General features: G+C 70.3%; 99 protein-coding genes and 7 pseudogenes (2 of these 106 cut by a window edge). 51 read left to right on the forward strand and 55 right to left on the reverse strand.

What is annotated here, in order from left to right; genetic code table 11:
• Window positions 1–794, reverse strand: the beginning of a protein-coding gene (locus tag ACGFN2_RS01275; protein WP_393356592.1) for a DEAD/DEAH box helicase. The gene continues 2,185 nt to the left of window position 1, outside the view; only the first 794 of its 2,979 coding nucleotides appear in the window; its start codon is at window positions 792–794; the stop codon falls past the left edge of the window.
• A gap of 149 nt (window positions 795–943) precedes the next feature.
• On the opposite strand from ACGFN2_RS01275, the gene ACGFN2_RS01280 reads away from it, so the two are divergent.
• Window positions 944–1,126 (forward strand): hypothetical protein, encoded by a 183-nt coding sequence (locus ACGFN2_RS01280; protein ID WP_030077786.1) that lies wholly within the window; start codon window positions 944–946, stop codon window positions 1,124–1,126.
• A 622-nt stretch (window positions 1,127–1,748) separates the two neighbouring features.
• Here the strand turns inward: ACGFN2_RS01280 and ACGFN2_RS01285 are convergent.
• Window positions 1,749–2,531, reverse strand: coding sequence for a hypothetical protein (locus ACGFN2_RS01285; protein ID WP_362610228.1), 783 nt, complete (start codon window positions 2,529–2,531; stop codon window positions 1,749–1,751).
• Window positions 2,532–2,641: 110 nt separating this feature from the next.
• On the opposite strand from ACGFN2_RS01285, the gene ACGFN2_RS01290 reads away from it, so the two are divergent.
• The gene (locus ACGFN2_RS01290) at window positions 2,642–3,067 is read left to right on the forward strand and encodes a hypothetical protein (protein WP_393356594.1); all 426 of its coding nucleotides are present in this window, start codon (window positions 2,642–2,644) and stop codon (window positions 3,065–3,067) included.
• A 101-nt stretch (window positions 3,068–3,168) separates the two neighbouring features.
• Entirely contained in the window at window positions 3,169–4,065 is an 897-nt protein-coding gene (locus tag ACGFN2_RS01295) for an oxygenase MpaB family protein (protein ID WP_362610224.1), read from the forward strand.
• Between the two features lie 30 nt (window positions 4,066–4,095).
• On the opposite strand, the gene ACGFN2_RS01300 is transcribed toward ACGFN2_RS01295, so the two are convergent.
• Window positions 4,096–4,707 carry a class I SAM-dependent methyltransferase gene (locus ACGFN2_RS01300; RefSeq protein WP_393356596.1) on the reverse strand — a complete coding sequence of 204 codons (612 nt, stop codon included), beginning with the start codon at window positions 4,705–4,707 and terminating at the stop codon, window positions 4,096–4,098.
• Between the two features lie 332 nt (window positions 4,708–5,039).
• On the opposite strand from ACGFN2_RS01300, the gene ACGFN2_RS01305 reads away from it, so the two are divergent.
• Window positions 5,040–5,654, forward strand: coding sequence for an ATP/GTP-binding protein (locus tag ACGFN2_RS01305; RefSeq protein WP_393356598.1), 615 nt, complete (start codon window positions 5,040–5,042; stop codon window positions 5,652–5,654).
• A 47-nt stretch (window positions 5,655–5,701) separates the two neighbouring features.
• Here the strand turns inward: ACGFN2_RS01305 and ACGFN2_RS01310 are convergent, their stop codons facing one another.
• Window positions 5,702–6,130 (reverse strand): PPOX class F420-dependent oxidoreductase, encoded by a 429-nt coding sequence (locus ACGFN2_RS01310; protein WP_362610219.1) that lies wholly within the window; start codon window positions 6,128–6,130, stop codon window positions 5,702–5,704.
• Between the two features lie 168 nt (window positions 6,131–6,298).
• On the opposite strand from ACGFN2_RS01310, the gene ACGFN2_RS01315 reads away from it, so the two are divergent.
• Both ACGFN2_RS01315 and ACGFN2_RS01320 read left to right on the forward strand, forming a co-directional pair.
• Complete coding sequence (locus ACGFN2_RS01315) at window positions 6,299–6,706, forward strand: roadblock/LC7 domain-containing protein (protein ID WP_093646789.1); 408 nt, start codon at window positions 6,299–6,301, stop codon at window positions 6,704–6,706.
• 78 nt (window positions 6,707–6,784) lie between these two features.
• A complete protein-coding gene (locus ACGFN2_RS01320) occupies window positions 6,785–7,681 on the forward strand; it encodes a DUF6397 family protein (protein WP_393356601.1) in 897 nt (298 codons plus the stop codon).
• Here ACGFN2_RS01320 and ACGFN2_RS01325 read toward each other — a convergent pair.
• Together ACGFN2_RS01325 and ACGFN2_RS01330 are read right to left on the reverse strand one after the other, a co-directional pair.
• The gene (locus ACGFN2_RS01325) at window positions 7,612–8,481 is read right to left on the reverse strand and encodes an acyl-CoA thioesterase II (protein WP_362610214.1); all 870 of its coding nucleotides are present in this window, start codon (window positions 8,479–8,481) and stop codon (window positions 7,612–7,614) included. The genes ACGFN2_RS01320 and ACGFN2_RS01325 overlap by 70 nt on opposite strands.
• 52 nt (window positions 8,482–8,533) lie before the next feature.
• Window positions 8,534–11,047 carry a DUF3516 domain-containing protein gene (locus tag ACGFN2_RS01330; protein ID WP_362610212.1) on the reverse strand — a complete coding sequence of 838 codons (2,514 nt, stop codon included), beginning with the start codon at window positions 11,045–11,047 and terminating at the stop codon, window positions 8,534–8,536.
• Window positions 11,048–12,182: 1,135 nt separating this feature from the next.
• On the opposite strand from ACGFN2_RS01330, the gene ACGFN2_RS01335 reads away from it, so the two are divergent.
• From ACGFN2_RS01335 to ACGFN2_RS01355, 5 genes are all read left to right on the forward strand, one after another.
• Window positions 12,183–12,974: a metal-dependent hydrolase gene (locus ACGFN2_RS01335; RefSeq protein ID WP_362610210.1), complete on the forward strand. Its 792-nt coding sequence runs from the start codon at window positions 12,183–12,185 to the stop codon at window positions 12,972–12,974.
• A gap of 1,068 nt (window positions 12,975–14,042) precedes the next feature.
• The gene (locus ACGFN2_RS01340) at window positions 14,043–15,254 is read left to right on the forward strand and encodes a glycosyltransferase (RefSeq protein ID WP_393356604.1); all 1,212 of its coding nucleotides are present in this window, start codon (window positions 14,043–14,045) and stop codon (window positions 15,252–15,254) included.
• A gap of 379 nt (window positions 15,255–15,633) precedes the next feature.
• Window positions 15,634–17,808, forward strand: a complete 2,175-nt coding sequence (helR, locus tag ACGFN2_RS01345; RefSeq protein ID WP_393356606.1) for an RNA polymerase recycling motor ATPase HelR — start codon at window positions 15,634–15,636, stop codon at window positions 17,806–17,808.
• Window positions 17,809–18,000: 192 nt separating this feature from the next.
• Window positions 18,001–18,543, forward strand: a complete 543-nt coding sequence (locus ACGFN2_RS01350) for a GNAT family N-acetyltransferase (protein ID WP_362610206.1) — start codon at window positions 18,001–18,003, stop codon at window positions 18,541–18,543.
• Window positions 18,544–18,580: 37 nt separating this feature from the next.
• A complete protein-coding gene (locus ACGFN2_RS01355; protein ID WP_393356608.1) occupies window positions 18,581–19,417 on the forward strand; it encodes a hypothetical protein in 837 nt (278 codons plus the stop codon).
• Between the two features lie 73 nt (window positions 19,418–19,490).
• Here the strand turns inward: ACGFN2_RS01355 and ACGFN2_RS01360 are convergent, their stop codons facing one another.
• Entirely contained in the window at window positions 19,491–21,272 is a 1,782-nt protein-coding gene (locus tag ACGFN2_RS01360) for an ABC transporter ATP-binding protein (RefSeq protein WP_393356610.1), read from the reverse strand.
• On the reverse strand, window positions 21,269–23,068 hold the full coding sequence (locus tag ACGFN2_RS01365; RefSeq protein ID WP_393356612.1) for an ABC transporter transmembrane domain-containing protein: 1,800 nt from the start codon (window positions 23,066–23,068) through the stop codon (window positions 21,269–21,271). The genes ACGFN2_RS01360 and ACGFN2_RS01365 overlap by 4 nt, the downstream gene beginning before the upstream one ends.
• A gap of 234 nt (window positions 23,069–23,302) precedes the next feature.
• Between ACGFN2_RS01365 and ACGFN2_RS01370 the strand changes: the two genes are divergently transcribed.
• Entirely contained in the window at window positions 23,303–24,055 is a 753-nt protein-coding gene (locus ACGFN2_RS01370; RefSeq protein ID WP_362610198.1) for a hypothetical protein, read from the forward strand.
• Between the two features lie 185 nt (window positions 24,056–24,240).
• Here the strand turns inward: ACGFN2_RS01370 and ACGFN2_RS01375 are convergent, their stop codons facing one another.
• Window positions 24,241–25,674 carry a Gfo/Idh/MocA family protein gene (locus ACGFN2_RS01375; protein WP_393356614.1) on the reverse strand — a complete coding sequence of 478 codons (1,434 nt, stop codon included), beginning with the start codon at window positions 25,672–25,674 and terminating at the stop codon, window positions 24,241–24,243.
• 330 nt (window positions 25,675–26,004) lie between these two features.
• On the opposite strand from ACGFN2_RS01375, the gene ACGFN2_RS01380 reads away from it, so the two are divergent.
• Window positions 26,005–27,375 (forward strand): alpha-amylase family protein, encoded by a 1,371-nt coding sequence (locus ACGFN2_RS01380; protein WP_393356616.1) that lies wholly within the window; start codon window positions 26,005–26,007, stop codon window positions 27,373–27,375.
• Window positions 27,376–27,386: 11 nt separating this feature from the next.
• Here the strand turns inward: ACGFN2_RS01380 and ACGFN2_RS01385 are convergent, their stop codons facing one another.
• Window positions 27,387–30,317, reverse strand: coding sequence for an FAD-binding and (Fe-S)-binding domain-containing protein (locus tag ACGFN2_RS01385; protein ID WP_393356618.1), 2,931 nt, complete (start codon window positions 30,315–30,317; stop codon window positions 27,387–27,389).
• Window positions 30,318–30,397: 80 nt separating this feature from the next.
• The gene (locus ACGFN2_RS01390) at window positions 30,398–30,856 is read right to left on the reverse strand and encodes a MarR family transcriptional regulator (protein ID WP_362610191.1); all 459 of its coding nucleotides are present in this window, start codon (window positions 30,854–30,856) and stop codon (window positions 30,398–30,400) included.
• 124 nt (window positions 30,857–30,980) lie between these two features.
• Here ACGFN2_RS01390 and ACGFN2_RS01395 point away from each other — a divergent pair, with 124 nt between their 5' ends.
• Complete coding sequence (locus tag ACGFN2_RS01395) at window positions 30,981–32,798, forward strand: ABC transporter ATP-binding protein (protein ID WP_393356620.1); 1,818 nt, start codon at window positions 30,981–30,983, stop codon at window positions 32,796–32,798.
• 281 nt (window positions 32,799–33,079) lie between these two features.
• The gene (locus ACGFN2_RS01400) at window positions 33,080–33,664 is read left to right on the forward strand and encodes an NUDIX hydrolase (RefSeq protein ID WP_393356622.1); all 585 of its coding nucleotides are present in this window, start codon (window positions 33,080–33,082) and stop codon (window positions 33,662–33,664) included.
• On the opposite strand, the gene ACGFN2_RS01405 is transcribed toward ACGFN2_RS01400, so the two are convergent.
• The 7 genes from ACGFN2_RS01405 to ACGFN2_RS01435 all read right to left on the reverse strand — a co-directional run bounded on the left by ACGFN2_RS01405 (window position 33,558) and on the right by ACGFN2_RS01435 (window position 39,392).
• Window positions 33,558–34,355, reverse strand: a complete 798-nt coding sequence (locus tag ACGFN2_RS01405) for a hypothetical protein (RefSeq protein WP_393356624.1) — start codon at window positions 34,353–34,355, stop codon at window positions 33,558–33,560. The genes ACGFN2_RS01400 and ACGFN2_RS01405 overlap by 107 nt on opposite strands.
• A gap of 113 nt (window positions 34,356–34,468) precedes the next feature.
• Window positions 34,469–35,974 carry a hypothetical protein gene (locus ACGFN2_RS01410; RefSeq protein WP_393356626.1) on the reverse strand — a complete coding sequence of 502 codons (1,506 nt, stop codon included), beginning with the start codon at window positions 35,972–35,974 and terminating at the stop codon, window positions 34,469–34,471.
• Window positions 35,975–36,113: 139 nt separating this feature from the next.
• Window positions 36,114–37,364 carry a formamidase gene (fmdA, locus tag ACGFN2_RS01415; RefSeq protein ID WP_362610180.1) on the reverse strand — a complete coding sequence of 417 codons (1,251 nt, stop codon included), beginning with the start codon at window positions 37,362–37,364 and terminating at the stop codon, window positions 36,114–36,116.
• Window positions 37,365–37,388: 24 nt separating this feature from the next.
• Window positions 37,389–38,018: an AmiS/UreI family transporter gene (locus tag ACGFN2_RS01420; RefSeq protein ID WP_362610177.1), complete on the reverse strand. Its 630-nt coding sequence runs from the start codon at window positions 38,016–38,018 to the stop codon at window positions 37,389–37,391.
• 80 nt (window positions 38,019–38,098) lie between these two features.
• On the reverse strand, window positions 38,099–38,392 hold the full coding sequence (locus ACGFN2_RS01425; RefSeq protein WP_393356629.1) for an FmdB family zinc ribbon protein: 294 nt from the start codon (window positions 38,390–38,392) through the stop codon (window positions 38,099–38,101).
• Window positions 38,393–38,529: 137 nt separating this feature from the next.
• Window positions 38,530–38,898, reverse strand: a complete 369-nt coding sequence (gene crcB, locus ACGFN2_RS01430; RefSeq protein WP_362610172.1) for a fluoride efflux transporter CrcB — start codon at window positions 38,896–38,898, stop codon at window positions 38,530–38,532.
• On the reverse strand, window positions 38,895–39,392 hold the full coding sequence (locus ACGFN2_RS01435) for a fluoride efflux transporter FluC (RefSeq protein WP_393356631.1): 498 nt from the start codon (window positions 39,390–39,392) through the stop codon (window positions 38,895–38,897). Before ACGFN2_RS01435 ends, crcB begins: the two co-directional genes overlap by 4 nt.
• 182 nt (window positions 39,393–39,574) lie before the next feature.
• Between ACGFN2_RS01435 and ACGFN2_RS01440 the strand changes: the two genes are divergently transcribed.
• Both ACGFN2_RS01440 and ACGFN2_RS01445 read left to right on the forward strand, forming a co-directional pair.
• Window positions 39,575–40,738, forward strand: a complete 1,164-nt coding sequence (locus ACGFN2_RS01440; RefSeq protein ID WP_393356633.1) for an NAD-dependent formate dehydrogenase — start codon at window positions 39,575–39,577, stop codon at window positions 40,736–40,738.
• Between the two features lie 341 nt (window positions 40,739–41,079).
• A complete protein-coding gene (locus ACGFN2_RS01445) occupies window positions 41,080–41,463 on the forward strand; it encodes a hypothetical protein (RefSeq protein ID WP_362610229.1) in 384 nt (127 codons plus the stop codon).
• A gap of 131 nt (window positions 41,464–41,594) precedes the next feature.
• Here ACGFN2_RS01445 and ACGFN2_RS01450 read toward each other — a convergent pair whose 3' ends face one another.
• The gene (locus tag ACGFN2_RS01450) at window positions 41,595–41,975 is read right to left on the reverse strand and encodes a VOC family protein (protein ID WP_362610166.1); all 381 of its coding nucleotides are present in this window, start codon (window positions 41,973–41,975) and stop codon (window positions 41,595–41,597) included.
• Window positions 41,976–42,292: 317 nt separating this feature from the next.
• Here ACGFN2_RS01450 and ACGFN2_RS01455 point away from each other — a divergent pair, with 317 nt between their 5' ends.
• Window positions 42,293–43,636, forward strand: a complete 1,344-nt coding sequence (locus ACGFN2_RS01455) for an MFS transporter (protein WP_393356635.1) — start codon at window positions 42,293–42,295, stop codon at window positions 43,634–43,636.
• A gap of 55 nt (window positions 43,637–43,691) precedes the next feature.
• On the opposite strand, the gene ACGFN2_RS01460 is transcribed toward ACGFN2_RS01455, so the two are convergent.
• Window positions 43,692–46,019, reverse strand: a complete 2,328-nt coding sequence (locus ACGFN2_RS01460; RefSeq protein ID WP_393356637.1) for a PQQ-binding-like beta-propeller repeat protein — start codon at window positions 46,017–46,019, stop codon at window positions 43,692–43,694.
• 525 nt (window positions 46,020–46,544) lie between these two features.
• A complete protein-coding gene (locus ACGFN2_RS01465; RefSeq protein WP_393356639.1) occupies window positions 46,545–47,933 on the reverse strand; it encodes an FG-GAP-like repeat-containing protein in 1,389 nt (462 codons plus the stop codon).
• A 1,125-nt stretch (window positions 47,934–49,058) separates the two neighbouring features.
• Between ACGFN2_RS01465 and ACGFN2_RS01470 the strand changes: the two genes are divergently transcribed.
• Genes ACGFN2_RS01470 through ACGFN2_RS01490 form a run of 5 tightly spaced genes read left to right on the forward strand, consistent with a single transcriptional unit; the run spans window position 49,059 to window position 53,820 of the window.
• A complete protein-coding gene (locus ACGFN2_RS01470) occupies window positions 49,059–49,823 on the forward strand; it encodes an MHYT domain-containing protein (RefSeq protein WP_362608362.1) in 765 nt (254 codons plus the stop codon).
• 33 nt (window positions 49,824–49,856) lie between these two features.
• Window positions 49,857–52,457, forward strand: a complete 2,601-nt coding sequence (locus tag ACGFN2_RS01475; protein WP_393356641.1) for a nitrate- and nitrite sensing domain-containing protein — start codon at window positions 49,857–49,859, stop codon at window positions 52,455–52,457.
• Window positions 52,454–52,861: a roadblock/LC7 domain-containing protein gene (locus ACGFN2_RS01480; protein ID WP_362608359.1), complete on the forward strand. Its 408-nt coding sequence runs from the start codon at window positions 52,454–52,456 to the stop codon at window positions 52,859–52,861. Before ACGFN2_RS01475 ends, ACGFN2_RS01480 begins: the two co-directional genes overlap by 4 nt.
• Before the next feature lie 10 nt (window positions 52,862–52,871).
• The gene (locus tag ACGFN2_RS01485) at window positions 52,872–53,246 is read left to right on the forward strand and encodes a DUF742 domain-containing protein (protein ID WP_362608358.1); all 375 of its coding nucleotides are present in this window, start codon (window positions 52,872–52,874) and stop codon (window positions 53,244–53,246) included.
• Complete coding sequence (locus ACGFN2_RS01490) at window positions 53,227–53,820, forward strand: ATP/GTP-binding protein (protein WP_362608356.1); 594 nt, start codon at window positions 53,227–53,229, stop codon at window positions 53,818–53,820. Before ACGFN2_RS01485 ends, ACGFN2_RS01490 begins: the two co-directional genes overlap by 20 nt.
• On the opposite strand, the gene ACGFN2_RS01495 is transcribed toward ACGFN2_RS01490, so the two are convergent.
• The 6 genes from ACGFN2_RS01495 to ACGFN2_RS01520 all read right to left on the reverse strand — a co-directional run bounded on the left by ACGFN2_RS01495 (window position 53,781) and on the right by ACGFN2_RS01520 (window position 59,888).
• Window positions 53,781–54,935 (reverse strand): NAD(P)-binding domain-containing protein, encoded by a 1,155-nt coding sequence (locus ACGFN2_RS01495; RefSeq protein WP_393356644.1) that lies wholly within the window; start codon window positions 54,933–54,935, stop codon window positions 53,781–53,783. The two genes, ACGFN2_RS01490 and ACGFN2_RS01495, sit on opposite strands and share 40 nt — an antisense overlap.
• Window positions 54,936–55,071: 136 nt before the next feature.
• On the reverse strand, window positions 55,072–56,277 hold the full coding sequence (locus tag ACGFN2_RS01500; RefSeq protein WP_393356646.1) for an LLM class flavin-dependent oxidoreductase: 1,206 nt from the start codon (window positions 56,275–56,277) through the stop codon (window positions 55,072–55,074).
• A gap of 1 nt (window position 56,278) precedes the next feature.
• Window positions 56,279–57,322 carry an ABC transporter substrate-binding protein gene (locus ACGFN2_RS01505; protein WP_393356648.1) on the reverse strand — a complete coding sequence of 348 codons (1,044 nt, stop codon included), beginning with the start codon at window positions 57,320–57,322 and terminating at the stop codon, window positions 56,279–56,281.
• 165 nt (window positions 57,323–57,487) lie between these two features.
• The gene (locus tag ACGFN2_RS01510; protein WP_393356650.1) at window positions 57,488–58,459 is read right to left on the reverse strand and encodes an ABC transporter ATP-binding protein; all 972 of its coding nucleotides are present in this window, start codon (window positions 58,457–58,459) and stop codon (window positions 57,488–57,490) included.
• The gene (locus ACGFN2_RS01515; RefSeq protein WP_393356652.1) at window positions 58,432–59,391 is read right to left on the reverse strand and encodes an ABC transporter permease; all 960 of its coding nucleotides are present in this window, start codon (window positions 59,389–59,391) and stop codon (window positions 58,432–58,434) included. The genes ACGFN2_RS01510 and ACGFN2_RS01515 overlap by 28 nt, the downstream gene beginning before the upstream one ends.
• A 407-nt stretch (window positions 59,392–59,798) precedes the next feature.
• On the reverse strand, window positions 59,799–59,888 hold the full coding sequence (locus ACGFN2_RS01520) for a putative leader peptide (RefSeq protein ID WP_362608349.1): 90 nt from the start codon (window positions 59,886–59,888) through the stop codon (window positions 59,799–59,801).
• A gap of 145 nt (window positions 59,889–60,033) precedes the next feature.
• Here ACGFN2_RS01520 and ACGFN2_RS01525 point away from each other — a divergent pair, with 145 nt between their 5' ends.
• Together ACGFN2_RS01525 and ACGFN2_RS01530 are read left to right on the forward strand one after the other, a co-directional pair.
• Window positions 60,034–60,456 (forward strand): YjbQ family protein, encoded by a 423-nt coding sequence (locus ACGFN2_RS01525; RefSeq protein ID WP_393356655.1) that lies wholly within the window; start codon window positions 60,034–60,036, stop codon window positions 60,454–60,456.
• A gap of 27 nt (window positions 60,457–60,483) precedes the next feature.
• Window positions 60,484–60,630, forward strand: a pseudogene (locus tag ACGFN2_RS01530) (DUF6197 family protein); the annotation flags it as partial.
• Between the two features lie 214 nt (window positions 60,631–60,844).
• Here ACGFN2_RS01530 and ACGFN2_RS01535 read toward each other — a convergent pair.
• From ACGFN2_RS01535 to ACGFN2_RS01545, 3 genes are all read right to left on the reverse strand, one after another.
• Window positions 60,845–61,180, reverse strand: coding sequence for a helix-turn-helix domain-containing protein (locus ACGFN2_RS01535; protein WP_393357154.1), 336 nt, complete (start codon window positions 61,178–61,180; stop codon window positions 60,845–60,847).
• 85 nt (window positions 61,181–61,265) lie between these two features.
• Window positions 61,266–61,427: a hypothetical protein gene (locus ACGFN2_RS01540; RefSeq protein ID WP_393356657.1), complete on the reverse strand. Its 162-nt coding sequence runs from the start codon at window positions 61,425–61,427 to the stop codon at window positions 61,266–61,268.
• 5 nt (window positions 61,428–61,432) lie between these two features.
• Window positions 61,433–61,957, reverse strand: a complete 525-nt coding sequence (locus ACGFN2_RS01545) for a hypothetical protein (protein ID WP_393356659.1) — start codon at window positions 61,955–61,957, stop codon at window positions 61,433–61,435.
• 42 nt (window positions 61,958–61,999) lie between these two features.
• On the opposite strand from ACGFN2_RS01545, the gene ACGFN2_RS01550 reads away from it, so the two are divergent.
• Complete coding sequence (locus ACGFN2_RS01550; protein WP_362608345.1) at window positions 62,000–62,311, forward strand: hypothetical protein; 312 nt, start codon at window positions 62,000–62,002, stop codon at window positions 62,309–62,311.
• Between the two features lie 31 nt (window positions 62,312–62,342).
• Here the strand turns inward: ACGFN2_RS01550 and ACGFN2_RS01555 are convergent.
• Both ACGFN2_RS01555 and ACGFN2_RS01560 read right to left on the reverse strand, forming a co-directional pair.
• Window positions 62,343–62,596 (reverse strand): annotated as a pseudogene (locus ACGFN2_RS01555) (hypothetical protein); the annotation flags it as partial.
• Between the two features lie 208 nt (window positions 62,597–62,804).
• A complete protein-coding gene (locus tag ACGFN2_RS01560) occupies window positions 62,805–63,731 on the reverse strand; it encodes an alpha/beta hydrolase family protein (RefSeq protein WP_393357156.1) in 927 nt (308 codons plus the stop codon).
• A 199-nt stretch (window positions 63,732–63,930) separates the two neighbouring features.
• Here ACGFN2_RS01560 and ACGFN2_RS01565 point away from each other — a divergent pair, with 199 nt between their 5' ends.
• The 5 genes from ACGFN2_RS01565 to ACGFN2_RS01585 all read left to right on the forward strand — a co-directional run bounded on the left by ACGFN2_RS01565 (window position 63,931) and on the right by ACGFN2_RS01585 (window position 69,538).
• Window positions 63,931–64,527: a TetR/AcrR family transcriptional regulator gene (locus ACGFN2_RS01565; RefSeq protein WP_393356661.1), complete on the forward strand. Its 597-nt coding sequence runs from the start codon at window positions 63,931–63,933 to the stop codon at window positions 64,525–64,527.
• 415 nt (window positions 64,528–64,942) lie between these two features.
• Window positions 64,943–65,458 carry a PLAT/LH2 domain-containing protein gene (locus ACGFN2_RS01570; protein ID WP_393357158.1) on the forward strand — a complete coding sequence of 172 codons (516 nt, stop codon included), beginning with the start codon at window positions 64,943–64,945 and terminating at the stop codon, window positions 65,456–65,458.
• 519 nt (window positions 65,459–65,977) lie between these two features.
• Window positions 65,978–66,967, forward strand: a complete 990-nt coding sequence (locus tag ACGFN2_RS01575; RefSeq protein WP_362608342.1) for a helix-turn-helix domain-containing protein — start codon at window positions 65,978–65,980, stop codon at window positions 66,965–66,967.
• A gap of 114 nt (window positions 66,968–67,081) precedes the next feature.
• Window positions 67,082–67,546: a hypothetical protein gene (locus tag ACGFN2_RS01580; RefSeq protein ID WP_393356663.1), complete on the forward strand. Its 465-nt coding sequence runs from the start codon at window positions 67,082–67,084 to the stop codon at window positions 67,544–67,546.
• A 351-nt stretch (window positions 67,547–67,897) separates the two neighbouring features.
• The gene (locus ACGFN2_RS01585) at window positions 67,898–69,538 is read left to right on the forward strand and encodes a flavin-containing monooxygenase (RefSeq protein WP_393356665.1); all 1,641 of its coding nucleotides are present in this window, start codon (window positions 67,898–67,900) and stop codon (window positions 69,536–69,538) included.
• 213 nt (window positions 69,539–69,751) lie between these two features.
• On the opposite strand, the gene ACGFN2_RS01590 is transcribed toward ACGFN2_RS01585, so the two are convergent.
• The 4 genes from ACGFN2_RS01590 to ACGFN2_RS01605 form a co-directional block, all read right to left on the reverse strand.
• Window positions 69,752–71,209: a SulP family inorganic anion transporter gene (locus tag ACGFN2_RS01590; protein WP_393356667.1), complete on the reverse strand. Its 1,458-nt coding sequence runs from the start codon at window positions 71,207–71,209 to the stop codon at window positions 69,752–69,754.
• Window positions 71,210–71,282: 73 nt separating this feature from the next.
• A complete protein-coding gene (locus tag ACGFN2_RS01595; protein ID WP_362608337.1) occupies window positions 71,283–71,876 on the reverse strand; it encodes a carbonic anhydrase in 594 nt (197 codons plus the stop codon).
• Window positions 71,877–72,466: 590 nt separating this feature from the next.
• Window positions 72,467–72,898 carry a class I SAM-dependent methyltransferase gene (locus ACGFN2_RS01600; RefSeq protein ID WP_393356670.1) on the reverse strand — a complete coding sequence of 144 codons (432 nt, stop codon included), beginning with the start codon at window positions 72,896–72,898 and terminating at the stop codon, window positions 72,467–72,469.
• Window positions 72,899–73,693: 795 nt separating this feature from the next.
• Window positions 73,694–74,008, reverse strand: a complete 315-nt coding sequence (locus ACGFN2_RS01605) for a hypothetical protein (RefSeq protein ID WP_362608334.1) — start codon at window positions 74,006–74,008, stop codon at window positions 73,694–73,696.
• A gap of 334 nt (window positions 74,009–74,342) precedes the next feature.
• Here ACGFN2_RS01605 and ACGFN2_RS01610 point away from each other — a divergent pair, with 334 nt between their 5' ends.
• The 4 genes and pseudogenes from ACGFN2_RS01610 to ACGFN2_RS01625 all read left to right on the forward strand — a co-directional run bounded on the left by ACGFN2_RS01610 (window position 74,343) and on the right by ACGFN2_RS01625 (window position 77,692).
• A complete protein-coding gene (locus tag ACGFN2_RS01610; RefSeq protein WP_393356672.1) occupies window positions 74,343–75,152 on the forward strand; it encodes a hypothetical protein in 810 nt (269 codons plus the stop codon).
• 109 nt (window positions 75,153–75,261) lie between these two features.
• Window positions 75,262–75,432 (forward strand): annotated as a pseudogene (locus ACGFN2_RS01615) (transposase); the annotation flags it as partial.
• A gap of 273 nt (window positions 75,433–75,705) precedes the next feature.
• A complete protein-coding gene (locus tag ACGFN2_RS01620) occupies window positions 75,706–76,935 on the forward strand; it encodes a hypothetical protein (protein ID WP_393356674.1) in 1,230 nt (409 codons plus the stop codon).
• A complete protein-coding gene (locus tag ACGFN2_RS01625; protein ID WP_393356676.1) occupies window positions 76,916–77,692 on the forward strand; it encodes a hypothetical protein in 777 nt (258 codons plus the stop codon). The genes ACGFN2_RS01620 and ACGFN2_RS01625 overlap by 20 nt, the downstream gene beginning before the upstream one ends.
• A gap of 157 nt (window positions 77,693–77,849) precedes the next feature.
• Here ACGFN2_RS01625 and ACGFN2_RS01630 read toward each other — a convergent pair whose 3' ends face one another.
• The gene (locus ACGFN2_RS01630; RefSeq protein WP_393356678.1) at window positions 77,850–78,563 is read right to left on the reverse strand and encodes a transcriptional regulator; all 714 of its coding nucleotides are present in this window, start codon (window positions 78,561–78,563) and stop codon (window positions 77,850–77,852) included.
• Window positions 78,564–78,565: 2 nt separating this feature from the next.
• Here ACGFN2_RS01630 and ACGFN2_RS01635 point away from each other — a divergent pair.
• The 3 genes and pseudogenes from ACGFN2_RS01635 (at window position 78,566) to ACGFN2_RS01645 (ending at window position 81,957) form a co-directional block, all read left to right on the forward strand.
• Window positions 78,566–79,396 (forward strand): annotated as a pseudogene (locus tag ACGFN2_RS01635) (oxidoreductase).
• A gap of 276 nt (window positions 79,397–79,672) precedes the next feature.
• Window positions 79,673–79,993 (forward strand): hypothetical protein, encoded by a 321-nt coding sequence (locus ACGFN2_RS01640; RefSeq protein WP_393356680.1) that lies wholly within the window; start codon window positions 79,673–79,675, stop codon window positions 79,991–79,993.
• On the forward strand, window positions 79,990–81,957 hold the full coding sequence (locus ACGFN2_RS01645; protein ID WP_393356682.1) for an esterase-like activity of phytase family protein: 1,968 nt from the start codon (window positions 79,990–79,992) through the stop codon (window positions 81,955–81,957). The genes ACGFN2_RS01640 and ACGFN2_RS01645 overlap by 4 nt, the downstream gene beginning before the upstream one ends.
• A 271-nt stretch (window positions 81,958–82,228) precedes the next feature.
• On the opposite strand, the gene ACGFN2_RS01650 is transcribed toward ACGFN2_RS01645, so the two are convergent.
• On the reverse strand, window positions 82,229–82,804 hold the full coding sequence (locus tag ACGFN2_RS01650; RefSeq protein ID WP_362608325.1) for a helix-turn-helix domain-containing protein: 576 nt from the start codon (window positions 82,802–82,804) through the stop codon (window positions 82,229–82,231).
• Between the two features lie 71 nt (window positions 82,805–82,875).
• Between ACGFN2_RS01650 and ACGFN2_RS01655 the strand changes: the two genes are divergently transcribed.
• On the forward strand, window positions 82,876–83,769 hold the full coding sequence (locus tag ACGFN2_RS01655) for an NADP-dependent oxidoreductase (protein WP_393356685.1): 894 nt from the start codon (window positions 82,876–82,878) through the stop codon (window positions 83,767–83,769).
• Window positions 83,770–83,950: 181 nt separating this feature from the next.
• Here the strand turns inward: ACGFN2_RS01655 and ACGFN2_RS01660 are convergent, their stop codons facing one another.
• From ACGFN2_RS01660 to ACGFN2_RS01685, 6 genes and pseudogenes are all read right to left on the reverse strand, one after another.
• Window positions 83,951–85,381 (reverse strand): cellulase family glycosylhydrolase, encoded by a 1,431-nt coding sequence (locus tag ACGFN2_RS01660; RefSeq protein ID WP_393356687.1) that lies wholly within the window; start codon window positions 85,379–85,381, stop codon window positions 83,951–83,953.
• A gap of 218 nt (window positions 85,382–85,599) precedes the next feature.
• A complete protein-coding gene (locus tag ACGFN2_RS01665; RefSeq protein WP_393356689.1) occupies window positions 85,600–85,905 on the reverse strand; it encodes a hypothetical protein in 306 nt (101 codons plus the stop codon).
• Between the two features lie 33 nt (window positions 85,906–85,938).
• Window positions 85,939–86,148, reverse strand: a pseudogene (locus tag ACGFN2_RS01670) (RICIN domain-containing protein); the annotation flags it as partial.
• A 42-nt stretch (window positions 86,149–86,190) separates the two neighbouring features.
• Entirely contained in the window at window positions 86,191–87,327 is a 1,137-nt protein-coding gene (locus tag ACGFN2_RS01675; protein WP_393356691.1) for an FAD-binding oxidoreductase, read from the reverse strand.
• A gap of 25 nt (window positions 87,328–87,352) precedes the next feature.
• Window positions 87,353–88,834 carry a phytoene desaturase family protein gene (locus tag ACGFN2_RS01680; protein ID WP_393356693.1) on the reverse strand — a complete coding sequence of 494 codons (1,482 nt, stop codon included), beginning with the start codon at window positions 88,832–88,834 and terminating at the stop codon, window positions 87,353–87,355.
• Window positions 88,827–89,162 (reverse strand): hypothetical protein, encoded by a 336-nt coding sequence (locus ACGFN2_RS01685; protein ID WP_393356695.1) that lies wholly within the window; start codon window positions 89,160–89,162, stop codon window positions 88,827–88,829. The genes ACGFN2_RS01680 and ACGFN2_RS01685 overlap by 8 nt, the downstream gene beginning before the upstream one ends.
• A 109-nt stretch (window positions 89,163–89,271) precedes the next feature.
• Between ACGFN2_RS01685 and ACGFN2_RS01690 the strand changes: the two genes are divergently transcribed.
• The gene (locus tag ACGFN2_RS01690; RefSeq protein WP_362608313.1) at window positions 89,272–89,841 is read left to right on the forward strand and encodes a PadR family transcriptional regulator; all 570 of its coding nucleotides are present in this window, start codon (window positions 89,272–89,274) and stop codon (window positions 89,839–89,841) included.
• A 43-nt stretch (window positions 89,842–89,884) separates the two neighbouring features.
• Here ACGFN2_RS01690 and ACGFN2_RS01695 read toward each other — a convergent pair whose 3' ends face one another.
• A complete protein-coding gene (locus tag ACGFN2_RS01695) occupies window positions 89,885–90,859 on the reverse strand; it encodes a hypothetical protein (protein WP_393356697.1) in 975 nt (324 codons plus the stop codon).
• 159 nt (window positions 90,860–91,018) lie between these two features.
• Between ACGFN2_RS01695 and ACGFN2_RS01700 the strand changes: the two genes are divergently transcribed.
• On the forward strand, window positions 91,019–91,546 hold the full coding sequence (locus ACGFN2_RS01700) for a hypothetical protein (RefSeq protein WP_393356699.1): 528 nt from the start codon (window positions 91,019–91,021) through the stop codon (window positions 91,544–91,546).
• A gap of 134 nt (window positions 91,547–91,680) precedes the next feature.
• On the opposite strand, the gene ACGFN2_RS01705 is transcribed toward ACGFN2_RS01700, so the two are convergent.
• Window positions 91,681–92,073 (reverse strand): pyridoxamine 5'-phosphate oxidase family protein, encoded by a 393-nt coding sequence (locus ACGFN2_RS01705; protein ID WP_393356701.1) that lies wholly within the window; start codon window positions 92,071–92,073, stop codon window positions 91,681–91,683.
• Window positions 92,074–92,154: 81 nt separating this feature from the next.
• Here ACGFN2_RS01705 and ACGFN2_RS01710 point away from each other — a divergent pair.
• Window positions 92,155–92,562 (forward strand): annotated as a pseudogene (locus tag ACGFN2_RS01710) (cupin domain-containing protein); the annotation flags it as partial.
• A gap of 280 nt (window positions 92,563–92,842) precedes the next feature.
• Here the strand turns inward: ACGFN2_RS01710 and sigJ are convergent.
• Window positions 92,843–93,760: an RNA polymerase sigma factor SigJ gene (sigJ, locus tag ACGFN2_RS01715; RefSeq protein ID WP_362608305.1), complete on the reverse strand. Its 918-nt coding sequence runs from the start codon at window positions 93,758–93,760 to the stop codon at window positions 92,843–92,845.
• Window positions 93,761–93,861: 101 nt separating this feature from the next.
• Here sigJ and ACGFN2_RS01720 point away from each other — a divergent pair, with 101 nt between their 5' ends.
• Both ACGFN2_RS01720 and ACGFN2_RS01725 read left to right on the forward strand, forming a co-directional pair.
• Window positions 93,862–94,236, forward strand: a complete 375-nt coding sequence (locus ACGFN2_RS01720) for a hypothetical protein (protein WP_393356703.1) — start codon at window positions 93,862–93,864, stop codon at window positions 94,234–94,236.
• A gap of 144 nt (window positions 94,237–94,380) precedes the next feature.
• Entirely contained in the window at window positions 94,381–94,929 is a 549-nt protein-coding gene (locus ACGFN2_RS01725; protein ID WP_393356705.1) for an HAD domain-containing protein, read from the forward strand.
• A gap of 84 nt (window positions 94,930–95,013) precedes the next feature.
• Here the strand turns inward: ACGFN2_RS01725 and ACGFN2_RS01730 are convergent, their stop codons facing one another.
• A complete protein-coding gene (locus ACGFN2_RS01730; protein WP_393356707.1) occupies window positions 95,014–95,721 on the reverse strand; it encodes an SDR family NAD(P)-dependent oxidoreductase in 708 nt (235 codons plus the stop codon).
• Window positions 95,722–95,996: 275 nt separating this feature from the next.
• Between ACGFN2_RS01730 and ACGFN2_RS01735 the strand changes: the two genes are divergently transcribed.
• The 3 genes from ACGFN2_RS01735 to ACGFN2_RS01745 all read left to right on the forward strand — a co-directional run bounded on the left by ACGFN2_RS01735 (window position 95,997) and on the right by ACGFN2_RS01745 (window position 98,298).
• Window positions 95,997–96,323: a helix-turn-helix domain-containing protein gene (locus ACGFN2_RS01735; RefSeq protein WP_362608301.1), complete on the forward strand. Its 327-nt coding sequence runs from the start codon at window positions 95,997–95,999 to the stop codon at window positions 96,321–96,323.
• Between the two features lie 176 nt (window positions 96,324–96,499).
• On the forward strand, window positions 96,500–97,039 hold the full coding sequence (locus tag ACGFN2_RS01740; protein ID WP_067307010.1) for a transcriptional regulator: 540 nt from the start codon (window positions 96,500–96,502) through the stop codon (window positions 97,037–97,039).
• Window positions 97,036–98,298, forward strand: coding sequence for an MFS transporter (locus ACGFN2_RS01745; protein ID WP_393356710.1), 1,263 nt, complete (start codon window positions 97,036–97,038; stop codon window positions 98,296–98,298). The genes ACGFN2_RS01740 and ACGFN2_RS01745 overlap by 4 nt, the downstream gene beginning before the upstream one ends.
• Window positions 98,299–98,366: 68 nt before the next feature.
• Here the strand turns inward: ACGFN2_RS01745 and ACGFN2_RS01750 are convergent, their stop codons facing one another.
• Window positions 98,367–98,666 (reverse strand): DUF6332 family protein, encoded by a 300-nt coding sequence (locus ACGFN2_RS01750; RefSeq protein WP_393356712.1) that lies wholly within the window; start codon window positions 98,664–98,666, stop codon window positions 98,367–98,369.
• 287 nt (window positions 98,667–98,953) lie between these two features.
• Between ACGFN2_RS01750 and ACGFN2_RS01755 the strand changes: the two genes are divergently transcribed.
• Complete coding sequence (locus ACGFN2_RS01755) at window positions 98,954–102,505, forward strand: trypsin-like peptidase domain-containing protein (RefSeq protein WP_393356714.1); 3,552 nt, start codon at window positions 98,954–98,956, stop codon at window positions 102,503–102,505.
• 49 nt (window positions 102,506–102,554) lie between these two features.
• Window positions 102,555–102,887, forward strand: a complete 333-nt coding sequence (locus ACGFN2_RS01760) for a CU044_2847 family protein (RefSeq protein WP_393356716.1) — start codon at window positions 102,555–102,557, stop codon at window positions 102,885–102,887.
• Window positions 102,888–102,958: 71 nt separating this feature from the next.
• Here the strand turns inward: ACGFN2_RS01760 and ACGFN2_RS01765 are convergent, their stop codons facing one another.
• On the reverse strand, window positions 102,959–103,534 hold the full coding sequence (locus ACGFN2_RS01765) for a CGNR zinc finger domain-containing protein (RefSeq protein WP_393356718.1): 576 nt from the start codon (window positions 103,532–103,534) through the stop codon (window positions 102,959–102,961).
• An 82-nt stretch (window positions 103,535–103,616) separates the two neighbouring features.
• On the opposite strand from ACGFN2_RS01765, the pseudogene ACGFN2_RS01770 reads away from it, so the two are divergent.
• Window positions 103,617–104,788 (forward strand): annotated as a pseudogene (locus tag ACGFN2_RS01770) (epoxide hydrolase family protein).
• A 103-nt stretch (window positions 104,789–104,891) separates the two neighbouring features.
• On the opposite strand, the gene ACGFN2_RS01775 reads toward ACGFN2_RS01770, so the two are convergent.
• From ACGFN2_RS01775 to ACGFN2_RS01790, 4 genes are all read right to left on the reverse strand, one after another.
• Entirely contained in the window at window positions 104,892–106,289 is a 1,398-nt protein-coding gene (locus ACGFN2_RS01775) for a DEAD/DEAH box helicase (protein WP_393356720.1), read from the reverse strand.
• A gap of 315 nt (window positions 106,290–106,604) precedes the next feature.
• The gene (locus ACGFN2_RS01780; RefSeq protein WP_362608285.1) at window positions 106,605–107,363 is read right to left on the reverse strand and encodes an alpha/beta fold hydrolase; all 759 of its coding nucleotides are present in this window, start codon (window positions 107,361–107,363) and stop codon (window positions 106,605–106,607) included.
• A 135-nt stretch (window positions 107,364–107,498) separates the two neighbouring features.
• The gene (locus tag ACGFN2_RS01785) at window positions 107,499–109,043 is read right to left on the reverse strand and encodes an FMN-binding glutamate synthase family protein (RefSeq protein WP_393356722.1); all 1,545 of its coding nucleotides are present in this window, start codon (window positions 109,041–109,043) and stop codon (window positions 107,499–107,501) included.
• Between the two features lie 444 nt (window positions 109,044–109,487).
• Entirely contained in the window at window positions 109,488–110,228 is a 741-nt protein-coding gene (locus ACGFN2_RS01790; protein WP_393356724.1) for a dienelactone hydrolase family protein, read from the reverse strand.
• Between the two features lie 256 nt (window positions 110,229–110,484).
• On the opposite strand from ACGFN2_RS01790, the gene ACGFN2_RS01795 reads away from it, so the two are divergent.
• On the forward strand, window positions 110,485–111,099 hold the full coding sequence (locus ACGFN2_RS01795) for a plasmid pRiA4b ORF-3 family protein (RefSeq protein WP_393356726.1): 615 nt from the start codon (window positions 110,485–110,487) through the stop codon (window positions 111,097–111,099).
• A gap of 323 nt (window positions 111,100–111,422) precedes the next feature.
• Here the strand turns inward: ACGFN2_RS01795 and ACGFN2_RS01800 are convergent, their stop codons facing one another.
• A protein-coding gene (locus ACGFN2_RS01800) for a DNA-3-methyladenine glycosylase family protein (RefSeq protein ID WP_393356728.1) crosses the window boundary here: on the reverse strand, window positions 111,423–112,151 show its 3' portion. 252 nt of this gene lie beyond the right edge of the window; 729 of the gene's 981 nt are visible here — the last part of the coding sequence; its start codon lies off the right edge, out of view — the gene reads right to left on this strand; its stop codon occupies window positions 111,423–111,425.

Raw genomic sequence — 112,151 nt, forward strand, 5'->3', positions numbered from 1 at the left:
CGGAACGTGACGGGAGCCCCCTCGGCCTCCCCGGCCCCTCCGGGCTCCTCCGCACCCCGCCCACCGGCGCTTCTGGGCCCGTTCCAGCCACTCAGCTCCTCCGCCTCCGCGCCGTGCACCTCCACCCGCAGCGAGATCCGCACGCCCGCGTCGTGCCCCGCGGCCACCTCCATGGCCCAGGCGCGCTGTTCGGGAATGTGCTGCGGAGCGGTCACCGCGAAGGCCGGCGCCCCGGTGGCCAGCGCGGCGGCGGGGGAGCGCGGCAGCCCGTCCGCCACCGCGTCGAGGAAGGCCCGGACGTGCCGTTCGGGATCGGGCAGCTCCCACGGGTCGGTGTCCGGGAGCGGCACGGCGTGCGCGTACGGTGGCATCGCGGCGGCGAGATCCCGCAGCCGCGCCAGGTCCGCCGGGTCCAGCGGCCCCAGCCGCCAGGCGTCGTATCCGGCCGGACTGACCCCCGGCAGAATCCGCCCGCGGGCCGCGAGCTGCAGCGCCAGTACGGACGCGGCCCCCCAGAAGGCGGCAGCAGGATGCGCGCCCCGCCCGGCCCGCGCCCGGGTGAGCACCGGCACCGCGTCGGCCACCGGGAGCACCAGGGCCGGAACCTCACACCACGAGACCCCGCCGTCGTCATCCGGCAGCACCACGCCCAGCGACGCGTCCCCCACGGGACCGCCATCCGGCCGCCAGAAGGCCATCCGCCCGGCTCGTGGCGGGTCCGACGGCAGAAAGACGGCCGCACAGTGCGCGAGCGCGGAGAGCTGCGCGGAGGTGACCGCGGGGAGGGATGTCACGGGGTCCCGAACTCCTCAAGTTTGACTACTGGCGCCTGGAGCGCCCGAGAGTACAGGACGTTCGCACCGCCCGAAGGAACCTGCGGCGCGAAAACAGCGTTCAATGGAGTACACAGAGCGCGGCATGCGCCGCGGAAGGGGCGTGAAGGATGTCCACACAGGCGAAGGTCGCAGTCGGCGGCGTCGCGGTGGGAGTGATCCTGCTGTGGCTGCTGCCCTTCTGGGCGGCCCTCCTGGTCATGGTCGGAGTCCCGGCCGTCGCCTATCTGACACTCGACTCCTCCCAACGACGCCGCCTGCGCCGCGTCAGCCGCAAACAGATCGGCCGCTGAGGGGCGGGGTTGCCGTGGGCTGGGCCGCGTGTGCCTACGGCGGGTGGGTGGTGGGTCGGAGGGGACGCCCGGTAACCCGTCCTCGGCGCGGGCGATGCTGGTACCAGAGGTTCTTCACCCCGTTGTTCGCTCCGGGTCCTGCGGGCGGCTCACCGGACATCCCCTCCGACCGCCGTCCGTACGCGGCTGACCCGCCGTACGGATCACCGTTACGGCACACCGGTACGGCATCCCCTTGGCAGGCAGCTGGTTCAGCCCGCCCCGAAGCTTGGGCGCGGCTGAGTCATGGCCGTGAGGCGCGGTGTCACCGGTCCGCGGTCGGCAACGGGGGACGGTCGGAGGGGATGTACCGGGGACCGCCCGCAGGACCGGAGCGAACACCGGGGCACTCAAACGCACGAACCCGCGTCGCCCGCGCCGAGGACGGGCCCCGGTGCGTCCCCTCCGACCCCCGCGGCAACCACGAACGCCGCCACGGCGCAAGCCACCACCGGACCCGCACCAACCCCTGACACGGCGACCAGATCGCACCTCAAAGGGGCGCGGGGAACTGCGCGCCCAGCCCCCACCAGGCCAAGCGGGCCCCACAAGGCGCCACCCGCCCCGCCCCGAGCCCGGCCACTCAAACCGGCCGAGCCGCCAACTCGTCGAGAGACGACAGCAGACCGGGCAGCTCAGGCCCCCGCCCCACCGGATGCACCTCCCCCGGCTCGTCGTCCAGCAGCACGAACGCGATGTCATCGGTACGGGCAACCATGCTCCAGCCGGGCCCGTCAACGCGCAGCGTCCGCGCCTCGCCCGCCGCGAACGACGACCGCACCCGCCCGGGCGGCGGCGGATCGTTCACATAGCCGCGCGCCTCCGCAAGCACCCGCCGCACACCCGTGTGCGCCGTATCGCCCGGCTCGGCAAAGCTGATGTCGCTCTCCACCTGCTCCCGCCAGGCCGCCCACTGCATGGCGATCTCGTCCGCACCGAGCCGCCGCTGTGCCGGCCCCCACTCCTCGGCGTCCGGAGGCGTCAGCGGCGCCGGATCGCCCTCCTCGGGTTCGGGATCGTGCGGCTGCGGCACACCGGGTGCGGCCACGGCGAGCGCGAGCGGCCAGCCGGGAAGCGCCCCGACGATGCTGTGTTCGCCGGGCGAGAGGTCGTACTCCATGCCGCAGTCCCAGGCCGCGATCGCGCAGGCGACCAGCGAGACGTCCTCCGTCACCACGGTCCAGCGCGCGCCGTCGCCGTCCTGGCCGAGGACCAGCCCGTAGCCCTCCGCGTACGGTTCGAGGCCCAGGCCCGCGCAGACCTCGGGGTAGTCGTCGCCGAGCACGCTCGGGAACTGTGCGGGCGTCAGCAGCACCGCCGTCAGCACGAACAACTCGTCGTTGTCGGCGCTCTCGGTCGTGGGCACGCGGGCCTCCCCATCCGTTCCATCGCGGAGTACGTCGGCGCACCCTAATTGGCTTGGTGCGGGCTTGTCACCAGCCGTACGCTGCGCGGATGTGTTTTTACAGCCGCAGGATGCACGTCGTGTGCCTGCTCTGCCGGGCCGCGTGGAAGAAGACTCCGGGCTCGCGGGGGCCTGGGTATTGCCCGCAGTGCCGTGGCGAGCTGATCGACGCGGGCGCTGACCTGGCGGTGCCCAAGCGGCGCGATGCGGCCGGCTGGCGGGCGCTGGAGGCCGTGCTGCGCGCGGGGCTGACGTTCCACGGAGGGTGCTGCGGTACGGGGCCGGGTTACCGCCCGCGCAGCCCGCGCGAGGTCCGGGAGCGACTGGCGCTCGCGGGCCGCACCGGTATGCCGGTCAAGGCGGCGCTGGCCGTGGTGGACGCCACGGTCACCGACCGCTACGGCGCCGACGCGCGTACGCAGGGCCGCGGCACGCGCAGCGGCCGGCGGCCGGCCGTGGTGCCGAAGCAGGCGCGGCAGACCTCCCGACGCGACTGATTCCGGCCACCGCACGGCGCGATCTGACGCCCGCAGCACCGCCCAAGTGCCGCCCACGCCCGTAAAATTGGCGCTTCGGTGAGCGAAGGGACGGTTGTCAGGTGCGGCGCTACGACTGGTTGCGGGAGATCCGGCGGCTCGACCCGGAGCGCGACTTCCTGCGGATCTACCGCATCGTCGCCACCCATGAGTTCCCCTGGGACTTCACCCGGGCGCTGGAGCTGGCGCTCTACCGCACCTATGCCGTGCCGAGCATCGGCCGGCTGCTGGCCGAGACGGCGGAGCTGACGGACCGTACGCAGAAGCGCTACGACGACACCGCCCTCCTCCTGGACGCCGTCGTCGAGCACGGCTTCGACAGCGAGGACGGCCGGACGGCGATCCGGCGGATCAACCAGATGCACCGCAGCTACGACATCAGCAACGAGGACATGCGCTATGTCCTGTGCACCTTCGTGGTGATGCCCAAACGCTGGCTCGACGAGTACGGCTGGCGACGGCTGACCGCCCTTGAGCAGCATGCCCTCGCCGCCTACTACCGGGCCCTCGGCCGTCACATGGGCATCACCGAACTCCCGCGGACCTACGAGGACTTCGAGCAGTGCCTCGATGCCTACGAGGAGGCGCACTTCGGTTGGGACGAGGGCGCCCGGAAGGTCTCCGACGCGACCCTGGACCTGATGGCGGGCTGGTACGGCCCCCTCGCCCCGGTGGTGCGCGGTGCCAGCATGGCCCTCCTGGACGACTCGCTGCTGGACGCCTTCCGGTACGAGCGGCCCAGACCGGCGGTCCAGAAGACGGTACGCACCGCACTGAAGCTGCGCGCCAGGGCTGTCCGGCTGCTGCCGCCCCGCCGCACCCCGCATTACGCCCGCCAGAACCCCGAGATCAAGGGCTATCCGAACGGCTTCCGGGTGGCCGAGCTCGGCACCTTCCCCGCCTCCCGCCGCACCGGCGGCTGCCCGGTGCCGCACGGGGAGGGCCCGGCGGCGTCCTGAGAAGGAGAAACCGGTGCTGTCCGCGCGGCGTCATCCCCGGCGGACCGCCAGCGCCAGGTAGCGGGCGTCCTCGTCCTCGTACCGGATGAGGTCCCAGCCGGAGCCGGCGAGCAGGGGCCGCAGATTCGGCTCCGCCCGCAGGTCGCCGGGGGTGAGGGGGCGGCCCTTGCGTGCGGCGAGGGCCGCCCGCCCGATGGGGTGGAAGAGGGCCAGCCGGCCACCGGGGCGCACGACCCGGGCGAGTTCGGTGAGGCCGCCCGCCGAGTCCGGCAGATGGGAGAGGAGCCCCGCCGCGAAGACCGCGTCCAGCGCGGCGTCCGGCAGCGGCAGCCGCGTCACGTCCGCGAGCAGCAGCGCCGCGTCACGGTCGCGCCCGGCCCGCACGGCCTCGCGCAGCATCTCGGGCGTGAGATCGGCGCCCAGCACCGTCCCGCGCGTTCCCACGGCCGCCCGCAGCGCGGGCAGCGCACGCCCCGTACCGCAGCCGGCGTCCAGGACCCGGTCGCCCTCCTGGAGGCCCAGTTCGGCGACGCCTGCCACATAGGCGGGGCCGTCGTCGGGGAACTTCGTGTCCCAGGTCGCGGCGCGTTCCGCGAAGAACGCACGGACCTCCTGCGGACGGTCGGCGTGGTGATCGCTCATCGGGCTCCTCCGGAGTGGGCGGTCGGCGGGGACGGGATCTCATGCTCCCGCACCGCCCGGCCGCCCACCGGGCACACGCCGCCGAGGACGGACCGGACGCCCGGCGGCGGATGCCCCGGCACGGTCCAACTATCACGAATCCACAGCGTGATGGGCTTCTTGATCGGAAGACGTGACCGCTTTGGCCAATCCGGGGAAATCCCCGCCAACGGGCGGTACGTTCCTCGCCATGGATTTCGGGCGGCCTCCGGCCGCCGAAGGCTCCTACCGTCGAGCCATGCATCTGCACACCCCGTGACGCGCAGGACCCTGCATCCTGGAGGAAACGGCCGATGAACGCCGCACAAGGGGCCCCGGAGGCCGCAGCCCCGGGCCGCGACGCCGAGTTGACCCTGAAGATCTTAGTCGCGGGCGGCTTCGGCGTGGGCAAGACGACCCTGGTGGGCTCGGTCAGCGAGATCCACCCGCTGCGCACGGAGGAACGGCTCAGCGAGGCGGGCGAGACGGTCGACGACACCGGGGGAGTGGACCGCAAGGGCACCACCACCGTGGCGATGGACTTCGGCCGCATCACCATCCGGCAGGGCCTGGCCCTCTACCTGTTCGGCACCCCGGGCCAGGACCGCTTCTGGTTCCTGTGGGACGACCTGTCGGAGGGCGCGCTGGGCGCCGTGGTCCTGGCCGACACCCGGCGCTTGGAGGACTGCTTTGCGGCGGTCGACTACTTCGAGCGCCGCGCGATCCCGTTCCTGGTGGCCGTCAACTGCTTCGCGGAGTCCCGCTCCTACGGAGCCGCCGAGGTGGCCCGCGCCCTGCACCTGGACCGCGGCACCCCTGTCGTGCTCTGCGACGCGAGGGACCGGGACTCCGGCAAGGAAGTACTGGTCCGGCTCGTCGAGCACGCGGGGCGGCGGCACTCCGACCGGGTGCTGGACTCGGTGGGATGACCGGCGGCACGTGGCGCGGCCCCGGACGGCCGACGCCACGTGCGCCCTCAGCCCGCCACGTCCGCCAGGGCCACGACCTTGTCGATCCTGACCCGCACCACCAGTTCGCCCGGAACACCGTTGCGGGCGCCGTACTCCTCCGCCCGCTCCTCGCCCATGTAGCGGGCCGCGATCCGCGTCGCCCAGTGACGGACCTCCGCCAGATCGCTGCTGATCTCCGCCGACCCCTGGACCACGACGAACGAGAACGGCGGCCGGTCGTCGTCGACGCACAGCGCCACCCTGCCGTCGCGGGCGAGGTTACGTCCCTTGACCGTCTCCTCCCCGGTGTTGAACACCAGCTCCTCACCGTCCAGGAGGAACCACACCGGTGCGATGTGCGGCCCGCCGCCGTCGCGTACGGTCGCCAGCTTGCCGGTACGGGTGCCTTCCGAAAGGAACCTCTGCCACTCGTCCTTCGTCATCTTGTGTGCCATGCCGACATCTTCGGCCATGCGGCACGAACCGGCTCCGTGTGGCACGCCGGACCGGGGGGCCGCTTGCCGAGACGGCACAGGTGGGACAGGCTGGCACGGCAGCCTTCGAACGGACCACGGCTGCGGTCCGGCCAGGAGCACGGGCCACGACACGGGGAGGAAGCGGCAATGGCATTGAGCAGCGGACTCGACTGGCTGCTGGACGACCTGACCAAGCGGGTGGAGAAGGTACGGCACGCACTGGTGCTGTCCAACGACGGCCTGGTGACCGGGGCGAGCGAGAAGCTCCAGCGGGACGACGCGGAACATCTCGCGGCGGTCGCCTCGGGACTGCACAGTCTCGCGAAGGGGTCGGCGCTGCACTTCGGCATCGGGCGGGTGCGCCAGACCATGGTCGAGTTCGACGACGGGGTGCTGTTCGTGACGGCGGCGGGGGACGGCAGCTGCCTGTGCGTGCTGGCCGGCGCCGACGCCGACCTGGGCCAGGTCGCCTACGAAATGACGCTGCTGGTCAACCGTGTCGGGGAGCATCTGGGCGTCGCGGTCCGCCAGCCGGAGAGTTATCCACAGGTCTGAGCCGGGGATTGACCCGCTGTCATCGCCTGCGGCACAGTCGTCACTGTCAGTGATCGACCGAGTTGCGGGGGAAATGACATGACAGTGATGTGCGACGGGCAGCAGACGCTCACGATGGGGCGAGCCGCCCGCGAACTGGAGCTGAGGAACGGCGAGTTCGAACTAGCCACCCAGCTCGGAAAGGTACGGACGGTCCCGACGGGGACCGACGGCCGGCCGGGAGCCGCCGGAGCACTCGGCCGACGCCGCGTCCCGGCGGAGGAGATCTCCCGACTGCAGGCCGAACCGGGCTTCCCCGACGCCCTCCGCGAACGGGTCCGCACGGTCAGCACCAACGAGGCGGCCGAGCTGATGGGCATCGGCCCCGGACGCGTCCTGCGCCTGACCCGGGCCGGCTGCTTCGGCCCCGTCAGGTTCTATGTGAACCGCTTCGGCGCGGTGGTCTGGCTCTACCTCGCGGCCGAGGTCAGCGACTTCGCCGACCGTGAACCCGACCTCATGCGGGGCAACACCCCTGCGGCGATGCGGGTGATGCTCGACAGCGGACAGGACTGGCGCGCCCGCCAGTGGCGCAGCCGACGGGTCGCCCAGCTCATGGGACAGACCGACGACCCCTGGGAAACGGCAGCGGTCATCGCCGCCGTGCTGCCCCCGGAGGAACTGGCCTCCGTGGCCGAGGACCCGCGGGAACGGTCCCTGCTGCGCCGCCTCAGGCCCGCCCTGGCATCCGTGATCACGGTGACCCCGGCCGCCCGGGAGTCCTACGAGCGAGTGCTGACGGCGGACGAGTTCGACGAGGTGATGTGGTACCGGGTCAACCTCTCCCGCGAACTCGAAACGGCCCGCAGGGAAGAACCGCGACGCCTGCGGACCGCCGCCCCCACGGCCTCCGCTGCCCGCCCGGGTCAGTCGCCGAGCTTCCTGAACAGCCCCTCCTGGACGACCGAGACCAGCAGCCTGCCCTCCCGGTCGTAGATCCGCCCGCGGGCCAGTCCACGGCCGCCGGTGGCGATCGGCGACTCCTGGTCGTAGAGGAACCACTCGTCCGCGCGGAACGGGCGGTGAAACCACATCGCGTGGTCGAGCGAGGCCATGTCGAACCCGCGCGGACCCCACAGCGGTTCGATGGGGATGCGGACAGCGTCCAGCAGCGTCATATCGCTGGCGTAGGTCAGCGCGCAGGTGTGCACGAGCGGATCGTCGCCCAGCGGCCCGACCGCGCGCATCCACACCGCACTGCGCGGCTCCGCACCCTCGATCTCGTCCGGCGTCCACCGCAGCCGGTCGACATACCGGATCTCGAACGGCATCCGGCGCGCCATCCGCTCCAGACCCTCGGGCAGACCGCGCAGGCGCTCGCGGACCTCGTCCGCGACCGTCGGCAGCTCCTCGGGGTCGGGCACCGCCCGGCGCATCGGCAACTGATGATCGAAGCCGGGCTCCGGCTTGTGAAAGGAGGCGGTCAGATTGAAGATCGTGCGTCCCTGCTGGACCGCGACCACCCGGCGCGTGGTGAAGGACCGCCCGTCGCGGACCCGCTCGACCTGGTACACGATCGGCACCCCCGGCCGGCCGGGCCGCAGAAAGTACGCATGGAGCGAGTGGACCGGGCGGTCCCCTTCCGTGGTCCGCCCGGCCGCCACCAGCGCCTGGCCCGCGACCTGCCCGCCGAAGACCCGCTGCAGCGATTCCTGGGGACTGCGGCCCCGGAAGATGTTCACCTCGATCTGCTCCAGATCCAGCAGATCGACGAGCCTCTCGGCAGGATTGGTCATGACCGGTGGCCCTCCGTCAGATCCCTCGGCGGCTTCGGCCGAAGCCGCCGTCTTACCACTGCCCCACGTCCGTGACCCGCACGACCGCGCGCCCCTCCTCGTCGGAGGCGGCCAGATCCACCTCGGCGGAGATGCCCCAGTCGTGATCACCGTTCGGGTCGGCGAAGGTCTGCCGCACCTTCCACAGCCCGTGCGCGTCATCCTCCTGAATCTGCAGCAGCTTCGGGCCGCGCGCATCCGGGCCGGTACCCAGCTCGTCGTACTCGTCCCAGTAGGCGTCCATCGCCTCGCCCCAGGCGTCCGCGTCCCAGCCGGACTCGGCATCCATCTCGCCGAGTTCCTCGACCTTGTCCAGCGCCGCCAGCTCCACCCGCCGGAACATCGCATTGCGCACCAGCACACGGAACGCCCGCGCGTTGGACGTGACCGGCCGGACCTGATCCGCCCGCTCCGCGGCCTGCTCCGCCGTCTCCTCCTCGGGATTGGCGAGCTGCTCCCACTCGTCCAGCAGACTGGAGTCGACCTGCCGCACCATCTCGCCCAGCCAGGCGATGATGTCCTGGAAGTCCTCGGACTTCAGATCGTCCGGCACGGTGTGGTCCAGCGCCTTGAACGCACTCGCCAGGTAGCGCAGCACGATCCCCTCGGTCCGCGCCAGCTCGTAGAAGGAGGTGAACTCCGTGAAGGTCATGGCGCGTTCGTACATGTCGCGGATGACCGATTTCGGCGACAGCGGATGGTCGCCGACCCACGGGTGACTCTTGCGGTAGAGCCCGTAGGCGTGGAAGAGCAGCTCCTCCAGCGGCTTGGGGTACTCGACGTCCATGAGCCGTTCCATGCGGTCTTCGTACTCGACGCCGTCGGCCTTCATCTGGGCGACCGCCTCGCCCCGGGCCTTGTTCTGCTGCGCGGCCAGGATCTGCCGCGGATCGTCCAGCGTGGACTCCACCACCGAGACCATGTCCAGCGCGTAGGACGGCGACTCGGGGTCCAGCAGGTCGAACGCGGCCAGGGCGAACGTCGACAGCGGCTGATTGAGCGCGAAGTCCTGCTGCAGGTCCACGGTCAGCCGGACGATCCGGCCCTCCGCGTCCGGCTCCGCGAGCCGCTCCACGATCCCGCCGTCCAGCAGCGAGCGGTAGATCGCGATGGCCCGCCGGATGTGCCTGAGCTGGTTCTTGCGCGGCTCATGGTTGTCCTCGAGGAGCTTGCGCATCGCATCGAAGGCATTGCCCGGCCGTGCGATCACGGACAGCAGCATCGCGTGCGTCACCCGGAAACGGGAGTTCAGCGGCTCGGGATCGGAAGCGATCAACTTCTCGAAGGTGTTCTCACCCCAGTTGACGAAGCCCTCCGGCGCCTTCTTGCGCACCACCTTCCGGCGCTTCTTGGGGTCATCGCCGGCCTTCGCCAGCGCCTTCTCGTTCTCCACGACATGCTCGGGAGCCTGCGCGACCACAAAGCCCGCGGTGTCGAAGCCCGCCCGCCCGGCGCGGCCCGCGATCTGATGGAACTCCCGCGCCCGCAGCGTCCGCACCCGCGAGCCGTCGTACTTGGTCAGCGCCGTGAACAACACCGTACGAATGGGGACATTGACACCCACGCCGAGCGTGTCCGTACCGCAGATGACCTTCAGCAGGCCCGCCTGCGCCAGCTTCTCGACGAGCCTGCGGTACTTCGGCAGCATGCCGGCGTGGTGCACGCCGATGCCATGGCGGACATACCGCGACAGGTTCTTGCCGAACTTCGTGGTGAACCGGAAGTTTCCGATGAGCTGAGCGATCTCGTCCTTCTCGGCACGCGTACACATGTTGATGCTCATCAGGGCCTGCGCCCGCTCCACGGCGGCGGCCTGGGTGAAGTGCACGATGTAGACCGGGGACTGGCGGGTCTCCAGCAACTCCGTGAGCGTCTCCGTCATCGCCGTCGTGCGGTACTCGTACGACAGCGGCACCGGCCGCGTCGCGGAGCGCACGACCGACGTCGGCTTCCCCGTGCGCCGGCTGAGATCCCCCTCGAAGCGCGACATGTCGCCGAGCGTCGCCGACATCAGAATGAACTGCGCCTGCGGCAGCTCCAGCAGCGGAATCTGCCAGGCCCAGCCCCGGTCCGGCTCCGCATAGAAATGGAACTCGTCCATGACGACCTGGCCGATGTCGGCGTCCTTGCCGTCCCGCAGCGCTATCGACGCGAGCACCTCGGCGGTGCAGCAGATGACCGGGGCGTCGGCGTTGACCGAGGCGTCACCGGTGAGCATGCCGACGTTCTCGGTGCCGAAGAGCTTGCACAGGTCGAAGAACTTCTCCGAGACCAGCGCCTTGATGGGCGCGGTGTAGAAGGTGACCTGATCATTGGCGAGAGCGGTGAAGTGCGCGCCGGCCGCCACCAGGCTCTTTCCGGAGCCGGTGGGAGTCGACAGGATGACATTCGCTCCGGAGACCACCTCGATCAGCGCCTCCTCCTGGGCAGGGTAGAGCGAGATGCCCTGCTGCTCGGCCCAGCCCGAAAAGGCTTCGAAGAGGGCATCGGGGTCGGCGTCGTTCGGCAGATGATCGATGAGGGTCACGCCCCCCATACTGCCTGTCTTCGGCCCGGATCAGGGAACCGGCGACCCAGAGAGAGATCCCCCGAAGCCCCCCAGCCCCGCAAACCACCCGCCCCGCGGCCCCGTCGTCCATACGAAGTCGCCCACGGAAGCCTCGCGTCATGCCCAGATATCTACTCTGACCAGGGCATATGTTCCCCCTCCTGTCGTGCAGCCCGATCGCTCCCCGCCAGGTCGAGCGGGCGCCGTCGTCGGCGAAGGCGGTTCAGCGGCAGCCCCTTGCTCCCCGCAGCAGCCGCGCCATTGGGGGAGGCTTCCACGCAAGGTCTTTACAACCCGTACACGATCGCGGACGCGCTGTTGTCGCGGGTGGGCTTCGCCTCGTGTGGGGGTGCGCTTGAAGGGTGGTGGAGATCACCGGTGGAGGTCGTCGGCGATGGGTCACTGGCGGAGGCCGTCGGCGGAGGGCGTCGGTGGTGATTGCCGGGGTGAGCGGGCGAGCGGGCTGGCGAGCTGGCAGGTGGTGGGTGCTGCTGTGGTCGGCGCTTGGGGGCGTGCGGGGAGGGTGCCGGGGTGGGCGGGGACGTGTGAGCGGGATGGCGCCTGAAATGGGGAGGGGGTGGGGGCGGGGGGTCGGCTGATTCGGGGGTGGTGGGGTGGGGGAGGGGGGAGGCCCCCCGGGGAGTCTCCCGATCCGCCTTGCCCGACCCGGTTGCCGACGAGCCCGCAGCGGACCCCGGTGCGTTCCCCCATCCGGCCGCCGCCCTCGCCCCGAGCTGTCCCCTCCCCTCTGCCTCTGATTGCCGTATTCATCTCCCGCCCTGGCCCTCTAACCCCGACTGCCCGGCTCCAGGGGTGAGCCCCCCCCCAACGACGCGCTGTACCTATCACCGACGGTCAGAAGCTGACGTGACGTCAGAAGCGCAAGGCGGCAAGCAGTGCCCCGTCGGCCGTGGCTTTCCCCCTCGGCCAGCTGGCGCAGGCTGAGGGAGCTGCCCCGGGCAGGTGGGGCGGAGTTGGCTCACCCCCTCCTCATGGGGAGATCATCTGACGCTACGCTGAGTCGCCGACCGGGCGTCAGTGGCGCGGCCAGCAGCGCACGAGGCAGACACCGCGCGGGTGGACACGTGCAAGAGAACAAGGGGTGGGAAGAACCATGATGGGACCGGCGCACTCGCTGTCCGGGGCTGCGGCCTGGTTGGGGGTGGGCGCGGCGGCGGATGCCATGGGTTATCCGATGCCCTGGCCGGTGCTCGTCTGTGGGGCTCTGATCTGTGCCGGTGCGGCGCTCGCCCCGGATCTCGACCACAAGTCCGCCACCATCTCACGGGCGTTCGGCCCGCTCTCGCGGATGGTGTGTGAGGTGGTCGACGCTCTCTCGCACGCGGTTTACAAGGCGACCAAGATGCGCGGTGACACGAACCGCAACGGAGGTCATCGCACGCTCACCCACACCTGGGTGTGGGCTGTGCTGGTCGGCGGCGGAATGTCGCTGCTGGCGATGCAGGGTGGCCACTGGGCGGTGCTCGGCATCCTCTTCGTTCATATGGTGCTCGCCATCGAGGGGTTGCTGTGGCGGGCGGCACGGGTCTCCAGTGACGTGCTGGTGTGGCTGCTGGGCGCGGCCTCGGCGTGGATTCTGGCCGGTGTTCTCGACCAGCCCGGCAATGGCGCGAGCTGGCTGTTCAGCGAGCCGGGGCAGCAGTACCTCTGGCTGGGGCTGCCGGTCGTCCTCGGCGCGCTGGTCCATGACATCGGCGACGCCCTCACCGTCTCGGGCTGCCCCATCCTGTGGCCGATCCCGATAGGCCGGAAGCGCTGGTACCCCGTCGGCCCGCCCAAGGGCATGCGCTTCAAGGCCGGCAGCTGGGTGGAGCTGAAGGTGCTGATGCCGCTGTTCATGGTGCTGGGCGGCATAGGTGGTCTGGGCGCGCTCGGCTTCATCTGACCTCTGGGGCGCACCCCGTGCTTGAGGATGCGCTTCCCTTGGACGGATGACGGATAGATGTATGCCGCCCGGCCGTGGGCGAATGATCAGGCGGTGCGGGAGAACGTCTGACGGCGGTCCCGCGGCCGGGGCCGTCCTCGCCGCAGCGTCGTGTGTGTCAGTAAGTTGCCACGCGTACTTCGCGTTCCAGCGGAGGGCAGGCCCAAGGTCGGTGCCGTTGCGCCGCGTCCGCGCGCTCGCGGTGCAGTGCGGCCGCCAGGTTCCGTAAGCCGGAGATTGTTGACGGGACGACCCCCAGGGTTGTCCCGTAACGATCAGGTAGGGCGGCGTCGAGGCTGGTTGTCGACCGGGTGCGGAGTTAGCCGAGGGTCGGTTGCCCATGGCGTGAACGTGGCGAAGCCGTTGATGACGAGGCCGCGTTGAGCGATGGCTCTCTGTAGTAGGGCGGGTGTAATAGGGCGGGGCCGTCGTGGTGTTCCCTTACCCAGGTGTGATCCGTCTCTGCGAACTCGTCGTCAGCCCAGGCGCATGCACGGCCTTCCGCCCACGGCAGGTCGGGTAATCCCGGAATAGGTGCGACGAATCTGTTGGCTTCCTATTCCCAAATGCAGCTGTCCGCGCCAGTCCGGCAGCCCCACCCAGACCGACCGACGCCGCTCGGTGGCCTCCCAGTGAGGTGTCAGCAGGCGGTGCGTCCGATAACCGTCGGGCCGGTGGTGCAGTTCGCGGCATACGGATTCAGTGGTCCGTCTGCATTCGCCGACAGCGCTGGGGCGCACCAGGCCTCGTACCGCTGCTTGCGAGCGTACGCCAGACCCGCTCAGGTGCTTGTGCGGAGTAGCGGCTGCTCGGCGCCTGCATCAGCCGTTTCTCGCAGGGTCTTTCCGCTCAGAGAGCACGATGAAAGGCCGAGGGAAGACCAAAAGCCCCCGCAAAAACAAAAGCAAGGAGCTTGTCCGCTCCTTGCCACTCTCAAGGTATAGCGCACTGGGGGGCTTGCGGCAAGGCCCCCGTTGTGGCGCAGAATCGCCCGCCGAAGCCGGAAGTTGTGGAAATGGGTGGGGCGAAGTGCGGGTGTTGTTGTCGACGTATGGGTCGCGCGGGGACGTTGAACCGTTGGTGGGGCTCGCGGTGCGGTTGCGGGCGCTCGGGGCGGAGGTGCGGGTGTGTGCGCCGCCGGATGAGGAGTTCGAGGGGCGGCTTGCGGGCGTGGGTGTGCCGATGGTGCCCATCGGTCCGTCGGCGCGGGAGCTGACGGCTGCGGCGCCGCAGCCGTCGTCCCTGCCCCGGTACGCGGCCGAGTTGATCGCTGCCCAGTTCGGCGAGGTCGGCGTGGCGGCCGAGGGGTGCGACGTACTGGTCGCGACCGGGATGCTGCCGGCCGCGGCCGGCGCGTTGTCGGTGGCGGAGAAGCTGGGCATGCGCTCGGTGTCTGTGAGCTTCCAGCAGCTGGAACTGCCGTCGCCGCACCACCCGCCGATGGCATATCCGGGCCGGCCGTTCCCGCAGGGGGTGACTGACAACCGGGTGCTGTGGGACCTGGACGCACAGAGCATCAACGCGCTGTTCGGTGCGGCGCTCAACACGAACCGGGTGGCGAACGGCCTGCCCCCGGTGGACGACGTTCGTGCCTATGTCGTCGGCGACCGGCCGTGGCTGGCGACGGACCCGGTCCTCGACCCGTGGCGGGAGACGCCGGACCTCGACCTTGTCCAGACCGGTGCGTGGTTTCTGCCGGACGAGCGCCCGTTGCCGGACGCATTGGTGGCGTTCCTGGAGGCCGACGCACCACCGGTGTACGTGGGCTTCGGCAGCATGCCCCTGCACGGAGCGCCGGCCGCCGCCCGGGTGGCCGTCGAGGCGGTCCGGGCGCAGGGCCACCGCGTCCTCGTCGGCCGCGGCTGGGCCGACCTGGCCCTGATCGACGACCGGGACGACTGCTTCGCCGTCGGTGAGGTCAACCAGCAGGTGCTGTTCGGCCGGGTGGCCGGTGTGGTGCACCACGGGGGCGCGGGTACCACGACGACGGCCGCCCGGGCCGGTGTGCCGCAGGTGGTGGTGCCCCAGGCGGCGGATCAGCCGTACTGGGCCGGGCGGGTTTCTGAGCTGGGCATCGGTGTGGCACACGACGGTCCGACGCCGGGTTTCCAGTCCCTGTCGGCCGCGCTTGAGTCGGCCCTGGCCCCTGAGACCCGGACACGAGCGAGGGCTGTGGCCGGCACGGTCCGCACCGACGGGGCGGCGGTGGCCGCGGAGCTGCTGCTCGACGCGGGGAACTGAGAGCGCCGTCGATGTCGGCGTGAGTGCGGCGGGCTCGGATCGGTTCGTCGAGCCAGGCTGGAGCCCGCCAGACCCGTGTCGTTGGCGACCGGCTCACGGGGAGATCGCCCTTCCTGGCGATCAGTGGACGGGAGCAGCTCCCCCTGGCGACCAGCGCACGGGCCCTCCCCAGCAGCCAGACGAAAAGTACTGCTCTCCCCGGCGAGCAGAGCCCGAGAACCGCCCCCGCGGCGACCGGCCCACGAGCCCACGAGGACACGAGCCCACCACCCCTCTCCCCACCGACCCAATTCGCCCCCGCCCCCCCCGAACCGCCCCCAACCCGAACACGACCACCCCCCGCCCCGCGGTGCAAGCAGTCTCAGAACGGAGCTATGACGTGAACCCGCTGACCACCAGCGTGTTTGACCTTTCCGACCACCTTTCCGACCACCATTCCGGACACCCTTCCCCCAAGGCCGACCCGGCGCTGATCGCCGGGGACGAGGAGCACTTCGCGGCCCTGGCGGAGAGCCTGGAGCAGACGATCGCCGAACTGTCCGCACGTCTCGATGCCGAGCGCCGGGCGCCCGGTGGCGTGGGTCGGCAGGCGATGGACCGGGACGCGGAGGTCCACCGGCTGACCGCCCGGCTGCGTGCCCTGCGCCGCTTCGGCCTGGATCTGTGCCTCGGGCACATGGTCAGTGCGGAGCACCCCGAGCCGGTGTACGTCGGGCGGCTCGGCCTCACGGACAGCGCGGGGCGCCGGCTGCTGCTCGACTGGCGTTCCCCGGCGGCCGAGCCGTTCTTCGGCGCTACCCATGCCCACCCGATGGGTCTGGCCAGCCGCCGGAGATACCGCTGGACCCGCGGCCGGATCAGCGACTACTGGGACGAGGTGTTCACCCCGGAGGGGTTTGCCGGGCACGCCGCGCTCGACGACCAGTCCGCGTTCCTCGCGAGCCTGGGCAGCAGCAGGTCGGCACGGATGCGTGATGTGCTCGGCACCCTCCAGGCCGACCAGGACGCCATCATCCGTGCGGAATCCCGCGGTGCTCTCGTCGTGGACGGCGGGCCGGGTACGGGGAAGACCGTCGTCGCGCTGCACCGTTCCGCGTACCTCCTCTACTCCGACCCGCGGCTCGGTCACCGTCGGGGCGGTGTGCTGTTCGTCGGTCCGCACCGGCCGTACCTGTCCTATGTCGCCGATGTCCTCCCCAGCCTCGGGGAGGAGGGCGTGCAGACCTGCACGGTGCGGGACCTTGTGGCCGAGGGCGCCGCGGCCGGGGTCGAGGCCGACCCGGAGGCGGCCCGGCTGAAGTCGTCCGCGCTCATGGTGCGGGCGATCGAGGAGGCCGTCAGGTTCTACGAGGAGCCGCCCGCCGAAGGGATGACGGTCACGACCGACTGGGCCGACGTCTGGCTGAGCGCCGACGACTGGGCCGAGGCGTTCGCAGCACCGGAACCAGGTACGCCGCACAACGAGGCGCGTGAGCAGATCTGGGAGGAGCTGGCCACGATCCTGAGCGACAAGCTCGGCGGCGATGTTCCGCCCGAGCTCTTCCAGCGGTCGCTGCGGCAGGACGCAGAGCTGGTCACGACGCTCCACCGCGCCTGGCCGCTGCTCGAAGCGGCCGACCTCGTCGGCGACCTGTGGTCGGTACCCGCCTACCTGCGGAGATGCGCTCCGTGGCTCGGGCCCGAGGAGGTGCGCAAGCTGCGGCGCAAGGAGGCGCCGCAGGCGTGGACCGTGTCCGACCTGCCGCTCCTGGACGCGGCGCGGCAGCGGCTCGGTGACCCGGAGGCGGCACGGCGTCAGCGTCGGCACCGGGCCGCTGTCGCCGCCGAACGGGCGCGTATGGCCGATGTCATCGACAATGTGCTCGCCGCCGATGACGACGGTGAAGCGGCGGTGACGATGCTGCGCGGACAGGATCTGCAGGAGCGCCTGATCGATGAGAGCGTGCTGACCGGAGCCGAACCGGACCGGCTCGCCGGCCCGTTCGCGCACATCGTCGTGGACGAGGCGCAGGAACTGACCGACGCGGAGTGGCAGATGCTGCTGCTTCGCTGTCCGTCCCGGAGCTTCACCATCGTCGGGGACCGCGCCCAGGCCAGGCACGGGTTCACGGAGTCGTGGCAGGAACGGCTCGAACGGATCGGGCTCGACCGGGTCAGCCTGGCGTCCCTGACCCTCAACTACCGGACGCCGGAAGAAGTCATGACAGAGGCCGAGCCGGTCATCCGGGCCGTGCTCCCGGACGCCAATGTGCCGGCCTCCATCCGCAGCAGCGGCATCCCCGTCGTCCACGGGTCTGCCGCGGACCGGGACTCGATCCTCGCCACCTGGCTCGCCGCCCATTCCGAAGGGACCGCTTGTGTCATCGGCGACCCCGCCTTCCGGTCGACGGCCCGCGTCCGCTCGCTGCCCCCGGAGCTGTCGAAGGGACTGGAATTCGACCTGGTCGTCCTCGTCGACCCGGAGGGGTTCGGCACGGGAATCGAAGGCGCGGTGGACCGCTATGTCGCGATGACCCGGGCGACCCAACAGCTCTTCGTTCTCACAACTCCCTGACAGGGAGGGGAGGGAACGGGATGGGAGGGGACGGGATGAGGGGGCGAGGAGGAGCGGCCGGCAGCGGAATGCCGGAAAGGCGAAACCGCCGGAACAGCGACCAGGAGACAAACACCGCCCCCCCCCGAACGCCGCCACAAAAAAACTGCCAGACCGCCCACCAAGCTCCCTATGTTCCCTATATTCCCGTTCATGCCCGAGATACAGCTGCTGCGCCCAGGCCACGTCCCCGCGCTACTCGCCTTCGAGGAGGAGAACCGGGCCTACTTCGCCGCGTCCGTCCCTGACCGGGGCGACGACTACTTCGCGCGGTTCGGCGAGCGGTTCCGCGCCCTGCTCGCCGAACAGGAGGCCGGGGTCTGTTACTTCCATGTGCTGGTCGGCACCGCGGGGGAGGTGCTGGGGCGGGTCAACCTCGTGGATGTGGAGGGTGGCGGCGCCGAACTCGGGTACCGGATCGCGGAGCGGGCCGCGGGGCGCGGGCTGGCTACCTGGGCCGTACGGGAGATGTGCGGCCTTGCCGCCAACGGCTATGGGCTGACCACTCTGCGTGCCGCGACCACGCTCGACAACGCGGCCTCGCGGGCCGTGCTGGCCCGCTCGGGGTTCGCCGTCGTCGGCACGAGCCGGCTCGCCGGCCGCCCCGGCCTGTCCTTTCTCCGCGGCCTCGCGGACTTCCGGACCCCGCCCACCGGGCCCCTGCCGCAGCCGACTTCACGCCATACGGAAGGATGACCGGGCTCCTGCAACCGATGATGAGGACCCGACAACCGTGACCCACCAGCCGCCGCAGATGCCGCCACCCGGACCGGGCGCCCCGCTGCCTCCGTACCCCGGCGCGCCGGTTCCTCCGCAGAACGGGCCGACGCCGCCGACCGGACTGCCGGGCCAGGGCGGGGGCGCGGGCTTCGCTCCGCCGCCTCCTCCGGCGCCGCGCAAGCCCCGTACCGGACTGATCGTCACCGTTGTCCTGGTGGTCGTCGTGCTGCTCGCCGGGGGTGGCTTTCTGGTGTGGTCGCAGCTCGGCGGTGGGGACGACGCCGAGGCCCGGCAGGGGCAAGAGCAGAGCCAGGGTGACGGGGGAGCGGGGCAGGGCACGCCCCAGGGGGAGAAGCCGGCCGCGCCCAAGGTGGTGAAGTCGGCGGGGACGGAGCTTCGTTATGACGCGGAGCTCACCAAGATGATGTACACGCCGGACAAGCTGGCCCCCGCGAAATACCCGGAGCTGAAGGGCCTGACCCGGACCGACGGGGTCTACCGTCCGGCGAACAATCCCTCGGTCAACCTGGGCGTCCACACCGGCGCGGGCACGGTGTCCGACCCCGCGCAGCGGGTGCGGGCGGCGTTCGCCCCGAACGACATGGCCGTCGCGCCGAAGGACTTCGACGTCCAGGATGCCGGCGCGAAGGGAGCCATTCTGCGCTGCGGGATCTCCCAGGGCGACGGCTTCTACATCCCGCTGTGTGTCTGGGCCGACAGCACCTCGGTCGTCGACGTGATCGGGGTGGGCGACGCGACCACGCGCTCCCTCAAGAAGGTCGATCTGAAGACGCTCGCACAGCAGACGCGCGATCTGCGCAAGGCGATGCACGGCGGCTCCGCCGGCTGACCCCCGCTCCGCAGCGCGCATCGGCGGCGCAGACCTCATGAGGTCTGCGCCGCCGTGCCGTACCGTACGCGCCTCAGCCGTGCCAGGACTGCCACAGCGCCGCGTAGGCGCCGCCGGCGGCGACCAGGTCGTCGTGGCTGCCCAGTTCGCTGATCCGGCCGTCCTCGACGACCGCGATCACATCGGCGTCGTGCGCGGTGTGCAGCCGGTGGGCGATGGCCACGACCGTACGGCCGTCGAGCACCCTGCCCAGGGATCGTTCCAGGTGGCGGGCGGCCCGTGGGTCGAGCAGGGAGGTCGCCTCGTCCAGGACCAGGGTGTGCGGGTCGGCCAGTACCAGCCGGGCCAGTGCGATCTGCTGGGCCTGGGCGGGAGTCAGGGCGTGGCCGCCGGAGCCGACCTCGGTGTCCAGCCCCTTGCGCAGGGCCCGCGTCCAGGCGTCGGCGTCCACCGCGCCGAGCGCGGCCCACAGTTCGGCATCGGCCGCGCCGGTGCGCGCCAGCAGGAGGTTGTCACGGAGCGAGCCGACGAAGACATGGTGTTCCTGGTTGACCAGCGCCACCTGCTCACGGACCCGCTCGGCCGGCATGGTGGAGAGTTCGGCGCCGCCCAGGGTGACGCTGCCGACGCGGGGCCCGTAGATACCGGCCAGCAGCCGGCCCAGTGTCGACTTGCCCGCGCCGGACGGCCCGACCAGGGCCAGCCGGGTCCCCGGCCGCACTCGCAGCGAGACCTCGCGCAGCACATCGGCGCCCGCGCGGTAGCCGAAGCTCACCCCGTCGGCGTGCAGGTCCCGCCCGTCGGGGCGCCGGTCCGCGTCGGTGGCCTCCGGCGGGATCTCCCGGACGCCGACGAGCCGTGCGATGGACACCTGGGCCACCTGCAGCTCGTCGTACCAGCGCAGGATCATGCCGACCGGTTCGATCATCATCTGCGCCAGCAGTGCCCCGGTCGTCAGTTGCCCGGGACTGATCCAGCCCTGCAGGACGAAGGCGCCGCCGAGCAGCAACACCGAGGCCAGGAGCAGCACATGCGCCAGATCGACGACGGGGAAGAGCACCGAGCGCAGCGCGAGCGTGTAGCGCTCCCACTGGGTCCATTCCCGGATGCGGCGCTCCGACAGCGCGATCCGGCGGGCGCCCAGCCGGTGGGCCTCGACCGTACGCCCCGCGTCCACGGACTCGGTGAGTACGGCGGACACCGCCGCGTAACCGGCGGCCTCCGAACGATAGGCGTGCGGCGCCCGTTTGAAGTACCAGCGGCAGCCGACGACCAACAGCGGCAGCGCGATCAGCACGGACAGGGCCAGCGGTGGCGCGGTCACGGTCAGGCCGCCGACCAGCAGCGCCACCCAGACCACACCGATGGCCAGTTGCGGCACGGCCTCGCGCATCGCCTCGGAGAGCCGGTCGATGTCCGTGGTGATCCGCGACAGCAGATCGCCGGTGCCGGCCCGCTCCAGTACGCCCGGCGGCAGTGCCACGGACCGTACGAGGAAGTCCTCCCGCAGATCCGCCAGCATCCGCTCGCCGAGCATCGCCCCGCGCAGCCGGACCATCCGCACGAACACCGTCTGCGCGGCGAGCGCGAGGGCGAACACCGCGAGGGTGTGCTCCAGTTGGAGGTCGCGCACGCCCGTGGACAGCTTCTCGACGACTCCGCCGAGCAGATACGGGCCGGCCATGGAGGCGATCACCGCGGCGGCGTTCACCACGATGAGGACGGTGAAAGCTTTGCGGTGCCGGTGGATCAGGCCGCGGACGTAGCCGCGGACGGTGGCCGGTGAGCCGACGGGGAGTGTGGTGAGGGTCTGCGGGGCGTCCGGGTCGTGGTCCGGCGGCGCCAGGCCGGTCATGCGGTCTCCTCGGTCTGGCCGGTGGACAGCGCCGGCTCGGGTTCCGTGTCGCGGGTGACGACCGCGCGGTAGGCGGGGTGGCTGTGCAGCAGTTCGCGGTGGGTGGCCGTGGCGACGGCCTTGCCGTCCTGGAGGAACACCACCTGCTCGGCCCGGTCCAGGAGGAGCGGACTGGAGGTGAGCACGACGGTGGTGCGCCCGGTCCTGACCGTCCCCAGACCGTCGGCGATCCGGGCCTCGGTGTGGGCGTCGACGGCGCTGGTCGGCTCGTCGAGCACCAGCACCTCGGGGTCGGTGACCAGCGACCGGGCGAGGGCGAGCCGTTGCCGCTGCCCGCCGGACAGCGACCGGCCGCGCTCGGTGATGTGGGTGTGCATCGGGTCTCCCGAGTCGTCCACCGAGGCCTGCGCCAGCGCGGTCAGTACGTCGCTGCACTGGGCCGCGGCCAGCGCGTCCCTGGCGTCCACCCGGCCGGAGGCCGGTACGTCGAGCAGCTCGCCGAGCGTGCCGGACAGCAGCACCGGGTCCTTGTCCTGGACGAGGACGGCGCGGCGGGCGGTGTCCCGTGGCAGGTCGTCGAGCGGGGTGCCGCCGAGGACGACGGACAGGCTGGCCGGGTGGTCACCGTCCTCGTCGGCGCGCGGCGGGTGTCCGCCGAGGCGTTCGGCGAGCCGGCCCGCGGCGTCGGGGTCGCCGCAGACCACGGCGGTCAGCCGGCCGGCCGGCGCGGTCAGCCCGCTGACCGGGTCGTACAGCGTGCCGGTGGGCGGCGTCTCCGGCTCCTGGACCTGTCCGCCGGCCGTCCGCTGCTGGGCCAGGACGCGGGCCGTGCGCTTCGCCGACGGTTTGGCGAACGCGTAGGCCTGGGCGATCTCTTCGAAGTGGCGCAGCGGGAAGAGCAGAAAGGTGACCGCGCTGTAGATGGTGACGAGATCGCCGACCGCGATGGTGCCGTCGAGGGCGAGCCGGGCGCCGTACCAGACCACCGCGATGAGCAGCAGGCCCGGCAGCAGCACCTGCACGGCCGAGATCAGGGCCCACATCCGGGCGCTGCGGACGGCCGCCCTGCGGACGTCCTGGGAGGCGCTGCGGTAGCGGGCGAGGAAGAGTTCCTCGCCCCCGATGCCGCGCAGGACGCGCAGTCCGGCGACGGTGTCGGAGGCCAGCTCGGTGGCCCGGCCGGCCTGTTCGCGCTGGGCGTCGGCGCGGCGGGTGGCGGGCGGCAGCAGCGGCAGGACGGCCAGCGCGAGTACGGGAACGCCGACGGCCACCAGCACGCCCAGTGCCGGCTGGTAGAAGGCCAGCGCGACGGCGACGCCGACCGCGGTCAGCGCCGACGCGGCGAACCGGGAGAGGGCCTCGGCGAACCAGCCGATCTTCTCCAGGTCGCCGGTGCTGACGGTGACGATCTCGCCGGCCGCGACCCGCCGGGTCATGGCGGAGCCCAGTTCCGTGGTCTTACGGGCGAGCAGCTGCTGCATCCGGGTGACGGCGGTGATCCAGTTGGCGACGGTCGCGCGGTGGACCATGGTGTCGCCCACCGCGATCAGTACGCCCAGGGCCAGGATCAGACCGCCGGCCAGGAGGAGACGGCCGCCGTCGCGGTCCACCACGGCCTGCACGGCGAGCCCCACCGGCAGCGGGGAGGCGGCGATGGAGCCGACGTTCACCAGCCCCCAGAGCAGGGCCTTGAACTGTCCGCCGAGCTGTTGTCCGCAGAGCCACCGGAGAAAGGCGCCGCCCGTACGGACGTCCGGGACGCCCGGGTCGGGGTACGGAAGGTCACGAAGGTGCATGCTGTCCCAGCCGGAGTCGTGGTGAGGGGGCGGCAGCAGGCCGTCCCGGCAGGTGAAATGTCCTCCCGGCCGGTCTCGTCACCGGCGGAGGTCTGGGAAGACTGGCCCGCGGGCTGGGTGGATTTCAAACGGTTTTTCCGCTGTGCCCGCGCGATCCGGACAACAACGGGGCGGTCGGAAGGGGGGCCGGCCGGCGCTGAACGGCCGCCGCGCCCGTGGTGCGACCATGGGTCCATGCGGACAGCGGGCAGGGCGATGCGGACGGCGGCGGTGGCCGCGGCGGGGCTGGTTCTTCTGGCGGGCTGCGGAGGCGCGGGCGACGGCCGGGGCGGCGGCAAGGACGACGGCGCGGCGAAGGGGGAGCGCCCCGGGGGCCCGGCCCGCGGCGGCGCGGCCACCACGCACCTCGCGCACATCCCCGAGGTCGGTCCGGCGCTGCGGTCCCGTATCCCGGCCGCGTCCCGGCAGGTCGTGGCGGTCTACGGCGCGGGTGTGGACTCCGCCGACGCCACCGTCGTCCTCTATGACAAGGGCGCCAAGGGCTGGGACCGCAAGGGGAGTTGGGATGCGCACAACGGTCGCCGCGGCTGGACGGTGAACCACCACGAGGGCGACAAGCGCAGCCCCGTCGGCGTGTTCACGCTGACCGACGCGGGCGGTGTGCTCGCGGACCCCGGCGCCAAGCTGCCCTATACGCACTCCTCGGCGTTCACCCCGCCGCCGTACTGGGCCAAGAGCACCCGGCACGATTTCGACTACGTCGTCGCGATCAACTACAACCGCGTCAAGGGGACCTCACCGCTGGACCCGACCCGGCCGCAGGGGCAGTCCAAGGGGGGCGGGGTCTGGCTGCATCTCGACCACGGCAGCGGCACCTCCGCGTGTGTCAGCGTCCCGAAGGCCGGGATGCGGGCGCTGCTGCGCGCCCTGGACCCGGCGCGGCACCCCGTCGTCGTCATGGGGGACAAGGCGCACTTGGCGGCCTGAGGGGCATATCGGGACGGTGATCGTGCCCCTGGTCTTCTGCCGCCAAGGTCTTCACCACCCGGTGCCGGGATGCACATCGACGTCCCTGGACGAGGGCGCGGTGCCTGCCTGGTGGGCTCCGCGCTGCTGCACCGCCGGGCCCGGCGCGTGCGGCTGCCCGCCGGGCCCCGGGGCGCTCCGGGCTCCTACTCCTCGGGCTTCTTCGAGTCCATCCCCGGCCGCGCCTTCTTCCACAGTCCGCGGGTGAAGTCGGGGATCTCCTGCGGGGCGCCCTTCGCCCTGATCGACAGGTCGCTCAAAGGCACCGGCGCCGTCCAGGTCGCCGCGTCATAGACGTCGAAGTCAGGTACGAGGCCCAGCCGCATGCACTGCATCAGCCGGAAGACCAGCATGTAGTCCATGCCGCCGTGTCCGCCGGGCGGGTTGGCGTGCTCCTTCCACAGCCAGTGGTCCCACTCCGCGTACTTCCCGAAGTCGCCCCACTCGTCGTTGCTCTGGTCCGGCTCCAGATAGATCCGCTCGGGATAGTCCTCGAAGACGCCCTTGGTGCCGCCGAGGCTGTTGATCCGGCTGTAGGGGTGCGGGGTGGAGACATCGTGCTCCAGCCGGATCACCCGCCCCTTGGCGGTCTGCACGAGGCTGATCGTCCGGTCGCTCTCGATGTACGACTCCTTCCAGCTGGGGTCGTTGGCCGGCATGTGCGTCTTGCGGTAGGCGGCGAGACCGAGCGCGGGCGTGCCGAAGCTGGAGATCCGTACGGCGCGGTCACCGCGGTTGACGTCCATGTAGTTGGCGACCGGACCGAAGCCGTGGTTGGGGTAGAGGTCGCCGCGCAGCCGGGTGTGCCACAGCCTGCGCCAGGGCCCCTCGTAGTACTTGGGATCGAACATCAGGCCGCGCAGGTCGTGGTTGTAGGCGCCGGCGCCGTGCAGCAGGTCGCCGAACAGGCCCGCGTGGGCCATCCGCAGGACCCGCATCTCGTTCCTGCCGTAACAGCAGTTCTCCAGCTGCATACAGTGCCGGCGGGTGCGCTCGGAGAGGTCCACCAGCTCCCACAGCTGGTCCAGGCGCAGCGCGAGGGGGCATTCCACGCCCACGTGCTTGCCGTTGAGCATCGCGGTCTTCGCCATGTCGAAGTGCCGGTCCCAGGGCGTGGCCGCGTAGACGAAGTCGAGGTCGCCGCGTTTGCAGAGGTTCTCGAAGTCCTGCTCGCCGTTGGTGTAGACGGCGGGCGCCGGCTGCCCCGCGGCGGTGACCTTCTTGGCGGCCTTGGCGGTCTTCTCCTTCACCGGGTCGCACAGCGCGACGACGCGGACGCCCGGCACCGCGAGAAAGAGGTCGATCATGCTGCCGCCCCGGTTGCCGAGGCCGATGATGCCGACACGTACGGTGCCGCGCCGCTCGAACGGCACGCCGATCATCGTGCTGCCCGCGGCACGCGGAACCGCGGCGGCCGGTGTCGCGGGGGCGGCCGCGCCGGGAGCGGCCGCGGCGGCCGGTGTGGCCGGGAGGCCGCCGAGCCCGAGTCCGGCGCCCGCCGCACCGGCGGTCCACAGCACCGAACGGCGGCTCGGCCCCGGGTCGTTGTGGTCGTGGTTCTGCGATGGTGCCTCGTTCATCGGTCCTCCAGGAGCGCTGGTGTGCCGGGGCATACGTGAACCTCGGTCAGGACCCTGTCGGCCGTCGGGCCGGGGCACAAGAGGGCCGATTGGACTCTTGTTACGGCACGCTCGGACTCTTTGCCGCATGACCGGACTCTTTGCGGCAAGGCCGGACGCGCTGCCGCCAGAAGCTTTCGCAAGTCACTGAAAACACTTGCGGAAAGCCTTGACGTGTTCACGAGGTAAACGGCAGGCTCCGATACGGAAATCCCCCCATGGCGGCCGGCGCGTGGCTGCTCTCGTGGGCGCGGTGCGCGCTGCCGCGCCCCATGACCAAGGAGCCGCACAATGCAGCAACGTTCCCGTGTGCTGGGCGGGGCGCTGGCAGGGGTGCTGGCCGCGGCCGGCCTCGCCACCTTCGCGCCGTGGTCCTCCCAGGCCGTGCCGCCCGGCGAAAAGACCGTCACCGCCACGCTGTTCGAGTGGAAGTACGCGGACGTCGCCCGCGCCTGCACCGACCAGCTCGGCCCGGCCGGCTACGGCTACGTCGAGGTCTCACCCGCCACCGAGCACATCCAGGGCGACCAGTGGTGGACCTCCTACCAGCCCGTCAGCTACAAGATCGCCGGACGGCTGGGCGACCGGCCCGCGTTCGCCTCGATGGTCAGCGCCTGCCACGGCGCGGGCGTCAAGGTCATCGCCGATGCCGTCGTCAACCACATGGCGGCGGGCGCCGGTACGGGCACCGGCGGCACCAAGTACACCAAGTACGACTACCCCGGCACCTACCAGGACCAGGACTTCCACGGCTGCCGCAAGAGCATCTCCGACTACGGCGACCGCAAGGACGTCCAGACCTGCGAACTGGTGGGCCTCGCCGACCTCGACACCGGCCGCGACGAGGTCCGCACCACGATCGCCAGGTACCTCGACGACCTGCGGTCCCTGGGCGTGGACGGCCTCCGGGTGGACGCCGCCAAGCACCTCTCCGCCGAGGACCTCGCGGCTATCAAGGGCAAGATGCGCGACCCCGGCTACTGGGTGCAGGAGGTCATCCACGGCGCCGGCGAGGCGGTGCAGCCCGAGGAGTACACCGGCACCGGCGACGTCGACGAGTTCCGTTACGGCCAGCACCTCAAGAGCGCCCTCCAGGGCGGCGGTCTGGCCCAGCTCAAGTCCGTCGCGGACGGCAAGCTCGGCAGCGACAAGGCCCGTACCTTCGTCGACAACTGGGACACCGAGCGCAACGGCTCGACGCTCACCTACAAGGACGGCGCGGCCTACACGCTCGCCAACGTCTTCATGCTCGCCTCGCCCTACGGGTCGCCGAACGTCTACTCCGGCTACGAGTGGTCCGACAAGGACGCCGGACCGCCCAGCGGCAGCGAGGGCTGGACCCGCCAGCACGCCGAGCGGGCGGTCACCGGGATGGTCGGCTTCCGCAACGCGGTGGGCTCGGCCGAGCTGACCGACTGGTGGGACAACGGCGGCAGCGCGATCGCCTTCGGCCGGGACGGCAAGGGGTTCGTCGCCCTCAACAACGGTGACGCGGAGCTGAAGCAGACCTTCGCGACCTCGCTGCCCGCCGGTACCTACTGCGATGTCGTGGCGGCCGCGCCGTCCGCGTGCGACGGCCACACGGTCACCGTGGGGGACGACGGGAAGGCCCGGCTCTCGGTCCCGGCCAAGGGAGCGGTGGCGCTGCACGTGAAGCGCTGACCGGCACGCCCTCAAGCGGGCCGGGTCGCCCTCTCCAGTGCCTGGAGCACCGAGTGGTAGCCCCGGCCCGCCGTCGCGTGGTCCATGCCGACCTCGCACATCCGGTTCGCCGACAGATGCGCGTCGAAGTGCCGGGCGGTCACCTCGGCCGCCTCCTTCGCGGTGGCCGATTCGGTCAGCTCCCGGTGCAGCATCCCGCGGTCCCCGGCGAACGCACAGCAGCCCACGTCGTCCGGCACCACGACCTCCCGCGCACAGGCCTCGGCGACCCGGCGCAGCCGGCTCCCGCCGCCCAAGTGCTGCATGGCGCAGGTGGGGTGGAGCACCGCCGAGCCGACCGTGCGGGTGATCTCCAGCCGGGGCAGCAGCTCGTCGGCGGCCCAGACCACCGAGTCGACGACGGTCAGCCCGGAGTGCAGCCCACGGTTTCCGGGCGTCAGATACGGCACGACCTCATGGGCGAGGCCCAGCGTGCACGAGGACGCGTCCACCACCAGCGGCAGCCGGCCGCCGGCCGTCCAGCCCCAGGCCGCCTCGACGACGCGGTTGGCCATCACCTCGGCCCCGCGCCGGTATCCCTTGGAGTGCCAGATCGTGGCGCAGCAGGTGCCGGCCACCTCCGGCGGAATCCACACCGGCCGGCCCGCCCGCCGCGACACCGCCACCACCGCCTCGGGCAGCGGCAGCCCGTCGAACCCGGCGGGCGGCCCGAAGATCCGGTTCACACACGCCGGGTAGTAGACCGCGGCCGCCCCGGCCCGCCGGGTCACGGGCCGCGTCCGGGGCGCCGCACCGGGCATCCACGGCAGCCACTCCGGCACCAGATCGGGACGTACGGCCTTACGGACGGCGCCGGTCACCGGCCCCAGTACCCGGTCACCGATCAGGCCGGCCGCGCCCACCGCCAGCCGCGCCGCCCGTTCGACCGCCCCGAACCGCCGGGCGGACCGCGCGGCGACCCACTCCTCGCGCGCACTGTGCCGCCGGTGCCGGAAGTCCTTCATCAGCGCACCGGTGTCGATGCCCACCGGGCAGGCCGCGGCGCAGAGCGAGTCGCCGGCGCAGGTGTCCACCGCGTCGTAGCCGTAGGCGTCCAGCAGCGCGGTGGTGACGGGGGAGCCGGCCGGCTGGCGCAGCATCTCCCGGCGCAGCACGATCCGCTGGCGCGGGGTGGTGGTCAGGTCCCCGCTCGGGCAGGCCGGTTCGCAGAAGCCGCACTCGATGCACGGGTCGGCGCGCGCCTCGACCCGGGGGATGGTCTTCAGTCCGCGCAGATGGGCCCGCGGGTCGCGGTCGAGGAGCACGCGCGGCGCCAGGATGCCGTGCGGGTCCACGGTCTCCTTGATCCGCCACATCAACTCCGTGGCCCGCGCGCCCCATTCGAGCTCCAGGAACGGCGCGATGTTCCGGCCGGTGGCGTGCTCGGCCTTCAGTGACCCGTCGAAGCGCTCGACGGTCAGCCGGCAGAAGGCGTCCATGAAGGCGGCGTAGCGGGCCACCTCGGCCGGCCGCGCCGCGTCGAAGGCGAGCAGGAAGTGCAGATTGCCGTGTGCCGCGTGGCCGGCCACCGCGGCGTCGAAGCCGTGCCGGGACTGGAGTTCCAGCAGGGCCGTACAGGCCTCGGCGAGCCGGTCGGGCGGTACCGCGAAGTCCTCGGTGATCAGCGTCGTCCCGGGCGGCCGGGAGCCGCCCACCGCCGTCACGAACGCCTTGCGGGCCTTCCAGTAACCGCCGATCGCTGCCGCGTCCCGGGTGAAGGCATTGGTGACGGACGGGACCGGCGCGACCGGTTCCAGTTCCGTCAGCACCCGCGCCGCGGCCCGTTCGTACGCCTCCTGGCCGGCCTCGTCGGGCGCCCGGAACTCCACCAGCAGCGCGGTGGTCTCCTTGGGCAGCGCGGCCCAGTCGGCGGGCACCCCGGCCACCCGCACCGAGGCGCGCAGCGTGTTGCCGTCCATCAGCTCCACCGCCCGCGCGCCCGCCGCGTTGAAGAGCGGTACGGCCGAGGCGGCGGCCTCCAGCGTCGGGAAGAAGAGCAGCGCGCTGGAGGTGTACCGGTCCAGCGGCAGGGTGTCGAAGACGGTCTCGGCCACGAAACCGAGGGTGCCCTCGGAGCCGACCATCAGGCCGCGCAGGATCTGTACCGGTGTCGCGCCGTCGAGGAAGGCGTCGAGGCGGTAGCCGTTGGTGTTCTTGAGCGCGTACTTGGCGCGGATGCGGGCCACCAGCTCCGGATCGTCCTCGATCTCCGCCTTCAGCCCCAGCAGGCCCGCGCACAGCGCCGGTTCGGCAACGGCCAGCTCCGCGTCGGCGTCCGGCGCCGCGGTGTCGACGATCGTGCCCGACGGCAGCACGAGGGTGGCCGAGGCCAGTGTCCGGTAGGAGTTGCGGGTGGTGCCGGCCGTCATCCCGGAGGCGTTGTTGGCGACCACTCCGCCCAGCGTGCAGGCGACGGCGCTGGCCGGATCGGGCCCCAGCACCCGGCCGTAGCGGGCCAGCGTGGTGTTGGCGCGCAGCACGGTGGTCCCCGGCCGGATGCGGGCGCGGGCCCCGCCGTCGAGCACCTGGACACCCGTCCAGTGCCGGCGCACGTCGACGAGGATGTCCTCGCCCTGCGCCTGGCCGTTGAGGGAGGTCCCGGCGGCCCGGAGGACGACCTTGCGGCCCCTGCCGTGCGCGTAGGAGAAGACCGCGGAGATGTCGTCGAGGTCCTCGGCCACCACCACGACCTGCGGCACGAAGCGGTACGGGCTGGCGTCGGAGGCGTAGCGGACCAGGTCGGAGAGGCCGTGGAGCACCTTTTCCGCACCCAGCAGCGCGGTCAGTTCACCGCGCAGCGGCTCGGGGGTGCCGGACGCCCGCGGGCCGGCCACCCGGTCGTGGGCCGGGCCGCCGGGGGCGGTGGGCCGCAGGGTCTCGGGGTCCGGCTCCAGCAGGGGCATGGCGGCACTCCTCCGGTTGACTGTGCGTCAGGGCCGGTCCGGTGGCCCGGCCAGGGCCCACCCGCCGGACGGGACCGGGCTCAGTGCGGCGAACCCGTCCCGTCGACCAGGGTGGACAGCAGTCCGCCGAGCACCTCGCGCTGCTCGGCGGTGAGCGGTGCCAGGATCTCCTCCGCCGCGGCCCGCCGTGCGCTGCGCAACGCCCGCAGCGTGGCGCGGCCGGTGTCGGTCAGCTCGATCCGGATCACCCGCCGGTTGGCCGGATCGGGCACCCGGCGCACCGCGCCCTGCGCCTCCAGGGCGTCCACCAGCGTGGTCACCGCGCGCGGGACGACCTCCAGCCGCTCCGCGAGGTCGGCCATCCGCGGCGGGGCGTCGCGGTAGTGGTCGACGATCCGCAGGAGCCGGGACTGCGCGGGGGTGAAGGCGAGGTCCAGGTGTGCCAGGTGGTGCTTCTGGGCGCGGTGCATCCGGCGGGTCAGCCGGACCAGCTGCTCGGCGAGGTTGCTGGTGCTGACCGTCGGCTCGGGGGAGGGCATACCGCGAGGATAGCGGACGGCAGGACGTTATTCATTGTGAACATAGGTAACAATGAGCTAGGCTCCACGCTGCGTGTCCCCCCGGCCGCCCCTGCCGCGACGCCGCACACCCTCGAAGGAGCCCATGCGCAGCGACGAACCCCAATGGACCCCGCCGCCCAAGGACCCGGACAAGCCGGTCCCGCTGCGGCGGATACTCACCCTCTTCCGCCCCTACCGCGCCCGGCTCGCCCTCGTCGGCCTGCTCGTCGGCGCCTCCTCGCTGGTCTCGGTCGCCTCCCCGTTCCTCCTCCGGGAGATCCTGGACGTGGCGATACCCGCCCGGCGCACCGGACTGCTGACCCTGCTCGCCCTCGGCATGATCGTCACCGCCGTCACCACCAGCGTGTTCGGGGTGCTGCAGACCCTGCTGTCCACCACCGTCGGCCAGCGGGTGATGCACGACCTGCGCACCGCGGTCTACGCCAAGCTCCAGCGGATGCCGCTGGCCTTCTTCACCCGCACCCGCACCGGCGAGGTCCAGTCCCGGATCGCCAACGACATCGGCGGGATGCAGGCGACGGTCACCTCCACCGCGACCTCCCTGGTCTCCAACCTGACCTCCGTCCTCGCCACCGTCTGCGCCATGCTCGCCCTGGACTGGCGGCTGACCGTGGTCTCCCTGCTGCTGCTTCCGCTCTTCGTCTGGATCAGCCGCCGGGTCGGCAACGAACGCAAGAAGATCACCACCCAGCGGCAGAAGCAGATGGCCGCGATGTCCGCGATGGTCACCGAGTCCCTCTCGGTCAGCGGCATCCTCCTCGGCCGCACGATGGGCCGCGCCGACTCCCTCACCCGGACCTTCGCCGGTGAATCCGAGCGCCTGGTCGACCTGGAGGTCCGCGCCAGCATGGCGGGCCGCTGGCGGATGGCCACCATCGGGATCGTGATGGCCGCCATGCCCGCCCTGATCTACTGGGCGGCCGGCCTGGTCCTCGGACTGGGCGGACCGGCCTTCTCCCTCGGCACCCTCGTCGCCTTCGTCTCGCTCCAGCAGGGCCTGCTGCGCCCCACCGTCTCCCTGCTCTCCACCGGCGTGCAGATGCAGACCTCGCTCGCCCTCTTCCAGCGGATCTTCGAGTACCTCGATCTGCCGGTCACCATCACCGAGCCCGCCGAGCCGGTCCGGATCGCCTCCCCGCGCGGTGAAGTCCGCTTCGAGAACGTGACGTTCCGCTACGACCCGGAGGCCGCCGCCACCCTCGACGGCATCGACCTCACCCTCCCGGCGGGCGGCAGCCTCGCCGTCGTCGGGTCGACCGGCAGCGGCAAGAGCACCCTGAGCTACCTCGTCCCGCGGCTCTACGACGTGACCGGCGGCCGGGTGACCCTCGACGGCACGGACGTCCGCGACCTCGACTTCGACACCCTCGCGCGCTCGGTCGGCGTGGTCTCCCAGGAGACCTACCTCTTCCACGCCTCGGTCGCCGAGAACCTCCGCTTCGCCAAACCGGACGCCACCGACGAGGAGATCGAACGCGCCGCGCGGGCCGCCCAGATCCACGACCACATCGCCGCCCTCCCCGACGGCTACGACACCCTCGTCGGCGAACGCGGCTACCGCTTCTCCGGCGGCGAGAAACAGCGCCTCGCCCTCGCCCGGACCATCCTGCGCGACCCGCCCGTCCTCGTCCTGGACGAGGCGACCAGCGCCCTGGACACCCGCACCGAACACGCGGTGCAGCAGGCCATCGACGAGCTGTCCGAGGGCCGCACCACCCTCACCATCGCGCACCGCCTCTCCACGGTCCGCGACGCCGACCAGATCGTGGTGCTGGACGCCGGCCGGATCGCCGAACGCGGCACCCATGACGAGCTGCTGGCCGCCGACGGACGCTATGCGGCGCTGGTACGGCGTGACGCATACCTCACTCCGGCTTCCGATCAGGTGATGACCCCGTAAGTGACCCATGGGTAAGGTCGGGGATGCGGCGGCCAGTTCATTGGTCGGGGTGGCCGCCGCACCTACTTCATGGCACGGCTCACGGCCATGGCGCGACGGCCGGCAGCGTGCGCTGCGCCTGGCGTCGCCGCCTCCAGATGCGGTGTCCGAGGGGGCTCACGGAGGGCCGCCGGCTCGCTTCGCCCGCCGGCTGCGGAACAGGTCCGCCGGTGATTCATCGCCGGTACGGTGGACGTCCGCCACGGGCCTGAGGCCCGTCTCTTCGGATTGCGAGAAGTCCGATGAACCAGATTGCAGCCGACACCCATCTGGCCGCGGCGGTGGTGGTGCACCACGCCCGCGTGCTGATCGTGCGCCGTAGCTACCGCGAGCGATTCCTGCCCGGCGCCTGGGGTGTGCCGTGCGGGAAGCTCGACCGTGGGGAGACCGCCGAGACCGGCGCCCTGCGGGAGTTGAAGGAGGAGACCGGACTGCTCGGCGCCATCGTCGCGCACACCGGCTCGACCAGCTTCCTGAGCGACTACCGGGGCCGCCGCGTCCACAACCATCAGGAGAACTTCGTCGTCCGCCCGCTCACACTGGAGGTCGTCCTGCCCAGCGCGGACCAGGCCTTCCGCTGGGTAAGGCCCCACGAGCTGGCCGAGGCCGGGGTGGACGCCTACAACCTCACGGTGATCCGCCAGGCGCTCGGCGGACGGCTGGACGCCGCCGGGCTCCGTGCCATGACGGCCCGCCTCGGACATCCGGGCGCGCCCCCTTTCAGTAGCCCAAAGACGCTGCCAGAGCGTCGAGTTCGGCACGATAGACGGCCGGTGGCAGCGGAGTCTTGGGCGGCGGGTCCCCGCGCCCGGCGCGGCCGCCCCTGACCGCACCGCCGGCCCGGTCGGCGGCGCCGGTACGGGCCGGGTCCGCGCCGCTGTACGTGACGGAGCCACGGTCCGCGACGCGGCCGTGGCTCCGCACATAGACGTCGGTCACCGACCGCTGCGGGGCGGTCTCCAGGAACAGCGTCACCGTCGGCTCCTCGCTCACCACCCGGTGCAGCGTACGGGCCGCCAGGCCGTAGCTCCGCCCCGCGCCGTACTGCTCGTCGTGCAGCAGCCGCAGCCGGGCGTCGCCGACCCGGCGCAGGCGCCAGGCACCGCCGGGGCCGTCGATGGTCTCCCGGTAGGCGACCGCGGGCACGCCGTCCGCGGCGGGCTCGTAGCACTCCATCCGCACCCGGCCGCGCACCACCGCCGAGGCGATCGCACAGCGGTGGTTGTGGATGTCCTCGGAGACCGCGCCGGCCGCGCCGTGCCAGAAGTGGACCCGCAGCATGAACCGGGGCGCGCCGGGCAGCAGCAACAGCTTGTCGAAGCCCAGCGCATGGCGGTACGACAGCCGGAGGCACTCCGCGAACTCCAGATCGCCGGCGGACAGGCGGCGCACCAGCGGGCCGAGCGCTTCGGGCCGTGCCAGCCGGGCGATGACCTCGCGCGCCGACTCGGGCGACGGCGGCTCCGGACCCCCGCCCAGCCCGTCCACCAGCAGCCGCCGGGCCTCCTCGACCTGCATGTCCGCCTCCCGTTCGCCACCTGCCTGGACCGCACCGGCACCGTGAACCCGCACCGCCCTTCCGGCCGTTCGTCCGCCCGCTGTGGGGCCCTGACCGGCAGTGCCCGCAAGCGTCACCGTGCGGAGTTCCCGCCTGCGCCCCCGTCCTCGGAACCCGGCCCGCCGCACGGCCGGTAGACCATCAGCGCGTACCGCCGCAGCACCGACAGTCCCTGATACGCCATCCACACCGGATGCCCCATGGGCCCGTCGTCCCACCGCCACACCCCGCCCCGCTGCAGGGCGTGCACCCGCGTCACGGCGGCGGTCAGCCGCGCCTCCCACACCGGCAGCCCCACCTCCCCGGCCGCCACCCGGCGGGCGCCTTCCGTCATCAGCGCACGGGCCACCCACGCGGCCGCGAAGTGCCGTACGGACAGCAGCTCCTGATGCAGCGGATCTTCCTGGACCGGCCGCCGCACCTCCTCCTGGCAGTTCTGGAGATCGGACGCGCCACCCCCGGGCGCCCCCGGGCCGGCCAGCAGCCAGCGCAGGCCCTCCTCGCGCACCGCACGCTGCCGTTCGTCCTCGCCGAGCACCCGCGCGGCGCGGTCCAGCGCCACCACCGCCCGCGCGGTGTGCACCGCGGACGGCGCCGGATTGCCGTGGCCGGTGGCCAGCGCCGCGCCCCAGCAGCGGTGATGCCCGCGCGCCGGATCGGCCGTGGCGCCGTTGACCAGCACCTCCCGCAGTCCGGCCAGCGCCGTGGCCCCGGGCGCCGCCCGCAGCAGCCCGCGCAGCACATTCGTCACCACATAGGTGTTCGCCAGCCCCGAGGCGTCGTGGTCCGGGTCCCACAACACCTCGCAGGAGCGTATTTCGGCCTCCAGCAGCCGGGGGTCGGCACCGGCCCGCGCCAGCGCGCCCAGCACGATCGCGGACACCTCGGGCCGCGCCCCGCTGCCCTGCGAACGGGCCGCCCACCCGCCGCCGGGAAGCCGCAGCCGCCACAGCGTCTCGGCCACCTCCCCGGCCCGTATGAGGCCGTCGTCCGGCGCGATGTCGAGCAGCAGATGGAGCCCGTACGCCGTGCCGAACGCCGTCGGGTGCACCGGCGGTCCGCCCTCCGCGAGGGAGTGCGGCCAGCCGGTGAGCGGCCCGCGGCCGGGCACCTCGATCACCGCGAGGCCGCGCCGCAGCGCCTGGTACGTGCCGTCCACCAGCTCGGGCAGCGACCCGGCGGGCGGCGGCACCGGGACGGGCGGGGCCACGGCGGAGGCGGCCGCGCCGCGCGCCCGCAGCAGGGCCGCCGCCAGCCACACCACGGCGCCGACGCCGGCGCCGGCGGTCGCCGCGACGCAGTAGCGCGCCGCCTCGCCCGCGAGGTTCTGCGGCAGAATCCCCAACAGCGCCTGGAACACGGCGAACGCGGCGGCCGGTACACCCAGCCGCCCCAGCCAGGGCAGCAGCCGGGACGGGGTCAGGGCCCGCGGAACGGCGGCGGAGGACGGGCCGTCCTCCGCCCCCGCGGGCGCGGGGCCGGCCGCCCCCGAACGCTGTGGTGGTAAGTCCTGCCGCAGCACCATCTGCTGCTCCCTCCCCCCGGGCGTACGCCCCGGCACCGCCTGTGCGCGGAGCATCCCGACCAGTGTAGGAATCCCCACTGACAGCGGGGTCGCACACCTGTCGCAGGCCATCCCGGCCACCGCGTCCGCTCAGGACCGCCGGCCCCAGGCTCCGGGCCGTGGGGCCGGCGGGTCCGGTCCGTGCGGGGTGGGTTCAGGCGCCGGCCATCGCGCACCGGCCGCGGTCGGCCTTCATCGGGCCGGCCGCGCTGGGGCGGACGTCGAAGTCGAACATGGCGGTGGGGACGTACAGCGAGCAGCAGGCGTTGGGGATGTCGACGATGCCGCTGATGCGTCCCTCTATGGGGGCGGAGCCGAGCAGCAGGTAGGCCTGCTCTCCGCTGTAGCCGAACTGCTTGAAGTACTCGACGGCGTTGAGGCAGGCCCGGCGATAGGCCAGCGTCGCGTCCAGGTAGTAGTTCGTGTCCGTGTCGTGGTCCACGGAGACCCCGATGAAGGTGAGGAACTCCGTGTACCTCGGCTCGACGTTGCCCGGTATGAAGACGGGGTTGGTGGTGATGCCGTACGTCTCCATGCCGCCCTTGATCAGATCGACGTGGAAGTCGATGAAGCCGCCCATCTCGATGGCGCCGCAGAAGGTGATCTCCCCGTCGCCCTGGCTGAAGTGGAGGTCGCCGCCCGAGAGCTTGGCGTCCTTCACGTACACGGGGTAGTAGACCCGCGAACCGCGCGTGAAGTTCTTGATGTCGTGGTTGCCTCCGTTCTCGCGGGCGGGCACGGTGCGTGCGCCTTCCGCGGCGATGCGCGCGGCGAGGTCTCCGGTGGCCGTTCCGGCGAGGGCGTTGGTGCTGTCCGGCGGTACGGCGAGCGGCGGGACCCGGTTCGGGTCGGTGTCGATCAGCGCCTGCTCGCGGGTGTTCCAGCGGGCCAGCATCTCGGTGGACGGGGCCGTGCCGAACAGGCCGGGGTGGGTGATCCCGGTGAAGCGGATACCGGGCAGGTGCCGGGAGACCGCCTGCTGCCCGTGGAAGTCCCATATCGCCTTGTAGGCGTCCGGGAAGTAGTCGGTCAGGAATCCGCCGCCGTTGGCCTTGGCGAAGATGCCGGTATAGCCCCAGCCCTGGCCCGCCGCGTCACCGGCCTGCTGCGGCACGGGGCCGAGGTCGAGGATGTCGACGACGAGCAGGTCGCCGGGTTCGGCGCCCTCCACGCCTATCGGGCCGCTGAGCATGTGAGGAATGGTCAGGTCGATGTCGCGTACGTCGTTGGCGGTGTCGTTGTTGCCCACCTGGCAGTCGGTCCAGTCACGGCACTCCATACGGAATTCCGCTCCCGGCTTCACCATGGCGACGGAGGGGATGTCCGGGTGCCACCTGTTGTGCCCGGGGACGTCCTGGTCACGCATCGACTTGCTGTGGTCCACATTGAAGAGAATTTCGGGCATGACAGCTCCTCATTTCTGATCCGGTCACGTTGGTGCGCCCACGGTTCCGGCCGCCGGGGCCGGCTTCCGCGACTTCCGGGTGAGCGGCCACAGCGCCCCGAACACCACCACGCCGAAGACCCCGAGTGCGATCGCGGTCTCGTTGGGATGTGTCCAGTAACCGGAGAGCAGCAGCGCCGCGGGAATCGCGCCGGTGACCCAGCCCTCGATCGCCGTGACATAGCCCGTATAGGTGGTCAGGCTGTCCAGCTTGAGTCCGAGCAGCAGGAAGAACAGGAACCACAGGAATGCCCAGTAGAGCCAGATGACGCCGAAGGGATAGTCCTTCAGGACATGGAAGTTGACGAACGAGTAGCCCAGGGCGGCGACCGCCACGAACAACGAGTAGTAGCCGACGCCGGTGGTGTCGAGGTTGGCGAGCAGTCCGATACCTACGTAGAGGTAGGTGAAGCCGAACAGGTAAATACCGGAAACCGCCAGGATCTTCACGGGATCACCGGCGGCGGCAATGATGAGGTAGGTCGGCGTCAGTACCTGCAGTGCGCCGACGAAAAGGTTGAAGACCGCTGCTGCCCGGCCGTCGACCTTCCCCAGCAACAGCATGCCGTTGATGAACAGCACCGCACCGACAAAGAGCAGTCCCACGTTACCCACGGGGACGCACCTCCTCAGTCCGCGTGGGGGACGGAATCACCCGTCCCGCGCACGACGTTCTGGCGGGCCGACCACCGCCCTCAGGGACGCGGCAGCCGCGAGAGTGCGGGGTGCGGGCGCCTGGGCACCCGCTTGCCCGGTGGCACTTCGGAGACCACTGCCGGGGCCTCACGGGCCCGCTCTTCCCGGTCGTGGAGGGCGGCGACCGCGTGCGGTGTCACCGTGAGGCCGGGCGAGGAGAACACGCGCCGTGCGGCGACCGCGCAAACAGGGCAGCCATAGGTCCCGGGCGCCGTCCCGATCGCCAGTTTCACCTCGAAAGGCCCGCAGCGGCTGCACTGATATTCGTAGGTTGCCATCAGCAGCCTCCGCATTCCGGTGGACGCCGGTCAACCCGCTTGTCTGCGGCGCGCTCCGATGAGCGTGCGCAGCAGTTCATTTCGTCTCTCTTTCCAGGAGACGTCCAGCAAATCCCGGTGTCAAGTCGCGCACGGGCCGGGCCCGTACGGGTTCAGAACGCCCCGATGACGGCCCCGGCCGCCGCTGCCGCCAGCCCCGCGGCGAGACTCGCCACGGCGTACCAGAGGGACGCCCTCACCTGGCCTTTCTCGCAGAGGCGGACCAGCTCGTAACTGAACGTGGAGAACGTCGTGTAGGCACCGCAGAAGCCGACGCCGACGATGGTCAGGAGCTGCGCCGGCAGGCCGTGCCGCGCACCGAGGCCCACCAGCAGCCCCAGCACGAACGAGCCGGAAACGTTGATCAGCCAGATGCCGCGCGGGAACACCCCCGGGCTCCGGTGCTGTGCGTACTGGTCCACTACATGGCGTGCGACCGCCCCGGCCGCGGCCGCAGCAGCGACGGCGAGCAGGGTGATCACCGGACCCACCAGCCGTAACGGGGGGCGCGGCCGCGCCGCGCGGCGCTCCGGGCCCGGCGGGCCGACGCCAGCCGCCCCACCGCCAGACCCAGCACGGTGGCGGCCAGGCCGGCGGCCAGGCTGCCGAACACGTTGACCGCCGCGGTGGTGAGGTGGCCGTGGACCAGAAGGCGGTCGGTGTCGGCCATCCACGTCGAGAAGGTGGTGAACGAGCCGAGGAACCCGACGCCGGCGAACGCCCGCACGTACCGGGTCGGCGGCCAGACCTCCAGCACGTACACGAGCAGCAGCGCCAGCAGGAACGAGCCGGACACATTCACGGCGAAGGTCGTCAGCGGGAAGCTCCCCGCGGGCGTGGGAAAGGCCAGGCCCAGCACATAGCGGGCCGTCCCGCCCAGCAGGCCGCCCAGCGCGACCGCCGCCAGGACGCCCGGCCGCAGCCGGGCACGGAACGGCTCGTGTGACCGTGCGGGCCCGCCGTCCGGCTCGGGCACCCGAGCATCCGCAGGCCTCATCGGTACAGCCGTATCCCCAATTCGCTGGCACAGCTCCTCCATTATCGCCGGGGATTGCCGCACCGATGCCCCCGCGACTAAAATTTGATCACCGGCGCCGGACGGTGCGAGATGACCGACCGGTTTGCAGGAGCAGTGGCCACCACCGATGGAGGACGGCCATGGCAAAGATTCTCGCGGTGCTCTATCCGGACCCCGTGGGCGGATATCCCCCCGATTACGCCCGCGACGAGATTCCCACCATCACCGGCTATCCGGGCGGTCAGACCGCGCCGACCCCGCAAGCCATCGATTTCACCCCGGGACAGCTGCTCGGCTGCGTCTCGGGAGAACTGGGACTGCGCCGCTTCCTGGAGGAGCGGGGCCACACCTTCGTCGTCACCTCCGACAAGGAGGGGGCGGACTCCGCACTCGACCGTGAGCTGCCCGACTCCGACGTGGTGATCTCGCAGCCCTTCTGGCCCGCCTACCTGACCCCCGAGCGCATCGCCGCGGCCCCGCGCCTCAGACTCGCGATCACCGCCGGGATCGGGTCGGACCACGTGGACCTGCCCAGCGCCATCGAGCACGGCATGACGGTGGCGGAGGTGACCTACAGCAACAGCATCAGCGTGTCCGAGCACGCCGTCATGCAGATCCTGACCCTGGTGCGCAACTACCTGCCCTCCCACGAGTGGGTGACCGCCAAGAAGGGCTGGAACATCGCGGACAGCGCGTCGCGCGCCTACGACCTCGAAGGCATGGACGTGGGCGTCCTCGGCTCCGGCCGGATCGGCCAGGCGGTGCTGCGCCGCCTCAAGCCGTTCGACGTCACCCTGCACTACTGCGATGTGCACCGGCTGCCCGGGGACGTCGAGCAGGAGCTGGGGCTGACCTACCACCCCGACGTCCGCGCGCTGGCCTCCGCGATCGACGTGCTGTCGATCCACACGCCACTGCATCCGCAGACGCAGAACCTCTTCGACGACGACCTGATCGGGGCCATGAGGCGCGGCTCGTACATCGTCAACACCGCACGCGCGCTCATCGTCAGCCGGGACGCCGTGGTGCGGGCCCTCAACAACGGCCGGCTGGCCGGTTACGCCGGTGACGTCTGGTATCCGCAGCCGCCACCGCCCGACCACCCCTGGCGCACCATGCCGTACGAGGCGATGACCCCGCATGTGTCCGGTACGACGCTGTCGGCGCAGGCCCGCTACGCCGCCGGCACCCGGGAGATCCTGGAGAGCTGGCTCGACGGGCGCCCCGTCCGCTCCGAGTACCTGATCGTCGACGGCGGCGGCCTCGCCGGGACGGGAGCACGCTCGTACACGGTCGCCGGATAACGCACGACGGCAAAGACGGCTACGACGGCAAAGAAGGCCACGACGGACGAGGGGGCACCGCAGAATTCCCGAAGTCCTTGAAAGATCCAGAACTCCAGAACTAATTCCGGGAGGAACTTCCACAGAAGATCCACCAGCCCCTTGTGAGCGGACTCACGCCGACATTCCTGGACGGGCGCGAGGTGATCCCCTTAGCGTCCGTAAATGGAATGATTTTTCCTTATGCGAAGGCATCGGCGCCGCGCATACTGTTTTTGCAGGAAAACCAAGGTGAGCACCGGGAAGGTGGATCAGTGAGCAGTACGGACGCCGTATGGGTACGGGGCGTGAACGGCATTCAGATGCATCACGTGACCGACCTCCAGGACGCCGGCCGATTTCTGGGCAACGCCGCCATGGCGCTGCGGGCCGCCCATGTGCGGACCGGCTCCGACCGGTACTCCGGGATCGCCGCCGAGCTGAAGAGCCTGGTGGTGCGGGTACGCGAGCTGGAGGACGAGGCCCGGGCGGGCATGCACGACCTGCACTCCACCGACCCCGACCGCTTCACCCGCTGCCGCGACGGCCACGAGCCCTGGCCCGGTGAGATCCCGGCGGGCTTCATCCCGCGCCACACCTGCCGGGACGAGTGCCTCTACCACGACCGCGACGTCCTCGAAGCCCTCATGCAGTGCACCTGCGGCCGCCCGCCGTGCCAGGCCTGCGAAATCGGCGGAAAGCTCTGACGGACTGGAGCCCGGACCGGAGCCCGGACGCGCACGTGAGGGAGCCCCTGATGCGGGGGCTCCCTCACGTGCGTGCGGGATCGAGCGGTAGTGGGGGCGACCTGTTCACAACCTCGCTCGCGGGACGGCCCTCAGGCGTTGTCCGCATACCAGCGCAGTTCGACGGTGTTGCCGTCCGGGTCGCTGACGTACAGGGACTGGCCCGTGCCGCGGGCGCCGAAGCGTGGCCCGGGGCCGTCGGTCACCGTGAACTCGCCCGAGTCGATGACCTCTTGCCAGTCGAGCGGCTCGACGACCAGGCAGAGGTGGTCGACGTTGGAGCCCTCCCGGGGCCCCTGCATGAGGTCGATGATGGTGTCCGCGCTCACGCGCACGGAGGGGAAGGGCACCTCGCCCGCGCGCCAGCCGTCGACGCGGACCGGCTCCAGGCCGAGCGAGCCGCAGTAGAAGTCGAGGGAACGCTCGATGTCCGAGACGTTCAGCACGAGGTGGTCGAAGGCGATGACGCGCATGGGAGCTCCTCTTGGGGCGCCCAGCTGGGCGGAGCGCCGTCGGGTGGTTGCAGAAGGAACCTATCTGCCGGACCGGCGCGGCGGATCGGTCGTTGGTCCTGGTCCGGCGGTCCTGGTCCGTGTGACGTGCCGACCGGCAGCCGCTGCCGGCGGACCGCGGACGAGGTGACGGTGCGCCGTCGGCACGGGACGCGGCCGGCTCCCGTTCTCGGTCCGCCCGAAACCCTGGACCGCCCCCGCTTCCCCGGTACATGATCACCTATCGGCTCGTCCTGCCCCAGTCGCGGGCCGAGGAAATGCACCGGGAGCGGAGGACCATGTCGAACGCCGAACACATAGCCAGGGACCGGGTGCCCGGCGGGGCGCACCCGCCGTCACGGGCACGGCAGCTGCTCGCCGCCTCCATCGGCAATGCCGTCGAATGGTACGACTGGTACACATACACCTTCCTTGCCACGTATATCGCCGCGCAGATCTTCCCCATGAGCGCGGCGAATTCGCTGGTGCCGCTGCTCTCGACGTTCGCGGTCTTCGCGGTGGGATTCTTCATGCGGCCCGTCGGCGGGCTGTTGATGGGCGCGGTCGCCGACCGGCGCGGGCGCCGTACGGCGCTGACGGTGACCATTCTGCTGATGGGCGGCAGCAGCCTGCTGGTGGGACTGACGCCGACGTACGCCGCCGCCGGCATCCTCGCACCGGTCGTCCTCGTCCTGGCCAGGCTGCTGCAAGGGCTGTCGGTGGGCGGGGAGTTCGCCGCCTCGACCACGTTCCTCGTGGAGTCGGCCGGGCCCGGGCGGCGGGGGCTCTTCTCCAGCTTCCAGTATGTGTCGACGACCATCGGCCAGCTCGTCGCTTCCGGCGTCGCGGCGCTGCTCGTCGCGAATCTCGCGCCCGCGACCATGGGCAGCTGGGGCTGGCGGGTCCCGTTCGTGCTGGGCGCGCTCCTGAGCCTCGTGGGCTTCTGGGTCCGGCGCGGCGCGCGCGAGACGCTTCCCCACGCTCTCGACTCCGTTCGAGCGGGGGAGACTCCGATCGAGGAGCCGGCGAAGGCGTCCCGGCCAGGCCTCTTCGAGGCGTTGCGCCGTCATCCGCGCGAGTCGCTGCTGATCTGCGGAATCACGGCGGGCGGCACACTCGCGTACTACACGTGGACCTCGTATCTGCCGACGTACGCCGAGCTCAACGCCGGGGTGGAGAAAGCAGACGCGCTGCTGGCGGGCACCCTCTCGCTGATGTTCTTCGCCCTGCTCCAGCCCCTCGCGGGCATCCTCTCCGACCGGATCGGGCGCAAGCCGTTGCTGTTGATGTTCGGGCTCGGCTTCGCCGCGCTGATCGTGCCGCTGCTGCGCATGCTCGACGACTCGTTCGTCACGCTGCTGCTCGTGCAGTGCGCGGGCATGATCCTGCTGAGCGGCTTCACGGCGGTCTCGGCGGCCGTGAACGCGGAGACGTTCCCGGCACGGGTGCGCGCCGCGGGAATCGGCTTCCCCTACTCGCTCACCGTTGCCCTCTTCGGCGGCACGGCGCCTTATGTCGGCACCCTGTTCAAGGACATGGGGCACGCCGGTCTGTTCCCCGTGTACGTGGCCGTGCTGTGCCTGGTCTCCTCTGCCGTCTACCTCCGACTGCCCGAGACCGCTCACAGCCCGCTGGACCGGTGAGGCGCTTCTCGCGGTACTCGCTGGCAGGGTTGCAGCCGCCGTGCAGCCACCCGTGTCAGCCCGACTTCGGTGGCTTCTGCGCGTCGAAAGCGAAGAGGGTGTTCTTGGCCGCGGCCACGATCACCGCACGCCCGGCAAGAGTCACCCGCGGGCTCGCACCCTGCTCGCCCGTCAAACCATCGACCTGCGGATCTGTTGTCCACAGGGGTTTGCCGTCGTCGGGCGACAGCGCGACCACCCGGCCGGTGGCCGAGCTGAAATACAGTGCGCCGGCTCCCGCAACAGGACCCGCCGCGCCCTCCACGCCAGTCTGCCGCGACCACTTCTTCCGGCCGGTCGCCGGGTCCAGTGCGGTGACGAGGCCGGTCTGCCCGCTGACGTAGACGGTGCTGTCCACCATGCCGGGCGTCCCCGCGTATGTCGTGGCCAGCCGGGAGTACGTGACCTTCCGCGCGGCCGGGTCGACCCGCGTCACCCCGTCGTAGCCGGTCAGCTGCGTTCCCTCCCTGTGTACTTGCAGGAGTACGAGCCTGCCGTCGGCGACGCCCATCGGCACGGCGGGGCCGTCGACCGCGATGGGCCTGCCCAGTGTCCCCGAGGCGCGGTCGACCGGGTACAGGGTGGGGTGGCGCACTGCCAACGCATCCACCTCCGCATCCTTCGCGCACATCGCGACGAGCCGTGAGCCCGCCGGGACGGGAGCGCACTGCGTACCCGCCGGGAAGGGCGACGTCCAGGTGACCTGACCGCTGTGCGCGTTGCGGGCCTCGAAGCGGGAGTTGGAAGCGTCGACCGTCACGACGTCGGAACCGACCACGACGGCGTCCTGAGTCCGACCCGTGACGGCCGTCGACTGGGCGCCGGACGGCGCGGACCACAGCTCCCGTCCGGCCTTCGCGTCGAGGGCCACCACCTCGCTGGGAGGGTCCTGCGGGGCGTCCTGGGCGGCGAAGCGGTAACCGAGCACCGTGTCGTCGGTGGCGCCCACCAGGTGCATGCCGTTGACGGGGACGCCGGGGCTCTTCGCCGTCCACACCCGCGAGCCGTCCTTGGCCCTGATACGGGTCGCGACGACACTGCCGCCCCCGCAGAACAGCGCGTCGCCGTGCGCGATGCACCGCAGTTCGTCGGGGATGTCGGGGCGACCGCCGGGCACGGCCTTCTGCCACGGCTTGAAACCGTCCGGAAGTGCGGCACCCGCCGCTGCAGAGCTGTTGTTGCCCTTGTCGCCGCCGCTGTTCCCCCCGAAGCCGCCCGCCGTCAGCGCGGCGACTCCGCCACCGATCGCTGCCACCGCGACGGCGACCGCGGCCGCGAACACGGGACGCCATCGGGGATGCACTCGGCGGCCGATGGTGGAGGTGCCGGCCTTCCCCGTATCGGGGTCGGCCGGGGTGATGGTCGGGGCCGGCGGAGTCGGTGTGGCGGGTGTGGGGGTGGCGGGTGTGGCGGCCGGCGTCGGGCTGGCCGGCGTCGGGCTGGCCGGCGCCGGGGTCGCCGGCGCCGCGAAGTGATGCTCGGTGACCATGTCGCGGGTGCGGCCCGTGCCAACTCCCGCCGCGTCCATCTGGCCGAGGTCGGCCGGCAGGTCCCGTAGCAGCACGAGGAGTTCGTCCGCCGAGGGCCGCCCGTTGGGCTCCTTGGCCAGGCACGACTCGATGACCGTGCGCAAAGCCACCGGCACATCCTCCAGCGACGGCTCCTCATGCACCACCTGGTACGCAGAAATGTAGGGGCTCTCCGCGTCGAAGGGCCCGTGGCCCGTCGCTGAGTAGGCCAGCAGCGTCCCCAGCGAGAAGACATCGGACCGCGGCCCTACATCGCGCGGCGCTTGCAACTGCTCCGGTGACATGAAGGGCGGCGTACCGATGACCCGCCCGGTAATCGTCAGCGTCTGCTGGTCCACGGCGCGCGAAATACCGAAGTCGATGACGCGGGGGCCCTCGGGCGAGAGCACGACGTTCGAGGGCTTCAGGTCACGGTGGATGACCCCCACCCGGTGGATGTCCCGCAGCGCCTCCGCCAGCCCGATGGCGAGCCTCCTCAGCTCCGCTCCGCTCAGCGGACCCTTCGTGGCGATGCGCCGGGCGAGCGTGTGCCCCTGGATATACGTCGTCGCCATCCACGGCTGCTCGGCCTCAGGGGCAGCGTCGACCACGGCGGCGGTGAACGCGCCACTCACCTGCCTCGCCGCCGCCACCTCCTGCCGAAAGCGGATGCGGAACTCGTCGTCCGCCGCGAACTGCGGGTGGATCAGCTTGATCGCGACCCGACGCCCCGAACTCGTACGGGCCAGAAAGACCGTGCCCATGCCACCCGAGCCGAGTCGCGCCTCCAGCGGATAGCCGCCGATCTCGGCTGGATCACCTGCGCGCAACGACACTCTTCCCGACCTCCCGTCCCTCGCGCACCTCTGCCACCACGGCCTGCGTACCTGTCCTGCACACAAATTAGCCGCAGGGCAGTACAGCAGAGCAGAGTGGGTGACGAACAGGATCTCAGGGCTGCTGCTACCGTGCCGCACGCGACGAAGCCTTCGAGGGGAGAGGCCCGCTATGCCCTTCGGCGGAGCCCTTGTCACCTTGGTGCGGTTGGGGCCCAAGTTGACTGCGACGAGCCGCGGTCGGCTCCTAGGACTTGCCCGGGCGGTTACGTCACAGACCGTCTTCCACGGGCCGAACCCTTCGGGCAGGTCACGTCACTGCACACCGGTTCGCACCCGTGGAGATCCCATCGATCACCTGCCGGTGATCCCGCCACCATCCGCAACGCCGGTCGATGACCGGCAGGAACGGCCGCAGCCGTTCCCACTCGGCCATCTGTCAGATCACCCCGCCCCATGCTGGTAACGACGAGTCATCGGCCGGCACAGGCAGGTGATTTGCTGAACTGGCCCCAGCGTGCTGGCCTAGTTCGCCGGGTTCGTCAGCTCCGTGCCGAAGCGGCCCTTCGTCGCCGGGGAACCCAGGTCACTCGGATTGATGAGGGACGAGCCCTTGGCGTTCAGCCCGTCGGTGCCCGCGTACAGCAGGGCCGCCGCGCCGACGCCGTCGGTGCGGTTCGGGATGCCCACGGCCAGGTCCGCCTTGCCGTCACCGTTGTAATCGGCCGGCGAGACGGACGTACCGAACTTGTCGTTGCCCGCCATGGAGCCGGGGACACCCTCGGTGTCGAGCGAGAAGGTCTGCGCCCCCTCGTCGGTCAGCCAGTTCGCGGTGCCCCTGAGCACGTTTATGGCGCCGGCGTTGTTATAGCCCCCGGGCGCCTCGGCACCGGTGTTGCTGACCACCAGGTCGTCGTGGCCGTCGCCGTCGAAGTCGGCGAGCCGGATGGCCTCGCCCTCCTGGGCCTTGCCCTTCCAGTCCACCGGCTTGTCGGAGTCGAGCCCGCCGGCGGTGCCGGGGTAGGTGCGCAGCTTCTGGTCTTGCGGACCGTCCGAGAAGCCGGTGTCCGTGACGACGTCCGCCTTCCCGTCGCCGTTGATGTCGCCGACCACGGGGCGGTACTGCGCGAACGGCAGCGGGATGTCCTTGCCCAGCGGCGTGCTCTTCAGGCCCCCGGACGAGCCGGGCAGCACGCCGAGCGTGCCCTCGTCGGAGGGCGAGTCCTCGGAGGCGACGGTGACGAGATCGGTGTAGCCGTCCCCGTTGATGTCGCCGGAGGCCAGGTGCTCGACGCTGACGCCGCCGCCGGGCGGGGTGACGCTGGTCATCTTCGGGGTCGCGGTCTGCCGCAGGTTCTTCGCACCCTTGACGAGCTGTACCTTCGCGCCGTCGGAGATGGCGAGGTCGCTGAAGCCGTCCTTGTTGTGGTCGCCCACGGCTATCTGGTCGCCGAAGTGCGCGTTGGCGGCGACCTTCGGCGCGTGGAAGGCGATGGCGTCGCCGGACAGGCCGCTCTTGGAGCCGAAGACGATCGTGACGGAACCGGCCTGCGCAGTGCTGCCGATGGCCTCGTTGTTCGCGGCGACGACCAGGTCGGCGTAACCGTCCCCGTCCACGTCGCCGCGCACCACGGCCGAGCCGAAGCCGTCCTTGGCCTCCGGGGTGCCGGGCACGCCCGCGCTGGCCTGCGTCAGCGTGCTGTGCCGCTTGGTGTCGACGCCACCCTTGGCGCCGTAGGTCACGCCCACGTAGCCCGCCTTGGACTTCCCGGAGACGGTGCCTTCGGGCGCCCCCACGCCGAGGTCCGCGTGGCCGTCGCCGTCGAGGTCGCCCTGGGTGGGCTTGCTCTGCTTGGCGGCACTCGTGGAGGGCTGGTCCTGGCCCCGCCCGTTGCCGTCCGTCGGTGCTGCCATGGCGCCGCCTGCCGCGGCCGCGACCAAGGCGGCGCCCAGAGCGCCTGCCACCATGCTCCTGGTTCGGTTGGGCACAAATCCTCCAATGGGTAACACATCGGTCGCCCCTCGGTCCGTCCCCCTGAGCCGTGGGCCTGGTGGGACGGAAGGGGTGTTGCACAGAGACAGAGAGAAACCAGAGCGAGACGGTTGCAGAATGAACGTAAAATGACGCGGTCCCACACATTCGCGCAGCGCACGGCAACTCTGCTCCGGGGCACCGCATTTGGTGCCTGTCGGCTGCCCCTCGGTTCGCTCCTTCGCGCCGCCCCGTACGCCGGCACCTGGTCCCAGCAGGTCGGTCGCGCCGGCCTCTTCCCCTGTGCGTGGCCGCGCTGTGCCTGGTGTCGCCCCTCGTCCCCCCGACGCTGCCGGAGACGGTCCGGCAGGAGCTGGATCAGTAAGCCCGGCAGACACGAAGGCGCCGCCCGCCCCGGGACGGGGGCGGGCGGCGCCTTGGGGGGTGTGACCTGTCAGACCAGCCAACCCACGATGTGCAGGATGTTGGCCAGCAGGTCGGTGAGGATGTTCATGGGGATTCGTCTCCTTGAAGTTGCGGGACTCAACTCTCCGGACCAGCAAGGGATTTCGACCGGAGGCGCGATAACGGTCTGCAGCACGTCGCTTGCGCCCCGTCATCATGGCTCGTCGCTCGGAGTCAATTGAAGGCCCTCCCTCTTCGATCATGCATACCGGCGAACGTGCGCTCCCGTGTGCAGGTGTTCGCATCCTGTGGAGTCTTCGCATCGCCCCATATGACGCTCCTGCCACCCTTTTGAGTGGGCATGGCGGAGCTTGTGCGGGCATGGCGGCCGCACCGTGCGTGACCTTTCTCATTGCCACTTCCATTGCCGGAATGAGCCGGGCGGTATTCGCCCGTAATTGACGCGCAATCAGAAGTCCCGGCCGCCCGGGCAAGGGTGGACATATACCCGGAAACGAGTTCACTGAACTCGCCGGTAATGAAACGGTGCGTCAAGAGCTCCGCATTCCTCGCGGAATCTCTCGGCCCTGGTGTCCGAGTTTCACAAGACGATCACGTGTTAGCGTCCGTCGCCGCGAACCGAAAACGCGAAAGGAAACTCCGTGGGCCACCTCCACCACTTCAGCGCGGGCTGGATATCTCCGGTCCTCGCCTATGCCATGGCATGCGTGGGATCTGCCCTCGGGCTGCGCTGTACCGTCCGCGCACGAGCCGCCGACGGCCGCTCGCGCCGCAATTGGCTGCTGACCGCCTCCGTCGCCATCGGCTCCGGCATCTGGACCATGCACTTCATCGCCATGCTCGGATTCGGGGTCACCGGCAGCCCGGTCCATTACGACGTCCCGCTGACCGTGCTCAGCCTGCTGATCGCCATGCTGGTCGTCGGCGCCGGTGTCTTCACCGTCGGCTACGGCGCCGCCGGGCCGCGTTCGCTGCTGCTCGGCGGCCTGGGCACCGGTGTCGGCGTGGCCGCCATGCACTACCTGGGCATGGCGGCGATGCGGCTGCACGGGCACGTCGGCTTCGACCCGGGGCTGGTCGCGCTCTCGGTGGTCATCGCCGCCGGCGCCGCCACCGCAGCCCTGTGGGCCGCGCTCCATGTGCGCGGCGCGGTCGGCGCGGCCCTCGCCTCCCTCGTCATGGGGCTCGCCGTCAGCAGCATGCACTACACCGGAATGGCTGCCGTACGGATTGAATTGACGCCCAGCCGCGCGCCGTTGACCGGTGTCACCGCAATGGAATTCATCTTTCCGCTGGCCGTCGCACTCGGTTCATTTCTCTTCCTCACAGCGGCCTTTGTCGCATTGTCCCCGACCGCCCGCGAGCGCGCCGCGGCCGCCTCCGCCGATTCACTGCCCGAGCACTGAACTCCCCGCCTCGCCCGACCTGTTGAGGAATTCATGCACAGACGACAGACCCCGGACCATTCCGGGCCCGCAGAGGAGGCCCGGCCGCCCGGAAACGGCCGCCCCCGGCACGCGCTGCCCCCGGTCGCCAAGTCCACGAAATCCACCACGGATTACCGCGTCCGCCTGATGCCCCGATCGGTGCGCGCGAAGATCGTCGCGCTGCTCATGGTCCCCGTGGTGTCCCTCATCGCCCTCTGGGCATTCGCCACCGTCACCACCGCGCGGAATGTCTCCGACCTCCAGCGGCTCAAGGCCGTCAACGCCACCCTCGTCGCACCGGCCGGGGACTTCGTCTCCGCCGTCCAGGAAGAGCGCGGCGCCGCGGCACGCGCCGTCGCAGCCCCCGACCCCGGACGTCAGCAGACCCTGCGGGAACGGCAGCGGGCCACCGATGCCGCCGCGGCCGCCCTCCGGGACGGCATCGCCGCCGGCAGCGCCGACGCGGAGACGGCCGACGACCGGCTGCCCGGCCGCATCGACCGGCTGCTCCACGACGTCGACGGGCTGGCCGCGCTGCGCGGACGCGTCGACCGCCACAAGCCCGACCTGGACCGCGTGATCGCCGACTACACCCGCGTCGTCGAGGACGGCTTCGCCACCTTCGGCGCGCTGACCGGGCGGGAGAAGACGGCGGACACCTCGGAGGCGCGGGTCGTCCTGGAACTCTCCCGGGCCCGCGAGGCACTCGCCCACGAGGACGCCGTCCTCGGTGCCGCCCAGCTCTCCGGCCGGATGACACGGGGGCAGTTCGACGCGTTCACCGGTGCGGTGCACACCCAGCGCGCCCTGTTCACCGCCGCGGTGGACGATCTGCGCCCCCGGGACGCCACGGCCTACCGCCGGATTCTGGACGGCACGCCGTACCGCGCACTGCGCACCGCCGAGGACGCCGTACGGGACGCCGGTGCGGGCACCCCGGCCGCCACCGCCGTCAGCGCCGTGCGCTGGACCGACGTCAGCGACACCGTGCTGCACGACCTGCGCACCGCGCAGCGGGCCGCGAGCACCGGGGCGGCCCGGGACGCCGACCCGATGTCCGCGGACAGCCTCGGCGGACCCGGCATCGCCGTCGTCCTGGGCCTGGCCGGTGTGCTGCTCTCCCTGCTCATCTCGGTCAAGATCGGCCGTCGGCTGGTCGTCGAGCTGGAGGAACTGCGCAACTCCGCGCTGCGGGTGGCCCGCCGGGACCTGCCCGCCGCCATGCGTCTGCTGCACGCGGGCAAGAAGGTGGACATCGACGCCGTCGCCCCGCTCGGCGACCGCGGCACCGGCCGCGACGAGGTCGGGCAGGTAGGCGACGCCCTGGTCGCGGTGCACCGCGCCGCGCTCCATGCGGCGGCCGGCCGGGCCGAGGCGCTCAGTGGAATCTCCGGTGTCTACGTGAGCCTCGCACGCCGCAGCCAGCTGCTGCTGCACCGCCAGCTCGCCCTGCTGGACACCATGGAACGCCGCACCGAGGACCCGGTGGAGCTGGAGGACCTGTTCCGCCTCGACCACCTCACCACCCGGATGCGGCGGCACGCCGAGAGCCTGATCATCCTCTCCGGCGCCGCGCCCGGCCGGGGCTGGCGCCACCCCGTGCCGCTGCTGGACGTGGTGCGCGCGGCGGTCGCCGAGGTGGAGGACTTCCAGCGGGTCGAGGTACAGGCCCTCGCCGAGGCCCGGCTGGCCGGCGGCGCGGTGGCCGACCTCACCCATCTGCTGGCCGAACTCGTCGAGAACGCGGTGATGTTCTCGCCCCCGCAGACCACCGTGCAGGTGCGCGCCGAACGGGTCGGCGCCGGTATCGCCGTGGAGATCCACGACCGCGGCCTCGGGATGCGCAAGGAGGCGCTCGACGAGGCCAACTGCCGTGTCCAGGACGCCGAGGAGGTCGACCTGCTGGACACCGAACAGCTCGGCCTGTTCGTCGTCAACCGGCTCGCCCACCGCCGGGGCGTCAAGGTGGCCCTCCAGCCCTCGGCGTACGGCGGCATCACGGCGGTGGTGCTGGTGCCCGACGCCCTGCTCGCCGCGGCGGCGGACGGGGAACAGCCGGACGCGCGCGGCGCCGGGCCGGCACCGGAGGGTGGCTCGCTCTTCCACCGGCGGCGGACCGCCGCCCAGCGTGCGCCGCTGGCCGTGGCACCCCGCCGGGAGGCGCTCCCGCCCGCCCCGGCCGACACCGCGGCGGAGCGGCCCGCGCCCGACTCCCCGGCGGCGCTGCCTCCGCTTGGCGCTCCGGCGGAGCGGCCCGCGGCCGCGCCCGGCGCACCCGCCGACGCAGCCCAGCCGTCCGTCGCCGCAGCGGAGTCGGACACCGTTCTGCCCCGCCGGGTGCGCCAGGCCAGCCTCGCCCCCGAGCTGCGGGACAGCCCGGAGCAGCGGCCCGAGTGGGTGCCGCGCACCGAGGGCACGCCCGCACCGCGGCGCTCCCCGGAACAGGCCCGCGCCACCATGGCGTCGCTGCGCGCCGGCTGGGCGCGCGGCCGCGGGGACACCGCTCCGCCGCAGCACCCGCTGCCGGAGCCACGGCACCGACCGCACCCGCAGGGCCATCGGCCACCGCACGGAGCGAACGACAATCCGTCCCGAGGAGAAGAAACACCATGACCGGCGACCAGCAGCTTTCCGGCGAACTCAACTGGCTTCTCGACGACCTGGTCTCCCGTGTGCCGGCGATCCGCTCCGCGGTGGTGCTGTCCGGCGACGGGCTGGCCGTCGGTACGTCCAGCGGACCGACCCGTGACGACAGCGAGCGTTTCGCGGCGATCGCCTCCGGCTTCCACAGCCTCGCCAAGGGCGCGAGCCGGCACTTCGCGGCAGGCCAGGTCATCCAGACCATGGTCGAGCTGGAGGGCGGCTTCCTCTTCGTGGTGGCGGCCGGCGACGGCTCGTGCCTGTCGGTGTTCGGCGACGCCGAGGCCGATATCGGCCTGGTCGCCTACGAGATGGCCCGGCTCGTCAAGCGGGTCGGCGCACACCTCGGCACCCCCGTGCGCGCCGGATCGGAGTGACCGGCCGCCCATGACCGACTCCACCCCGCGCTGGTACGACGACGAGGCGGGGCCGATGGTCCGGCTCTACGCGATGACCGCCGGGCGGGCCCGGCCGAGCAGTGCGGCCTTCGAGCTGATGGCCGTGGTGCGGGCCGAGCCCCGGCCGGACGAGCCGCCCACGCTGTCGCCCGAGCAGCAGACGATGTACACGCTGTGCCGCGAACGCCCCCGCCCGGTCGTCGAGGTCGCCTCCGACTCCGGGCTGCCCCTGGGGGTGGTCCGGGTACTGCTCAGCGACCTCCTGGCCGAGGGGCTGATCCGCGTCAGCCGCCCCGTACCGCCCGCCCAGTTGCCCGACGCGCACATACTCAGGGAAGTGATCGATGGACTCCGCGCGCTCTGACTCCTTCATGGCCCTCAAGATCCTGGTGGCCGGAGGGTTCGGCGTGGGCAAGACGACCCTCGTCGGCTCGGTCAGCGAGATCCGCCCGCTCAACACGGAGGAGCGGCTGACCGAGGCCGGGCGTCCCGTCGACCGGCTCGACGGGGTCCAGCAGAAGACCACGACGACCGTGGCCATGGACTTCGGACGGATCACCCTCCACGACGACCTGGCGCTGTATCTGTTCGGTACGCCGGGACAGGACCGGTTCTGGTTCCTGTGGGACGAGCTGGCGCAGGGCGCGCTCGGCGCGGTGGTGCTCGCCGACACCCGGCGGCTCGCCGACAGCTTCGCGGCCATCGACTACTTCGAGCACCGCGGCATCCCGTTCGTCGTCGCCGTCAACTGTTTCGACGGCGTCCGCGCCCACCGGGCCCAGGAGGTGGCACGGGCCCTGGACCTCGACCCGGCGACACCGGTGCTGCTGTGCGACGCCCGGGAGCGCGCGTCCTGCAAGGAGGTGCTGATCGGTCTGGTCGAGCACGCGGCCTCCGCCTACGAGGCGAGGCTGCCCACCAACTCCGGTTCCGTATAAGCCGGTTGCGGGTCCCTCTCCAGCAGCCGGCGGATGCCGACGGCCGCCGCACGGCCCGCGCGGTTGGCGCCGATGGTGCTGGCCGACGGCCCGTAACCGACGAGGTGCACCCGCGCGTCACGGAGCGTGCGGGTGCCGTCCATCCGGATGCCGCCGCCCGGTTCGCGCAGCCGCAGCGGGGCGAGGTGGTCGAGGGCGGCGCGAAAGCCGGTCGCGTAGAGGACCACGTCGGCCTCGACCGTGCGGCCGTTGTCCCAGGCCGCGCCGGTGGGCGTGAGGCGGTCGAAGAGCGGCAGCCGCGCCAGCACACCGCTCTCCCGGCCCCGCCGGACCGCCTCGGTCATCGGCAGCCCGGTCACGCTCACCACACTCCGGGGCGGCAGCCCCTGCCGGACCTGCTTCGCCACCAGGGCGACCGCGGCCCGGCCCTGCTCCTCGCCGAACGGTCCCTCGCGGAACACCGGCGGCCGGCGCGTCACCCAGGTCACGGCGGCCGAGACCGGCGCGACTTCCAGCAGCTGTTGTACGGCCGAGGTCCCGCCGCCGACCACCACGACCCGCGCCCCGCGGAAGGCCTCCGGCCCCCGGTACTGCGCACTGTGCAGCTGCCGGCCGCCGAAGATCTCCTGCCCGGGGAACCGGGGCCAGAACGGCCGGTCCCAGGTCCCGGTCGCGTTGATCAGCGCCCGCGCCGCGTAGTTCCCCTCCGACGTCTCGACGAGCAGCCGCCCGCGCCCAGGGGCCCCGCCCGGCTCCGTCCCCGCAGGCTCACCGCCCTCGCGCACCGCCGTCACCCTCACCGGCCGGTGCACCCGCAGCCCGAAGGTCCGCTCGTAGCTGTCGAAGTACGCGCCGATCACCTCGGACGACGGCTGCCGCGGGTCGGCACCGGTCAGCTCCATGCCCGGCAGCGCGTGCATCCCGTGCACCTTGTCGTACGTCAGCGTCGGCCACCGGAACTGCCAGGCGCCACCCGGGCGAGGGGAGTGATCGAGCAGCACGAAGTCCCGGTCCGGCCGGTAGCCGACCCGCCGCAGATGAAAGGCGGCGGCCAGCCCGGCCTGCCCGGCACCGACCACCACGACCTCTACCTCACGCACCCCGCTGTAGTTCATGTTTCTACTAACCGGGGGAGGGGGCAGGTTCTTCCCGCTGGGGGAGGGGCTTTCCGGGGGGCCCGGGAGGGCCCCCGAGGCGGCTCCGCCCCTCAGCGGCCCAGCTGAGGTGCCCCACCCGGTCGCCGCCCTCCGCTCAGCGCCCGCCGGCGATCAGCAGTGGTGCCCCACCCGGTGCGGACGCGGGCCGGCCATTGGCCGCCGGTACGCCCGCCAGTGGAGCGGGCCCCGCATCCAGCAGACCCCGGGCGGCCAGCTCCGGTCGTACCCCCTCGCCGAACCAGTACGCCTCCTCCAGATGCGGATAGCCGGAGAGCACGAAGTGCTCGACGCCCAGGGAGTGGTACTCCTCGATCCGGTCGGCCACCTCCGCATGGCTGCCCACCAGCGCGGTGCCCGCACCGCCCCGTACCAGACCCACCCCCGCCCACAGGTTGGGCGAGATCTCCAGCTTGTCGCGCGAACCGCCGTGCAGCGCCAGCATCCGCTGCTGCCCCACCGACTCGCTCTTGCCCAGCGCCTGCTGCGCGGCCGCCACCGTCTCCGGATCGAGGTCGTCCAGCAGCCGCCCGGCGGTCGCCCAGGCCTCCTTCGACGAGTCCCGCGAAATCGTGTGCAGCCGGATACCGAACCGGACCGTACGCCCCTCCTTCTCCGCCAGCCCGCGAATCCAGTCGATCTTCTGCTTGACCTCCTCGGGCGGCTCGCCCCAGGTCAGGTACACATCGACGTTCCGGGCGGCGACCGGCCCGGCGGCCGCGGACGAGCCGCCGAAGAAGATCTGCGGCAGCGGGTCCGGCGGCAGCGCGGTCAGGCCGCCCTCGACCTGGTAGTGCTCGCCCTGGAAGTCGAACGGCCGACCGCCCCAGACACCCCGCACGATCTGCAGGAACTCATCGGTACGGGCGTACCTCCGGTCATGGCCGAGATGGTCGCCGAACCGCTTCTGCTCGGTCGAGTCACCGCCGGTCACCACGTTCAGCAGCAGCCGTCCGCGGGAGATCCGCTGATACGTCGCGGCCATCTGCGCCGCCAGCACCGGCGAGATCACCCCCGGCCGGAACGCGACCAGGAACTTCAGCCGCTCGGTGGCCTGGGTGAGCGCCACCGTCGTCAGCCAGGCGTCCTCGCACCAGGTACCGGTCGGGGTGAGCACCGCCTCGAACCCCAACTGCTCGGCGGCCTTGGCTATTTGGGCCAGATACTCGATGTCCGGGGCCCGGACCCCGCTCACCGGGGTGATGCGGTCACGCCGAATCCCGCCGTCGGTGTAGGCGTGCCGGTCGACGAGCGTCCGCCCGTCGCCCCCGGTCGGCAGAAACCAGTGCAGGTGTACGGACATCTCAGTGGGCCTTTCCATAGGTACGCGGCGCCGTGCCCGAAGGCGGCAGGTCACCGTTGAAACGGGGGTCGACGAACGACCCGAAGTCGTAGGAGCGGGGGATCAGCTTCAGCGCCGCGAACGAGTCGACGATCTGCTGCTCGGACGCGATGGCGGCCTTGTCCACGGCCACCGCGACCGCCGTCCCCCGGGTGCGCCGGACCGCGTCCAGCGCCACCTTCTCGGGCAGTCCGGTCTCCTTCGCCCAGGCCTTGGCCCAGGCTTCGGGGTGTTTGAACACCCAGTCCTGCGCCCGCCGCAGCCGGTCGGTGTAGTCCTTGAGCGCCGCCGACTTCTTCTTGTCGTCCAGCGCGGCCGGGGCGGCAACCTGGAAGCTCAGCCCGTTGACGACGCCCTGACCAGTGGTCAGCACCCGTGCGCCGGCCTGATCCAGGGCCTGCGAGGTGTACGGGTCCCACACCGCCCAGGCATCCACCTTCCCCCGGGTGAACGCGGCGAGCGCATCGGCGGGCTGAAGGTAGTTGAGTGTGACGTCCTTCGGCGACAGTCCGGCCTTCTTCAGCGAGGCGATGAGCTGGTAGTGCGCGGAACTGCCCTGGGCCACGGCGATCGACTTGCCCTTGAGCTGCGCCGGCCGCTTGAGCGGGGAGTCCTTCTTCACCAGGACCGTCTCACCGTCCGACCGGCTGTGGGTCCCGGCGATAATCTTGATCTTCGACTTCGCCGCGGCGGCGAACACCGGCGGGGTGTTGCCGACCGCGCCGACATCCACCGCCCCGGCGTTGATGCCCTCCAGCAGCGGCGGCCCCGAGGTGAACGTCGACCACTTGATCTTGTACGGAAGGTCGTCCAGCTCCCCGGCGGCCCGCAGCAGCGCCTCCGAACCACCCTTCTGATCCCCGATGTTGAGCGTCAGCGATCCCTTCCCGTCGGTCCCGCTCCCGGTCCCGCCGGCGCCCTCGGCCCGCGACGCCCCACCGCACGCGGCCAGCAGCAGCGTGAACGGAAGCAGCAGGATGGCTGGGGCGATATGACGTGCTCTCATGGGGTGTCCGTTTCGTTCTCTGTGGGGTGCGTTGATCGGTGTACGTGGGTCGGGGGAGGGGGAGATGGGGGATGGGGATGGGGGAGCGGTGTAGGGCGGTGGGCCGGTTTCGGTCTGATCGGGCAGTGGCGGCGGGGGCAGGGGCGTTGTCAGGCGGGGCGGTTGCTATCCGGGTCGGTCGTTATCCGAGGCGGCGGGCGCCGCATGGCCCGGGGTCGCCGAGCGGTCTGGGGGTGCTGCGTCATCCGGGGCCGCCGCCGCATCGCTCGGGGCCGCCGTGTCATTCGGGGCCACCGCCCCGCCTGGGGCAGCCGCGTCATCCCGGGCCACCACGCCATCCGGCCCGCCCGGTGCGTCCTCCACGGCGCCCTCCACAGCGCCCTCCACGCCGAGCCGGTCGAGCAGGCGGGCGCGCAGCGCACCGAACCGCGGATCGGAGATATCGCGCGGACGCGGCAGATCCACCGGCGTCTCGTACGCGATCCGCCCGTCCTCCATCACCAGCGCCCGGTCGGCGAGCAGCAGAGCCTCCTCCACGTCATGGGTGACCAGTAGCACCGCGCAGCCCCGCTCCCGCCACAGCTCGGCGACCAGGCGCTGGGCCTTGATCCGGGTCAGCGCGTCTAGGGCACCGAAGGGTTCGTCGAGCAGCAGCAGATCCGGCTCCCGGACCAGCGCACGGGCGAGCGAAGCCCGCTGCGCCTCACCACCGGACAGCGTCTTGGGCCAGGCATCCGCCCGATGCCCCAGTCCCACCTCGTCCAACGCCCTTGTCGCAGCGGCGCGTTCCGGCCGTCCCCGCAGCCCCAGCAGCACATTCCGCCAGGCCCGCTTCCACGGCATCAGCCGTGGCGCCTGGAACGCCACCGCCTTACGGCGCGGCACCAGCACCTCACCCTCGATCTCCCGGTCGAGCCCGGCCAGCACCCGCAGCAGGGTCGACTTACCGCAGCCACTCCGCCCGAGCAGCGCCACGAACTCGCCTGATTGGACGGCCAGTTGCAGATCATCGATGACGGCACGGCCACCGAAGGCACGCACCAGCCCCGCCACCTGCACGGCGGCACCGGGAGACGCGGCGCGCGCGTCCTCCTCGGATGCGAGGTCGGTCACTGACCCGTGAACGTCGGTCGCCATTGCAGCAGCAGCCTTTCGAGGGTACGGACGAGGAAGTCGGCGAGGAGCCCGAGAATCGCGTAGACCACCAGGCACACCACGATCACGTCGGTGCGGAAGAACTCCCTGGCCTGGTTCATCAGAAAGCCGAGGCCGTCATCGGCATTGACCTGCTCACCGAAGACCAGCGCGAGCCAGGCGGTGGCCAGCGAGTAGCGCAGCCCGGTCATGGCACCCGACAACGCGCCCGGCAGCACCACATGCCGGACCAGCCCCCACCGGCTCAGCCCGAGCGAGGTTCCGGCCTCGACCAACTGTGCGTCCACGCCCCGGATTCCGGCATAGACATTCAGATACAGATGGAAGGCCACCCCCAGCGAGATCAGCGCGATCTTGGGTGCCTCGCCGATCCCCAGCCAGATGATGAAGAGCGGGATCACACCCACCCACGGGACCGAACGCAGCATCTGCACGGTGGCATCGACAAGGTCTTCACCGAGCCGCGAAAGCCCCGAGGCGAGCGCCAGCACCACACCGATCACCCCGCCCAACATCAGCCCGACCGCGACGCGTTGGAGCGACACCAGCATGGCCGACGGCAGCGTCCCGTCCGAGACCAGATCCCCGGCGGTGGCCGCGATGGTGCCCGGCGACGCCAGAATGTCCTCCTCCAGCACACCACTCGCGCTGAGCCCCTGCCACAACACCAGCAACGCAACGGGCCCCACCATCCGCCGCAACCACCGCGGCACCGCCCACCGCCGCCCCAAAACCGGAACGACCCGCTCAAGCTCCGGCCCGTCACCACGGGAGGCGTCCACCTCACGGGAGCCGTCCACCCCGCGGGGAGCATCCACAGCGCCCGCCTCCCCACCCTTGGAGAGCGACGACCGCCCCCCTTCAGCGTCCATATCGGGAGGCGCATGGCCACGCACGGCCTGGTCGAGAGTCATAAGTGCTCCAGGGAAGACGAACCGAGGGAGGGGAGAGCGAGGAGGAGAAAGAGAACGGCCCAAGCGAAGGAGACGACACGGCCACACATCAGCAACACGCACATGCCCCGCACTACAACCAGCAGCGAAGCCACAACCAACAACTGGGAACCAGCAACCGGGAACCGACAGCCGCGAGCCGACTACCGGGAACCGACAACCGAGCACTAGCACCTGACAATCAGCCGACACCGACAAGACCGGCGGCGGTACATGACGGGCTACGGGTAGCGGCAACCAGCCAAATGCCACCAATGCGGAAACCGGGGGCCGACCCAACACCGGAAAGCGGGAGGGCGAGCCGCCCAAAACGACAGCCTCAGCGCGAACCCGACCGAGGCCGGCCTCAACGCATCAACAGAAAGAAATCAGCAACGGCCGCCGCGGCGACACGCGGCAGAGGCCACCCGCACCAGGTCGATGTGACCGCGCGTGGTGAGCAGGGCTGATGTAGACATGCCGCTGAACGTAGCGGCGCACTCCGAGAGGGGTCAAACACCATCTCGGCTGGTGGACCTTCGTTTCCGGACCATTGCGGCCGCATTGCCGACGACACCCACGGGGGTGCGGACGAGGGCGGACCAGCCATACGAAAATGAACGCATGAGCACCGCATTCACCACCCGCACCCTTGACGTCACCACCGGCTCGACGGAAACCGTCGCCGACCTCACCGCCGACTGCGCCGCCTTCCTCCGCGAGACAGCAGACGGCCGCGACGGCCTGCTGAACATCTTCGTCCCCCACGCCACGGCCGGCATCGCCATCCTCGAAACCGGAGCCGGCAGCGACGAAGACCTCCTGGCCGCCCTCCACGACCTCCTCCCCGCCGAAAACCGCTGGCGCCACCGCCACGGCACCCCCGGCCACGGCCGCGACCACGTCCTCCCCGCCCTCGTCCCACCCCACGCCACCCTCCCCGTCATCGCCGGCCACCTGGCCCTCGGCACCTGGCAGTCCATCTGCCTCGTCGACACCAACGTCGACAACCCAAACCGCCAGGTCCGACTGAGCTTCCTGGGCTGACCAAGACCGCCCTGTGGGTGGCCGTGAATTTTCCCCCATCAAGCCGGCAACGTCCTCCCCTGCGGCGTGCGCTCCGTCCGGCCCGGCTGGTCCGTGCGTGGCGAGGCATGGGACATCGTCCAGCGCGCCCTGTTCGACTCCCTTGTGGTGCTCAGCAACCACATCAACGGCCGCCCCGTGCCCGGTGGCGCAAGCTGCGGCTCACGGAGGATGCCTACCGGCGCACCCTGCTGTGGTGCCGGGGCTACGGGCGACGAGTCGGGAGGGCGTGGGCAGGGACAGTTCTGCGCGGCGGGCGAACTCCGAGATCGTCAGCGCGGGCAGGTCCTGCTGAACGTCTCCAGGAGCTCGGGCGGCACGGGACATGGCCGACTCATGGGGGGAGTTGTCATGGCGTACGGGTGCCGAAGTGGGCGGCGAGATGCAGTGCCACGTGGATCTGGAGGCGGTGGTCGGCGAGCGGGACGGGCAGCAGTTCCTCGATGCGGCGCAAGCGGTAGACGATGGTGTTGCGGTGGACGTGCTGCTCCTTCGCGCTGCGGACCAGGCTCTGGCCGCTCTGGAGGTAGCTGAGCAGGGTCGCGCGGTGTTCGGCGGCGGCAGGGCCGTCGTGGGCGAGGGCGCCCAGCGTCTCCTGGACGAACCAGCGGACGCGTTCCGGGTCGGGAAGGCGACGGCCGCGAGGCTGACGGTGTGCCAGTCGGTCACGTCGCTGTGTGTGGATGCGCTGTCGGCAGCGCGGCCCGCATCGAGCGCCTGTAGGTGGGTGCGACGGAAGCCGTCCGTGCCGGAGGCTGCCGGACCGAGGGCTATGCGAGTCCCCTCAAGGACGGGGCGTACGGAAGTCGGGCCTGCCGCTCGCGGTCGCTGGGGTGGCGGACGCGGCTGAGCCAGACCCACAGGTGGTCGCCGTCGGCAGCGACGGTGAGCAGCGTGGCCCCGGGCAGGCGGTCGGCCAGCTGGGCAGCCACCCTGCTCAACAGTGCCCCGGTCGCCCCGCCGGGCCGCCACAGCACGGCCCCGATGTGGTGGTGCGCGAGAGCGAGACCGAGGTCCCGCTCGACACGGTCGCTATCGAGGGGTCGGCCGTCGAGCAGGGCCTGGACGGTGGCGCGCTGCCAGGCCGCCCGTCCCTGGGCGAGGCGTTCCCGTTCGGCCAGATAGCCCCCACGATCTGGGTGATCGCGTCGTCGATCACCTCGGTGACGACGAGCGGCACTTCGGCCAGCGCCTGCTCCGGAAGGAGCTGGAGACGCATGCGGGACAGCAGCTGTTCGAGCCACATCCGGTGGGAGTCGCGCACGCTGTGGACCACGGTGTCGAACGGCAACGCCTGTTCCGCCGCGGACGCCGCGATCTGCCGCAGGCTGTCAGAGGCGTCCGGCCGGAAACCGTGCCCGCCCAGCCTGGCCAGGATCTCCAGGAGCAGCGCGTCAGCGCTCCGGTGGATCGCCCTGACGGGCAGGTCGGTGCGCTCCGCCTCCTGGAGGACGACGGTCACCGGTACTTCCCCCGGCCGCTGCACGCCCTGGCCCGTGCCCTGGTGACCTCTTCCCTGCAACCGCTCACCTGGCGGGTCCACGGCATGACCCCACCGCCCGCCCCGGTGCGGGCCCTGCTCGTGAAGACGACCGGGCTCATGATGCGCGTACAAAGGGCGCTGACGCCCGACCCGTCCGAGAACTACCAGGAACAGATCGAAGCCCTCACCCGGCAGGACCGGCGCGAGCGGGCCGCCAACATCCGGCGCCTCGACGAGGACTTCGCTGCCTTCTTCCGCAACCGACACGGTCAGCCGCCCCGGGACGCCGCGGCCGACGCCACCGAACTCCCCAGCGAGACCCTCTCCGCCTGACGATTCGAAGGCCGCTGCCGCGACGGTTTGCAAGGATCTCGTTCGCCGTGCCCCACCCCTGCGACGGACGCTGCTGGGACAGACCCAGTGAGTCGCGGTCGCCGTAGGTCAGGTTCCGCAGGCCGCTTTCCCGCAGGGTGGTCTCCAGGGCCACGACCTGCCCCCGGGGCGGAATGTGCATCGAGACGCCGGTGGCCTGGATCGTCTTGGCGTTGGGTACCTGCTCGGCCGGGTCATCCAGCCTCGGCACGTGGAGACCGAGTTCTTGTCGCCGCCGTCCAGGATGGCCTTCTGTCGGCGCCCTGCTTGTACCCGATCACCACTGGCTGCCGTTCTCGTCCAGCCCCAGGGTGTCGATCCGGCCCCGGAACGGTTGTTTGTCCAGCTCTGTGGTCTGCCCCACCCGAGAACTACGGTGGCCCCGCGTCCCGGGCCGCGGCGAGCCGAACGACGAAAGCGCGGCCGACCGATGAGGGACGTCGCAGCGGAGAACCTACTTGGATTCGACTCGTCCCACCGGGTCGGGACCGGTTGTCAGTGCCTCGCATGCGGTCTGCCAGGTGGGGGCGCCGGGGTGGAGCTGGGTGTGGAGGTAGGCCGTGGTGAGCCGGGCGAGGGCGGCGACCCGCTCGGGGTTCTCGTCGGTGGTCTCGGCGGCGTCGTATCCGGCGATCCCGCCGAGTCCGTGCTCCGCGTCGAACAGGGTGAGCAGAGTCTTGGGGCCGGGGGCGAGGGTGTAGGGGTCGGCGTGCCAGTCCGGTCCCATGTCCGTGAAGTGCCGGGAGTCGTCCTTGTCGCCGGCGACGACCAGCGCGGGTGTGGCCATGGTGGAGAAGTCGACAGCCCCGATGATCGGCCACTGCTCGGCCATGGGCCCGTTGAGGACTTCGCCGCCTCTGCCGGGCGCGGCGAGCAGTACGCCCGCCTTGATCCGGGGCTCGACGAGGCGGACCACGTTCCCGGTGTCGGGGTCGGTGAGCCCGGCGCCGAGCAGGAGGGCGGCGGTGAAGCCGCCGAGCGAGTGTCCGGCGAGGGCGACCTTGGTGTGGTCGATCCGTCCGGCGAGCTGTGGCACGGTGCGCTCGATCACGTCGAGCCGGTCGAGGAGGTGGGTCATGTCCTCGGCGCGGGAGCGCCAGAAGTCGGGCGCGCCGGGTGCGTCGGCGACCAGGTGGCTCAGTGTCCTGGAGGTGAGGTGGGTGGGCTGGACGACGACGAATCCGTGTGCCGCCCAGAAGTTGGCGAGCGGCGCGTAGCCGTTGAGGGAGGAGAGGTTGTTCGAGGGGCCGTGCCCGTGGGAGAGGAGGATGACGGGGAGGCTGGTTCCTGTCGCGGGTGCGGAGACGCGCACCTGGAGGTCCACGGGACGTCCCGGAACGGAGAGGACTATGGGACCGAAGGACAGGACCGGGACGGGCATGCCCCATGTGTCGGTGGTGGGGGATGTGCTCACGATGTGGTTTCCCTTTCGGTGGCACCTGCCGTCGCCGGCTTCTGAGACCGATGACGGTCAAGGCGGTCAGGGGCGTCCCGCTTCGACTAACCTGAAACGGAGCGCCGCACCATTTAATATTCGGAGCGCTGCTCCGGTTTGTCAATCGGCTTGGAAGGAGAACGAGATGGCTACCGAGAGCCCTGCAGGGGAGCCGCCGTCCCGAAGTAAGCGCGCCGACGCCCAGCGCAACCGGCAGACGGTGCTCACTGCTGCCGCCGAGGTCTTCGTCGTCTCCGGCGTCGACGCGCCGATCCGCCAGATCGCGGCCCAGGCAGGCGTCGGGATGGCCACGATCTACCGTCACTTCCCGACCCGGGCGGATCTCGTCACCGCCGTCTACCGCCACCAGATCGAGGCATGCGCCGAGGCCGGCCCGAACCTGCTGACCAGTGCCGGCTCCCCACTCGACGCACTGCGCCAGTGGGTCGATCTCTTCGTCGACTTCCTCGTCACCAAGCACGGACTCGCCGACGCCCTGCAGTCCGACCATGACCGCTTCGCCGCGCTGCACGCCTACTTCCTCGACCGACTGCTGCCCGTCTGCGCCGAACTGCTCGACGCCGCGGTCGAGGCCGGCGACATCAGGTCCGGCACTCAGCCCTACGAGCTGATGCGTGGCATCGGCAACCTCTGCATCGGACGCGACAACGACCCCCGCTACGACCCCCGACGCCTGATCGCCCTCCTCCTCCAGGGACTCCAGCGACCTCACACGTCCTGATACCGACGAGCGACCTCACGGGGGCGCCGCTCAACGTCGTGAACATTCGCTGTCGTAGCTCGTGAACAACGCCATGACTGCTCACGGTCTTGTCATGCGTAGGTCCATCCGAATCCCCCGGCTCCGTCAGCGAGGGCCACGGCACTCTCTACCGTGCGCGGACCACTTCGTCCGCCTGGCGCGGTCACCCGAGCCTTCCGCACTGCCTACGGCATGCGGCATGCCGCCCAGCGACTACCGGAACCGCGCACTCACCTCAGTCCGAGTAGACGCATCTCCAAGCCATCGAGGACCCATCGCTAACGACATCTCACGGGATACACCAGCAAGCTGGTGATGCCCTCGCCGCCGACGAAATAAGGAAAGAGCACGGGACGTAACCGCCTCACCAGCCGAAAAGGAGCATGTCTTGAAGATGCGTATCGGTCGGGTCGTCGCAGGCACGATGGCGCTTGCCGCCACCACCATCATGGCGACCTCAGAAAGCGCCGCTGCCGGCGTCACACCCCGCATCGGATCGGACCACACGTATTCCGGGCGACAGCACACACCATCCGTTCCCCTGTACAAGGGGAGCGGTGTGGCTCAGCACCAATACCGCGTTGCCGTGTACACCGGCGGAGAGGAGGGTGGTGGCACCGACGCGAACGTCTACATCACCATCTACGGCACCAGGGGCTCCGCAGGGCCGATCAGACTCGACAACTCCGCAAACAACTTCGAGACCGGCAAGACCGATCGTTTCACTCTCGGTCTCCGCAACCTCGGCCGGCTCAAGAGCATCAAAATCCGCCACGACAACAGTGGTAGGAAACCTGGCTGGTACCTGAACAGGGTCACGATCGACGGCAACGCCAAGTTCAGCGCCTACCGGTGGCTCGCCAAGGACGAAGAAGACCACAGGACCTGGGTGAAGCTCTCCCGCGACTGAGCACCATTACTTTTCCGAGACCCTCACCGCACTGGGGGGTGAGCGACCTCTGCTGATTGGGGAGCGCGCCGGCGCAGGCCACGCGGTGTTCTCGTACGGTGCGTAACGCAGTTGGTGGCGGAGCTACGGGAGAACGATAACGATGCCCCTGGGAGCCGATGGCGGCCCCGGGGGCATCGTTCGTGCGGCTCGCACGGTTCGAGCGGGCTCTGGCACAGATCTTGGGCAGCGGCCGTGGAGGGGCACCGCAGTATTCGGGGGTTGCGAGGGTCTGGTCCCGTCTGAGGCAGCGGGCGTCTCCGTGCCAGGCAGGTGGTGGTGACACGTCAGTTGTTGCTGTACCTGCCCGTCCGACGGGCGATGTGTTGATTCCCCGGCGGGCATCGCCTTCCGAACAGCGCGGCTGGTTCTGGCCGTTCGGTAACGGCGCTGCGCGGGTATCTGCTAAAAGTCGCACCCACGCTGCGCTGTGGGACGGAAGCGCTCAGAACAGGTGGATGCGTGCGACCGGGGGGATCGATGATCAAGAAAGTCTTCCGGACACATGACGTTCCCAGGGAAGACCGGTTCGACTTATGGCGGGAACTCGTCAGCCATACACACGCTCCGCTCCAGCTGGAGAGTGAGCACTCAGCTGACTTCCAGGCCTCCCAGGAGGTGTTGACGCTCGGGGACGTGACGATCTGGCCCACGACGTTCACACCGGTGCGTTACGTGCGGACCGCGAAACTGGTCCGGGCCTCCGACCCAGAAACCGTCCACGTATCACTGCCGATCCGCGGAACCCTCCGCGGATCGCACGGGAACCACGAAAAGACCTGCGGGCCCGGCACCTTCTGTGTCCTGGACACCTCGCGCCCGATCAGCCTGATGAGCGGGGACGGCGACCACCCGCATACAGGCATCGGCCTGGAGATCCCCAAGGTGCTGTTACCGCCGACCAGGCGCCACATGGCCTCACTCACCTCCATGCACTTCACCGAGCAGGAGGGTTTCGGGACCCTGCTCGGGCAGCTCATGCGCAGCGTGGCGTGGGACACCGGAACTTACGGTCCTGCCGACGCCGAACGGCTCGGCACCATTGCCGCTGACCTGCTCTCCGCGATGTTCGCCCACGCCCTGGAGGCCGAGCGGAGCCTGGCGCCGGAGACACACAAGCGCACCCTGATATTACGCATCCGCGCGTTCATCCGGCAGAACTTGAACGACCCGCTGCTGACGCCGTCCATGGTTGCCGCGGTACATCACATCTCCCTCAGCTATCTGCACCGCCTCTTCCAGGGCGAAGACTTGACCGTCGCCGCCTGGATTCGCCACCAACGCCTCGAACGTGCCCGTCGCGATCTCACCGATCCGGCACTGCATCACGAAACGATCCATCAAATTGCCGCTCGTTGGGGGTTCAGCCGCGCCGCTGACTTCACCCGTGCCTTCCGTACCCACTACGGCATACCGCCCAGGGACTGCCGGCACCGAGCATTCGGTCTCCAGGTCAAGACGCATTGCTAAGTTCTCAGCACCCCTTGCTGATGACCTCCGCGGCAGCTGCCTGCATTGTGGAATCGCGGCGCCGGCCGGCTGGTCGGCTGACGCGCATACACCTAGTGGGGAAGGACGTTCATCATGCACGCGACGCGCATCACCTTCATCCTGGCGGGGTTACTGCTGCCGCTCATCGGTCCGTTGAGTGCCGCTGAAGCTGCCCCCTCCAACCCGGGCACACCCCCGGCGCAACGCACGTCCGCCCTCGTCGATCGCAACCAGGCAGTAGCGAAAGTCGCCGATAGGGCGTGTGTCACCTCGGGAGGGTACGGCGGCGCGCGGTTCAAGAAGCTCACCGGGCCCGTGACGAAGCTCAAGGTCACGCTGTGGGCGTATGACGGAGTCTCTGACGGTCAACACGTGCGTGTCCGGCTCGTCACGAAGAACAGCAAGGGCCAGAGGCACTATTGGAAGTGGCACAAGACCTCTTCCGAGAAGACGTGGCATACGACTGCCCGCGACGTGTACGGCATTTTTGAAGTGGGCGCCCAGGTAGCACAGTTCAAGGGCAACAAACGCCTGGATATGTGCACCGCCTGGAAGTAGTCCGCGCCCGGCAAGGAACTCGGTGTCGGTCGCGCCAGGTTCCCAGAGCATGGAGAACGGGAGATCAGCCAGCTGATCCGCCTCGTGACGCATGTCCCGCAGCCGTCCCTGGTTCCGCCCGTTCGGATACGGAGCGGCGCCGCCCAAGAGGCGCAGGCGTGCAAAGCGTGGGTCTTCTCAGCGGGCCAGGGCGTGAACCAAGATGTCCTCCTGCGGAAAGCGCGCGAAGGAGCCGGTCACCGGCCCCGGGCGGCCCGCCGGACGGGCTGCGGCGTCGCGTGCCGGAGGCCGTCCGGCACCGGCGTGCGCAGCCCGTACCAGCCGGCGTGAGACACCTGTCAGGAGAACAGCATGCACAGCGCCCCCAGACCCGCTTCCCGCTCCGGCGCCCCGCAGCTCGACGCCGTCATCGTCGGGGCGGGCTTCTCCGGCCTCTACCAGTTGTACCGACTGCGCGCATTGGGCCTGCGCACCCGCGTCCTCGAAGCGTGTGAAGACATCGGCGGAACGTGGTACCGGAACCGGTACCCCGGTGCCCGCTGCGACGTCGAGAGCACGGCCTACTCCTTCTCCTTCTCGCCCGAACTGGACCAGGAGTGGGAGTGGAGCGAGCGGTACGCGACGCAGCCGGAGCTCCTGCGCTACCTCCATCACGTCGCCGACCGCTTCGACCTGCGCAAGGACATCACCCTGCGGACCCGGGTGACGGGGGCGGTGTACGACGAGGGCGGGCACACCTGGCAGGTCACCACCGACACCGGAGAGACGGTCACCACCCGGTTCGTCGTGCTGGCCACGGGCTGCATGTCGGCCGTCAAGGAACCGGACATACCCGGGGCCGGCACCTTCGCCGGCCGATCCCTGCACACCGCCGACTGGCCGCACGAGGACGTCGACCTCACCGGGAGACGGGTCGCCGTGATCGGCACCGGATGCTCCGGCATCCAGGCCATCCCGATCCTCGCCGAGCAGGCCGCCGAACTCACGGTCTTCCAGCGGACACCGGTCTATGCGCTGCCGGCCCGCAACCGGCCGCTGTCCGCCGCGGAGACCGCCGAACTCAAGGCCAACTACCCGGAGTTCCGCGCCGCCCAGCGGCTTTCCAAGGGGGGCACCCTCTTCGAGCCGCCCACCCGGTCGGCCCTGGAGGTGGACGAGGCGGAGCGCAGGGCCACCTATGAGGAGGGCTGGGACTCGGGCGTACTCAGCGGCCTCCTGCGCACGTACACCGACATCCTCGTCGACCGGGACGCCAACGACACCGTCGCCGAGTTCGTCCGGTCCAAGATCCGGTCGATCGTCACCGACCCGGAGACGGCCGAGACGCTCTCGCCGCGCACCTTCCCGTTCGGTACCAAGCGTCCCTGCCTGGACACCGACTACTACGCCACCTACAACAAGCCGCATGTGCGGGTCGTGGACCTCACCAGGACCCCGATCGTGGAGATCACACCGAGCGGGATCACGACCTCGGACCGGGAACACGCCGTCGATGTCATCGCCTTCGCCACCGGCTTCGACGCGCTGACCGGGTCCCAGGTCGCCATGGACATCGTCGGCAAGGGCGGCACCACCCTCAGGGAGAAGTGGGCCGACGGCCCCCGAAACCACCTGGGCCTGCTCTCGGCCGGCTTCCCGAATCTCTTCACCGTCATCGGGCCCCTCAGCCCGTCGGTGCTCAGCAACGCGGTCGTGGCCATCGAACAGCATGTGGAGTGGATCAGCGACTGCATCGCCCACCTGCGGCGGAACGGGATCACCGAGATCGACGCCACCCCGCGTGCCGAGGCGGACTGGTGCACCCATGTCGCCGACCTCGCAGCCCAGACCCTCTACCCGTCCGTCGACTCCTGGTACATGGGGGCGAACGTGCCGGGCAAACCGCGGGTCTTCCTGGCCTACACGGGAGGCCTGGAGCGATACCGGGCAGAGTGCGCCGCCGCCGCTGAGGACGGCTACCGCGCCTTCGCCCTGTCCGGCGGCGCTGACTGAGCAGCCGTCCCCGGCCGGCGAACGGGTCACCGATCGCCGGCCACGGCGAACAGCGCACCCCAGAGCGTGGTGTCATTCGGCAGCTGGCGTTGCGTGTACAGGACGCGAGGCTGCCCCTCGCCGAGATCGGCAAGGGGCAGGAGTGGATGGGTGTGCGCGTCTGCGGAGCAGGTGAGCCGCTCTACAGGCTGTGCGTTCGAAATGGGTGGCCGGTCAGACCTTCGTGAGCTCCTTGAGCGTGGTTCCTCGCTGTTGTGCCCAGTTCTCCAGTGTGATGCGGCAGGCGTGGTCGAGGTGGCGCAGTTCGGAGAGGTCGAGTTCGACGGGATTGTCGTGCGGGAGTGCTTCGAGGGTTTCGAGCATGCGGGGGAGCCGGAGGAAGGTGGCAGATCCGGTGAGGGTGACGAGGAGCCGGCCGTCGGTTGTTTCGTGGGTGTCGAGCTGGATGTGGGAGGTTTCCCAGGCGCTTTTGATCACGGCGAGGGCGATGCCCAGGAGGACGCCTTCGAACATGTTGGTGGTGATGATGGCGATCGCGGTGACGGCGAGCACGAGCGCCTCGCCGCGGTGCGTGCGCCACAGGGGCAGGAGGTCCTTGACCGGGACCAGCTTGCAGCCGGCATGGACCAGGACCCCGGCGAGCGCGGCCAACGGGATGACGCCGATCGCGGCCGGCAGGAGGGCGGCGAACAGCACGAGCCACAGCCCGTGCAGGATGCGGGAGAGCTTCGTCTTGGCTCCGGCCTGGACATTGGCCGAGCTGCGGACGATGACCGCTGTCAGCGGCAGCGCGCCGAGCACTCCGCAGAGGGCGTTCCCCACGCCCTGAGCCATCAGTTCCTTGTCGAAGTCGGTTCGCGGACCGTCGTGCATGCGGTCGACGGCTGCGGCGCTGAAGAGGCTTTCGGCCGAAGCGATCAGGGCGAAGGCGAGGACCGTGCCGAGGGCGGCGAGACTGCCCAGCGAGGCGAAGTCGGACATCCCCGGCGGCTGTATCGCCGAGAGGAGCCCTTGGACCTCGACGCGGGGAACGGACCAGCCGGCCACCATGGTTGCCGCGGTGGCCAGGGCGACCGCGGCAAGCGGCGCGGGGAGCAGCTGTGCCTGGGCCGGGAGCTTCTTCCACAGCACGAGGACGGCGATGGTGCCAGCCCCGATGGCGAACGCGGTCAGGGCAGAGCCGGAGGTGGCGATCTCGGTGACCAGGTGCGGCACTCCCAGGATCTTGTCGATCCCGGAGCGGGGCTGCGCGACTCCGGCCATGGTGTAGAGCTGGCCGAAGATCAGAACGAGCCCGATGCCGGCGAGCATGCCTTGGACGACCGCGACCGTGATCGCACGGAAGAACCGCCCGAACCTCAGTGCACCCAGGACGAGTTGGACCAGTCCGGCGACCAGGACGATGGCCCCGAGAGCGCCGAGGCCGAATTCCTGGACGGCCTCGAAGACCAGGACGGTCAGGCCGGCGGCCGGGCCGCTGACCTGGAGGCTGCTGCCGGGAAGGAAGCCGACGACCAGGCCGCCGACTATGCCGGTGATCAGGCCGAGTTCGGCCGGCACACCGGAGGCTACGGCCACTCCCACGCACAGGGGCAGGGCGACCAGGAAGACGACGAGGGAGGCCAGGACATCACGCCGCAGATGGGCGGGCCTTTTGAGGGTGGAGAGCATCAGTGGACTTCCTCGCACAGCGGAAGCGGAAGGGGGAAAGTACTGGGTGGCCCGTGGGGCGGGCAGATACGGGTCACAGCGACAGGAAAGCCTTCTCGTCCGGCCCGTATGCCGTGACTGCTCCGGTGTGCACCTCGTAGTACCAGGCGTGCACGTTCAACGTGCCCTCCTCGACCCGTTCCGCGATGCAGGGGTGAGTGTGCAGTCGCTCCAGCTGGGCGACCGCGTGCAGCTGGACCGCCTCCGCAACGTCCGGGGAGAGCGGAGTGGTCGTCTCAGGCTGGACGGCCGCGTGCTCCAGCCAGCCCTGTACGGCGGGCAGGGCGGCGAGGTCGCCTCCGCTGACCAGCGCGTTGACCGCGCCGCAGTGGGAGTGTCCGCACACGACGATGTCGCGGACGCCGAGTACCCGCACCGCGTACTCGATGGTGGCTGTCTCCGCGGCGGGGCGGTCGCTGCTGTACTCGGGCACGATGTTGCCCGCCGTCCGCAGCTCGAACAGTTCACCCGGCCGTGCACCGGTGATCAGTGACGGCACCACGCGCGAATCGGAGCAGGTGATGAACAGCACCGCGGGGCTCTGCCCGGCCTCAAGGGCGCTGAACTCCGCAGCACGTTCTGCCACACGCGCGGTGAAGGATCGTGCGTTGTCAACCAGGGACTTCATGGTGGCCTCTCTCCTGCGCTCACGAGCGGCCCGCGAGCGCGGTGTGTTCAGGTCATCAGGGGAAGGAGGTTTGGCGGCATGCCGGAAGGGCCTGACGCCGGCGCTTGCGCGTCATCGTCGACGCGAAGCGAAGAGGTGATCAGAGACGGGACGACGCTCGCGCCTACCGCGCGGAGCACCTCGCCACCGCATGACGGGGGGAACGTGCGTGTTCAGGGAGCGCCAGTGTCGAACAGTGGCCGGTATCGCATGGGATACGCCGAGGCTCCATCAGCACATCTCCCCCGAATATCACGGCCGTTGGCCAAAGCACAGGCGCGCCATTGCGTCAGCACGTCAGGCGCCCGCTTGACCATCTCGCGAACACCTCTTTGCGCGGACATTACCTCATGATCAAGGGTCAAGTCACGGTCAAATAACGGCCGAAGGGTTTCCCCTGCGGTCAATTTGGCGCGTTGGCCACTGCGACGCACCCAGGCGTACGCCCCTTGGGTCGCCGGCGACGCAGCGCGCCGGCGAGGCGGGACTGAGCAGTCTGCACCTGCAGGGCCTTCACCCGACCCCCACTCAGCAGGTTGAGCGTCGGGTCATCAAGCAAGGCGGAGCTGGGTCATCGGGTCGCCCGTGTCGACATAGAGGCAGGAGCTCGGCTTGAGAGCGCGTCGGATGTGCTCGACAGCGGATGCGTACAGCTCGCGGTGACGGCCGTCCAGAGCTCCGACGCGGCATGCGAATGCCAGATCAAAGAGGCCGGTCCCCTCAGGCAGAGCGAAGTCCTCCACCGCAGCGCAGTGCGTGGAGAGCAGTCCGGCCTCGATCTCGGCCGCGCAGTGACGACGTGTCCTGTCGATCCCGGCCCGGGACCGGTCCAGCACCAGGACGTGGCCGGTGGGAGCGACTCTCCGCGCGACCTCACGCGCGGCGGCACCAGGTGCCCCACCGATCTCCAGAACGCGCAGCCCCGGTTCCAGCGGGAGAACGTCCACGACCCGACGCAGCCGTTCCGACAGCCCCGCAGTCATTCACTGACCCCGCTTCATCGCGCCAGGTACCTTTCAGAGGATCTCCGAACGTCCGGCAGCGGCCGCAGCTGTCGCACAGTGCAGCCGGACGACGCGCCGGCGCGTCGAAGCGAGTGCACTGCGTTGCCTCTCGCGGCCGGCTCGGTATTTGGATGATTCTGGCATTGGTGCCCGAACGGCACCGGGACTGGCAGCGGGTGTCTCTCCGCGATCAAGGCTGCGTTGTCGAGAACGGCAACTGCGGTCGGCCCGGACCGGCAGCCTCACATCGTGGAGGAGGGTGCTGCGCACAACGGTGGGCTCGACAGCCGGGCTCACCGTACGCCGCCCTGCCGGCGAGAGCAGCGCGTAGAACCCAGTCGCCGAGCTCGACCGAACCTCTCTGTCGCTCGGTCGTGGCCATCCGTGAAGGCCGACAATCGGCGTTAGTGGCGCTCCGACGCGACGAAGGGGAGTCCGGCCTGGATGCGGTCCTGGCGATGTCACACGGCTCAAGGCCCTGTGCTTGGGCCTGGTGCTGGCCGTGACCGGAGTGCTCCTGCTCATCGAGGGCGCCACCGGACTGTGGCCGTTGGCGCGCCCAGACCTGCGGCGTACACGGGCACCCAAGCCCTCGCTTGGGTGGCAACGGGCTCCGACGTCCCGAAGGACGCCGGAGCCAACCGTGGCGGGTGCCGCCGGACGTGGCGACGGACAGAATCATCCCGCGACTCGTCGTTGTGCGCGGCGGCAATTCCCCCCCGGTGGACTTTCAGGGGCGCCGTCTCACGGATGCGGGACGAATGGTTACAGCTTTCAATTCTTCCTGGTCTGTACATCTATCGCGCCGAGCCTGCTGCCATAGCAGTTCATTTTGAAGATCCATTTGCCGCGTCCCACCCACGCGCCGAAGTGCTCCGTTCCGTCGGCGCACTCGGCATTTGCTCGAGCATGGCCGTACGGGACGCGGCACTTTGCGGTCCAAGTGGAGTGCGTATGCTTCTCGTTGAAGCATTTGACCTGGTCGAAACGGGTGTAGTTCGCGGCAGCAGCCGGGGTGGCCGTGATGAGTCCTGCCGATGCTGTGCCGAGAATGGCTGCGCCAAGTGACAGTGCGAGCGTGCGCTTCAAGGTGTCCCCCTGTTCCTTCCGGGCCCGTTGGTCTGCGGGCCTGGTCTTTGGATCTTGGCGTCGATGTTACCGGTGGGTTCGGTGTGAGCGCAGTCTTCGCTGCCCGCAACTGAGTTGGGATTGAGCCGACTTCACACTCGAAGTGGCTGTGTCGTGCACAGGTCAGCGACGCAGAGGCAACGGTGCAGAGGTAGTTCCAGACAGCGTTGGAGGGGCGCCGGTACGGTCCACAGCCCGGCCCGGAGCCCTCCTGGCGCATCCGGCCCGGAGCCACAGTGTCGGATAGCGTCCGGCCATTGGATGGGGGCCGGTCGAGTAGAGAAGGGGTCTTCGCGTGTATTACGAGACGCTTGTTGCGTTGCACGGGGTGCTGGACCGGTACCCGTGGGCGGAGCACATCACGTGTGACGACACGGGGAGCGAGCTGTTCGGACTTGCTATGCGCAGGTCGGAAGCCTACGGCTGGTATTCCACCGGTGGGTGGACCTACCCGTTCAAGGGGTGGGGCGAGGCTCGAGTCGTTCAAGACCCGGGGCGCTGGGCCGATTGCCTGGCTGGTGGGGACTGGACGCAGGATGGGAGGGTCCGGCAGCTGGCGTGGATGTCGGCGGACATCCCGGTCGATGTCCGTGAGCCGCGTTTCCCGGTCCTTCACGTGGCGCGCATCCTGTCAGATGCGGTGAACCGGATCGGGCTCGTTCGGTTCACCGGGCTGCATGCGGTTCTCCCACTGCAGGAACTTGTTGGTGATGCCTCCGACGACCTGGAGGAGATGCGGGACTGGTTCGCTCTCGCTGATCCGTCCACGTCGGTTCCCGTGAGTGTCACTGTCGCTGCTGGGCCTGCGGTGTCAGGGAAGGCGGCGGCCGTGTGTGGTGCTGTGGGGGAGCGGCTCGGTGGCCTCGCGGAAGTCGAAGTTGCTGCTGGCGAGCTTGACTTGTCCGGTATGGCGGACGCGCGTGGTGAGCATGGCTACAACAAGGGCCGTGAGCGTGGTGTGATGCGGTTTGCGTGTCGTGCCCGGGAGTGGTCGCCGGATGTTGCGGTGTGGCTGGTCGAAGTCGTGAGTGATGCGTTGCGCGCAACCGGATGCGCGGAGCAGGTGGTGGTGACCGTCTCGCTGGCGTCCCCGCCCGCCCGCTAACCAGTACTCCTGCGCGAGCGGCCGGCTGGTGGCCCGGAGGGCACCTCATGACTGTGGGGGCTATGACCTGCGCCTGTGGAAGCTCGCTTACCCAAGTGGGCGGTTCTGCGACATGCCGGAGATCGTGAACGCGATCCTCTATCAGGGGCGGACCGGCTGCCAGTGGGCCTATCTCCCGTACGACCTGCCGGAGAAGAGCGCGACGTACTACTTCTTCGCCGCTTGGCGGGATGACGGGGCCGACCACGTCATCCACGAACCCCTGCGCTGCCATGTCCGACTGAGCTTCCTGGGCTGACCGCCGGCGGCCGGTGAGCATGTCCGCGAAAGACCGGATGGGCCTGGTGAGCGCAGGTGGACCAACCAGCCTCGCCAACTGGCGACAGCCCGTACAGCGAATCCGTTGTCCGCTGTCGAGCTCGGTGAGAGCATCAAGGTCCAACGGTCCCTCTCCTTCGTTTGCGCTACGCAACGCGAATGAAAGAGTGCGGGCCGTTGCCATGTCCACGGGTTTGAGTAATTTTCCAAGAACTGCGAATGACAGGTACCGGTTATGTACACAGCAGAGCCGACAGAAGCCCGCATCGAGGATGCAGGCAACATCTTGGTTGCGCCTTCGATGTTGCATGATGAGGACTCGATCAGGGACTTCTTCGGCTCCACCATCACGCCAGAGGAGCTTGCTTCTGGTTCGCCCGATCTCGGGCAGAAGACCGTCTACCTGTGTGGTGACATATCCGCGATCAGCGGCCGCCAACTGCAGGCGGCGGACCGGGTATTCGTTGTACGGGAGCTTTCTCACGGTTACCGCGAGGGCGTCGACAAACCTTGGTCCCTCGTCGGCCTCGGCCGAGTCCCCGTCCGCGTACACGGCGTCGGCGTGTACTACCGGGGCTTTTTCGGAATCGGCGAGGACTACTTCGGGCGGATCAGTGCGGAGCACGCTTTCCAGTCCCTGACGGAGTCCACCAAGCCTGGAACGGCCCATCGCAGCGGAATCTATCTGACGCCCGTCACACGAGACGGTGACGAACTGCATTTTCGTCTGCTCCGGTGCTCCACGAATCTCTCGGGGCCGACTGAGGGCTTTCGCCCGACCGATGCGCGCATCGTCGAGGCTCTGAACCGTGAGGCCGCCGCCGTCTTCCGGAACCAGGCACCGCTCAATCACGTCCTCGCTCAGATTTACCACAACACCCGCGCCACGACCGAGCGCAAGCAGTCCAAGGCCAAGATCTCGGCCCATGCCGACAAGACCAAGGACATGCCTGTCAATGGGATCATGGCCTTCTGCACCTTCTATGACCGGCTCGACAAGCTGCAGCCCCTGGCCGAAGACGCCTTCGACTACGGTGCGAAGGGTGCCAGCGGGATGACCAAACTCCACTTTCGCCTCAAGGAACGGGCTGAAGACCACAACGGAGTCGCGCTCCCGCCGCAGTTCACTCTGACCCTCCACCCCGGCTCCGTGTTCTTCATGCCGCTGTCCACCAACCGCCTGTATACGCACGAAGTCCGGCCCTCGGCGTTGGATGCTGAGTTGCTCCCGACCCGCCTGGGGTACGTGGTGCGCTGTTCGAGCGCCGAAGCCGTTCACAAGAACGGCCACACGTTCCTCAAACTGGCCGAAGATTTGGTGCAGCTGGGGCCACCCACACCGGCCGGCATGAACGAGCTGCGCAGACTGTACGCCGAGGAGAACAGGGCCTCGTCCTTCATCGACTACGGCGAAGAATTTCTCTTCAGTATGAACACGGGAGATTATGTTGCACCTCAAGTATAAGATCTCGGATGAGATCATCGTGTGCGCTTTGCCGATCGAGGGAAATCTCTTTGCGGAGCTGTCCACTTCGGTTCGCCTGGAAGACGTAGGAAAAGGCCGGCGAGGTGCCGTGATTACCAGGGTTGACGAGGCGGATGGTGGCGTACCTCTCGTACGCACTACCACTCGATATGGCAGCCCGGCGCAGCGTTTCCGGGTAGTGCACGAACGGCTGGCGCAACAGATTCAAGAACGCGCGGCGCTCTCGGTCGGCTTCAACAACGCTCTCATCGAGAACTACACGGACGCTTATAAAACAATGGGCAGTCATTCCGACCAAGCCTTGGACCTGGCCGACGATTCGTTCATCGCTGTCTTCTCCTGCTACCAACACCCCGAAGCGAGCCCGCCAAGGAAGCTGATCTTCGAATCAAAGGGGTCCGGTGGTGAGAAGTGTGAGATCCCCCTCGCCCACAACAGCATCGTCGCGTTTTCCATCGATACGAATCGGCGACTCAGGCACAAGATCGTACTGGACGCGCCCGGCCCGACGGCGGATAACCAATGGTTGGGTGTGACGTTTCGAACGTCAAAGACCTTCGTTCGGTTTCACGACGGACATGTATACCTCCCGCAGGGTGCGCGCCTCATGTCGGCCGAAGATGAGCAGAAGATCGAGTTCTACCGACTGCGGCGCCGAGAGAACAATGAAACGGACTTCACCTACCCGCTGCTGGCATACACCATCAGCGAGAGCGATTTGATGCCGCCCGTCTGACCTCCCTGTGCCTGCGGCGCACCTCTGTGTCCGCGTTTGGTGTGGCCGGGACGGCGCTTGGCCGGCTCGACAGTGAACAGCTTGGAGCGAAAAGCGACGGGTGCTTCGAGTTGGCGACGTTGAGCGCGCGCCAGGAACGGGACACGGGGGTACCGGCTCAAGGGACGCAGCCACCATGGTCGACCGCTCCTCGCGGACCGGCGGGCGGCTGATGACCTGCGTGCTGCCCGTGCGAGGTCTCGGGTTGCCGTATCCACGCGGCCAGTAGCCGAAGCGCTTCTTCGGAGTGGGAGCCTGCCTCGGCGGTGTAGACACTCAGCCGCTGGTCCGGGTCGGCGGGCAGGGTGAGGGACTCGTAATGGAGGGTGAGCGGGCCGACGATCGGGTGGCGGAAGTGTTTGCTGCCATGCGTGTGCCGATACACGTTCTGGTCGGCCCACCAGCGGCGGAAGTCCTCATCCCTGATGGAGAGTTCACCGACGAGTTCGGCCAGCAGCGGATCGTGGGGATGGCGTCCGGCGTCGCGACGGAGGGAGGCGACAATGTCCTGGGCGTGGGTGTCCCAGTGGGTATACAACGAGCGGGCGGTCTCGTCGCAGAACATGAACCGCACCAAGTTCCGCTCGCGGTGCGGCAGTGCGTCGAAGTCGGTGAGCAGCGCACGTGCCATCTGGTTGGACGCGAGGACGTCCAGTCGCCGCCCCAGCACAAGGGCGGGAGTGTGCTCGAGGGTGCGGAGCAGGTCGCGCAGCCCCGGGCGGACCGGCTGCGGACGCGTCGCCGCGCGGCGGGGCCTGCCTGTGGCGGGCTTGGCGAGCTGGAACAGATGGGTGCGTTCGACGGGATCGAGGCGTAGCGCGCGGGAAGACATTCCTGATCACCGGCGTCAGTACCGGTCTGGGCCGTGCACTCGCGCGGGCGGCGTTGGCCGCGGGCCACCGGGTGGTGGGCACGGTACGCACGCCCGCCGACGCACGGGCCTTTTGAGCGCTCGCCGGCGACGCGCACGCCCGCATCCTGGACGTGACCGACCATGACGCGGTGGAGACGGTCGTGGGCGAGACCGAGCGCGAACTGGGCCCGGTCGACGTACTCGTCGCCAACGCCGGGTACGGCCATGACGGCCTCTTCGAGGAGTCGTCGATGGAGGACCTTCGCTGTCAGTTCGAGGTGAACGTCTACGGAACCGTGGCAGTGATCAAGGCGGTGCTGCCGTACATGCGGGAGCGCCGTTCGGGCCACCTCATCGCCGTCACCTCGATGGGCGGGCTGATCACCATGCCGGGCCTCAGCTTCTACCACGGCAGCAAGTTCGCGGTGGAGGGCATCCTCGAAACGCTCGGCAAGGAGGTCGCCGATTTCGGCATCCGTGTCACCGCCGTCGAGCCGGGCAGTTTCCGGACCGACTGGGCCGGCCGTTCGATGATCCGCGCACCCCGTGTGCTCACCGACTACGACGAGCTGTTCGAGCCGCTGCGCGCCCGGCGCATCCGCGGCAGCGGGCACCAGCCGGGCGACCTGGACAAGGCCGCAGCCGCGGTCCTGCGAATCGTGGCGGCCGACCAGCCGCCGAAGCGCCTGCTGCTCGGCACCGACGCGCTTCAGCTCGTCCGGGCCGGACGCGACAGCTTCGAGCGCGACATGCTGGCATGGGCCGAGCTGTCGGCCTCCACCGACTTCGACGACGCCAGCCGGTCTGCCTGAAGCGGGTGTCATAAGTGGCGCCGTGCGACGCAGACTTCGGGAAGGGAGGGATCGGGGGGCCAGGGGCTTGGCGCGCTGATCGCCCAGCGGGCCCCGACAGCGGCCGTCGTCAAACCGGCCCGCTCTTGGTCCACCACAGCCGGACATGCTCGTAGCCGTTCGGTCCAGGGGGCCGGAAGGTGTCCGGACGAGGAACATTCGGTGAAGGCAGGAAAGTTCTGTCAGTGACAGGGGGCACACTGAGAGCGAGCTGATGTGTGAGCCCGGGGGGGTGCGATGGACATCAGGTTCGAGCTGATCGGTCCGGACAGCCGGAAGGAGCTGCGGTCGCTCTACACCTGGCTGTGCGACGACCTGGAGGCCGTGCTCGCGCTGGTGTCCACGCTCGCGACACTGGCGCAGCTGCCGTTCTCCTACGCTGCTTGGCGGGACGGGCGCAGGCCTCGGTCCCAGGTCGTCATCCAGGTCATGGGCGCCATGCCCGGGGAGCTGGAAGCGGTCCGGGAGGCCTTCCCGGACGTCTCGGTGCGGCCGATCGCCGGGGACGGTCAAGGGCCGGAGCCGGAGCCGGACCCGGAGCAGGAGGCGGGCAGTTGACCGGCGACGCGACGACGGAGGGCACGGGCACGGAGGACGCGCTCGGGATCGACGCCGCGCGCTCGGCCTGTGTCCTCATCGGCGTCGACCATTACTCCGAACTCGAACCGCTGCGCAGCGTCCGCCACAACCTCACCGAACTGGCCGCCGCGTTGACCGACGAAGCGATCCTGGGTATCCCCGCGGAGCGGATCACCATGGTCCGGAACCCGGAGTCCGCAGCCGCTCTTGTCGGACCGATCCGCGCGGCTGCCCGGGTGGCCGCCGACACCCTGATCGTCTACTACGCGGGGCACGGCCTGCTGGACCGCGCGGAGGAGGAGCTTTACCTCACCCTCCCCGACTCCGTGGAGGACCAGCCCGAGACGGCAGTCAGCGATTCCTACATCCGCCGTGCCATGCGCGATCACGGCTCCGCCGAGCGCCGGGTCCTCCTGTTGGACTGCTGCTACAGCGGCCGGGTCCTCAAGGGCGGCATGTCCGTCGCGGACCGTGGCGTGCGGGCATCGGGGAAGACGCTGAAGGGCGTGCGCGGCGCCTATGTGATGACGTCCACGTCAGCGGACCGCAAGTCCCATGCTCCTGACCCCCGCCGGTGTACGGCGTTCACCGGTGAATTCGTGGGCGTACTGCGCGAGGGCGTGCCCGACGGGCCCGAGCTGCTGGGGCTGCACGCGATCTTTGAGGCGGTCCGGGACCGGATGGCCCAGCGCCGGTTGCCGCAGCCGCAGGAGCCCCAGGACCGGGACGAGGGCGGGGTCGGCCTCCTGCCGTTCATCCGCAATCTGGCGATGGTGCTGCCCCCGACAGTCATGGACCCGCCTGTTGCGCCGCGCGTGCGCATTCCGCGGCGCGTGCTGGCGACAGGCGCCCTGGCGCTCGGCCTGGTGGCAGGGCTCGCCGCACCGCCCGTGTGGCAGTGGGCGCGGGAACTCCATCCCCGCCCGCCGGGCGGCGCCTGCTCGCCGCGGGCCACCCTGCTGAGCTACTCCGACGCGCTCGACAAGCAGCAGGCGTCGGGCGAGACCATCGGCGGCCTGTCCGCGCTCGCGCTCACCGGGCCCGGCCGGGCCCTGGCTCTGACGGACAATCAGACGGGGCGGGTTTTCCCGCTGCGTCTCGGCTCACCGGAGAAGCTCCGCCCGGAGGCCCTGACCGCCAAGACACTGCGCACCCAGAGCGGCACCAAACCCTCCAAGTGGTTCGACGGCGAGGGCCTGGTCGTCGAGCGCGGCGGGAAGACGATCCTGGTCGCCTCGGAGTCCGGGCCCGCCATCCGCCGCTTCAAGATGGCCACGGGCACACAGGTGGGCCCCGACCTGCCCATTCCGCCCGAGTTCCGGGCCGGCCCGCAGGGCCAGGGACAGGCCGGGCGAATGATCGAGTCGCTGACCGTCTCCCCGGACGGGAGGTATCTCTACGCCGCGATGGAGGGCGCGTTGGCCGAGGACGGTGACTCCCGGGGCCGCAACATGCTCCGCATCCAGCGCTACGTCGGGACCCCGGGCGGCGCCTACCGCCTCGACCAGCAGTACGCGTACCAGGCCAAGGAGGGTATGTACCTCGCTGAACTGGCCGCGTTCGCCGACGACCGGCTGCTCGCCCTGGAACGGCAGTACGTGGACGGCGTCGGCAACGCGATCCGGGTTTACGACGTCCCCCTCAAAGGTGCCCAGCCCGTGGACGCGCGCAAGACGCTCTACGACCAGCCGGCCGATGTGTTCGTCGAACACAGCCTGCTCTTCGACCTCGGGCAGTGCCCTGCCGGTGACCCCGGTGTCGTCCCCACCCACGCGGGACGGATCGTCAGTCCGCTGTTGGAGAACGTCGAGGGAATGGCCCTCGGCGCGCCGTGGACCGCTGGCCCGCACGACGGTCGACGTCCGCTGTACCTCGTGTCGGACGACAACACCAACAGTGAACAGACGACCCGTCTCTACGCGTTGAGCGTGCAGCTCCCCTGAAATGCGCCCAGGCAACCTGGTGCGGGCCGGTCCGATGGGTGCGGTGCGACTGGGTGCGCCCGCTGCAATGGGAGGGGCTGTCGGAGTGCCTGCCATGGTTCGGCCTGGCATGACCGTGCAGCGGCATGGAGATCATCCCGGGTGGTCTGTGGGACGCCGAGTCCGGCCTCCGCCGCCTCGCCGACCGTGTCGACGCCCTCCACGCCTGAGCCGCGCCGCACCTTTCCGGCCGGACCGAGTCCTGGAGGGCGATGCGCGCCGCGCCCCCGGCTCAGGGCGCGGTGGCTTCCCAGGCCGCCTCGATCATTCTGAAGACCTCGTCGACCGTGGCCCCGGGATCGTCCGCCCGGCAGGCCAGGGCGTAGGCGTCGATGGTGAACCGCGCGGTCGCCCGGCAGGCCGTCGCGCTCCGGGACAGGTGGGGATCGGCGGCCAGCGCCGCTGCCAGCGCCTGCGCGTGACGCAGGCTCATCGACTCCTCGTATTCCCGCAGGGCGGGCGATCCCTCGATCATGCGTCGGACGGGGGCACTGCCCTCCGCCGTGCAGTGCCGGACCAGGGCCTGGACCTCGCGGTGCAGCGCCGGAATGAGCGGCTCGTGCGGAGACCGGTCGGTCACCGCCCGCGTGAGGCGCTGCTCGAAGTCCTGGTCGCGCTCGAACACCAGGGCTTCCTTCGCGGCGAAGTGGGCGAAGACGGTGGTGACGGCCACGTCGGCCTCGGCCGCCACGTCACGGATGCCCACTGCGTCGTATCCGCGCTCCAGGAAGAGGCGCAGCGCGGTGTCAGCGATCTTCTGACGGGTCGCGGCCTTCTTGCGTTCGCGGCGTCCGGACGGCTCGATCATGGCCCTGACGCTACCAGGTATGAATCCCTAACCGTTGTGAAATCCTAACGGTTAGGTCTATCTTGAGCCGCATGAGGAAAATTCGTTTCGCCGAGTTCGGCGGTCCCGAGGTCCTGCAACTGGTGGAAGCCGAGGAGCCCCACGCGAGCCCCGGTCGGATACGGATCGCCGTACGGGCGGCGGGAGTCAACCCCGTCGACTGGAGGATTCGGGAGGGCCAGGTCCTGGGAGCCCATCCGGTCGAGCTGCCCGCCGGGGTCGGACTGGACGCCGCCGGGGTGGTGGACGAGGTCGGCGAGGGCGTCGAGGGGGTCGAGGTCGGCGACCGCGTGTTCGGTGAAGGCACCGACACCTACGCCGAGTTCGCTGTGCTGTCGGCCTGGGCCCGGATGCCCGAGCGGCTGACCTTCGAGGAAGCGGCCGGGTACCCGTCGGTGGTGGAGACCGCGCTGCGCATCATTCGCGAGGTCGGCGTGCGGCCCGGGCAGACGCTGCTGGTCAGCGGCGCGTCCGGCGGCGTCGGGTCGGCGGTGCTGCAGATCGCCCGCGAGCGCGGCATCACGGTGATCGGCACGGCCGGGGCTGCGAATCAGGACTATCTGCGCGGCCTGGGCGCCCTCGCCACGACCTACGACGCGGGCTGGGGTGAACGGGTGCGCCAGCTGGGCCGGGTTGACGCGGCCCTCGACCTGGCCGGCTCGGGCGTGATCCGCGAACTCGTCGAGCTGACCGGGGACCCGCGCAAGGTCGTCTCCATCGCCGACCTCGGAGCTCCGCAGCTGGGCGTCCGGTTCTCCGGCGTGCCCGGGAGCGTGCCGGACGCGCTCGCCGAGGCCGTCGACCTCATCTCGCGGGGCAGACTCCACATCCCGGTCGAGAAGTCGTACGCGCTCACCGAGGCAGCGGAGGCGCACACCGACAGCCGCGCCGGCCACACCCGGGGGCGCCGGGTCCTGATCGTCTGAGCCGCGGTCCGTCCGGCGTACCGCGTCGAACGGGCGGTCAAGGTGCTTCCCGGCCCCCGCCGCCGCGTCCCGAGCCCCACGCCAACAGGTCGCGACAGCCCACTGCGGGGGCGGGGAAGCTCCCGGTGACGCGGGGGCGGGGGCGCTGCGGGGCGGCAGCGCCCGAGCGAGCCAGGGCGGGCTACCTCGGGCTGATCGTCACCCGGTAGGTGGCGCCGGCCCTGCCGTGGGTGTTCACGGTGACGGTCTGGCCGTGGGCGTCCCAACTTGCCTTGTTGCCTTGGATGTCGACGCGGTAGCCGCCTGGGTAGGTGTCCCTGGGCACGGTGATCCGGGTGGGTCCCGCTGCGTTGTCGCGGGTGCGGAAGGTGAGCGTGTAGGTGCGGGTGGCCGGGTCGTAGGCGTACGTGAGCGGGTTGCCGGCGACGGCCCGCGCGTACGGCTGGACGAGCAGCTGGGCGTTGGGCTTCGCGACGCCCGTCTGGTCGAGGAAGCAGTAGCCGCCGCCCCGGCACCACTGCCACCACGTCCAGCCACTGGAGAAGCGGTCCAGGGAGGCCGTCATGTCGGTGACGAACTGGCTTGCGTGCGGCACGTAGGGGTTGCCGCCCCACTCGCCCACGATCACCGGCATGCGGTGACGGGTCGGGTAGTCGCTGATCGCGGCCTCGTAGGCGGGGATGAAGGTGCCGTTGGGGTCGTAGTCGGCGCCGGTTTCCATCGCGGTCTCGTAGAAGTGCGGTGCGTAGCCGGCGTGCGGGTCGTGGATGGGGCCCATCCGGGTGGGGACGCCGACACCGACGATGACGGTGGGTTCGACGAACACCCACGACCTGCGGTCGACCAGGCGGATCGCCCGGGCAAGGCGGTTCCACAGCTCGGTGAGTTCGGTGGCCTCGAAGCGGGCTGCGGCGGTGGGGAGGTCTTCGCCTGCGAGGAACTTCGCGAACGGCTCGTTCATCAGGTCGTAGCCGAGCAGCGCCGGGTGCTTGCCCAGGGCGGAGGCGACCGTCATCCACATGCGAGCGTGCGCGGCGCGGAAGTCGGCGTCCTTGTACAGGTGGTCGAAGGCGGTCTGTACGGATGGCTCGAAGTACTGGGAGAACCAGTCGTCGGGTATCGGCCAGAACGGTAACCCCTCGTCGCGGGTGGCCCAGTCGGGAATGCCGCGGGAGCCGAAGTGGGGGCCGTACACGTCCTGGTGGGCGTCGAGGACGACCTTGATGCGGTAGCGGTCGGCCCAGTCGAGGATGCGGCGCATCTTGGTGAGGTAGCCGCGGTCGTAGTGCCCGGGGGTGGGTTCGAGGTCGTCCCAGAAGAACGCGAGGCGCGCGAGGTTGAAGCCCCGGGCGGCCATGTCCTTGAGGTCGTTCTCATGGATGTCGGCGAACGCGTGGGTGCCTCGGCTGTGCTTGTCGGCGAGGTTGAAGCCGCGCCACTGGAGCGCGCGGCCTTGGCCGTCGGCGATGAAGGTCCGGTCACCGACCGTGACCCGGTCGGGGGAGCGGTCGGGGGAGCGGTCGGGGCTGGCCTGGGCCTGTGCGGGGAGGACGCCGAGCAGGAGTGCGGCGACGGCGAGGGCGGCGGGCGCGACGCGGGAGGTCAAGCGCATGCAGGAGCCCCTTTCGAGGAGGGCTGCTTGGGCGGCGTGCGACTGGGCGGCCGGATGCTACTGGCGGGTGGGTCAAGTTCCCAGAAGTTGGCGGGAGTTGGCCGGAGATGGCGGGGCTTCCTCCTTCAAGGGCTTCCCCTTTGCACGCCGCACCCTCGCGTACGCCGTGACCGCCCCCGGCCCAGTCGAGACCCTGGCCGGGGGCGGTCACTTGAGCATCATCGGCGGGCAGAGCCCGAGGCGTCTACCGAGGTGGTGACCTTCGACACGATGAATTCCTCGATGCCGACCTCGGCACTCACCGTCACGGAGCCGCCCACGGTATTCGTCCACCCCGTGGTGTCGGAAAAGGCAACGGTCGGTTTCTCGTCGGCGGCTCCATCGGTGTTGTTGCACAGGGCGGACACGCACTTTTCCGGCCCGACGGTCGCGACGGAGGAACTGTCCTCCTTGTACGTGCACTTGAGGTCGCTTTCACCGGCCGCGCACCGCTTCAGGGAGTACAGGGTGAGGAGGTTCCGCATGGATTCGTCGATGTGACCGGGAACCCAGTTCTGGTTCGCTGCGCCGTTGCGGCAGGAGTAAGTCCCGACCTCCGATCCGTCTCCGTTGCTTTCCCCTGTGACGTCCAGACAGTCATAGCTGGAGGCGTTCCGGATCGCGAAGGTGAGCGGGCCGGTAGGCTCCAGGAACCAGCGCTGTTCTCCGGACCCCGGGTCGCAGTCGGACGGGGCAAGGCGATGATTGTCGCCTTCGGTGAAGCCGATGCACTATCACAGTCGTACTTTTCCTTCTTAGGCGTACTGGCGTCAGAGGTCGAGGTCGACGTCCGTGACCGGGTAGGCGACGCAGGAGTGGGTGTAGCCGAAATGCTCGTCGGACATGCGTAGTTGGGCTTCCTCGGCGGTGTGAACCGTGCCCTTGAGGACGCGGACGCGGCACAGGCCGCACTCGCCGGAGCGGCAGGCCGCTTCCGGGCGGACGCCCTGGTCCTCCAGCGCGTCCAGCAGGGGTCGCCCGCGGCGGGTGCGGAACGACGTGCCGCCGGCGGTGACGGTGACCTCGGAGCCGGGGTCTGCGTCGGCCGGCCAGTGGGCCTGGCGGGTGGGGTCGGCGGGAGCGCCGTTGGCCTCGAAGCGAATCCGGCGGCGGGGGTGGCCGAGCCCTTCCAACTGCCGCAGTGCGTACGGGTACAGGGCCTGAGGGCCGCAGACGTAGACCATGCGGCCGTCGAGCGGACCGGCGAGGGTCTTGATCAACGCGGCGGTGAGCAGGCCGGTGGGTCCGGCCCATCCGTTTCCGGGCTCGGCCATGACGTGGTGGACGCGGATGTTCGGGTAGTTGGCGGCGACGGCGTCGAGTTCCTCGTGGAAGATCACGTCGTCCGGTGTGCGAGAGCCGTAGATCAGGTGGAAGCGGCGGTCCAGCCCGTGGTCGACGATGTCGCGGATCATGCTCATGGCCGGTGCGACGCCGGAGCCGCCGGCGAGGAACACGAGGTCGTCGCCGTGGAAGAGCGGGTTGTGGTGGAAGGTGCCCATCGGCCCGGTCGTGGTGAGCGTGTCGCCCACGGAGAGGGTGTCGATGAGGTGGTTGCTGATCCGCCCGCCGGGTACGCGGCGCACCGTCAGGTCCCAGTGGCTGGGGTCCGCCGGGCTGGAGGACAGGGCGTAGGGGCGGTTGGTGTTGCCGGCGAACACGCCCACGTACTGCCCGGCCAGGAACGGCGGCAGGTCCGCGCCGTCGGGACGGCGCAGCCGGAAGGTGGCCGAGCTGACGGTCTCGGTGATGACTTCGGAGACGGTGAGCGCAAGCCGTCGGGGATGGTACGACGCGACGGTGCGCGAGGTCTCGGCAGCGTGTTCGGCGGTGTCCGCGGGGCGGCTGTCGATGTCGGCCTGGACGTCGGTGTAGCCCTCGAAGAGCGGGGCGAGGCGGTGGGGCACGGGGACTCCCTGTCGGATCGTGCGGTCAGGCGGCCTGGTGGCGCAGCAGGCCGCGGGCGACCCGGTGACCGGATTGCAGCGACGTCTGGAAGCCGCCCATTCCGGCCCACGAACCGGCGAGGTGCAGGCCGGGGACATGGGTCTTGCGTTCGCTGTTGCGGAAGAGCCAGTTCTCGGTGCGGTCCTGGTCGTAGCCGTATATCGCGCCGCCGGGATGCCCGAGGTAGCGGGACAGGGTCATCGGGGTGGCGACGTCGACCTCCTCGATGGCGTCGCGGATGCCGGGGGTGACCACCTCTACGCGGTCCAGCAGCGTCTCGGCGTAGGCGAATTTGGTACGGGCGTACTCGCCGGGCGGGACCTTCTCCCAGGCGTCCGCGTACTGGAGCGTCATCAGGCTGATGTGGGTGGCGCCTGAGGGGGCGAAGCCGATCGGGGCGATGTCGTAGGAGGAGACGCAGATCCCGCGGGCCGGCTCCAGGGTGTGCCAGGAGGCTTGCATGCGGTCGTCGTCCAGGTCGGCGTTGACGAAGGTGGTGCTGGTGGTGAAGCCGAGCTCGGCGGGCGTGGCGTCCAGACCCATGTGCAGGATGAAGCCCGAAACGCCGATGCGGCGGGTGGCGAGATCGTCCCGTACGGCCGTGGGAACGGCGTCGCCGAGCATGGCGTACGTCACCGGTATCGAGGCGTTGGAGATGACGTCCCGGGCGGAGATCTCCTGGCCGTCGTCGAGGCGCACACCGACGGCGCGTCCCCGCTCGGTCAGGATCGCCTCGACGGCCGTGTTGAAGCGGACCTCGCCGCCCGCCCTGAGGAACGAGTCGAGAAACGCGCTGGACATGGCCTGCGAGCCGCCCCTGATGTGCCAGGGCTTGAACTCGAAGTAGGCGAACAGCATCAGCGCCAGGTCTTGGAACGCCACTCGGGAGGGTGGCTGTCCGAGGTAGGGCCAGTAGGCGGTGAGCGCCGACTTGAGCCGGGGGTCGTCGAAGTGGTCGTCCAGCACCTCGCTGTACGGCCGCAGCCCCTGGCGGAAATAGCCGGGATCGATCTGCTCGGCCGGCAGGCCGCGCATGGCGGCGATCTGCCAGAACGTGGTGTCCTTCAGGAGCTGGAAAAACCGCTCGACGCGCTCGCGGTTGCCCGGGAAGGCATCGCTCAGCACGTCCACGGCGGCCGTCCAGTCCGCGGGCAACGTCACGTCGAACTCGCCGGGCACCACGGCCCGGTAGAGGTCGCGCTCCTGGACGAAGTCGAGGCGGTCGATGACGCCCAGGTCCTCGAACAGGCCCCGCAGGGAGAACTCCTGGCCCTCCACGCCGACCCCCGAGAGCTGGTGCAGGGCCACCTCCATCTCGTAGCGGCCGCGCCGGAAGGATGTGGCGCAGCCGCCGGGGATGTTGTGGCGCTCCACCAGCAGCGTGCGCAGTCCCGCGTGCTGGAGGGTGGTGGCGGCGGTCAGACCGGCGTTGCCGGCCCCGATGACCACGGCGTCGAAGTCACTCATGGCCGGCCTCCTCTCGCGCGATCGAGCCGGACGTCGCGCCCCTCGCCCCGGCCCGTGCCTTCGCGGCCGAGAGCGGGCGCAGCATCTCCATGACGTCGTCGATCTCGCTGTTCTCGCTGCTTTCGCCGTTCTCGTCGAAGTGGGGGCATGTCGCAGCCCGTGAGCTGCTTGCCGTCCACGGTCGCGGTGGTGACCGCCTTGCCCGGGTACGGCTTGAGGGCGACAGGTCGGCAGGGCTGGTGAAAGCGACGTTCTCGGTCGGCGGACCGGCGACAGCGTCCACGTCGCCCGCCTCTACGGCCTTGCGGAAGGGGTGCACAAAGATCACCTCGCATACACAACAAGTTGAATAGGTGCATCGTAGACTAGGTTCGCTGATGCGCCCCGTCCAGACCTAGTCACTTTTTTTACTAATCAACCGGTGCTAGGTTGGCGGCATGGCTCTACGTAACGCGGTGATGGCCGCCCTCCTGGAGGGCGAGGCATCCGGATACGACCTCGCGAAGGGCTTCGACGCCTCGGTCGCCAACTTCTGGATGGCCACCCCCCAGCAGCTCTACCGGGAACTGGAGCGCATGGAGGCCGACGGGCTCATCACGGCCCGCGTCGTGGAACAGGAGCGCCGCCCCAACAAGCGGCTGTTCTCCCTGACCGAGGCCGGACTCCACGCGGTGCGGTCCTACACCGCCGAACCCCCCAAGCCGACGGCCATCAGGGACGAGCTGCTGGTCAAGGTCCAGTGCGTCGACGCAGGCGACATCGGGGCCGTACGATCCATGATCGCCGAACGCACGGAGCGGTCCACCGCCAAGCTGGCCGGCTATGAGCGTCTGCAGAAACGCCTGCTGGACGGCCGTACCGAGGAGGAGTTCTTCGCGACCGCCGAGCGCATCGGCCCCTACCTCACCCTGCTGCGGGGAATGTCCTTGGAACAGGACAACCTCCGCTGGGGCGCGCTCGCCCTGACACGGCTGGAACAGCGCGCTTCGACCTCCACCGAGGGATGAGTCGGGCCTGCCGCGTCGGCGATCCCAGGCTGTGAGCGGCGCCTCACGATCGGTCGACCACGCGCACCCTCGGCGAGAGCAGGCGGCGCGGCTCGGTGCGGAGGGTGTCGCGGGCGCGGTTCCTGATGGTGATCAGTTCGTCGTCCCAGCCGGCCTCGCGCAGTTCGGCGTCCGTCATGCTCAGGCCGTCGGGGTGCTGTCCGATGGCGGCGAGGTGTCCGAGGTGGCCCCAAGCCAGCCGTTCGACCTTCCAGCCCGGCCAGGTTGCGCCCACCCGCGCGACGAGCCCCGGTGAGACGGTGTCGGTGGTCCAGTAGCGCAGGCGACGGGCGCGCAGGTCGATGACCGCGCCGTCGGTCACGGCGTCCTCGGCGGCCAGGGGGAAGGGCGCACTGGCGGCCAGAGTGCTGGGAAGGGATTCCCCGTGGTGTGCCAGCAGCGGGACGATCGTGTTGGAGAGTTGCCAGTGTGTGAGGGTCGCGTCGGCGGTGATGACGCTGACGAGGCAGGTCGCGTGGGCGAAGGTGTCGGCGATCAGTTCGTCGTGGCGGACCGTGATCTGGCGGGTGTCTGAGGCCCAGTCGACGAACCAGTAGTCGCGTGAGGCCAGGTTCACCTCTACGGCCTCGGTCTTTGCTGGTTCGGGCGGGAGGCCGGGAAAGAGCAGGCGGCGCAGTTCCTCGTCGCCACCCCAGGCGTAGGCGACGCCCCAACCCTCCCAGCCCGGCGTCGCCGCCTGGTGCAGGGACATGCTTTCGCGGTGACTGACGCCCGCGCGCGGCATGTCCAACGCGCAGCTGTAGAACCGGTACCGGCGCGTGGCCAGGTCCAGGGCGATGCCCCGACAGGAACGCGCCGTGTTCGGGGCTCCGTCGACGGGCCTGCCATCGGTCAGGACCCTCTTCACGAGGCCGGCCGGGCCGTCGGTCCCCGTGAGGTGCCACCGGCCGTACTTCTCGTCCAACTCCCAGGAGGAGCCATCCTCCAGGCGGACGGTATAGGCGGTCCAACATCCCATGCGTGCACAGTACTCATCGCGGGTCGGCCGCCTTCCTGGACGCCGCACAACAGGTGACCACCGAGTCGGGCCTGTCGGGTATCCGACAGGCCCTGTCCTCACTGCGGAAGCCCAGCGAAACGGGCTTACGGGGCCGCCTGGGTGGATAGCGTCGTCGGCATGAGCACACACCGATCCTCCGCGGCCGAGCCGTGGCCGGGCTGGACGACGAACCGGGCCGCCCAGGCCGCGTACGGCGAGCGCTTGGTCCGCATCGCCAAACTGATCCCGACCCTCCTGTACATGTACGTCATGGACCGCCAGGCCTTGTCCGCCGCGCACGACGCAGGCCGGCAGGACCTGGTCGACTCCCACGTGAACAGCGTGGCGCTGGAGTGCCGCGACGATCTGCTGGAGACGGCCGCGGTCCTGGACGCACTCGCGTTGTGCCACGGTCCGGGCAGCTACCTCCCGCGGCCCTATCAGGAGGTGGCCGGACAACCGCCGGCCCAGGGCGTGGAGCTGCGCACCGACGCGTCCGATGTGGCCGACCGTGCCGTGCGCCACGACCGGCGCCACGGCACCAGCAAGACCGGTGACCTCCCGCCCGCCCTTGAGGACGGCTGCACCGACGCCCAGCGGGACGCGGTCCGTGCCTACGTACGGCGCGAATGGCTGGCATCCCAGGGGGAGTTCGCCGGCGACTGAGCCGTGACGGGCTCGACCGACCCGTCGCGCGGATATCGCACAGGGAGTGCGACTGCCGGCCACTGGCTGCGGTGGTGACCGGCCGGTCGCCCCATACCGTTCGGCCACGCCGTGGGTGTCGGTAGTCGCGCAGGTCAGAACGTGTAGCGACGCACGGTCTCTGGGTGGATGACGAGACGAACCCAGTCTCCGGCCAGGACCCCGGCGAGAGCGTCGGCGCGGGCCGGGTCGTCGAGGTCCCAGTAGCGAGCGGCCAGGCGGGCAGCCAGGTCGTGTGCTCCGTCGGGTTCCACCGTGGTGCGGCCGGCGGCCGACAGCCAGCGCTCGGGTTCGCCCACTGGGGCGGCGACGACGAGCGAGGCGCGGGGGTCGCGGCGTAGACGCCGCACTTTGATCGACTCCGGGTCCGTGAACAGTTGGATCGTGCCCTGGGCCGTGGCCTCGAACCACACCGGCCGCAGCCGGGCGGCGATCCGCCGACCGGTCTTGCCCGTTGCGGCGAGTATGAGAGTGGTGCCGTGGCTCATGAAACCGATTGAACACGGCCGACTCGGACGATCCCATGGGTGAGCATCCGGTTCACCTGTGTATCCGTCTACCTTGGTGGGGTGGACGTGTTCAGTGACCTGATCCGCGGGGTGCGGGCCCACGGCTCGTTGTTCGGCAGCTCGACCCTGTCCCCGCCCTGGGCACTGCACTTCGTGGACGGTGCGCCACTGACCCTGTGCACCGTGCTCACCGGGGCCGGCTGGATCGTGCCGGAGCACCGTCCGCCCGAGCCGCTTCGCGCCCGCGAGACGATCATCGTGCGCGGCCCCGCGACGTTCACCTTCGTCGACGAGGTCGGCACCCGGGCCGAACCGCTCGCGTGCGGCGAGCACTGCGCGACACCCGAGCAGGGCGGGACCCGGCACCGGCGCGGCTGGCACGACGACGGCGGGGACGCCGGCGACGGCGGCGGTGCGACGACCCTGATCGTCGGCGCCTATCCGGTGCGCGGCGAGATCAGCCGCCGGCGGGTTCAGCGCGGCGTTCAAACGGGTCCGAGGCGTAAACCCGAGCGAGTTTCGGCGCACCGCGACCACTGCCTCCCCGGCGACCGAGCGGCCCGCTCCTGCCCGCACCACCCCGGCCGAATGAACGCCTGAACCAGGGAGGGGAGGCAAGCCAGGGCGCGATCGCCTCCGAGCCGGGCCACTCTGAGCCGGACCGCTCTGACCCGGACCGCTTCGAGCCGGATGCCGAGATCCCCTGCCCCGACCGTGATCGCCCATCGGCCGAGTGATGTGACGGCCCTCAGCCCTCTCCTGCCCACGGCCGCAGCTTCTCCGGGTTGCGGACCGCCCAGATCCGGTTGACCCGCCCGTCGGAGACGTCGAACGAGGCCACGGTCACGACGACGCCGGCACGCTGGGCCACCAGGCCCGGCACACCGTTGACCGACCGCTCCAGGAGTTCGAGCCCCGGAGCCTTATCGGCGATGGCGACCATGTACTGGGCGATGCGCGCGCCGCCCTCGACCGGGCGCAGGACGCTGCCGACCATCCCGCCGCCGTCGGCGGTCATCACGGCGGCCGGGTCGAGAAGCGCGACGAGGGCTGCGATGTCCTTGGTCTCCCATGCCTCCTTGACGTGCCTCACCACGTCGGCCTGGCCGGTCGCCGTCACCGGAGCGCGCCCGACACCCACCCGCCGCCGGGCGGCGGAGGCCAGTTGCTTGCAGGCCGCCGGGGTCCGGCCGAGGACGTCGGCGATCTCGGCGAACGGGTAGCGGAAGACGTCGTGCAGGACGAACGCCACCCGCTCGGCGGGCGTCATGGCCTCCAGGACGACGAGGAAAGCCATGGTCACCGACTCGTCCAGGACGATCTGGTCGGCGGGGTCCGCAGGGCCGGTGAGGCCGGCGCCGCCCGTGTGGTCCCCCTCGGTGCGGTCGGGCAGCGGCTCGGGAAGCCACGCACCGGCATAGCGCTCACGGCGGGCCCGTGCCGAGCCGAGCAGGTCCAGGCAGATGCGGCCGGTCACCGTCGTCAGCCAGGCGCCGGGCGACAGGATCTCCTCCTGCCGGCTTGGTGACAGCCCGTACCAGCGTGTGTAGGCATCCTGTACGGCGTCCTCGGCCTCGGTCACCGAACCGAGCAACCGGTAGGCGACATTGATCAGTTGGCGTCGCTCGCCGGCTATCTCATCCGTCCTGCCCCCGACACTCTCCATGCTTCCGGCCGCCCCTCGCCTTACCTTTCGCAGGCCCGCTTCGTCGGGTTGGTGAGACCTTACCGATCTGCTGCCCGAGGGCGGGAAAAGAGGACTGTGAAATGGCCACTCAGGTGACGGCGACGGAAAACGCACAGCGCAACTCCTCGTTCCTGCAGTTCGCGATCGCCCTGCAGACCCTCACCCTCTTCCTCCAGGCGGTCTCCGCCGGCCTGCTGCTGACCTCGTCCTACGGAGAGACGCTGCACAGCGTCGGAGCCCGGGTGACGTACGGGGCGTCGATGCTGTATGTGCTCGCGGCGCTGCTGGCGTGGAAACCGGGCGGCGGCTCGCCCCGGCCCGTCTGGCACGCGTCGGGTTTCCTCCTGCTCGCCTCGGCCCAGGTCGTGCTCGGCATCGCACACGTCCCCTCGGTCCATCTCCCCCTGGGCGTCTTGATGTTCGGCCTGAGTGTGCTGGCGCTGGCCCGGCGCTAGGCCGGTCCGCTGCGACCGGCGGCTCGCGCAGGCGTCGCCGCTTCCGCCCTCACCGCCGCCATCGGCGCCTGTCGTCGTCTTCCCGCTGGGCGGTCTCGCCGTCGGTCGGTACCGTGCGAGGCACAACGGGAAGGGGGTGGGCAGGTGCGCCCAGCGCTGTTGCTGGATGTGGACGGGCCGCTGAACCCGTATGCCGCGAAGCCGCACCGACGGCCCGAGGGTTACCGGACGCACCGATTTCTGACACCCCGCTGGGAGGCCGCCGAACGGCGTCGGCTGGCTGGGTGGGGGCTGCCGAACAAGCCGGTGAAACCGCTGCGGGTGTGGCTCAACCCGGCTCACGGCCCGGCGTTGGACGCGCTCCCCTTCGAGCTGGTGTGGGCGACCACATGGGAGGAAGAAGCCAACGCTTTCGTCGCACCCGTCCTGGGACTGCCCGAACTGCCCTTCATCGCCTGGCCTTCGCCGCGGGACGAGTCCAGGGACGGTGTGTTCTGGAAGACGCCGGAGATCGTCGCGTGGGCGAAAGGCCGGGCGTTCGCCTGGGTTGACGACGAGATCACCGAGGTGGATCGCGCCTGGGTGAACGAACATCACAGCGGCCCCGCTCTACTCCACCGGGTCGATCCCCGCTGCGGCCTCACCAGCAACGACTTCGCCGCACTCGCGGCATGGGCGACCGGTCCGCGCTGACCCACGGCCGGCCGGCAGCCACCTGCGACGTCGTTCCGCTTGGTTCTTGCGGGACAGCCTTTGACCTGCCGTCGGCGAAGCTGATCAGCCGTGCCCGCCGCCCCGCTCGGCGACGAGGGCGCGGAATGCCTCCACGTCGCCGATGACCTCTTCCCTGCGGTCCCGATGCTGGTACAGGTCGTAGTAGCGGGCGCCGATGACGTCGGGGTCCGTCACCGCATCGCCGGTGGTGATCCCGGAGGCGATCGTCACCGTCGCCACGTGGATGCCCTCGGGGCGGAGTTCGGCGTGCAGGGAGTGCGCCCAGTTGCGCAATCCCGCCATCGCGAGCCCCACGTTGGCCAGGAACGGCGCGGCGACGGTGGAGGACACACCGGTGGTCAGCAGCACGGTCCCCTCGCCACGGGCGCGCATCTGCGGCAGCACCTGCCCTACGGCCGTCACCGCCCCCAGTACGTGCAGCTCGAACTGCTCAGTGGCGGACTCGACTGTGGTCTGCGCGGCGCCGGTGATCGACCCGGTCGGGCTGGGGCTGTACTCCATGACATCCGCCGGTCCCAGCATCTCCTGTGCCCTGGTGATCGCGGAGGCCAGCGCGTCACGGTCACGGATGTCCGCCGGAAAGGCCGCGGCCTTCACGTCCAGCGCGGTCAGCTCACCGACCAGAGCGTCCAGGGTGTCCTTGCGCCGGGCGATCAGCCCCACTTGGCAGCCATGGCGACCAAAAGCCCTGGCCACGCCCATTCCGAGCCCCGGTCCCGCACCGACAACAAGGAGAGTCTTCGCCACCACAGCGTCCCTTCCGCCCCATAGCGGTAGCGCCGCGCGGTCAATTGCGGTGCACCATCAGGCAGTTACTGATTGTGTGTAGCACCATGATTTGTCACCGCACTGATGGCCACAAGACGGCACATTTATGTCGGTGACGCACATGGAGGTAACCCTTGACGGCCCGCAAGAGCATCTCGCCGACCGGTCGGCGCCAGCCGGATCAATCGGACCAACCGGATCAAGCGCAACCTGCTGACGAACCGAAAGGTGACCCGGATGACGAGGCGTGCCGGGAGGTGCTGCGCATCCTCGCCCTGATCGGTGACAAGTGGAGCATCCTGGTCATCGGGCAGCTCCAGGACCGGACCCTGCGCTTCAGCGAACTCCACCGCGCCGTCAGAGGTATCTCGCAGCGCATGCTCACCCTGACCCTGCGCCAGCTCGAACGCGATGGGCTCCTCACTCGCACCGTGCACCCCAGCGTCCCCCCGCGCGTCGACTACACGCTCACCCCACTCGGCTCAACACTGCTGGACTCCATGGTGGCCCTCGGCGAGTGGGCCACCACCCACCGACAGGAGATCAAGAACAACCGCCACCGCTACGACAGCGCCCGCTCCTAGCGAACACAGACCTGTTGGCACGCCCCAGCCGTCCACAGGGTCCGACAGGTGCTCCGGCAGGGCGGACGGACTCCTGAGCCGTTCTCGCCCGGAGGATTCCGTGCCGGACAGCCGACGCCGGAAGTCCGGACGAAAATCCCTTGCCCAATGGTCAAGAAGTGTTGACCATTGGGTCCATGCCTACCGATGATCTTCCCGAGACGTTCCACGTCACCACCGACGAGCAGTTGCGCGCCGTCTCCAACCTCACCCGTCACCGGATCATGGCCGTGCTCCGCTTCGAGCCCGCGACGATCACGCAGATCGCCGAGCGAGTGGGCCTCGCGAAGGGGAGTTCCAGCTACCACGTACGGCTGCTGGAGCGGGCCGGCCTGGTGAAGGTGGTGCGAACGCGGAAGGTCCGGGGGGTCACCGAGCGGTACTACGCCATGGCCGCGCGGGCGATCGTGCTGCCCGACCCGGGCGAGGGCGGCCCGGATGTGCTGATGCGGCATGCGGTGGCGGACCTGGAGGCGGCGCCGGTGGACGGCGAGCGGCACGTGCGGATGGCGCATCTGCGGCTCACCGAGGAGCAGTTCGCGGAGCTGGGGGCGCGGCTGCAGGCACTGGCGGACGAGTACCGGGAGCTGTCCGATCCGTCGCTGCCGGACGCGTCACTCGTCTTCGCACTGTTCCACCCGGCATCGCGCGAGCAGGCCGAAGGGGATGCCAAGTGACCTCAGACGTCCGGAAGCTGCCGACCGGGTTCGGACGGCTGTGGACCGCGCAGACGGTGTCCTCGCTCGGTGACGGGGTGTCGCATGCCGCGCTGCCGCTGCTCGCGCTGACGTTGACGCGGAATCCGGTGGCGCTCGCCGTCGTCACGGCCGCCGGAACGCTGCCGTGGCTGCTCTTCGGGGTGCTCGGCGGTGCGCTGGTGGACCGCTGGGACCGCCGGCGCACGATGTGGGTCACGGACGCGGCACGCGCGGTGCTGCTCGCGATACCGGCGGCAGCGGCCGCGCTCGACGTGCTGAGCATTCCACTGCTCGCGGCCGTCGCCTTCCTCCTCGGCCTCGGCGGACTCTTCTTCGACACGGCCGCCACGGCCTATCTCCCGGATCTGCTCGGCCGCGACACCGCGCTCCTGGAGCGCGCCAACTCCCGTCTGCGCAGCACCCAGACCGCCGCGTCCGGCTTCGCCGGGCCGCCCGCGGGCAGTGCCCTGCTCGCGCTCGGGCGGGCGGTTCCACTGCTCGCCGACGCGGTCTCGTTCGCGCTCTCCGCACTGCTCGTACGGTCGCTGCCTGCCGCGTCCCGGCCCGCACCACAGGCCCGTGAGTCGCTGCTGCGGCAGGCGCGGGCCGGCGCCTCGTACGTCTTCCGGGATCAGCTGCTGCTCGGACTCGCGCTGCGCCCGGCGGTCGGGAACATCGCCTTCCTCGCCGTGGAGACCGTGCTCGCCCTCTTCGCGCACGACCGTCTCGGCACCGACACCTTCGGCTTCGGTCTGCTCCTCACGGCGGAGGCCACCGGCGGTCTGCTCGGCGCCGGCATCGCCTCCTTCCTCGGCCGGCGACTCGGCACCGGCACCGCGCTGACCTGCACGGCCGCAGTCGAGGGACTCGCCGTCCTGGGCCTTGCCGCCGCCCTGAACCCCTACGTCGCCGGCCTCGCGCTGGCCGTCTGCGGCGCGGGTATGGGTGCCACGATGGTGCTCGGCCCCTCCCTCCGACAGGCGATCGTCCCCGCCCACTTGATAGGCAGGGTCGCCTCCACCTCCCGCATGCTCGCCATGTGCGCCGCCCCGTTCGGCGCCTTCCTCGGCGGCTGGCTGGCCACCACCTACGACGTGCGCACCCCGCTCTACACCGCCGCCGGCCTCCTCCTCACCATGACCACCGTCACCGCGACCATGACCAGCAACCGCCGGGTCGAGGCGGCGCTGCGTGCCGCCGCCCCGGCTTCGACGGAAGTTCTGAGTACTGCGGGATGAACAGGAACGGGGTGGCCTAGCCAATCGCATGGAGGGCCCCATCCGGGTGGAGCGTCCTCCACACCCTCTCAGTCCCGCCCCGCGCCCCTCTCAACTGTTCTTCTCAGGCGCCCAAGGGTAGATATCACCCGGTAGAGAAACCCTGCCGCTGAAATCGCCATAGCCGAACCCAAGACGACGGCATTCACCCCTTCGCTCAACTGCCAGATGAGCGAAGGGGAGGCAATGGCGAAGAAGAGCAGTGCGGCAACAATTGCCCCCGTGATGACGGAATAGACGATCTCTACCGTAACCGTGTCACGTGATACCTGCTGAGACGATCCCTCGGGGCTTACGGCTTCCGGCTCATCCTCATTGGAATGTCGCATACCGGCAGCATTTCATGATGCCTCAACTTCGCACGTGCTAGCGAGGCTTGTGGCCACGCGCCCAGCACTCCAGCACGTCACGGAACCCGACACCGCCCCGAAGTCGCCGCGTCCACCATCGCGAGAGGGCGGGCGTCCGGCGCGATATGCAGGGCCTCTTGGCCTCCTTGACAGTAGAAATGATCTTTCCCAATCGCGTCCGAGCGGTTCAGGCATACCGCCCGGCCGCAGGGCGGTATGCCGGTACCGTTGAGGCAGAAGTCAGTACACGGGGGTCTGATATGCGTGTGCCTCTTGAGGCTGGGCTGGTGCGGATCTGGGACGGGGACGAGCCCGTCGGGGCCGGCTTTCTGGCCGGACCCCGGCATTTGGTGTCGGCTGCGCACGTGGTCGCCGGAGTTCTCGGGGTGTCCGGCGACGAGCCCCCGCCTGAGGGGGCCTCGGTCAGTCTGGACTTCCCGCTGCTCGCCCCAGGCAGGCGGCAGCTCGCCGACATCGTCGCCTGGCGGCCGCCCGTGCCGGAGCACGGGATGGACGTCGTCGGGCTGCGGTTGCGGGAGGCGCCGCCTGCGGACGCCCGGCCGCTCGTTCTGAGCCGGCGGCACGGGGAGTTGGACGGTTCGCTGGTCATGGTGGGTTTTCCCCGTGGTCTGGAACTGGGCACCTGGGTGCACGGGCGCCAGGGCGGTCCCGTCGCCACGGGCTGGGTGGAGATCGAGAGCGACCCGGCACGGCAGGCCATGTTGGCCCCGGGCTTCTCCGGAGCCCCGGTGTGGAGCACCGACGCGGACGCTGCCGTGGGCATGGTCGGCTACCGGGTCACCGGCGCGGGCACGAAGATCGGTTACATGCTCCCGGTGGACATGCTGCTGGAGGCGTGGCCCGAGCTGGCCGAGGTGATCGAGCGGCGCGTCCCGTACCGGGCGCTGCGTCCCTTCACCGAGCAGGACGCCGATCTTTACCACGGGCGCGAGGAGTTGGCAGGTCGGCTCGCCGACCGCATCCGCTCCGGAGTGCCGCTGATCAGCGTCATCGGCGGATCGGGCATCGGAAAGTCCTCGCTGTGGCACGCAGGCGTGGTGCCCCGGCTGCGCGCCACCGACTCCTCGGGCACCGCCTGCCTCACCCTGGCGTTACGCCCGTCCGACGCCGCCACCCCGCTGACCGCACTGGCCTTCGCCCTCGACCGGCTGATGCGCCCCGCCCTCACAGCGGCGGCCCGGCTGGAGTCGGTCGCCGCGACCGAGGGCCGGCTGGCCAGGGGACAGCTGCCGGACATCGTGGCGGCTGTGCTGGAGCAGCACCATGCGGACCAACTGGCCGTGTGTGTCGACCAGTTCGAGGAGGTCTTCGCGGCGTCGGCCAACGACCGCTCCGCCTTCGTCCGCGCCCTTCAGCCCTGCTTGTCCGCCAGGTCCCGGCTGTGTGTGCTGGTGAACCTGCGCGACACCTTCCTGGGGACGGCGCTGGCCGATCGCGCCGCCGCCGACCTCGCCAGGACGTGGCTACCGGTCACCGTGGGGGAGATGACCGAGGGCGAACTGCGGCGGGTCATGACCGGACCGCTGGAGAGGGTCGGCACGGTCGCCTTCGCCGACGGGCTGGTCGAACGCATCCTGGACGACCTGAAACACACCCCGAACCCCCTGCCCCTGCTCGAATTCACGCTCGCCGAGCTGTGGGCGCGCCGACGGGCGGGACTGATGACCCACGCGGCGTACGAGGAACTGGGCGGCATCTCCGAGGCACTGGCCCGCTACGCGGACCGGATCTGGGCCGGCATCGACCCGGAGAGCCGGAAGGTCGCCGACCGGCTGCTCATCCAGCTGGTCCGGCCCCTGCCCGACGGCAACCTCGCCGTGCGCCGCACCGCGTTGCGCGACGAGTGCGACGAGAACCAGTGGACCGTCGGGCAGCGCCTCGCCACGTCACGGCTCCTGGTGATGCACCGGATCGGCGGTGACCCGAGCGGCACCTCCGGTATCGAGCTGGCGCACGACTCGCTCCTGCTGCACTGGCGGCATCTGCGCGAACTCTGCGACGAGCACCACGCGTTCCGCCTCTGGCAGGACACTCTGCGGCAGCGCATGGCCACCTGGTCCGAGCAGGGCCGCCCCGGCAGGCGGCTGCTCGCCGGGGCCGAGCTGAGGGACGCCCACCGGTGGCTGCGCACCCATGAAGCCCATCTCTCCACCCCGGAAATCCACTACATCATGGACGGCCGGGTGCGCCGCTGGCGGGTGAACGGCGCTGTCTCCGCCGCCCTGGCCCTCGCACTGGTGGCGGGGACGCTGATCTACCAGAACCGCAGCGAGCAGGTGGAGCAGTCCCTCGCGGGTACCCTGCGCACCAAGGCCGAGGAGCGGGCTTCCTACGACCCCTATGGCGCGATGCAGCTGGGCCTGCGCGCCTACCGCACACACCCTGACCGCGGACTGCCGGACGTCTTCGACGGACTGGGTCCCGTCGACCGGATCGTGCCCAACCTCGATGCGGCGACCACGGCACCACGGAACGCATCCCCGACGGCGACACCGACCGCGCAGAAGGTTCCGCCGTTGTCGTACGCCGACCAGTTGGCACTCCAGGATCTGACCCCCTTGGTGGCGGCCGGCGGCCGGACCCTGGTCACGCGCGCGCCGAAGAACCAGATCGTCCCGTGGCGGGACACCGGGCGCGGGCCGGTGGCTGAGCCCATGGACGGGGTGCTGGAGGATGACGACCAGGCCGACCATGCGGTGATCAGCCGCGACGGACGGTACATCGCGTTCCGGGACCAGCCCTTCCCGCACCTGGACGGGGAGCGGAGCGTCCCCGGCTCCTGCTCTGTGCCGGACATGGCGAGTGCCACCAACAAGGTGTGCCTGGTCGTCTACGACACGGTCGAACACCGGGTGGTCCTCGGTACCGAGTTCGCCCCGCTGCCCCGGGTCGGTGTGTTCTCCATGAGCATCGACCCGAACAACCGGGTACTCGGGCTGGTACTGCCGGACAGCATGGATGCCATGACGGCCGCGGGCCGGCGGAACACCCTGTACCTCCTCGACCTGAAGACCGGCAAGCTTCTCCGCAAGTCCGTATTGCCGTGGCAGAGCGCGGTGTTCAACTTCTGGCTGGGGCCGGACGGCAAGTCCGCGATCCTGGGCGAAGGCGAGTCGGACGGGTCCTCGATCCGTACCGCCCTCACCCTGACCCGAGTGCGCGTGGAATCCGGTCGGCTCACCCGCACCGCGCTGGCAGAGCCGTCCCGGACGCAGAACTTCATCACGAGCCCGGACGGCCGGACCGTCGCTGCCGTACTCAAGGGCGCGTCCGGCGCCCCGGCGGAGGTGAGGGCCTGGAACATCGCCACCGGCGCGCAGACGGGGCACATCCCGCGACTCGACCCGGCGGAGGCCGACGGGACGCTCGCGCTCAACTCCACCGGGACCGCCGCCTGGTTCTCCCTCCCGCCCGATGTCGATGCCATCAATGACGACGCCGACTTCGTCGCCGAGTCGGGGAGCCGCGTGTCCATCCGGTCACTGGCCACGGGAAAACGCGTCGGCCGCTACGCCTATCCGGGAGAGTGGTCGACACTGATGCCGCTGGGCGACTCTCCGGACGGCCCGGTCCTGCTCGTGGACCGCACGGCGCTGGGCGTCGTGTCGGCGGCCTCCGGCGGGCGGAGTCCGCTCCAGCGGGTGGCGGACGCGGCCGAGGCCGGCCCACGCGAAGCTGTCAGGAAGCCACCCGGCGTCGACCGACTGTGCGCGCTCCTGGGGCCCCAGGTCAACGAGGCGCACAACATCAAGGATTTGATCCCCTCCGGGGCGTACGACGGGTCCCTGTGCCCCTGAGCCGGGACTGCCTGCGCAGCACGCACATCACTCATGGATGAGGTGTCACATGGCTGAGATCGCTCGCTGGTCGCTGGACGACGGCGGAGAGGTGCTGGTGGAGATCGTGGAGGAGGGCCCCGAGATCAGCCCGGTGTCCCGCTCCCGGGACGTGGTCCGGTCCGCGGCGACCTCGCTCGGGTCCGCACTGAGCAGTGTGCGGGACGCCTCGTCCACGATCCTCGGCCAGTTCCGCGATGCGTCCGTGCGCCCGGACAAGATCGAGGTGGAATTCGGGGTGCGCCTGAGCACCGAAGCCGGTGCCGTCATCGCCAAATCCAGCCTCGACGGCCACTTGACGGTCAAGCTCAGCTGGGAAGGCGGACGAGCCGCCCAGGAATGAGCCTCCCGGTACCGGCAGGTCGCACACCGTACGTCCCGGCCTCCGCCCACTCGGACGTACCGAGGTAACGATCACTCCGCTGAACTGGGATCGCTCCGCTGGTTGGCATGGAAGCGCGCCTTCTTCTGACGATTCCCGCAGGTGTTCATGTCGCACCATTTGCGGGTGCGGCTCTGACTGGTGTCGAAGAAGGCGGCTTGGCAGCTTGGTGACGCGCACAAGGCCAACCTTCCGTCTCGTTCGCCTGCGATGATGCTGATCGCGTCGGCGGCGATCACGCTGAGGGCATCTTCCACACAGGACGCCGAACTGAGCTGCCATTGCCGCTTGCCCTCGGGCGTCAGGATCGCTGCGGCCCGACCCTGAGCGCTGCAGTCATTGATGACTCGGACAGCAGACGCGGGGAGAGCCTCCTGGAGGGCGGCCGCTGTCGCGGCGGCGTGAATCGACTCCCTCAGTTCCCGGGCGAGGCCGAGCTGGGCAGTGCTGCAGGAGTCCACGGCGAGGCCGTACACCGCCAGCCAGTCGATGAGTCGCTGCGGCGTGGGAATGCGCTCCACGGCGTCGCCATGACGCTCCGAAAGGGTCCCCGTGAAGCTGGTCGCCAGCACGTTGCCGAGGCGGAAGTCGGGGAATTCAGCACGCATGGAACCACCTTAGACGGTTGCGGCGTGACTCGGAGAACTGCTAGAACCGCCTTTGCCGGTTCCGCGATGGCCAGGAGGTCTCATGCCCCGTCTCACCAGCGACGTGCAAGCATGTGAAGCCCATGCACCTGACGCCGACCTCGACGATCTGCGTGCGCGACTGGCCACAGCGCGGCTACCGGAGGCCGAGACGGTCCATGGCGCCGCGCCCGGCCCTCGCCGATGGTCACAGGGCGTTCCGCTCGCCGACCTCGTCGAGGTCGTGAACTACTGGCGCACCGGATACAACTGGCGGTCGTTCGAAGAGCGCCTCAACCAGATCGGCCAGTTCCGTACGACCATTGATGATCTGGGAATCCACTTCCTGCACCGCCGCTCCCCGCGCGCAGATGCCACTCCTCTGATCCTGACGCACGGCTGGCCGGACAGCATCGCCCGGTTCATCGATGTGGTGGACGAGCTGGCAGATCCGAAAGATGCCGACGCGCCGGCGTTCCACGTCGTGGTCCCGTCGCTGCCGGGCTTTGGTTACAGCGACCGGCCGGCCACCACCGGGTGGGGAACCGAGAAGACCGCGGCCGCGTGGGTGGAGCTGATGGGCAGGCTCGGCTACAGCAGGTTCGCAGCCCACGGCGGCGACTGGGGAGGCAATATCACCACGGTTCTCGCCGGCAGGTTCCCGGCGCACGTGCTCGGCATCCACACCACGTTCGCCGAGGGACCGCCCGGGTTGACTACGGACGGGCTGACGGCGGTCGAGCGCCAGTGGGCCGAGGAAACCCGCGACTTCTGGCGCCACCGCGCGGCGTACGCGAAGCAGCAGGCGACCCGGCCGCAGACCATCGGCTACGCGCTCGTCGACTCACCGGTCGGGCTTCTGGCCTGGATTCTCGACAAGTTCGCCGAGTGGACAGACACCGAAGACAGCCCGTTCGAGACGATTTCCCGAGACCGGGTTCTCGACAACGTCACCCTGTACTGGCTGACACGGACCGGCGCATCGTCGGCCCGCATCTACTACGAAAGCCACAACTCACTGGACCCCGAACTCCGGGTCGACGTCCCGTCGGCAATCACCATGTATCCCCGCGATGTCGAGAGTGTCCGCGCCCCTGGGCGCAGGAGCGGTACCGGCAGATCGTCCGATGGGGGGCGCCCGAAAGCGGGGGCCATTTCCCGTCGCTGGAGGTTCCCGAGTATTTCGTCAAGGACCTGCAAGAAGGCCTTGCGGCAGTGCTGGCCGCCACTCGGTGAACGCGGCCGGGTGCCGGTACTCGATCACCGCCTGATCCGGCTCAAGGCGCCGGCCGACGGCTTCCGGAACGCTCCACCGACCGCTCGCCACAACGGGGCGGTCTCAGCCGCCGCGGCGCACCCGGGCCGCCCTGCGGGCCTCGGCGAGCTTACGGGCCTCGGTGGCCTTGCGGGACTTGCCGCCGGTGGTGCGGGAGGCGTCCTTGCTGGTGCCCAGGCCGCGGAAGGGGGTGTTGGTGTTCTTGGCCCGGTGGGCGCCGGGCTTACCGTCGAGCGCGGTGCCGGAGGGGGCCTTGGCCCCGGTGATCCGGCTCAGCTCCGCCTCACCCGAGCGCACCTTGGTGGTCGTCGGCTCGATGCCCGCCTCTGCCATCAGGCGGCTCATCTCCCTGCGCTGCCCCGAGAGGACCAGGGTGACGACGCGGCCGGACTCACCGGCCCGAGCGGTGCGGCCCGCGCGGTGCACATAGTCCTTGGGGTCGGTGGGCGGGTCGACGTTGACCACGAGATCGAGGTCGTCGACGTGCAGGCCACGGGCCGCGACATTGGTCGCCACCAGGACGGTGACCTGGCCGCTCTTGAACTGCGAGAGGGTCCGGGTGCGCTGCGGCTGGGACTTGCCACTGTGCAGGGCCGCGGCATCCACCCCGCTGGCCCGCAGGTGCCGGGTGAGCTGGTCGACCCCGTGCTTGGTGTCCAGGAACAGCAGTACGCGGCCGTCGCGGGCGGCGATCTCCGTGGCGACGGCATACCGGTCGGGACCATGAACGACCAGCAGATGGTGGTCCATGGTCGTGACCGCGCCCGCGGACGGGTCGACCGAGTGGACGACGGGGTCATGGAGGTAGCACCGGACCAGGTGATCGACGTCGGGGTCCAGGGTGGCGGAGAACAGCATCCGCTGACCGTCGCGGTGCACCTGGTCGAGCGCCTCGGAGACCTGCGGCAGGAAGCCCATGTCGCACATCTGGTCCGCCTCGTCGAGGACGGTGATCCGCACCCGTCCCAGGCCACAGGCCTTGCGCTCGATGAGGTCGTGCAGGCGGCCAGGGGTGGCGACGACGACCTCGGCCCCGTCGCGCAACGCGGCGGCCTGCCGGCCGATCGACATGCCGCCGACGATCGCGGCCATCCGCAGCCGGAGCGCGTCGGCATACGGCGCCAGCGCTTCGGTGACCTGTTGGGCCAGCTCCCGGGTGGGCACCAGGATCAGGGCGAGGGGCTGCTTGGACTCCGCGCGCCGCCCCGCCGTCCGTGCGAGCAGCGGCAGGCCGAAGGCGAGGGTTTTGCCCGATCCGGTGCGCCCGCGCCCCAGGACGTCGCGTCCCGCCAGGGCGTTGGGCAACGTGGCCGCCTGGATCGGGAAGGGCTCACGCACGCCACGCTCGGTGAGCGTCCGCAGGACCTCGGCCGGCAGCCCCAGGTCAGCGAAGGAGACGGCCGGGGGCACCGGCTGGGCGAGGTCGTCGTGCGAGGTGCCGAGGTGGTCCGGCTGGTTCATACAGAGCCTTCCGTATGCGGAACGTACCGAGGAAGGCCCGGCAGGAAATGAGCAGCCAACGAACAACGGGAAACGGACGGGCCGAATCGCCAGCCGTCACAGCCGGCGCGGCCATCACGGCCATCACAGCCGTCCAAACGTCTGAGGCTAACACAAAGTGACAGTGCGCCCCGGCGCTGTGGTGCTGATCGCTCCACCTGTGCCGCTGACGCGACACAGGGACCCCCACCGCTGGGCCGGCCGCCGCACCCCACGGCCCCGCCCACACCTGTCCGAGCGAGCCTCCCTCACCTGAGACATCTCGCCTCCGGGCCGTCACCCGTCGATGTACTGGTCGGCCCAGGCGCTGATGATGTGGGCGGCCCGCTGCGCTTGTCCCCGTGCCGTCAGGAGATGGTCTGCGCCTTCGAGTGAGACGAAGCTGCGCGGGTGCCGTGCCTCGTTGAAGATCTCCCCGGCGTTGGCGATGTCGACGGTGTTGTCGGTGGGCGAATGCAGGACGAGCAGCGGCAGGTCCAACTCGCCGATCCGGTCCCGCAGGTGAGCACGGCGGACGTCCTCGACGAAGGCGCGCTTGAGTACCAGGGTCCGCCCGCCGACGAACCACTCGTGCGACCCCTCACTGAGCACGCGGTCCACGACCGCGTCGTACTGTCGCTCGACGTGGCTGGGGTCGACCGGCGCCCCGATCGTGGCGACCGCGCGGACGCCGGTCGCCTCGGCCGCCGCGGCGAGGACGGCGGCGCCTCCCCACGAGTGCCCCACCAGCAGGTCTGCCGGCGTCCCCCGCTCCGCCATCATGGCCGCGGCACGGATCGTGTCCTGGACCTTGACGGTGAAGGAACCGTCGCCCCAGTCGCCGTCGGAGTCCCCGATGCCGAGGTTGTCGAAGCGCAGCATGCCGATGCCCTCGCGTGCCAGCTGCTTGCTGACACGTGAGGCGGCCGGCGAGCCCTTGCCGAGCGTGAATCCGTGCACGAAGATCCCCCAGCCGCGGATCTCGCCGTCCGGCAGGTCGATCGCGCCGGCCAGTTCGGGGCCGACGACGCTCGGGAATCTCACTTTTTCGCTCATGTTGTGATCACCTAGGCAGGGGCTGTTCGTGGAGCAGGTTCGTGGAGCAGGAAAGACTAGGGTGCCACCGGCCGGCACCACGCGCGTGCTCCGGGCAGGGGAGCGGCGAGCGCGGTGCCTGCCGTGATGGGCACGTCAGGCGGTCGGCTTCCGGTCGGAGGACTGCTCGGTGGTGAGCAGTGCGGTGATCTCCTCGGCGAGGTGCGGGCCCAGCTCGCCCCAGCCGTCCTTGTAGCCGTAGACACCGGCCAGGGTACGGGCCTCGTAGTCACCGTTCATGATCTCGATGTCGGTGGCCGTGATGAGCGCCGGGTGGGCGACACCGACGGCCGCCGAGACCTTCAGCAGCTCCTTGCGGAGAGTACGCAGGTAGACGGCGGCCCGGGTGGCCTTCGAGGCCGGGTCGAGGCCGCGGGCCAGCCACGGGCTCTGGGTGGCGATGCCGGTGGGGCATTTGTCGGTGTGGCACTTCTGCGCCTGGATGCAGCCGATCGACAGCATCGCCTCACGGGCCACGTTGATCATGTCGGCACCCAGGGCAAAGGCGACCGCGGCGTTCTCGGGCAGGCCGAGCTTGCCCGAGGCGATGAAGGTCAGGTCGTCGGTCAGCCCCCGCTCGGCGAAGACGCCGTAGACCCGGGAGAAGCCCATCCGGAAGGGCAGCGACACCGAGTCGGAGAAGGTCAGCGGCGCCGCCCCGGTGCCGCCCTCGCCGCCGTCGATGGTCACGAAGTCGACACCGCGGTCACCACGCGCCATCAGCGTGGCCAGCTCCTGCCAGAACTCCATCTCGCCCACCGCGCTCTTGATCCCGACCGGCAGTCCGGTCTCGGCGGCGAGCAGTTCGACGAAGTCGAGCATCGAGTCGACGTCGCCGAACGCGGTGTGCCGCGACGGGGACGCGCAGTCCTCGCCGAACGGGATGTCGCGGATCTCGGCGATCTCCCGGGTCACCTTCGCGCCCGGCAGCATTCCGCCCAGCCCGGGCTTGGCACCCTGGGAGAGCTTGATCTCTATCGCCTTCACCGGGGCGCCGGCGACCACGTCCTTGAGCTTGTCGAGGTTGAAGCTGCCGTCCTCGTTGCGGCAGCCGAAGTAGGACGTACCGATCTGCAGGACGAGGTCGCCGCCGTTGCGGTGGTACGGCGAGAGACCACCCTCGCCCGTGTTGTGCAGGGTGCCCGCCAGCGCCGCCCCCTTGTTGAGCGCCGAGACCGCCGCGCCGGAGAGCGACCCGAAGCTCATCGCCGAGATGTTCACCACGCTCGCCGGCCGGAACGCCTTGGCGCGCCCGCGCGGCCCGCCCAGCACCTTGGCCGACGGCAGTGGGGCCTGCGGGTCGTGCAGGTCGGGCAACGCACCGGCGAACGTGCGCTGCTTGAAGTAGGCGTGCCCCTGCATGTGCTCGACGTCGTTGTCGGTTCCGAACCCGAAGTAGTTGTTCTCCCCCTTCGCCGACGCGTAGATCCAGGTGCGCTGGTCACGACTGAAGGGGCGCTCCTCGTCGTTGGACGTCACTATGTACTGGCGCAGCTCCGGCCCGATCGTCTCCAACAGGTACCGGGCGTGCCCGAGTACAGGGAAGTTCCGGAGCAGTGCGTGCTTCTTCTGGACAAGGTCACGAGCGGCCACCAGTGCCAGTGCTGTTGCGGTGGCCGTGGCGATGCTCCGGGCGCGCATGAACGTTCCTCTCCTCGATGCTCGACTCCCTCGCCATCCGGTGGAGTCGTCGTGTCGTGTCGGGCGTCGGGCACGACCCCGCGGGCGTCAGCGTCCGTCGCAGAACGCCAAGCGATATTAGGGGCTCGCCCGGACAGCGGGTCGTGGGTGGGTCGTCTTCCCGGTGGTGGGCGGTCCAGGCGCGTCGAGGAGAAGGATGCGCACAGTGACGCCGGCGCAACACGGCGTAAGATCTGGGCGCCGGCCTACCCGGGCGCGAGGTAAGGGCTGCCGGACGGTCTGGTCGCCGAGGTCGCGCCCCCAGGAGCTGCGACCCGGCGCTCTCCAGATCAGGCCGCGTCTTATGGATCACCTCGCGGCCAAGATGTGGCTGGCCGCGAGGTGGAGTGCGGCCCGGTAGACGACTACTACTACGGCTACTGGCCTGGCGGCGTCGGCTGGCGCCTAGCGCAGATGCCGGGCGAAGAACCGGGCCGCGGCGTCCCCCGCGTACTGCGGGACGCCGCTGTGCCCGCCCATGTTGGCGTGCAGCGTCTTCTCCTGGGAGCCGAAGGCGTCGAACAGGTCCAGGGCCGCCTGCCGGTCGTTCCCTTCGTCGTCCCACTGCAGCAGGACGTGCAGCGGGATGGTGACCCGGCGGGCCTCCTCGAACATGACGGACGGCACGAGACTCCCGGCGAACAGAACGGCGGCCGAGATGCGCGGCTCGACCACCGCGAGCCGGATGCCGATGGAGATCACTCCTCCCGAGTACCCGACCGGGCCGCGGATCTCGGGCCGTGACAGGAGGGCGTCCAGGGCGGCCTGCCATTCCGGGACCGACTTTTCGACGAGCGGGAGGACGAGGGCGTCGACGATCTCGCCGCCGACCGGCTCGCCGTCCTCCATGGCACGGCGCAGGTCGGCGCGGGCCTGCTCGACGGCGGCCCAACGGGGCCGGTCACCGCTCCCGGGGAGCTCGATGGTGGCCGCGGCGAAGCCGTCCGCCACGGCGTGCCGGGCCCGCTCCGCCAGCCGGGGGTACATCGCGCGCAGCCCGAGCGGAGGGTGGCCGAGCAGGATCAGCGGCGCCGGTGCGGATGCGGATGCAGACGTGGGCGTCCACAGGACGCCAGGGATCTCGCCGAGGGTGAATTCGCGTTCGAGGACACCGTCGTCGAGGTGCTGTTCAGAAGTGACGTGCATGGTCGTGCCTTTCGGGAGTGCGCTGGAACGGCGCTCCCGGACGACCTATCGCCCGACCGTGACCCCGGAGGGGAGCACCCATGTCGATACTGCGTTCACGGGTACCACCTCCTCGTTCTCTCGCACGGCCTTCCGGAAGGTAGCAGTGGTCGCCGTGGTCCGCCAACGGATTTCTGCGGAACGGGCCCGCGTCATCGTCGTGAGAGGGGGGACGCGCCGCCAGAGCCTGGCAAGAACGGGTGACAGGATGGCCGACATGGCGAACACAAGGCGGGCGAAGCCGAATTCATGGACGGCACCGAGTCGGTCCGTCCACAAGATCAAGGTCACCCTGAGCGGCTCCAAACCTCCGATCTGGCGCCGCCTGGAAGTACCGTCCGGCATCACCCTGCAGCAGCTGCACCACGTCATCCAAGCGGCCTTCGGCTGGGAGGATTACCACATGTGGGCCTTCGAGACGCCGCAGGGCCGGTACGGCATCGCCGACCCCGAGCTGGGCATCCGCAGCGCGGCGTCGAAGCGGCTCAACGAGGCAGTCCCCCACACCGGCGACCGGCTCGGCTACACCTACGACTTCGGCGACGACTGGGAACACGACATCCTCATCGAGGAGATCGCCGAGCCCGAGCCGGACACCGCCTACCCACGCTGCCTCGCCGGCCGCAGGGCCGGCCCGCCCGAGGACTGCGGCGGCATCGAGGGATACGAGTACCTCATCGAGATCCTGGCCGACCCCGCCCACGAAGAACACGAAGACCGCCTGGAATGGCTCGGCCTGGACTCGGCCGACCAGTTCGACCCCGCAGCCTTCGACACAGCTGAGGTCAACCCTGCTCTCTCCGACCTCGCCACCGTGCTGATCAAGCCCTGAGCCGGCGCCACCCCGAGCCCCCAAGGCCCCGCAGGGGCGCCCTCGCAGACCCTCGCAAGATCAATGCGTCGCCGCACTATCTGTGTTGTCCCGGCACGTTGTTGACGGGTGGCACGTCCTGGTCGGCGCTTGAAGGGGGCGAGGGAGGTGCGTCCGCAATCGGCTGCGGGCGTGGACGTGGGCGGCCGACGGTACGCGGGGAAGGTCTTCCCGCCCTGTCCGCCCATCAGGCCGATGCCGAGTGCGACCTCGACCGGTCCGGCCCTCGCGGCGGACTCCTCTCAGAACGGAGCAACTCAATTCAGCGCGTGTGGAAGACGCCGTCATGACGATGGCGGGAAGGCGTGGCACATGGGGCCCGGCTGGGACGTGTCCTGGGCGCGGACGCGGAGCAGGAAGGCTACCCAGCTGCGGTAGGGCTTCCACCGATCGGCGATCTTCGCCAATTGGGTGACGTCGGCGGCGGTGGTCGGGGCACCGAGTCCGTATGCGGTGGCGACGGCCTTGTGGACGCGTGGTTCGTGGCGGGGAAAGACGTCGGGGTGTCCTGCTCCCCGGATGAGGACGAGTTCGGCGGAGAAGGGGCCGATGCCGGGCAGGGTGCGCAGTTCGGCGAGGGCGTGGTCGGCGGGCAGGGCGCGCAGGAGGGGTGCGTCGAGTTGCCCGTCGAGGGCTGTTTCGGCCAGCGCGTGCAGCCGCTGGATCTTGATGTCGGTGAGACCGGGCACGTGGGTGAGGGTGCGCAGGGCCGCGGGGGTGGGGAATGCGTGCAGGGTCTGGCCGGCGATGTGGACGCGGTGTCCGCGCTGGTGGGCGATGCGGGCCTTGAGGGCGGCTGCCTGGGTCATACGGATGCGGTTGCCGATGATCGCCCAGGCGGCGGCTTCGTAGGGGGAGTGGAAGCACACTGGGCGCAGCCCCGGGTGGTCCGCCATGAGCCCGGCCACGACGGGGTCCGCGGCGAGGCCGGGGAATCCGGTGGCGTCGACGTCGAGCGAGAGGATGCGGGCGAGTTGGGCCCGTACGGCCTGTTCGGCCACTGCCTCTGCGGT

The organism is Streptomyces sp. NPDC048612 (genome assembly GCF_043199295.1).
Taxonomy (GTDB): Bacteria; Actinomycetota; Actinomycetes; order Streptomycetales; family Streptomycetaceae; genus Streptomyces.

What these genes read in the sequence shown, in the direction of transcription:
- ACGFN2_RS01515 (WP_393356652.1), bottom strand. Translation starts at nt 59,391, where the DNA reads ATGACTCTCGACCAGGCCGTGCGTGGCCATGCGCCTCCCGATATGGAC.
- ACGFN2_RS01325 (WP_362610214.1), bottom strand. Translation starts at nt 8,481, where the DNA reads ATGACCAATCCTGCCGAGAGGCTCGTCGATCTGCTGGATCTGGAGCAG.
- ACGFN2_RS01405 (WP_393356624.1), bottom strand. Translation starts at nt 34,355, where the DNA reads ATGCAGGTCGAGGAGGCCCGGCGGCTGCTGGTGGACGGGCTGGGCGGG.
- ACGFN2_RS01680 (WP_393356693.1), bottom strand. Translation starts at nt 88,834, where the DNA reads ATGAGTGACTTCGACGCCGTGGTCATCGGGGCCGGCAACGCCGGTCTG.
- ACGFN2_RS01790 (WP_393356724.1), bottom strand. Translation starts at nt 110,228, where the DNA reads ATGCACGTCACTTCTGAACAGCACCTCGACGACGGTGTCCTCGAACGC.
- ACGFN2_RS01590 (WP_393356667.1), bottom strand. Translation starts at nt 71,209, where the DNA reads ATGCTCTCCACCCTCAAAAGGCCCGCCCATCTGCGGCGTGATGTCCTG.
- ACGFN2_RS01690 (WP_362608313.1), top strand. Translation starts at nt 89,272, where the DNA reads ATGGCTCTACGTAACGCGGTGATGGCCGCCCTCCTGGAGGGCGAGGCA.
- ACGFN2_RS01315 (WP_093646789.1), top strand. Translation starts at nt 6,299, where the DNA reads ATGGCATTGAGCAGCGGACTCGACTGGCTGCTGGACGACCTGACCAAG.
- ACGFN2_RS01450 (WP_362610166.1), bottom strand. Translation starts at nt 41,975, where the DNA reads ATGCGCGTCATCGCCTTCGACCACCTCGTGCTGAACGTCTCGGACATC.
- ACGFN2_RS01760 (WP_393356716.1), top strand. Translation starts at nt 102,555, where the DNA reads ATGGCTGAGATCGCTCGCTGGTCGCTGGACGACGGCGGAGAGGTGCTG.
- ACGFN2_RS01695 (WP_393356697.1), bottom strand. Translation starts at nt 90,859, where the DNA reads ATGGGATGTTGGACCGCCTATACCGTCCGCCTGGAGGATGGCTCCTCC.
- ACGFN2_RS01400 (WP_393356622.1), top strand. Translation starts at nt 33,080, where the DNA reads ATGAACCAGATTGCAGCCGACACCCATCTGGCCGCGGCGGTGGTGGTG.
- ACGFN2_RS01795 (WP_393356726.1), top strand. Translation starts at nt 110,485, where the DNA reads ATGGCGAACACAAGGCGGGCGAAGCCGAATTCATGGACGGCACCGAGT.
- ACGFN2_RS01660 (WP_393356687.1), bottom strand. Translation starts at nt 85,381, where the DNA reads ATGCGCTTGACCTCCCGCGTCGCGCCCGCCGCCCTCGCCGTCGCCGCA.
- ACGFN2_RS01510 (WP_393356650.1), bottom strand. Translation starts at nt 58,459, where the DNA reads ATGGCGACCGACGTTCACGGGTCAGTGACCGACCTCGCATCCGAGGAG.
- ACGFN2_RS01740 (WP_067307010.1), top strand. Translation starts at nt 96,500, where the DNA reads ATGCCTACCGATGATCTTCCCGAGACGTTCCACGTCACCACCGACGAG.
- ACGFN2_RS01280 (WP_030077786.1), top strand. Translation starts at nt 944, where the DNA reads ATGTCCACACAGGCGAAGGTCGCAGTCGGCGGCGTCGCGGTGGGAGTG.
- ACGFN2_RS01620 (WP_393356674.1), top strand. Translation starts at nt 75,706, where the DNA reads ATGTACACAGCAGAGCCGACAGAAGCCCGCATCGAGGATGCAGGCAAC.
- sigJ (WP_362608305.1), bottom strand. Translation starts at nt 93,760, where the DNA reads ATGGAGAGTGTCGGGGGCAGGACGGATGAGATAGCCGGCGAGCGACGC.
- ACGFN2_RS01390 (WP_362610191.1), bottom strand. Translation starts at nt 30,856, where the DNA reads ATGCCCTCCCCCGAGCCGACGGTCAGCACCAGCAACCTCGCCGAGCAG.
- ACGFN2_RS01750 (WP_393356712.1), bottom strand. Translation starts at nt 98,666, where the DNA reads ATGCGACATTCCAATGAGGATGAGCCGGAAGCCGTAAGCCCCGAGGGA.
- ACGFN2_RS01335 (WP_362610210.1), top strand. Translation starts at nt 12,183, where the DNA reads ATGATGGGACCGGCGCACTCGCTGTCCGGGGCTGCGGCCTGGTTGGGG.
- ACGFN2_RS01565 (WP_393356661.1), top strand. Translation starts at nt 63,931, where the DNA reads ATGGCTACCGAGAGCCCTGCAGGGGAGCCGCCGTCCCGAAGTAAGCGC.
- ACGFN2_RS01305 (WP_393356598.1), top strand. Translation starts at nt 5,040, where the DNA reads ATGAACGCCGCACAAGGGGCCCCGGAGGCCGCAGCCCCGGGCCGCGAC.
- ACGFN2_RS01495 (WP_393356644.1), bottom strand. Translation starts at nt 54,935, where the DNA reads ATGAACTACAGCGGGGTGCGTGAGGTAGAGGTCGTGGTGGTCGGTGCC.
- ACGFN2_RS01595 (WP_362608337.1), bottom strand. Translation starts at nt 71,876, where the DNA reads ATGAAGTCCCTGGTTGACAACGCACGATCCTTCACCGCGCGTGTGGCA.
- ACGFN2_RS01380 (WP_393356616.1), top strand. Translation starts at nt 26,005, where the DNA reads ATGCAGCAACGTTCCCGTGTGCTGGGCGGGGCGCTGGCAGGGGTGCTG.
- ACGFN2_RS01300 (WP_393356596.1), bottom strand. Translation starts at nt 4,707, where the DNA reads ATGAGCGATCACCACGCCGACCGTCCGCAGGAGGTCCGTGCGTTCTTC.
- ACGFN2_RS01775 (WP_393356720.1), bottom strand. Translation starts at nt 106,289, where the DNA reads ATGAACCAGCCGGACCACCTCGGCACCTCGCACGACGACCTCGCCCAG.
- ACGFN2_RS01640 (WP_393356680.1), top strand. Translation starts at nt 79,673, where the DNA reads ATGGACATCAGGTTCGAGCTGATCGGTCCGGACAGCCGGAAGGAGCTG.
- ACGFN2_RS01375 (WP_393356614.1), bottom strand. Translation starts at nt 25,674, where the DNA reads ATGAACGAGGCACCATCGCAGAACCACGACCACAACGACCCGGGGCCG.
- ACGFN2_RS01490 (WP_362608356.1), top strand. Translation starts at nt 53,227, where the DNA reads ATGGACTCCGCGCGCTCTGACTCCTTCATGGCCCTCAAGATCCTGGTG.
- ACGFN2_RS01655 (WP_393356685.1), top strand. Translation starts at nt 82,876, where the DNA reads ATGAGGAAAATTCGTTTCGCCGAGTTCGGCGGTCCCGAGGTCCTGCAA.
- ACGFN2_RS01455 (WP_393356635.1), top strand. Translation starts at nt 42,293, where the DNA reads ATGTCGAACGCCGAACACATAGCCAGGGACCGGGTGCCCGGCGGGGCG.
- ACGFN2_RS01395 (WP_393356620.1), top strand. Translation starts at nt 30,981, where the DNA reads ATGCGCAGCGACGAACCCCAATGGACCCCGCCGCCCAAGGACCCGGAC.
- ACGFN2_RS01365 (WP_393356612.1), bottom strand. Translation starts at nt 23,068, where the DNA reads ATGCACCTTCGTGACCTTCCGTACCCCGACCCGGGCGTCCCGGACGTC.
- ACGFN2_RS01575 (WP_362608342.1), top strand. Translation starts at nt 65,978, where the DNA reads ATGATCAAGAAAGTCTTCCGGACACATGACGTTCCCAGGGAAGACCGG.
- ACGFN2_RS01600 (WP_393356670.1), bottom strand. Translation starts at nt 72,898, where the DNA reads ATGACTGCGGGGCTGTCGGAACGGCTGCGTCGGGTCGTGGACGTTCTC.
- ACGFN2_RS01350 (WP_362610206.1), top strand. Translation starts at nt 18,001, where the DNA reads ATGCCCGAGATACAGCTGCTGCGCCCAGGCCACGTCCCCGCGCTACTC.
- ACGFN2_RS01765 (WP_393356718.1), bottom strand. Translation starts at nt 103,534, where the DNA reads ATGCGTGCTGAATTCCCCGACTTCCGCCTCGGCAACGTGCTGGCGACC.
- ACGFN2_RS01480 (WP_362608359.1), top strand. Translation starts at nt 52,454, where the DNA reads ATGACCGGCGACCAGCAGCTTTCCGGCGAACTCAACTGGCTTCTCGAC.
- ACGFN2_RS01580 (WP_393356663.1), top strand. Translation starts at nt 67,082, where the DNA reads ATGCACGCGACGCGCATCACCTTCATCCTGGCGGGGTTACTGCTGCCG.
- ACGFN2_RS01485 (WP_362608358.1), top strand. Translation starts at nt 52,872, where the DNA reads ATGACCGACTCCACCCCGCGCTGGTACGACGACGAGGCGGGGCCGATG.
- ACGFN2_RS01780 (WP_362608285.1), bottom strand. Translation starts at nt 107,363, where the DNA reads ATGAGCGAAAAAGTGAGATTCCCGAGCGTCGTCGGCCCCGAACTGGCC.
- ACGFN2_RS01650 (WP_362608325.1), bottom strand. Translation starts at nt 82,804, where the DNA reads ATGATCGAGCCGTCCGGACGCCGCGAACGCAAGAAGGCCGCGACCCGT.
- ACGFN2_RS01310 (WP_362610219.1), bottom strand. Translation starts at nt 6,130, where the DNA reads ATGGCACACAAGATGACGAAGGACGAGTGGCAGAGGTTCCTTTCGGAA.
- ACGFN2_RS01505 (WP_393356648.1), bottom strand. Translation starts at nt 57,322, where the DNA reads ATGAGAGCACGTCATATCGCCCCAGCCATCCTGCTGCTTCCGTTCACG.
- ACGFN2_RS01625 (WP_393356676.1), top strand. Translation starts at nt 76,916, where the DNA reads ATGTTGCACCTCAAGTATAAGATCTCGGATGAGATCATCGTGTGCGCT.
- fmdA (WP_362610180.1), bottom strand. Translation starts at nt 37,364, where the DNA reads ATGCCCGAAATTCTCTTCAATGTGGACCACAGCAAGTCGATGCGTGAC.
- ACGFN2_RS01585 (WP_393356665.1), top strand. Translation starts at nt 67,898, where the DNA reads ATGCACAGCGCCCCCAGACCCGCTTCCCGCTCCGGCGCCCCGCAGCTC.
- ACGFN2_RS01525 (WP_393356655.1), top strand. Translation starts at nt 60,034, where the DNA reads ATGAGCACCGCATTCACCACCCGCACCCTTGACGTCACCACCGGCTCG.
- ACGFN2_RS01570 (WP_393357158.1), top strand. Translation starts at nt 64,943, where the DNA reads ATGCGTATCGGTCGGGTCGTCGCAGGCACGATGGCGCTTGCCGCCACC.
- ACGFN2_RS01665 (WP_393356689.1), bottom strand. Translation starts at nt 85,905, where the DNA reads ATGCGGAACCTCCTCACCCTGTACTCCCTGAAGCGGTGCGCGGCCGGT.
- ACGFN2_RS01410 (WP_393356626.1), bottom strand. Translation starts at nt 35,974, where the DNA reads ATGCTCCGCGCACAGGCGGTGCCGGGGCGTACGCCCGGGGGGAGGGAG.
- ACGFN2_RS01360 (WP_393356610.1), bottom strand. Translation starts at nt 21,272, where the DNA reads ATGACCGGCCTGGCGCCGCCGGACCACGACCCGGACGCCCCGCAGACC.
- ACGFN2_RS01425 (WP_393356629.1), bottom strand. Translation starts at nt 38,392, where the DNA reads ATGCGGAGGCTGCTGATGGCAACCTACGAATATCAGTGCAGCCGCTGC.
- ACGFN2_RS01520 (WP_362608349.1), bottom strand. Translation starts at nt 59,888, where the DNA reads ATGTCTACATCAGCCCTGCTCACCACGCGCGGTCACATCGACCTGGTG.
- ACGFN2_RS01445 (WP_362610229.1), top strand. Translation starts at nt 41,080, where the DNA reads ATGCATCACGTGACCGACCTCCAGGACGCCGGCCGATTTCTGGGCAAC.
- ACGFN2_RS01700 (WP_393356699.1), top strand. Translation starts at nt 91,019, where the DNA reads ATGAGCACACACCGATCCTCCGCGGCCGAGCCGTGGCCGGGCTGGACG.
- ACGFN2_RS01785 (WP_393356722.1), bottom strand. Translation starts at nt 109,043, where the DNA reads ATGCGCGCCCGGAGCATCGCCACGGCCACCGCAACAGCACTGGCACTG.
- ACGFN2_RS01320 (WP_393356601.1), top strand. Translation starts at nt 6,785, where the DNA reads ATGACAGTGATGTGCGACGGGCAGCAGACGCTCACGATGGGGCGAGCC.
- ACGFN2_RS01385 (WP_393356618.1), bottom strand. Translation starts at nt 30,317, where the DNA reads ATGCCCCTGCTGGAGCCGGACCCCGAGACCCTGCGGCCCACCGCCCCC.
- ACGFN2_RS01560 (WP_393357156.1), bottom strand. Translation starts at nt 63,731, where the DNA reads ATGCCCGTCCCGGTCCTGTCCTTCGGTCCCATAGTCCTCTCCGTTCCG.
- ACGFN2_RS01370 (WP_362610198.1), top strand. Translation starts at nt 23,303, where the DNA reads ATGCGGACAGCGGGCAGGGCGATGCGGACGGCGGCGGTGGCCGCGGCG.
- ACGFN2_RS01465 (WP_393356639.1), bottom strand. Translation starts at nt 47,933, where the DNA reads ATGGCAGCACCGACGGACGGCAACGGGCGGGGCCAGGACCAGCCCTCC.
- ACGFN2_RS01440 (WP_393356633.1), top strand. Translation starts at nt 39,575, where the DNA reads ATGGCAAAGATTCTCGCGGTGCTCTATCCGGACCCCGTGGGCGGATAT.
- ACGFN2_RS01630 (WP_393356678.1), bottom strand. Translation starts at nt 78,563, where the DNA reads ATGTCTTCCCGCGCGCTACGCCTCGATCCCGTCGAACGCACCCATCTG.
- ACGFN2_RS01720 (WP_393356703.1), top strand. Translation starts at nt 93,862, where the DNA reads ATGGCCACTCAGGTGACGGCGACGGAAAACGCACAGCGCAACTCCTCG.
- ACGFN2_RS01475 (WP_393356641.1), top strand. Translation starts at nt 49,857, where the DNA reads ATGCACAGACGACAGACCCCGGACCATTCCGGGCCCGCAGAGGAGGCC.
- ACGFN2_RS01500 (WP_393356646.1), bottom strand. Translation starts at nt 56,277, where the DNA reads ATGTCCGTACACCTGCACTGGTTTCTGCCGACCGGGGGCGACGGGCGG.
- ACGFN2_RS01705 (WP_393356701.1), bottom strand. Translation starts at nt 92,073, where the DNA reads ATGAGCCACGGCACCACTCTCATACTCGCCGCAACGGGCAAGACCGGT.
- ACGFN2_RS01290 (WP_393356594.1), top strand. Translation starts at nt 2,642, where the DNA reads ATGCACGTCGTGTGCCTGCTCTGCCGGGCCGCGTGGAAGAAGACTCCG.